The 100,803-nt window shown below is 71.3% G+C and carries 98 protein-coding genes, 1 tRNA gene, 1 rRNA gene, 1 other RNA gene and 1 riboswitch; of the genes, 40 read left to right on the forward strand and 61 right to left on the reverse strand.

The genetic code is table 11. The annotated features are described in order from the left end of the window. Positions 1–259: 259 nt before the first annotated feature. From DJ010_RS20355 to DJ010_RS20375, 7 genes are all read right to left on the reverse strand, one after another. Entirely contained in the window at positions 260–508 is a 249-nt protein-coding gene (locus DJ010_RS20355; protein WP_109697254.1) for a hypothetical protein, read from the reverse strand. After that, positions 505–837 (reverse strand): hypothetical protein, encoded by a 333-nt coding sequence (locus tag DJ010_RS21865; RefSeq protein ID WP_146207412.1) that lies wholly within the window; start codon positions 835–837, stop codon positions 505–507. The genes DJ010_RS20355 and DJ010_RS21865 overlap by 4 nt, the downstream gene beginning before the upstream one ends. 175 nt (positions 838–1,012) lie before the next feature. Then, entirely contained in the window at positions 1,013–2,059 is a 1,047-nt protein-coding gene (locus tag DJ010_RS20360; protein ID WP_109697256.1) for a hypothetical protein, read from the reverse strand. Further along, complete coding sequence (locus tag DJ010_RS20365; RefSeq protein ID WP_146207413.1) at positions 2,056–2,703, reverse strand: hypothetical protein; 648 nt, start codon at positions 2,701–2,703, stop codon at positions 2,056–2,058. The genes DJ010_RS20360 and DJ010_RS20365 overlap by 4 nt, the downstream gene beginning before the upstream one ends. Further along, positions 2,696–2,845 carry a hypothetical protein gene (locus tag DJ010_RS22185; RefSeq protein WP_158283083.1) on the reverse strand — a complete coding sequence of 50 codons (150 nt, stop codon included), beginning with the start codon at positions 2,843–2,845 and terminating at the stop codon, positions 2,696–2,698. The genes DJ010_RS20365 and DJ010_RS22185 overlap by 8 nt, the downstream gene beginning before the upstream one ends. After that, entirely contained in the window at positions 2,842–3,066 is a 225-nt protein-coding gene (locus DJ010_RS20370) for a helix-turn-helix domain-containing protein (RefSeq protein ID WP_109697260.1), read from the reverse strand. The genes DJ010_RS22185 and DJ010_RS20370 overlap by 4 nt, the downstream gene beginning before the upstream one ends. A gap of 232 nt (positions 3,067–3,298) precedes the next feature. Continuing rightward, a complete protein-coding gene (locus DJ010_RS20375) occupies positions 3,299–5,599 on the reverse strand; it encodes a recombinase family protein (protein WP_109697263.1) in 2,301 nt (766 codons plus the stop codon). A gap of 495 nt (positions 5,600–6,094) precedes the next feature. On the opposite strand from DJ010_RS20375, the gene DJ010_RS20380 reads away from it, so the two are divergent. The 5 genes from DJ010_RS20380 to DJ010_RS20400 all read left to right on the forward strand — a co-directional run bounded on the left by DJ010_RS20380 (position 6,095) and on the right by DJ010_RS20400 (position 12,654). Next, a complete protein-coding gene (locus DJ010_RS20380) occupies positions 6,095–8,590 on the forward strand; it encodes a DNA gyrase/topoisomerase IV subunit A (protein ID WP_109697265.1) in 2,496 nt (831 codons plus the stop codon). Positions 8,591–8,594: 4 nt separating this feature from the next. Then, positions 8,595–9,344, forward strand: a complete 750-nt coding sequence (locus DJ010_RS20385; RefSeq protein ID WP_109697267.1) for an LppX_LprAFG lipoprotein — start codon at positions 8,595–8,597, stop codon at positions 9,342–9,344. Continuing rightward, positions 9,341–11,089, forward strand: a complete 1,749-nt coding sequence (locus tag DJ010_RS20390) for an MFS transporter (protein WP_109697268.1) — start codon at positions 9,341–9,343, stop codon at positions 11,087–11,089. The genes DJ010_RS20385 and DJ010_RS20390 overlap by 4 nt, the downstream gene beginning before the upstream one ends. 11 nt (positions 11,090–11,100) lie before the next feature. Next, the gene (locus DJ010_RS20395; RefSeq protein ID WP_109697270.1) at positions 11,101–11,595 is read left to right on the forward strand and encodes a beta-class carbonic anhydrase; all 495 of its coding nucleotides are present in this window, start codon (positions 11,101–11,103) and stop codon (positions 11,593–11,595) included. Positions 11,596–11,775: 180 nt separating this feature from the next. Beyond that, a complete protein-coding gene (locus tag DJ010_RS20400) occupies positions 11,776–12,654 on the forward strand; it encodes a helix-turn-helix domain-containing protein (RefSeq protein ID WP_109697272.1) in 879 nt (292 codons plus the stop codon). Here DJ010_RS20400 and DJ010_RS20405 read toward each other — a convergent pair. Beyond that, the gene (locus DJ010_RS20405) at positions 12,651–14,768 is read right to left on the reverse strand and encodes a DNA gyrase/topoisomerase IV subunit B (RefSeq protein ID WP_109697374.1); all 2,118 of its coding nucleotides are present in this window, start codon (positions 14,766–14,768) and stop codon (positions 12,651–12,653) included. The genes DJ010_RS20400 and DJ010_RS20405 overlap by 4 nt on opposite strands. Before the next feature lie 211 nt (positions 14,769–14,979). Here DJ010_RS20405 and DJ010_RS20410 point away from each other — a divergent pair, with 211 nt between their 5' ends. The 7 genes from DJ010_RS20410 to DJ010_RS20440 all read left to right on the forward strand — a co-directional run bounded on the left by DJ010_RS20410 (position 14,980) and on the right by DJ010_RS20440 (position 21,438). Next, positions 14,980–15,210 (forward strand): DUF7455 domain-containing protein, encoded by a 231-nt coding sequence (locus DJ010_RS20410; RefSeq protein WP_109697274.1) that lies wholly within the window; start codon positions 14,980–14,982, stop codon positions 15,208–15,210. A gap of 90 nt (positions 15,211–15,300) precedes the next feature. Further along, positions 15,301–16,146 carry an EamA family transporter gene (locus DJ010_RS20415; protein WP_109697276.1) on the forward strand — a complete coding sequence of 282 codons (846 nt, stop codon included), beginning with the start codon at positions 15,301–15,303 and terminating at the stop codon, positions 16,144–16,146. Positions 16,147–16,210: 64 nt separating this feature from the next. Then, positions 16,211–17,410 carry a CapA family protein gene (locus tag DJ010_RS20420; protein WP_109697278.1) on the forward strand — a complete coding sequence of 400 codons (1,200 nt, stop codon included), beginning with the start codon at positions 16,211–16,213 and terminating at the stop codon, positions 17,408–17,410. A gap of 66 nt (positions 17,411–17,476) precedes the next feature. Next, on the forward strand, positions 17,477–19,492 hold the full coding sequence (locus DJ010_RS20425) for a glycosyltransferase family 2 protein (RefSeq protein WP_109697279.1): 2,016 nt from the start codon (positions 17,477–17,479) through the stop codon (positions 19,490–19,492). Beyond that, complete coding sequence (locus DJ010_RS20430; protein WP_109697281.1) at positions 19,492–19,824, forward strand: STAS domain-containing protein; 333 nt, start codon at positions 19,492–19,494, stop codon at positions 19,822–19,824. Before DJ010_RS20425 ends, DJ010_RS20430 begins: the two co-directional genes overlap by 1 nt. Further along, a complete protein-coding gene (locus DJ010_RS20435) occupies positions 19,814–20,233 on the forward strand; it encodes an ATP-binding protein (RefSeq protein ID WP_109697283.1) in 420 nt (139 codons plus the stop codon). Before DJ010_RS20430 ends, DJ010_RS20435 begins: the two co-directional genes overlap by 11 nt. Beyond that, positions 20,230–21,438 carry a PP2C family protein-serine/threonine phosphatase gene (locus DJ010_RS20440; RefSeq protein ID WP_109697285.1) on the forward strand — a complete coding sequence of 403 codons (1,209 nt, stop codon included), beginning with the start codon at positions 20,230–20,232 and terminating at the stop codon, positions 21,436–21,438. The genes DJ010_RS20435 and DJ010_RS20440 overlap by 4 nt, the downstream gene beginning before the upstream one ends. On the opposite strand, the gene DJ010_RS20445 is transcribed toward DJ010_RS20440, so the two are convergent. The 15 genes from DJ010_RS20445 to DJ010_RS20515 all read right to left on the reverse strand — a co-directional run bounded on the left by DJ010_RS20445 (position 21,426) and on the right by DJ010_RS20515 (position 38,577). Continuing rightward, on the reverse strand, positions 21,426–22,928 hold the full coding sequence (locus tag DJ010_RS20445) for an RNA polymerase sigma factor (RefSeq protein WP_109697287.1): 1,503 nt from the start codon (positions 22,926–22,928) through the stop codon (positions 21,426–21,428). The genes DJ010_RS20440 and DJ010_RS20445 overlap by 13 nt on opposite strands. Positions 22,929–23,049: 121 nt before the next feature. Beyond that, the gene (locus tag DJ010_RS20450; RefSeq protein ID WP_109697289.1) at positions 23,050–23,829 is read right to left on the reverse strand and encodes an enoyl-CoA hydratase/isomerase family protein; all 780 of its coding nucleotides are present in this window, start codon (positions 23,827–23,829) and stop codon (positions 23,050–23,052) included. Between the two features lie 4 nt (positions 23,830–23,833). After that, the gene (locus DJ010_RS20455; protein WP_109697291.1) at positions 23,834–24,349 is read right to left on the reverse strand and encodes a DUF4334 domain-containing protein; all 516 of its coding nucleotides are present in this window, start codon (positions 24,347–24,349) and stop codon (positions 23,834–23,836) included. Beyond that, positions 24,346–26,010, reverse strand: a complete 1,665-nt coding sequence (locus DJ010_RS20460) for a GMC oxidoreductase (RefSeq protein ID WP_109697293.1) — start codon at positions 26,008–26,010, stop codon at positions 24,346–24,348. Before DJ010_RS20460 ends, DJ010_RS20455 begins: the two co-directional genes overlap by 4 nt. Further along, entirely contained in the window at positions 26,010–27,464 is a 1,455-nt protein-coding gene (locus tag DJ010_RS20465; protein ID WP_109697295.1) for a flavin-containing monooxygenase, read from the reverse strand. The genes DJ010_RS20460 and DJ010_RS20465 overlap by 1 nt, the downstream gene beginning before the upstream one ends. Before the next feature lie 11 nt (positions 27,465–27,475). After that, the gene (locus DJ010_RS20470; protein WP_109697296.1) at positions 27,476–28,957 is read right to left on the reverse strand and encodes an aldehyde dehydrogenase family protein; all 1,482 of its coding nucleotides are present in this window, start codon (positions 28,955–28,957) and stop codon (positions 27,476–27,478) included. After that, positions 28,954–29,760, reverse strand: coding sequence for an alpha/beta fold hydrolase (locus DJ010_RS20475; RefSeq protein ID WP_109697298.1), 807 nt, complete (start codon positions 29,758–29,760; stop codon positions 28,954–28,956). Before DJ010_RS20475 ends, DJ010_RS20470 begins: the two co-directional genes overlap by 4 nt. Next, positions 29,757–30,431 (reverse strand): TetR/AcrR family transcriptional regulator, encoded by a 675-nt coding sequence (locus tag DJ010_RS20480; protein ID WP_158283084.1) that lies wholly within the window; start codon positions 30,429–30,431, stop codon positions 29,757–29,759. The genes DJ010_RS20475 and DJ010_RS20480 overlap by 4 nt, the downstream gene beginning before the upstream one ends. A 58-nt stretch (positions 30,432–30,489) precedes the next feature. Next, positions 30,490–33,264, reverse strand: coding sequence for a type II toxin-antitoxin system Rv0910 family toxin (locus DJ010_RS20485; RefSeq protein ID WP_245927753.1), 2,775 nt, complete (start codon positions 33,262–33,264; stop codon positions 30,490–30,492). A 17-nt stretch (positions 33,265–33,281) separates the two neighbouring features. Next, positions 33,282–33,854, reverse strand: coding sequence for an HhH-GPD-type base excision DNA repair protein (locus DJ010_RS20490; RefSeq protein ID WP_109697301.1), 573 nt, complete (start codon positions 33,852–33,854; stop codon positions 33,282–33,284). A gap of 41 nt (positions 33,855–33,895) precedes the next feature. Continuing rightward, positions 33,896–35,389 carry a flavin-containing monooxygenase gene (locus DJ010_RS20495; RefSeq protein WP_109697303.1) on the reverse strand — a complete coding sequence of 498 codons (1,494 nt, stop codon included), beginning with the start codon at positions 35,387–35,389 and terminating at the stop codon, positions 33,896–33,898. Then, positions 35,386–35,823 (reverse strand): NAD(P)/FAD-dependent oxidoreductase, encoded by a 438-nt coding sequence (locus DJ010_RS20500; RefSeq protein WP_109697306.1) that lies wholly within the window; start codon positions 35,821–35,823, stop codon positions 35,386–35,388. The genes DJ010_RS20495 and DJ010_RS20500 overlap by 4 nt, the downstream gene beginning before the upstream one ends. Continuing rightward, a complete protein-coding gene (locus DJ010_RS20505) occupies positions 35,820–36,749 on the reverse strand; it encodes a ferritin-like domain-containing protein (protein ID WP_109697308.1) in 930 nt (309 codons plus the stop codon). Before DJ010_RS20505 ends, DJ010_RS20500 begins: the two co-directional genes overlap by 4 nt. Then, entirely contained in the window at positions 36,746–37,576 is an 831-nt protein-coding gene (locus DJ010_RS20510) for an SDR family NAD(P)-dependent oxidoreductase (protein WP_109697310.1), read from the reverse strand. The genes DJ010_RS20505 and DJ010_RS20510 overlap by 4 nt, the downstream gene beginning before the upstream one ends. Beyond that, a complete protein-coding gene (locus DJ010_RS20515; RefSeq protein ID WP_245927754.1) occupies positions 37,573–38,577 on the reverse strand; it encodes an alpha/beta hydrolase in 1,005 nt (334 codons plus the stop codon). Before DJ010_RS20515 ends, DJ010_RS20510 begins: the two co-directional genes overlap by 4 nt. A gap of 45 nt (positions 38,578–38,622) precedes the next feature. Between DJ010_RS20515 and DJ010_RS20520 the strand changes: the two genes are divergently transcribed. Further along, positions 38,623–39,270: a TetR/AcrR family transcriptional regulator gene (locus DJ010_RS20520; RefSeq protein ID WP_211318902.1), complete on the forward strand. Its 648-nt coding sequence runs from the start codon at positions 38,623–38,625 to the stop codon at positions 39,268–39,270. On the opposite strand, the gene DJ010_RS20525 is transcribed toward DJ010_RS20520, so the two are convergent. The 3 genes from DJ010_RS20525 to DJ010_RS20535 form a co-directional block, all read right to left on the reverse strand. After that, positions 39,254–39,874, reverse strand: coding sequence for a TetR/AcrR family transcriptional regulator (locus DJ010_RS20525; RefSeq protein ID WP_109697314.1), 621 nt, complete (start codon positions 39,872–39,874; stop codon positions 39,254–39,256). The two genes, DJ010_RS20520 and DJ010_RS20525, sit on opposite strands and share 17 nt — an antisense overlap. A gap of 258 nt (positions 39,875–40,132) precedes the next feature. Next, complete coding sequence (locus DJ010_RS20530; RefSeq protein ID WP_109697316.1) at positions 40,133–40,441, reverse strand: hypothetical protein; 309 nt, start codon at positions 40,439–40,441, stop codon at positions 40,133–40,135. Positions 40,442–40,444: 3 nt separating this feature from the next. After that, positions 40,445–40,636 (reverse strand): hypothetical protein, encoded by a 192-nt coding sequence (locus DJ010_RS20535; RefSeq protein WP_109697318.1) that lies wholly within the window; start codon positions 40,634–40,636, stop codon positions 40,445–40,447. A gap of 80 nt (positions 40,637–40,716) precedes the next feature. On the opposite strand from DJ010_RS20535, the gene DJ010_RS20540 reads away from it, so the two are divergent. Genes DJ010_RS20540 through DJ010_RS20550 form a run of 3 tightly spaced genes read left to right on the forward strand, consistent with a single transcriptional unit; the run spans position 40,717 to position 44,023 of the window. After that, complete coding sequence (locus DJ010_RS20540) at positions 40,717–42,222, forward strand: circularly permuted type 2 ATP-grasp protein (protein ID WP_109697319.1); 1,506 nt, start codon at positions 40,717–40,719, stop codon at positions 42,220–42,222. Beyond that, the gene (locus tag DJ010_RS20545; RefSeq protein WP_109697376.1) at positions 42,222–43,181 is read left to right on the forward strand and encodes an alpha-E domain-containing protein; all 960 of its coding nucleotides are present in this window, start codon (positions 42,222–42,224) and stop codon (positions 43,179–43,181) included. The genes DJ010_RS20540 and DJ010_RS20545 overlap by 1 nt, the downstream gene beginning before the upstream one ends. Further along, positions 43,178–44,023 (forward strand): transglutaminase family protein, encoded by an 846-nt coding sequence (locus tag DJ010_RS20550; protein WP_211318903.1) that lies wholly within the window; start codon positions 43,178–43,180, stop codon positions 44,021–44,023. Before DJ010_RS20545 ends, DJ010_RS20550 begins: the two co-directional genes overlap by 4 nt. Positions 44,024–44,026: 3 nt before the next feature. On the opposite strand, the gene DJ010_RS20555 is transcribed toward DJ010_RS20550, so the two are convergent. Together DJ010_RS20555 and DJ010_RS20560 are read right to left on the reverse strand one after the other, a co-directional pair. Beyond that, on the reverse strand, positions 44,027–45,187 hold the full coding sequence (locus DJ010_RS20555; RefSeq protein ID WP_146207414.1) for a calcium-binding protein: 1,161 nt from the start codon (positions 45,185–45,187) through the stop codon (positions 44,027–44,029). A 22-nt stretch (positions 45,188–45,209) separates the two neighbouring features. Continuing rightward, positions 45,210–45,632: a tetratricopeptide repeat protein gene (locus DJ010_RS20560; protein ID WP_109697323.1), complete on the reverse strand. Its 423-nt coding sequence runs from the start codon at positions 45,630–45,632 to the stop codon at positions 45,210–45,212. A 72-nt stretch (positions 45,633–45,704) separates the two neighbouring features. Between DJ010_RS20560 and rnpB the strand changes: the two genes are divergently transcribed. Beyond that, positions 45,705–46,073: RNase P RNA component class A (rnpB, locus tag DJ010_RS20565), an RNA gene on the forward strand. Between the two features lie 875 nt (positions 46,074–46,948). After that, complete coding sequence (locus DJ010_RS20570) at positions 46,949–47,995, forward strand: serine hydrolase domain-containing protein (protein WP_109697324.1); 1,047 nt, start codon at positions 46,949–46,951, stop codon at positions 47,993–47,995. Between the two features lie 20 nt (positions 47,996–48,015). On the opposite strand, the gene DJ010_RS22970 is transcribed toward DJ010_RS20570, so the two are convergent. Genes DJ010_RS22970 through DJ010_RS20580 form a run of 3 tightly spaced genes read right to left on the reverse strand, consistent with a single transcriptional unit; the run spans position 48,016 to position 49,432 of the window. Further along, positions 48,016–48,144 (reverse strand): hypothetical protein, encoded by a 129-nt coding sequence (locus DJ010_RS22970; RefSeq protein WP_281271154.1) that lies wholly within the window; start codon positions 48,142–48,144, stop codon positions 48,016–48,018. Between the two features lie 48 nt (positions 48,145–48,192). Continuing rightward, a complete protein-coding gene (locus DJ010_RS20575) occupies positions 48,193–48,885 on the reverse strand; it encodes a M23 family metallopeptidase (RefSeq protein ID WP_109697326.1) in 693 nt (230 codons plus the stop codon). A gap of 16 nt (positions 48,886–48,901) precedes the next feature. Further along, positions 48,902–49,432: a 2'-5' RNA ligase family protein gene (locus DJ010_RS20580; RefSeq protein ID WP_109697328.1), complete on the reverse strand. Its 531-nt coding sequence runs from the start codon at positions 49,430–49,432 to the stop codon at positions 48,902–48,904. Between the two features lie 279 nt (positions 49,433–49,711). Here DJ010_RS20580 and cobT point away from each other — a divergent pair, with 279 nt between their 5' ends. Next, entirely contained in the window at positions 49,712–50,770 is a 1,059-nt protein-coding gene (cobT, locus tag DJ010_RS20585; protein WP_109697330.1) for a nicotinate-nucleotide--dimethylbenzimidazole phosphoribosyltransferase, read from the forward strand. 2 nt (positions 50,771–50,772) lie between these two features. Continuing rightward, positions 50,773–51,543 carry an adenosylcobinamide-GDP ribazoletransferase gene (locus DJ010_RS20590; RefSeq protein ID WP_245927756.1) on the forward strand — a complete coding sequence of 257 codons (771 nt, stop codon included), beginning with the start codon at positions 50,773–50,775 and terminating at the stop codon, positions 51,541–51,543. Here the strand turns inward: DJ010_RS20590 and DJ010_RS20595 are convergent. Genes DJ010_RS20595 through DJ010_RS22540 form a run of 3 tightly spaced genes read right to left on the reverse strand, consistent with a single transcriptional unit; the run spans position 51,540 to position 53,909 of the window. Next, positions 51,540–51,902 (reverse strand): VOC family protein, encoded by a 363-nt coding sequence (locus DJ010_RS20595; protein ID WP_109697331.1) that lies wholly within the window; start codon positions 51,900–51,902, stop codon positions 51,540–51,542. The two genes, DJ010_RS20590 and DJ010_RS20595, sit on opposite strands and share 4 nt — an antisense overlap. Before the next feature lie 38 nt (positions 51,903–51,940). Continuing rightward, positions 51,941–52,480, reverse strand: a complete 540-nt coding sequence (gene cobU / locus DJ010_RS22535; protein ID WP_211318904.1) for a bifunctional adenosylcobinamide kinase/adenosylcobinamide-phosphate guanylyltransferase — start codon at positions 52,478–52,480, stop codon at positions 51,941–51,943. Beyond that, positions 52,473–53,909, reverse strand: a complete 1,437-nt coding sequence (locus DJ010_RS22540) for an RNB domain-containing ribonuclease (RefSeq protein ID WP_109697335.1) — start codon at positions 53,907–53,909, stop codon at positions 52,473–52,475. The genes cobU and DJ010_RS22540 overlap by 8 nt, the downstream gene beginning before the upstream one ends. 68 nt (positions 53,910–53,977) lie before the next feature. On the opposite strand from DJ010_RS22540, the gene yaaA reads away from it, so the two are divergent. Next, positions 53,978–54,757, forward strand: a complete 780-nt coding sequence (gene yaaA / locus DJ010_RS20610; protein WP_109697336.1) for a peroxide stress protein YaaA — start codon at positions 53,978–53,980, stop codon at positions 54,755–54,757. An 8-nt stretch (positions 54,758–54,765) separates the two neighbouring features. Here yaaA and DJ010_RS20615 read toward each other — a convergent pair whose 3' ends face one another. Genes DJ010_RS20615 through DJ010_RS20625 form a run of 3 tightly spaced genes read right to left on the reverse strand, consistent with a single transcriptional unit; the run spans position 54,766 to position 57,855 of the window. Then, a complete protein-coding gene (locus DJ010_RS20615; protein ID WP_109697337.1) occupies positions 54,766–55,995 on the reverse strand; it encodes a bifunctional RNase H/acid phosphatase in 1,230 nt (409 codons plus the stop codon). A gap of 1 nt (position 55,996) precedes the next feature. After that, on the reverse strand, positions 55,997–56,740 hold the full coding sequence (locus DJ010_RS20620; RefSeq protein ID WP_109697338.1) for a zinc ribbon domain-containing protein: 744 nt from the start codon (positions 56,738–56,740) through the stop codon (positions 55,997–55,999). Then, positions 56,737–57,855: a Nif3-like dinuclear metal center hexameric protein gene (locus DJ010_RS20625; protein ID WP_109697339.1), complete on the reverse strand. Its 1,119-nt coding sequence runs from the start codon at positions 57,853–57,855 to the stop codon at positions 56,737–56,739. Before DJ010_RS20625 ends, DJ010_RS20620 begins: the two co-directional genes overlap by 4 nt. A gap of 61 nt (positions 57,856–57,916) precedes the next feature. Further along, positions 57,917–57,985: riboswitch (guanidine-III (ykkC-III) riboswitch) on the forward strand. A gap of 9 nt (positions 57,986–57,994) precedes the next feature. Between DJ010_RS20625 and DJ010_RS20630 the strand changes: the two genes are divergently transcribed. Beyond that, positions 57,995–58,309 carry a DMT family transporter gene (locus DJ010_RS20630; RefSeq protein ID WP_109697340.1) on the forward strand — a complete coding sequence of 105 codons (315 nt, stop codon included), beginning with the start codon at positions 57,995–57,997 and terminating at the stop codon, positions 58,307–58,309. Between the two features lie 3 nt (positions 58,310–58,312). On the opposite strand, the gene DJ010_RS20635 is transcribed toward DJ010_RS20630, so the two are convergent. Continuing rightward, on the reverse strand, positions 58,313–59,116 hold the full coding sequence (locus tag DJ010_RS20635; RefSeq protein ID WP_109697341.1) for an isocitrate lyase/PEP mutase family protein: 804 nt from the start codon (positions 59,114–59,116) through the stop codon (positions 58,313–58,315). 9 nt (positions 59,117–59,125) lie between these two features. Continuing rightward, positions 59,126–59,515 (reverse strand): DUF3054 domain-containing protein, encoded by a 390-nt coding sequence (locus DJ010_RS20640; protein ID WP_245927758.1) that lies wholly within the window; start codon positions 59,513–59,515, stop codon positions 59,126–59,128. A 99-nt stretch (positions 59,516–59,614) separates the two neighbouring features. Between DJ010_RS20640 and DJ010_RS20645 the strand changes: the two genes are divergently transcribed. The 3 genes from DJ010_RS20645 to DJ010_RS20655 all read left to right on the forward strand — a co-directional run bounded on the left by DJ010_RS20645 (position 59,615) and on the right by DJ010_RS20655 (position 63,004). After that, a complete protein-coding gene (locus DJ010_RS20645; RefSeq protein ID WP_158283085.1) occupies positions 59,615–60,367 on the forward strand; it encodes a M14 family zinc carboxypeptidase in 753 nt (250 codons plus the stop codon). Between the two features lie 34 nt (positions 60,368–60,401). Beyond that, positions 60,402–61,595: a phosphoglycerate dehydrogenase gene (serA, locus tag DJ010_RS20650; RefSeq protein ID WP_109697343.1), complete on the forward strand. Its 1,194-nt coding sequence runs from the start codon at positions 60,402–60,404 to the stop codon at positions 61,593–61,595. A 113-nt stretch (positions 61,596–61,708) separates the two neighbouring features. Continuing rightward, complete coding sequence (locus tag DJ010_RS20655; RefSeq protein ID WP_146207417.1) at positions 61,709–63,004, forward strand: AAA family ATPase; 1,296 nt, start codon at positions 61,709–61,711, stop codon at positions 63,002–63,004. Between the two features lie 7 nt (positions 63,005–63,011). Here DJ010_RS20655 and DJ010_RS20660 read toward each other — a convergent pair whose 3' ends face one another. Next, complete coding sequence (locus tag DJ010_RS20660; protein ID WP_109697345.1) at positions 63,012–64,154, reverse strand: N(5)-(carboxyethyl)ornithine synthase; 1,143 nt, start codon at positions 64,152–64,154, stop codon at positions 63,012–63,014. A 49-nt stretch (positions 64,155–64,203) separates the two neighbouring features. Between DJ010_RS20660 and DJ010_RS20665 the strand changes: the two genes are divergently transcribed. After that, positions 64,204–65,226, forward strand: a complete 1,023-nt coding sequence (locus tag DJ010_RS20665; RefSeq protein WP_109697380.1) for a 5'-3' exonuclease — start codon at positions 64,204–64,206, stop codon at positions 65,224–65,226. Here the strand turns inward: DJ010_RS20665 and DJ010_RS20670 are convergent. The 4 genes from DJ010_RS20670 to DJ010_RS20680 all read right to left on the reverse strand — a co-directional run bounded on the left by DJ010_RS20670 (position 65,223) and on the right by DJ010_RS20680 (position 68,990). Continuing rightward, positions 65,223–66,221, reverse strand: a complete 999-nt coding sequence (locus DJ010_RS20670; protein ID WP_109697346.1) for a GTP pyrophosphokinase — start codon at positions 66,219–66,221, stop codon at positions 65,223–65,225. The two genes, DJ010_RS20665 and DJ010_RS20670, sit on opposite strands and share 4 nt — an antisense overlap. Before the next feature lie 38 nt (positions 66,222–66,259). Further along, a complete protein-coding gene (locus tag DJ010_RS20675) occupies positions 66,260–66,895 on the reverse strand; it encodes a hypothetical protein (protein ID WP_109697347.1) in 636 nt (211 codons plus the stop codon). A gap of 51 nt (positions 66,896–66,946) precedes the next feature. After that, on the reverse strand, positions 66,947–67,474 hold the full coding sequence (locus DJ010_RS21870; RefSeq protein ID WP_146207418.1) for a hypothetical protein: 528 nt from the start codon (positions 67,472–67,474) through the stop codon (positions 66,947–66,949). A 103-nt stretch (positions 67,475–67,577) separates the two neighbouring features. Then, entirely contained in the window at positions 67,578–68,990 is a 1,413-nt protein-coding gene (locus tag DJ010_RS20680) for a hypothetical protein (protein WP_109697348.1), read from the reverse strand. A gap of 129 nt (positions 68,991–69,119) precedes the next feature. Between DJ010_RS20680 and DJ010_RS22340 the strand changes: the two genes are divergently transcribed. Then, positions 69,120–69,272, forward strand: a complete 153-nt coding sequence (locus tag DJ010_RS22340; RefSeq protein WP_170124673.1) for a hypothetical protein — start codon at positions 69,120–69,122, stop codon at positions 69,270–69,272. 1 nt (position 69,273) lies between these two features. On the opposite strand, the gene DJ010_RS20685 is transcribed toward DJ010_RS22340, so the two are convergent. Continuing rightward, on the reverse strand, positions 69,274–69,594 hold the full coding sequence (locus DJ010_RS20685) for a hypothetical protein (protein ID WP_109697349.1): 321 nt from the start codon (positions 69,592–69,594) through the stop codon (positions 69,274–69,276). A gap of 152 nt (positions 69,595–69,746) precedes the next feature. Here DJ010_RS20685 and DJ010_RS20690 point away from each other — a divergent pair, with 152 nt between their 5' ends. After that, on the forward strand, positions 69,747–72,470 hold the full coding sequence (locus tag DJ010_RS20690) for an alpha/beta hydrolase (protein WP_146207419.1): 2,724 nt from the start codon (positions 69,747–69,749) through the stop codon (positions 72,468–72,470). A gap of 9 nt (positions 72,471–72,479) precedes the next feature. On the opposite strand, the gene DJ010_RS20695 is transcribed toward DJ010_RS20690, so the two are convergent. Both DJ010_RS20695 and DJ010_RS20700 read right to left on the reverse strand, forming a co-directional pair. Then, positions 72,480–73,856, reverse strand: coding sequence for a cobyric acid synthase (locus tag DJ010_RS20695; RefSeq protein ID WP_109697351.1), 1,377 nt, complete (start codon positions 73,854–73,856; stop codon positions 72,480–72,482). A 21-nt stretch (positions 73,857–73,877) separates the two neighbouring features. Continuing rightward, positions 73,878–75,440: an AMP-binding protein gene (locus DJ010_RS20700; RefSeq protein ID WP_109697352.1), complete on the reverse strand. Its 1,563-nt coding sequence runs from the start codon at positions 75,438–75,440 to the stop codon at positions 73,878–73,880. Between the two features lie 194 nt (positions 75,441–75,634). Here DJ010_RS20700 and DJ010_RS20705 point away from each other — a divergent pair, with 194 nt between their 5' ends. Genes DJ010_RS20705 through DJ010_RS20715 form a run of 3 tightly spaced genes read left to right on the forward strand, consistent with a single transcriptional unit; the run spans position 75,635 to position 78,112 of the window. Then, positions 75,635–75,985 (forward strand): hypothetical protein, encoded by a 351-nt coding sequence (locus DJ010_RS20705; RefSeq protein WP_109697353.1) that lies wholly within the window; start codon positions 75,635–75,637, stop codon positions 75,983–75,985. Further along, entirely contained in the window at positions 75,903–77,459 is a 1,557-nt protein-coding gene (locus DJ010_RS20710) for a sensor histidine kinase (RefSeq protein ID WP_245927760.1), read from the forward strand. Before DJ010_RS20705 ends, DJ010_RS20710 begins: the two co-directional genes overlap by 83 nt. Then, positions 77,444–78,112: a response regulator transcription factor gene (locus DJ010_RS20715; protein ID WP_109697355.1), complete on the forward strand. Its 669-nt coding sequence runs from the start codon at positions 77,444–77,446 to the stop codon at positions 78,110–78,112. The genes DJ010_RS20710 and DJ010_RS20715 overlap by 16 nt, the downstream gene beginning before the upstream one ends. Positions 78,113–78,115: 3 nt before the next feature. Here DJ010_RS20715 and DJ010_RS20720 read toward each other — a convergent pair whose 3' ends face one another. After that, on the reverse strand, positions 78,116–79,015 hold the full coding sequence (locus tag DJ010_RS20720; RefSeq protein WP_109697356.1) for a serine/threonine-protein kinase: 900 nt from the start codon (positions 79,013–79,015) through the stop codon (positions 78,116–78,118). Between the two features lie 4 nt (positions 79,016–79,019). Beyond that, entirely contained in the window at positions 79,020–79,376 is a 357-nt protein-coding gene (locus DJ010_RS20725; protein WP_146207420.1) for a hypothetical protein, read from the reverse strand. Between the two features lie 149 nt (positions 79,377–79,525). Here DJ010_RS20725 and DJ010_RS20730 point away from each other — a divergent pair, with 149 nt between their 5' ends. Continuing rightward, positions 79,526–79,783, forward strand: coding sequence for a superinfection immunity protein (locus DJ010_RS20730; protein WP_109697358.1), 258 nt, complete (start codon positions 79,526–79,528; stop codon positions 79,781–79,783). Positions 79,784–79,801: 18 nt separating this feature from the next. On the opposite strand, the gene DJ010_RS20735 is transcribed toward DJ010_RS20730, so the two are convergent. The 7 genes from DJ010_RS20735 to DJ010_RS20765 all read right to left on the reverse strand — a co-directional run bounded on the left by DJ010_RS20735 (position 79,802) and on the right by DJ010_RS20765 (position 86,631). After that, a complete protein-coding gene (locus DJ010_RS20735) occupies positions 79,802–80,335 on the reverse strand; it encodes a hypothetical protein (protein WP_109697359.1) in 534 nt (177 codons plus the stop codon). Between the two features lie 74 nt (positions 80,336–80,409). Beyond that, complete coding sequence (locus tag DJ010_RS20740; protein ID WP_109697360.1) at positions 80,410–82,971, reverse strand: hypothetical protein; 2,562 nt, start codon at positions 82,969–82,971, stop codon at positions 80,410–80,412. Positions 82,972–83,058: 87 nt separating this feature from the next. Next, positions 83,059–83,706, reverse strand: a complete 648-nt coding sequence (locus DJ010_RS20745; protein WP_146207421.1) for a DUF2238 domain-containing protein — start codon at positions 83,704–83,706, stop codon at positions 83,059–83,061. Positions 83,707–83,762: 56 nt separating this feature from the next. Further along, positions 83,763–83,834, reverse strand: a tRNA-Val gene (locus DJ010_RS20750). Positions 83,835–84,070: 236 nt separating this feature from the next. After that, entirely contained in the window at positions 84,071–84,544 is a 474-nt protein-coding gene (locus DJ010_RS20755; protein WP_109697362.1) for a peroxiredoxin, read from the reverse strand. Next, a complete protein-coding gene (locus DJ010_RS20760; RefSeq protein WP_109697363.1) occupies positions 84,541–86,172 on the reverse strand; it encodes an AMP-binding protein in 1,632 nt (543 codons plus the stop codon). Before DJ010_RS20760 ends, DJ010_RS20755 begins: the two co-directional genes overlap by 4 nt. A 30-nt stretch (positions 86,173–86,202) precedes the next feature. Next, positions 86,203–86,631, reverse strand: a complete 429-nt coding sequence (locus tag DJ010_RS20765; RefSeq protein WP_109697364.1) for a DUF3052 domain-containing protein — start codon at positions 86,629–86,631, stop codon at positions 86,203–86,205. 161 nt (positions 86,632–86,792) lie between these two features. Here DJ010_RS20765 and aceE point away from each other — a divergent pair, with 161 nt between their 5' ends. Continuing rightward, positions 86,793–89,585: a pyruvate dehydrogenase (acetyl-transferring), homodimeric type gene (aceE, locus tag DJ010_RS20770; protein ID WP_109697365.1), complete on the forward strand. Its 2,793-nt coding sequence runs from the start codon at positions 86,793–86,795 to the stop codon at positions 89,583–89,585. Positions 89,586–89,589: 4 nt separating this feature from the next. On the opposite strand, the gene DJ010_RS20775 is transcribed toward aceE, so the two are convergent. Then, positions 89,590–90,549: an alpha/beta fold hydrolase gene (locus DJ010_RS20775; protein WP_245927761.1), complete on the reverse strand. Its 960-nt coding sequence runs from the start codon at positions 90,547–90,549 to the stop codon at positions 89,590–89,592. Positions 90,550–90,665: 116 nt separating this feature from the next. Between DJ010_RS20775 and DJ010_RS20780 the strand changes: the two genes are divergently transcribed. From DJ010_RS20780 to DJ010_RS20805, 6 genes are all read left to right on the forward strand, one after another. Beyond that, the gene (locus DJ010_RS20780) at positions 90,666–91,835 is read left to right on the forward strand and encodes a PucR family transcriptional regulator (protein ID WP_281271155.1); all 1,170 of its coding nucleotides are present in this window, start codon (positions 90,666–90,668) and stop codon (positions 91,833–91,835) included. Positions 91,836–91,913: 78 nt separating this feature from the next. Then, a complete protein-coding gene (locus DJ010_RS20785; RefSeq protein ID WP_109697366.1) occupies positions 91,914–93,113 on the forward strand; it encodes an acyltransferase domain-containing protein in 1,200 nt (399 codons plus the stop codon). Further along, positions 93,110–94,123: a beta-ketoacyl-ACP synthase III gene (locus DJ010_RS20790; protein WP_211318905.1), complete on the forward strand. Its 1,014-nt coding sequence runs from the start codon at positions 93,110–93,112 to the stop codon at positions 94,121–94,123. Before DJ010_RS20785 ends, DJ010_RS20790 begins: the two co-directional genes overlap by 4 nt. 50 nt (positions 94,124–94,173) lie before the next feature. After that, positions 94,174–94,419 carry an acyl carrier protein gene (locus DJ010_RS20795; RefSeq protein WP_109697367.1) on the forward strand — a complete coding sequence of 82 codons (246 nt, stop codon included), beginning with the start codon at positions 94,174–94,176 and terminating at the stop codon, positions 94,417–94,419. 29 nt (positions 94,420–94,448) lie between these two features. After that, complete coding sequence (locus DJ010_RS20800; RefSeq protein WP_109697368.1) at positions 94,449–95,744, forward strand: beta-ketoacyl-[acyl-carrier-protein] synthase family protein; 1,296 nt, start codon at positions 94,449–94,451, stop codon at positions 95,742–95,744. 13 nt (positions 95,745–95,757) lie between these two features. Then, the gene (locus DJ010_RS20805; RefSeq protein ID WP_109697369.1) at positions 95,758–97,206 is read left to right on the forward strand and encodes an acyl-CoA carboxylase subunit beta; all 1,449 of its coding nucleotides are present in this window, start codon (positions 95,758–95,760) and stop codon (positions 97,204–97,206) included. 207 nt (positions 97,207–97,413) lie between these two features. Here DJ010_RS20805 and DJ010_RS20810 read toward each other — a convergent pair whose 3' ends face one another. Together DJ010_RS20810 and DJ010_RS20815 are read right to left on the reverse strand one after the other, a co-directional pair. After that, entirely contained in the window at positions 97,414–97,923 is a 510-nt protein-coding gene (locus DJ010_RS20810; protein ID WP_170124674.1) for a DUF3145 domain-containing protein, read from the reverse strand. A gap of 179 nt (positions 97,924–98,102) precedes the next feature. Continuing rightward, positions 98,103–99,011, reverse strand: coding sequence for an alpha/beta fold hydrolase (locus DJ010_RS20815; protein WP_109697371.1), 909 nt, complete (start codon positions 99,009–99,011; stop codon positions 98,103–98,105). 56 nt (positions 99,012–99,067) lie between these two features. On the opposite strand from DJ010_RS20815, the gene DJ010_RS20820 reads away from it, so the two are divergent. Continuing rightward, positions 99,068–99,742: a flagellar basal body-associated FliL family protein gene (locus DJ010_RS20820; protein WP_146207422.1), complete on the forward strand. Its 675-nt coding sequence runs from the start codon at positions 99,068–99,070 to the stop codon at positions 99,740–99,742. 9 nt (positions 99,743–99,751) lie between these two features. Here the strand turns inward: DJ010_RS20820 and DJ010_RS20825 are convergent, their stop codons facing one another. Both DJ010_RS20825 and rrf read right to left on the reverse strand, forming a co-directional pair. Continuing rightward, positions 99,752–100,600 carry a hypothetical protein gene (locus tag DJ010_RS20825; protein WP_109697373.1) on the reverse strand — a complete coding sequence of 283 codons (849 nt, stop codon included), beginning with the start codon at positions 100,598–100,600 and terminating at the stop codon, positions 99,752–99,754. A 78-nt stretch (positions 100,601–100,678) separates the two neighbouring features. Next, positions 100,679–100,795, reverse strand: a 5S ribosomal RNA gene (gene rrf / locus DJ010_RS20830). Between the last annotated feature and the right edge of the window lie 8 nt (positions 100,796–100,803).

Below are 100,803 nucleotides of genomic sequence, written 5' to 3' on the forward strand. Positions count from 1 at the left end.
GGCCCGCGCATGCCAGTAGAGAGCCACACGGACAAGCCGTGGGCAGCCGCATTGAGAGCCACGGACCGGACGCCTAGACCGAGCCTCGCCAGGCACCGGTCCTGGGGTCAATGAAACAAGTAGCCGCGTCGCGTGCGCGATGGGGGGTGGGTGCTAAGGGGGGTACGGGTCGCTCCCGGGAGAGTGACCCGGAGCCGTCGGACGCCGTGGCGTGACCGCCCTACCCCCGGACGGGTCCTGGGGGTCGGGTCGCCGTGGCCTACCCCTCGTCCTTGTTGTCCTCGTGGCGCGGGCAGTGCAGCTCGTGGTCTTCCTCGACACCCCAGCCGTCACCACCCATGGGAACGAGGTGTGTCACGACGTTGCAGTGCGGGCACCTGATCGTCCTGGCGAGTCCAGCGGCTTCGACGGCGTGGAGGTACGACGAGGGGTTGTCGAGGCGGTGGCCGGTGGTGTGCACGTTCGACTCGTTGCGGGCCAGCCGCTGGGAGTCGGTTTCGGTGGTCATGCGGTTCTCCTTCGGGCGTTGCTGTTGTGGTGGTGGTGGCAGCGGTCGCCGGGACGGGTGACGGGGAAGCGGCAGGGCTGACCGGTGGTCGTTGTGAGCGCACCACAGGTCGGGTAGTCGTAGGTGCTGCTGCCGACCCGGTGCCAGCCCAACGGCAGCGGCCCGTCCTGCTCATGGGGCGCGCAGTCCGCACAGATGCAGCCGGTAGGCTCACCGGGTTGGGGCGACAAGAGCCAGCAGGTTTCACCGCCGTCCGGGCCAACGCACACGCTGGCTGCCCAGCCGTTGTCGAGGTCTACGGTTCGGCTGGGGTCGATCTGGCTGCTCATTGCGGCACCTCGGTCCACTTGGCGCGGGTGGTGTGGACCTTCACCTGGTATCCGGCACGGCGTAGCGCGGCGGCTCGGAGGTGGGCGGACCAGGAGCGCACATAGAACCGATGGGCTGGCGCGCCCCCGGCCCGGTGCCACCGGATCACCCACACCTGCGGCCAGATGGGGCCGCTCATGTGTCCCACCCCCTGCCGGTTGTGCCGTTGGCCAGCACCTCGGCCACGCGCCCGGGCTCCAGGCGCTCCACGACGTATGCCTGGAACAGCCGCAGGGTGGGCACGCTGGTGTTGGTGTGCGACCGCTTGCACACCTGCTCGGCGATGGCCTGGGCCACCAGCGTCAGGTGTGGGTCGCTGCATCGGATGGGCTGCTGCTCCAGGTACGCCCGCACCCCCGGGCGCATCCCCAGTTGGTACACCTTCGGGTCGTGGGGCCGGGGAGCAACGGATTGGCACTGGTCGCAGACGAACATGCCATCGGCCCGGTTCATCAGGCCCCCCGGGGTGCCGTGGGGGCACGGCGGACCACTTGGCTTCAGGTCGGCGAACTGTGGTGCGCTCTCGGTTGTCGGCCGGTCGGCGTCGGCGGGCGGCGCAGCGGGGGTGTGCCGCCGAGCGGAGCGAGGAGGCGGCGCACCCTTAGCGGAGCCGCCCTTTCCCCGACCCTCCCTCCCCTCCCTTTGGGTCGGGTCGGGTCGGGTCGGGTCGAGGGGTCGAGACACCGCCGTTGTCCGCGCTGGACTCTTGCGTTGTCCACGCCGGACTTTGGTCTTGTCCGCGGTGGACGTTAGTTCGCCCTTACTTGTCGGTGATCCGCTCGCAGCCGTACGGGCTCCCCGGCACTTCTCTGGGTCGCACAGCGCGTGATCCCCGGCGTTGTGCTGGCGCTGCCGCCGCTTGTCGGCGGCCCACCTGTCCCGGGTGCGCTCGGCGTCCTCCCGACTGATCTGGTCGGCTAGGTAATCCACGATCTGGTAGCCGTCGTCGGTGGCGGCCCAGAAGCCTGCGTGCACCAGCTTGCTGGCGGCTACCTCGGCATCGTCCGGGGCTACACCGAGGGTGAGCGCTACCCGTCGCACTCGGGCCGCTCCGATCACACCATCGGTGAGTTGCTGGTCGCTGTAGCAGAGCGCGGCGATGTGGACAGCGAGGGCGAGGTGACCGGCGTCGAGCCAACGGTCATCCTCGGCGAAGGTGTTGCGCAACTTGATCCACGTCACGACGGGCCACCGTCCCCGGCGAGCCGGTCACGAACGGTTGCCAGCCTCTCGATGAACTCCTCCAGTTCTCCGGCGTGGTGCGCCAGGCCTTCCCGGTTGGCCCGGAAGCGGTCGTCTTCGGTGTGGCGTTCGTACCGCTCCACCACCTTCCGCAGCTCCCACTGGTTGGCGCGCCACTGGTCGGTGAGCGGACGGCGGCGCGGCTTGGGGATCGGCGGCGTGGGGTCCGGCCTCGGGTACGACTTGCCGTCGATGCCGACCACACGACCAGGTGATGCATCGTGAATCACCTGGGTCTGGAGGTCGCGCACGACGGTCGGCTGGCTGACCCCGGTGACCGAGGCGATGGCCCTGGTGGACATGCCGGTCGCGGACAGCGCAAGCGCCACGGTCAGGCGCTCGGCACCTCGCAGGTGGGCCAGCGCGTCACCGAACCGATCGGCGACGTAGGCGGGCCAACTGTCGTACCCGAGCGCCTGGTGCGCCTCGCCGTCGCGGGCCTGCTCGATCAGGTCAACCACTGCGTCGATGTTGTCCGCGATCGTCTCCAGGCGCAGCGCGATCCGCTGGGTGACCCGCTCGGCGTCCTCCCTCGTCAGCGGCGGTCGCACGGAGGTCTCGCTCACCTGTCCGGTCTCAGTCACGTTCCTCACCCCCAGCGGGGGGCAGCGGCAGCAGCCGAGCCAGCACAGCGCACAGTTCCAGGCTCGGTGGCGGCGCTGCGTCGGCGACCCGCTGGGCGAACTGCTCGCGGGTCTCACCGGGGCGGATCCGGAGGATGGTCATCGCGCACCGCCGTGCTGCTGGCCGGCGGGCGGGATGGGCGTGAGGAGCGCGTCGATCTCGTTGCGATCCACCACGATGATCCGGGGCCCGGCCCGGAAGCCGGTCAGACGACCATCGTCGATCCAGCGGCGGATCGTCTTCGGTGCGACACCGAGGTACTCGGCGGCGCTGGGGATCGACTCGAAACGGCGGCCAGTGTTGGCCGAGGGTGAAGAGGACACTGTTGGTCTCCCGCAGAGTTGTTGACTCTGCGGTGCAGGTGGCCACCCTCACCGCCGGGAGCCGCGTGCTCCTCGACCGAAACCGGGATCACGGACCTCGGGCAACCATCCCGATTCGTTCCCGCCACCCTTCGGCGGAACCAGGGTCCGGAGCGCGCTGGACGCTCAGCGACCATGTAACCGTTTCCTGCAATGTCCGGTCAAGGGGCGTCTCGCGCTCCGGGAGTAGGCCTCAGTCGGCCTTCGCCCACGCCACTCGGTCCCTTGCCGGGATGCGCCGGGAGCCGGAGCCCGGCGGCCGACGGTCCACCCGCAACTGCCCCAGGTGCTCGGGTGTGAGCAGCAGACGGGCTACCTGGCGTCGGGTCGTTGGGTCGGCCGCCTGCCAACGGGCCCGGGCACCCGGACCCGGCTGGAACAGGCCGCGCAGCACCGAGGGGGTGCTGAGGTCGCGCTCTTCGGCTTCCAACCCCTCCACCCGCTGCAACAGGCGCGGCTCGACCACGGCCAGGTTCGCCACCGACAGCCGCCCGGCAGCCACACCTTCACGAAGGGCACGCAGTTCTCCCCGGGCCACCGTCAGGTCGGCGCGCACGGCCCGCAGCTTGGTTCCATCGGTCTCGGCGGCGGCCATGCCCTGAAAGGCGTCCTTGCGTGACAGGAATCCCAGCAGCACCTCCTCGGCCAGCGCGTCCAGCTCGCCCTTGTCGATCCTCACGTGCCCACCCTGATGGCACTGGTACTGGTCGCTGCCACGACGGTAGGTCACCACCAACGGCCCCTCGCACACGTCGCAGACGGCGGTGAACGACAGCAAGTGCCGCGCCTTCCCGGCCCGGTGGACCGGGCGGGTGGAGCGCCTGGACTCGCCCTCCAAGGTGGAGCGCACCGTCAGGTAGGTGGCCTCCGGCACCAGCGGCTCCCAGGTGCCCTGCACCTTGCCGTCCAAGCACCAGCGCGGCTGGTCCGGGCTCGTCCTGTGTGTGCGCCAGCCTGCGTACGTCGGCGACATCAGTATGTCGCGCAGCAGCCGGGCGGTGATGACCTTGCCCTTGCGGGTGGCGACGCCCCGGCCCTCGAAGTCTTTGGCGATGGCGTACAAGGACTCCCCGCCCAGGAACCTGTCGTAGGCCTCCCGCACCACGGGGGCTTCCTCGGGGTGCGGCTCCTGGCTGACCAGCCGCCGCGTCACCGGGTCGTAGATCCGCTGGTAGCCGTACGGCGTCGGCCCGTGCGGCAGACCCGCCTCAGCGTTGGCGGCCACCGCCCGCATCACCCGGTCGGAGACCTTGGAGGACTCGTACTCGGAGTCGTTGGCGTCCTCGTACAGGCTGCGCCGGTCCCGCCCGTTCGACGGGTCGTACACACGGCGGTGCGCAGTCACGAAGATGCTCACCCTCGCCGCCTCGCAGGCCTCGACCAGTCGTGCCCACTCCGACACCTTGCGCGACCCCCGGGAGGGCTCCCACAGCCACAACTCGTTGGCGTCGAAGCGGCCCTGCTCCAGGTCGTCTAGCAGCCGGGCGAATGCATCGCGGGTCTTGGTGCCGTAGCGGGACGCGGACATGGGCTTGTCCCGGTAGGGCTCGGCGAGGGTGACGCCGCGTGCAGCGGCAGCTCGCTCGTTGTCGGCGTGCTGCTCCTCGATGGAGCGCTCACGCTTGGACTTGTCCTGGCTGACGCGCAGGTACTCCCGGGCGGTGAGGGTGTCGGCGGCGGTGGCGGTCATGCTGGCATGGTACCAACACCGGGGTTTATGGAGGGCGCAGAAGGCGTGGCCGAGGCGGCGGGGGTAGGGGATGCGGTCCTCCTCCCCACCCGCGGCATGCTCGGCCTTCCTAGGGCTGGTGAAGGCGTCGAGGTAGGTGCGCAGACGGTGGGCGTCGAGGTCGGGCAGGACACCGGTCAGGCGGGTGGTGCCGTCCCCGATCGGTTTGAACACCAGTCGGCACTTCTCCCGCGCGCGGCGCTCTTCGTCCTCGAGGCGTTTGGCTTCCTCTGCCTCGGCGATGTCGGGGGCGACGATCTCCAGGATCCGCCGGCCGAGGCGTCGGAGGTCGCGGGGACGGAAGTCCTTGCAGTAGTCGACCAGCTGCTGCTCAGCCTTGGCCACGAGCTCGGGGTCGAGGTCCTTGGGCAATGCATCGAGCGCGTGCACGACGACCTGTGCTTGGTCGGCGGAGACGGATCCATCGGCCATGCCGGCGGCGACCTTCGACCACCTGCGGTCGAGTGCTTCGGCGAGGCAAGCGTCGGCGCGGCCGTGGTTGAAGTCGGTCAGGGTCAGGGTGGAGAGCCAGGCGCCGAGGTCACGGGCACCGGCACGGGACGCGGTGTCCTGGGCTGCTGCCACCACCCGTAGCCGTGCCTCGGCCACCATCGCTTCGAGCTCGGCGAGCTCACGGACCGCTGTTTCCTGGTCGGCCGGGGACATGAACACCGGCTGGACGTCGCGGACGTCCTTGAACGCGGCCTTCGCGGTCGCGGCGGCAGCACGGATCGGGTGCGGTGCCGGCGTGAGGTGAGCGACCATCGCAGACCCTTCCCGAGAGATCCTGCGTCTATCATACACCAGTTCGACTCAACATGGAACAGCAACGTATTACGAATTGCCGCAAAGTGCGGTGGCTTCCCGGGTTGCGGGGTCTCGATACGTCCTCGCGCCAGAGCGCTCGGACTACTCGACCACCGGGTGCGCTCGGACTACTCGACCACCAAGGACGTCCGCAAGCCGGCGGCGGCGCGCAACCACCCGCCCCCTCCCCTCCCGTCCAAAGCCCTTTTGGTCGCCACCACCCGCAGCCCTGAAGGCCGCAGGGATCTCACCGCGTCTCGATACGCCCTCGCCTAGCGGCTCGGGCTACTCGACGACCGAAGGCGGCTCGGGCTACTCGACGACCGAGGGGCGCCAGAGCGCTCGGCCAACCCGACGACCGAAGACGCTCGGGCTACTCGACGACCGAGGTCGACGACCGCTGCGCGGCGAGCCCTCCGCCAGCCCGTCGAGGGGTGCGGAGAGAATGAGGCCATGGCACGGCGTACGACGAAGCAGGACCTCCCGGACGACTTCGAGGAGCACATCCTCGACACCGACATCAGGGACGAGATGCAGTCGTCGTTCCTCGAGTACGCCTACTCGGTCATCTACTCCCGGGCGCTCCCGGACGCCCGCGACGGGTTGAAGCCGGTGCAGCGCCGGATCCTCTACACGATGAACGACATGGGGCTGCGGCCCGACCGCGGCCACAGCAAGTGCGCACGCGTCGTCGGCGAGGTCATGGGTCGGCTGCACCCGCACGGCGACGGGGCGATCTACGACGCCCTCGTCCGCACCGCGCAGCCGTGGGCGATGCGGTTGACGATGGTCGACGGCCACGGGAACTTCGGCTCCCCCGGTGGCGACGACCCGCCGGCGGCGATGCGGTACACCGAGTGCCGGATGGCGCCGGCCGCGGTGGCGATGACGGACTCGATCGACGAGGACACGGTCGACTTCCGACCGAACTACGACAGCCGCGAGATGGAGCCGTCGGTGCTGCCGGCGGCAATCCCCAACCTCGTCGTCAACGGCACGACCGGCATCGCGGTCGGCATGGCGACCAACATGGCGCCGCACAACCTGGTCGAGGTGGTCCAGGCATTGCGGCACCTCATCAAGCACCCGGGCACCGACGTCGACGGACTGATGCGGTTCATCCCCGGCCCCGACCTGCCGACCGGCGGCAAGATCGTCGGCCTCGACGGCATCCGCGACGCGTACCTGACCGGTCGCGGCACGTTCCGGATGCGCGCGACGGCCCGCGTCGAGACCGTCGGTCGCCGCAAGGGCATCGTGGTGACCGAGCTCCCCTACGGCATCGGCACCGAGAAGGTCGTCGAGCGCATCAAGACCCTCGTCCAGGGCAAGAAGCTCCAGGGCGTCGCCGACCTCAAGGACCTCACCGACCGCCAGAATGGCCTGCGTCTGGTCATCGAGGTCAAGAACGGTTTCGTCCCCGAGGCACTGCTGGAGCAGCTCTACAAGCTGACGCCGATGGAGGACACCTTCGGCATCAACAACGTCGCGCTGGTCGACGGCCAGCCGCGGACGTTGGGCCTCAAGGAGCTGCTGACGGTCTTCCTCGACCACCGCTACGACGTCGTACGGCGACGCTCCCGCTTCCGTCTCGGCAAGAAGGCCGACCGGCTGCACCTCGTCGACGGCCTGCTGATCGCGTTGCTCGACATCGACGAGGTCATCCAGGTGATCCGCACCAGCGACGACTCGGCGGCGGCCAAGGAGCGACTGATGTCGGTCTTCGATCTCTCGCAGGCACAGGCGGAGTACATCCTCGAGATGCAGCTGCGGCGCCTGACCCGGTTCTCCCGGATCGAGCTGGAGAAGGAGCAGGAGACGCTCCGCCGCGAGATCGAGGAGCTCGAGGCGATCCTCGCCGACGAGGAGCTGCTCAAGAAGGTGGTGAGCGAGGAGCTCGCCGAGGTCGCGAAGACGTTCGGAACGCCCCGCCGGACGGTGCTCCTCGAGTCCGCCGGCACCGCGGTGACCGCGGCCGCCGCTCCCCTCGAGGTGCCCGACGACCCGTGCTTCGCCTATCTCTCCTCCAGCGGCCTGGTCGCCCGGTCGACGACGGTCGAGGACCCGGGCTCGGGCGGTGACCGCGCCAACCACGACGTCATCGTGTCCGCCGTCCGCACCACCGCCCGCGGCGAGATCGGCCTCCTCACCTCGGGCGGACGTCTGGTCAAGGTCGGCGTGCTCGACCTCCCGGCGATCCCGCCGAGCGCCAACGAGCCCAACCTCCAGGGCGGGCTCCCGCTGAGCGCCCTCATCGACCTCCCCGCGGGTGAGCGGCCGCTCGCCCTCACCTCGCTCAGCACCGAAGGGCCTGGCCTGGCCCTCGGCACCCGGCAGGGCGTGGTCAAGCGGGTCAACCCCGAGGTTCTCGGCAAGGACGAGTGGGACGTGATCGGCCTGAAGGACGGGGACGAGGTCGTAGGCGCCGTCGAGCTCAGGACCGGGGAGGAGGAGCTCTGCTTCGTCACCTCCGACGCCCAGCTGCTCCACTTCTCGGCCTCGGGCGTGCGCCCGCAGGGTCGCTCGGGCGGCGGCATGGCCGGCGTGCGGGTCGCCGCCGGCGAACGGGTCGTCTGGTTCGGCGCGGTCTCGACCGGCTCGACCACCGGGGGCTCGACCTCCGACGGACCGGCCGCGGTCCTCGTCACCGCCTCCGGGTCGTCCACCGCGCTCCCGGGCACCGAGCCGGGCGCCGTCAAGGTCACCGACTTCGCCGAGTACCCGAGCAAGGGCCGTGCCACCGGAGGCGTCCGCTGCCACCGGTTCCTGAAGGGCGAGGACTCGCTCGTCTTCGCCTGGGCCGGTCCTGCGCCGGCTCGCGGAGCAGCCGCGAGCGGGGCGCCGGTCGACCTGCCGGAGGCCACCGGCCGCCGCGACGGGTCCGGCGTGCCCGGCAGCCAGCCGCTGGCGGCCTGCGCCGGGCCGTTGACCGCCTCTGTGTCAGGGTGACGCCATGACTCTCCCGCTCCGCACCATCGCTGCGGCCGTCCTCGTCGGTGGACTCACCGTCGTGTCCGTCGCCGCCTGCTCCGGCGGCGACGACCCGGTCACCGAGAACAAGGAGCTCGACGACGACGGCGACGGCGACGTCTCCCCCGAGGAGATCCTGGCTGCGGCCAAACAGAAGCTCGATGAGACCAGCGGCGTCGAGGTCAGCCTCGGCACCGACGACGAGCCGGACGACGGCGACTACCTCCGCGAGGCCGAGGGAACCATCATCGCCGAGCCCGCGGCGTTCGAGGGCGAGGTCACCGGCCGGGTGATGGGCGTCAACGCGTCCGACATCGGCGTCGTGTCGGTCGACGGCGACGTCTTCGTCGAGGTGCCGGTGCTCGGTTGGCAGACGTACGACCCGACCGAGTTCTGCGCGCCCGACCCGGCCCAGCTGCTCGACCCCGAGACCGGCGTCTCGCCGATCCTCACCGCGACCGAGAACCTCGAGGCGGGCGAGAGCGAGCTCGGCGGCGAGGACAACGACGAGACGCTGACTCCGTTCACCGGCACCGTGCCCGGCGACACCGTGCGCAACATCCTGCCCTGCGCCGAGGGCGACGACTTCGACGCGACCTACCGGATCGACGCCGACGGCCGGCTCACCGACGCCGAGATCACTGGTGAGTTCTTCTCCGGCATGGACGCGATCACCTACACCATCGAGGTGCAGGAGTACGACGTCGAGAAGGACATCACGGCCCCCGAATGAGCGAGAGGGCACCCGACCGGCGGTCCCGGCTGCTGCTCGGCTTCTGCGCGGCCGCGGTCGCCTTCGCCGCCGTCGACACCTACGTCGTCGTGCTCGCGCTGCCCGACATGATGGCGGCCGTCAGCATCCCGGTCGACGAGCTCCAGCGGGCGGCGCCGATCGTCTCGGGCTTCCTGCTCGGCTACGTCGCCATGCTCCCCCTCATCGGCCGCATCGCCGACCTGCGCGGCCAGGTCCCGGTGGTCGCGGCGTCCCTCGCGATGTTCGCGGTCGGCTCGCTGGTGACCGCCGCCTCCTACGACCTCACCACGATGGTGATCGGCCGGTTCCTCCAGGGCGCCGGCGGCGGCGGACTGGTGCCGGCCACGATGGCGCTCGTCGCCGCCCTCTACCCGGTCGAGCAGCGCGGGCTCCCGCTCGGCGTCGTCTCCGGCGTCCAGGAGATCGGCAGCGTGGTCGGCCCGCTCTTCGGCGCCCTCGTCCTCTCCTTCGGCTCCTGGCGCACGATCTTCGCGATCAACCTGGCGGTCGGCCTGCTGCTCGTGGTCGCCGTCAAGGCGCTGTGGCGCTCGCCGGGTCCCGACACGTCCGCGCCTGGCGGCTCGAGCCACGCGACCACTGAGGGACGGCGGCCCGACCTGCTGGGCGCCCTCGCGCTGGTCGTGCTGGTCGGCGCCGGTCTGCTCGTCTTCGCCCAGCCGACCGACCTGAAGCGCGACCTGACTTGGGGCCAGCTCTTCATCCCGTACGCCGACGGCGGGAGCCGCTGGATCACGCCCATCGGCCTGGTGGCGATCGGGGCGTTGGTGGTGCTGGCGCTGCGGTGCGCGTTCGCGCGCCGGCCGATCGTCGACGTGCGGGGCTGGCTCCGCGCGGCCGTCGACGCCGACCTCGTGGGAGCGACCCTCCTCGCTGTCGCCCTGGGCGGCGTCGTCCTCGCCTTCGCCAGTGCCGACCCCGAGGTGGCGGTGTTCAACCCGAAGGGCGGCTGGTACCTGCTCGGCGCCGCTCTCGCCGCCGCGGCGTTCGTCGTCCACCTGTTCCGCGCCGACGCGCCCCTCATCCCCCGCGCGACGCTGGCGCCGGTGCCGGCCTGGGGCTCGCTCGTCGTCAGCTTCCTCGTCGGCTGGGCGCTCATCGCCGCGCTCGTCGACATCCCGCTGTTCGCCCGTACGACGACCTACCGCGAGTCCCAGCTCGGGGCGGCGCTCGTGCTGCTCCGCTTCCTCGTCGCCCTGCCCGTCGGAGCGATCGTCGGCGGCTACCTCATCCGCCGGCTCCCGGCGGGGGTGATCACCGCCGTCGGCATGCTGCTCGCCGCCGGCGGCTTCCTCTGGATGGCGCAGTGGGGCGAGACCAGCCTCGACGGCTTCGCCTCCAACGTCCCCCTCGTCCTCGGCGGGCTCGGGTTCGGGCTGGCGCTTGCGCCGGTCAACGCGGCCATCCTGTCGGCCACCGCGGACGACACCCACGGCCTCGCCAGCGCGCTGGTCGTGGTCGCCCGGATGGTCGGCATGCTGGTCGGGATCTCGGTGCTGACCACGTGGGGGCTTCACCAGCTCCACGCCGAGCACGAGAAGAACCCCGACCTGGGCCTGGTCGACCTCGCGATCGTCCAGGAGCAGTCCGTCTTCACGGGCGCGGCGGTCGCGGCGCTGCTCGCCGCAGTGCTCGCCCTCGTGCTGTTCCGCCGGGCGCCCACTCGCGGGCTGGACACGGCCGAGGTGCTGCGCACCGGCGGATAAACTGGGCGGCCATGGACAACTTCGACGACCTCCTGGCCGCCAACCGCGACTTCGCGGTCGACTTCGACCTCGGTGGCTTCGACGGCGTCGCCCATGCCGGGCTCGCGATCGTGACCTGCATGGACTCCCGCATCGACCCGCTCGGGATGGTCGGCCTCAAGGCCGGCGACGCGAAGATCTTCCGCAACCCCGGCGCCCGCGCCGACCCGGCCGCACTCGAGGCGCTCGTCCTCAGCGTCCACCTGCTCCGGGTCGACCGGATCATGCTGGTGCCGCACACCCGGTGCGCCGTCGCCTCCTCCTCCGAGGCCGAGCTGCGCGCGCGCATCGCCGAGTCCGCCGGGCAGGACGCCTCCTGGCAGCCGATCCACGTGATCGAGGACCAGGCGCGCGCCCTCGCCGAGGACGTGCACAAGGTGCGCTCGCACCCGTTGATCCCCGAGAGCGTGAAGGTCGGCGGCTTCCTCTACGACGTCGACACCGGACTCCTGAGCCAGAAGATCTGACCGTGCGGACCCGGCGGGGCTCTCGTTACGGTGTTGTCAGATCTGAAAGCCTTGCCGTCCAGGCACCTGCTCGGCGCTGCGGCACCCCCGTAGCCTGATCCGCCTGGGTCCGCCCTGCGCCGCACGGGGTGGACATCGATCGCAGCTCCAGCGATCGAAGGGTCCGCGGTTGGAAGGAACATGCCCGCTCGGGACGACGTCGACCGGATCAGCCAGGCACAGCTCCGTCTGGTCGCCAGGTCCGAGCAGGCTGCCGCGGCCGATCCTGTCGTGTGGAACGCGTACCTTGCGCTCACCACCAGGTCCGCGTGGCCCAAGGACAAGACCCGCAGCGCGATCCTCAGCAACATGGTCTCCCTGGCCCTGCTCGGCGAGGCCGAGGACGTCATGACCCTCGACTCGCTGATCCGCTCGTTCGGTCCGGAGCGCACCGCCGGCATCCAGGGCGAGCTCGACGAGCTGCTCGGGCTCGGCCCGGACCTGCCGGTCACCACCGCTGTGCTGCGGATCCTCGGAGACACCGAGGGCCTCAAGAAGAGGCTCTCGGGGCACGGCATGACCCATTCCAAGATCGCGGCCGCGGTGAAGCGGGTCCACCACCAGACCTTCTGGCTGCTGCTGGCCGGCGCGGAGGACCTCCCCCGCACGCCGCCGCTGCGCACCGTCGACCAGCTCCTCGACCTGGCCGACCACGGCAACGCCCGCAGGTGGCGCGCAGCGCTGCTCCCCCTCATCGAGAGCCCGTGGGGGCCATACGGCGAGCACGTCGTGCAGCTGTGCCGCGACGCCGACCTCCCGCTCGCCGCGGAGGTCCTCCAGGAGTGCCGAAAGGTCTACCAGCGCCGCCAGGAGCAGCGGGAGCGCGAGGCGATCGCCCGCGAGATCCGTCGGCTGGTCGCGATCAGCGGGCTGACCCAGCGCCAGTTCGCCTCGCAGATCGGCACGTCGCCGTCCCGTCTCTCGACCTACGTCAATGGCCGCGTGGTGCCCTCGGCAGCGCTGCTGCTGCGGATCCGGCGGGTCGCCCAGGCCCAGCAGCAGCGGGCCGGCGAGCGCTAGGCGTCGAGCGTCTCCATGTCGACCTCGTAGGCGCCCTGGACGATGAAGTCCTTGCGCGGCGCCACCTCGGAGCCCATCAGGAGCTCGAACACCTGGGTGGCCTCCTCGGCGTCGTCGACGGTGAGCCGGCGCAGCGTGCGGTGGCGCGGGTCCATGGTCGTCTCGGCCAGCTGGTCGGCGTCCATCTCACCCAGACCCTTGTAGCGCTGGACCGGGTCCTTCCACCGCACGTTCTTCTTCTTCAGCTCGGCCAGCTTCCGCTGCAGCTCGTCGTCGGAGTAGGTGTAGACGTACTTATCCTGGCCCTTGCGCGGGTTGGAGATCTCGATCCGGTGCAGCGGCGGGACGGCGGTGTAGACCCGTCCGGCGCGGACCAGCTCGGGCATGTACTTGAAGAACAGCGTCGCCAGCAGGCACCGGATGTGCGCGCCGTCAGAGTCGGCGTCCGCCATGAAGATGACCCGGCCGTAGCGGGCCGCGTCGACGTCGAACGTCCGGCCCGAGCCGGCGCCGACCACCTGGATGATCGAGCTGCACTCGGCGTTCTTCAGCATGTCGCCGACCGACGCCTTCTGGACGTTGAGGATCTTGCCGCGGATCGGCAGCAGCGCCTGGAACTCGGAGTTCCGCGCCAGCTTCGCCGTGCCGAGGGCAGAGTCACCCTCCACGATGAACAGCTCGGTGCGCTCTGCGTCGTTGGCGCGGCAGTCGGCGAGCTTGGCGGGGAGGGTCGAGGACTCCAGGGCGTTCTTGCGGCGCTGGGTCTCCTTGTGCTGACGAGCCGCGATCCGCGTCTTCGCGGCACCGGCGACCTTCTCCATCAGCAGCTTGGCCTGGGCCTTCTCAGCGCGCTTGGTCGAGGTGAGGAACGCCTTGAGCTGCTGGGCGACCACCTTGCGGACCGACGCGCGGACCGCGGGCGTGCCGAGGATCTCCTTGGTCTGGCCCTCGAACTGCGGCTCGGCCAGTCGGACGGTCACGATGGCGGTCAGGCCCTCGAGGATGTCGTCCTTGATGACGTCGTCGTCGTTGACCTTGAGCGCCTTGCTCGCGCGCATCGCATCGTTGAAGGTCTTGGTCAGCGCAGCCTCGAACCCGGCGACGTGGGTCCCGCCCTTGGGCGTGGCGATCACGTTGACGAAGGAGCGGACCTCGGTCTCGTAGCCGGTGTCCCAGCGCGCCGCGATGTCGACGGTCAGCTCCCGCTCGACGTCCTGCGGGGTCATGTGGCCCTGGTCGTCGAGCATCGGCACGGTCTCGGTGAAGGTGTCGGTGCCCGTGATGCGGAGGACGTCGGTGACCGGCTCGCCGTGGCTCAGCGCCTCGGCGAACTCCGAGATCCCGCCGTCGTGCCGGATCTTCTCCTCGAACAGCTCCGGGCCCCGCAGGTCGCGGACCACGAGCTCCAGGCCCGGCACGATGTAGGCGGTCTGCCGGGCGCGGCCGATCAGGCCGTCGATCTCGAACCGCGCGTCCTTGGTGAAGATCTGGCGGTCCGGCCAGAACCGGATCCGGGTGCCGGTGCGGTCCTTGGCGACCCGCTTGCCCTTGCGGGTGAGTCCCGACTTCGCGGTGAACCCGGCCTTCGGTCCCTCGTCGTCGAACACGCCGGGGATGCCCCGCTGGAACGACAGGCCCTGCTGGGACGGCGACCGGTCGACGTCGATGTCCATCCGCGCCGACAGCGCGTTGACGACGGAGAGGCCGACGCCGTGCAGGCCGCCCGAGGCGTTGTAGGAGCCGCCCCCGAACTTGCCGCCCGCGTGGAGCTTGGTCGCCACGACCTCGACCCCGGGCAGGCCGGTCTTGGGCTCCTTGTCCGTCGGGATGCCGCGGCCGTCGTCGTACACCTCGACGGAGTCGTCGGGGTGGAGCGTCACCTCGACGCGGCGGGCGAAGCCGCCGAGTGCCTCGTCGACGCCGTTGTCGATGATCTCCCACAGGCAGTGCATGAGGCCGCGGGTGTCGGTCGACCCGATGTACATACCGGGCCGCTTCCGCACGGCCTCGAGACCCTCGAGGACGAGGAGGTGGGCGGCGTTGTAGGTGTTGTCGGCGATGGTGTGCTCCTGGTTGAAACCGCGTTCTTCTGGGTAGGAATCTACCTGCGACACGCCGGGCACCGATGCAGGCACACGGGCCCGGCCGGCGCAACGATGTGGGAGTCAGGACGGTTTCGATAACAACGATGTTTCGGGGCTTGAAAATCCCGATCGGCGATGGGGATGCCGTGAAAGGATGGACGTGCTGTTGACCACACGGCAGCGGGAATCTTGGGACTGCTCGCTACGTTGATCAGGCACCGACCGAAGAAAGAGGCACAACATGAACACTGCTGTTGCCCCCAGCGCACCCCTGACCGCCGAGGATCGTTGCGACCGTTGCGGTGCCCAGGCCTACCTTCGTGTCGAGCTTGCCTCGGGTGGTGAGCTCCTGTTCTGCGCTCACCACGCCCGCGAGCACGGTGACAAGCTCAAGGAGCTGGCCGTGGTCGTCCACGACGAGACCCACAAGCTCGCGAGCACGCCGGCCTCGGCCACGGACGACGAGCGCTGACGACACCCAGACCTCTGCGGAGGCCCCGGACCGACGGTCCGGGGCCTCCGTCTTTCCGTTCCGGACCTGAGACCAAGTGAGAATGCGCTGATGGGCATCGTCCTCGCGCTGGGCGCCGCCGTGGCCTACGGGCTCTCCGACTTCATCGGCGGCCTGGCGTCACGCCGTACGTCGGCCTGGCCGGTCGCGCTCCTGGCGAGCGTCGGCGGGCTGGCGGGTGCCGTGGTGCTCGCCCTCGCCGTGCCGGGCGACCCGACCTCGGGCGACCTGGTGTGGGGAGCCGCCTCCGGGCTCGGGAGCGGCGCCGGCAGCGCGTTCCTCTACCGCGGCTTCGCTGCCGGCCGGATGAGCGTGGTCGCCCCGGTGTCCGCCGTCGGCGCCGCGATCGTCCCCGTCGCGGTCGGCCTCGCCACCGGTGAGCGGCCGTCATGGCTGGTCATGGTCGGCATCGTCGTTGCGCTTCCCGCCATCTGGCTGGTGGCCCGCACCCCCGACGAGCCGCTCGACGATGGTGCGCAGGAGACGCTCGCCGCCGGCCTCGTCGACGGCCTGCTCGCCGGCCTCGGCTTCGGCCTGCTCTTCGTGGCGATCGGGCAGGTGCCCGACGGCGCCGGGTTCTGGCCCATCGCCTCCGCCCAGGTCGTCGGCCTGGTCACGATCGCCGTCCTCGCGACCGCCCTGCGCGTGCAGTGGGTGCCCACCGCCGGCTCGGAGTGGTGGGGGGCCGCGGCCGGGTTGATGGCCTCCCTCGCACTGCTGATGTTCCTGCTCGCCACCCAGGCCGACCTGCTCACGGTGGCGGCGGTGCTGACCTCGCTCTACCCCGCCTTCACCATCCTGCTCGCGGCCGTGGTGCTGCGCGAGCACATCTACCGCGCCCAGGGGGTGGGGCTGCTCCTCTGCGGCATCGCGGTCGGGTTCGTCGCCGCCGGCTGACTCCGTTCGGGCCCCGCCGCGGCAGGACGGCAACCGAACGCGGCCCTCGCGCGTCTTCCCTGCGATGTCCCCCACGAACCGCCGCCTGCCCCTGCTGCTGGCCGCCGTCCTCGTTGCCGCCGGCTGCTCGCACGAGCAGGACACCCCCGCCCGCGCACCCGACCCCGCGCCGCCGGTCGTCACGACGCCGACCACCGCGCCTCCCGACCCTCCCCCGGCACCAGCGCCGGAGAAGGCGACGGCACACCTGCTCCTCCTCGGCGACACGTTCTGGGGGCGGTTCGTCGAGGAGGAGGCGCGGGCCAGCGGCCTCGGCGCCGCGCACCCGTTCAGCCGGCTCGACGAGCTGCACCGGGACCGCTACGACGCCTGGATCGCCAACCTGGAGTGCCCGGTGGTGCCGGGCCTGGACGTGCCGGCCGCCGAGCAGGACCGGTTGCTGAGCTTCAACTGCGAGCCCGACTTCCTCGACGAGGCCGCCGCGTGGTTCACCGCGTTCTCGCTGGCCAACAACCACACCGACAACCAGGGCCGCGACGGGCTGGAGCGGACCCGCGAGGTCCTCGCGGAGCACGGCATCCAGCACTTCGGCGACGCCGACCCGCGGCAGCTGGACCACGTGTGCAACGTCGTCGCGGTGCCGGTCCGCGTCGCGCTCGACGACGGCTCCCGCACCCGCGGTCGGCTCCCCCTCGCCCTCTGCGGCTTCGACGGCGTGTTCCGGGTGCCCTCCGAGAAGGCCGTCGCCCGGCTGGAGGCGTATGCCGAGCTGCTTCCCACCATCGCGATGCCGCACAACGGTCTCGAGTACACGAGCACGCCCGACAGCATCAAGGTCGCGTTCGCCCGGAGCCTGGTCGACCACGGAGCGGACCTCGTCGTCGGCAGCCACCCGCACTGGATCCAACCGGCCGAGGTCTACCGCGGCCGCCTCATCGCCTACTCGCTGGGCAACTTCATGTTCGACCAGCAGTACGACGCCGAGGTCACCCGCTCGGCCGCGCTCGAGGTCGGCCTCGCGACCGAGGACCGCAACCTCGCCCGCTGGCTGCAGCTGGGCGTCCTCTGCGAGCGCCGGCACGGCGACTGCCTCGACGAGATCCGGCAAGCCGACCTGCCGAGACCGGCCCTCGACTACTCCTACGACGTCGTCGGCACCACGAACGCCGGCGGGCCCACCCGCGCAGCCACCTCCGCCCAGACGCGCGCGATCAAGGACCGGCTGGACTGGGCGGAGGTCGACGCGCAGCTCGACGGCCGCTGATCGCTCCCGTCCGACGTCTGAATCCCCCCGCAGCGGTTATCAGAGGCGAGAACGAAAGGGGGACCGATGGCCTCGCGGACGCAGCGGGAGGAGCAGGTCGACACGCCAGCCTGGCGCCTGGTCGCCCTACGGGTCGTCACCGTCCTCAGCCTGCTCGCCGGCACGATTTACGTCACCTGGCGCTGGGGCTGGTCGGTCAACTGGGAGTACTGGTGGATCGCCGTGCCGCTCGTCGTGGCGGAGACGTACGCGCTCGTCGACGGCTTCCTCTTCGGCTTCACCGTCTGGCGGATCAAGCGGCGGGGCGAGCCGCCGGCACCCTCCCCCGAGGCCACGGTCGACGTGTTCATCACGACCTACAACGAGCCCGTCGAGCTGGTCATGACAACCGCCCGGGCGGCGCTCGCCATCGAGTGGCCGCACGAGACCTACGTCCTCGACGATGGTGCCCGACCGGAGATGCGGGCGGCGGCGGAGGCAGCCGGCGTCGGCTACCTGACGCGAAGCGCCGACTGGGAGGACCGTCCACGGCACGCCAAGGCGGGCAACCTCAACAACGCGCTGATGCGCACCCACGGCGAGTTCCTCCTGATCCTCGATGCCGACCAGATCCCGAAGCCGGAGATCCTGCACCGGACCCTCGGCTACTTCGACGATCCCGAGATGGCACTCGTCCAGACCCCGCAGTGGTTCAGCAACGTCACGGAGTCCGACCCGCTGGGGAGTCAGGCGCCGCTGTTCTACGGCCCGATCCAGCAGGGCAAGGACGGGTGGAACGCCGCGTTCTTCTGCGGTTCCAACGCCATCATCCGGCGCGAGGCGCTGATGCGGCTGGGGATCACCGGCTACGTCACGGAGGTCGGGGCCGCCGTGCGGGCCGCGCTCGACACCTCCGGCCGGATCCTCGCCCGAGCGGCGCGCCGGTCGCGGAAGGACGACCCCGCCACCTCGGCAGCGGTGCGTCAGGTGCGCGAGGCGGTGCGGACCGCCCTGCGCGAGCTCGACGCCGGGGCGCCCTATGCCGACGTCACCTACCGCTTCCAGCAGGCGAGCCGTACGGCGGGTCGCGCCCTCGTCGACCGCGACCTGACCACCATCCGTGCGGACCTCGCCGAGCTCGGCTACGACGACCTGGTCGGCATCGGCCAGGACCCGCGGACGGGGCTGCCGGTCGTCGACGAGACCGTGCTGGACCAGCTGGCCTCCCGTGACCTCTCCCCGCTGGCCGCTCTCGAGGAGGTCCAGCGGATCATGCGCGCCGTCGACGTCACCCGGGGAGACGAGGCGCAACCACTCATGCCGATGGCGACGGTCTCCGTCACCGAGGACATGGCGACGTGCATGCAGCTCCACGCGGCCGGTTGGAAATCGGCGTACCACCACGAGATCCTCGCGACGGGTCTGGCGCCGGAGGACCTCGGCACGATGCTGAAGCAGCGGCTGCGCTGGGCCCAGGGCACCCTCCAGGTGCTGCTCAAGGACAACCCGCTGCGGAAGCGTGGCCTGTCCGCCGGGCAGCGGCTGATGTACTTCGCGACGATGTGGAGCTATCTCGCCGGCTTCGCAGCGCTGGCCTTCCTGCTCGCTCCGATCTTCTACCTCACCCTGGGCGTGCTCCCCGTGCACGCCTACGGGTTGACCTTCCTCAGCCTCTTCGTGCCGTACTTCCTCCTCAACCAGCTGCTCTTCTTCGTCGTCGGGTACGGCGTGAAGACCTGGCGCGGGCACCAGTACTCCCTCGCACTGTTCCCCATCTGGATCAAGGCGTGCACCACGGCCGCGGCCAACGTCTGGTTCGGACGCGAGCTCGGCTTCATCGTCACCCCGAAGGTGAGACAGGACGGCGAGCAGCGGTTCCCGGTCCGGCTGATCTGGCCGCAGGTGCTGATGATGACGCTGCTGGTGCTGGCCGTGCTCGCCGGCGTCGGACAGCTGCTCGCCGGCGGCGACCTGACCGTCGTCGGCGTCGGGGTCAACACGCTGTGGGTCGCCTACGACCTGTTGGTGCTCAGCGTCATCATCAAGGCGGGCCTGTTCCGCGCACCCGAGGTCGAACCCAACCAAGAGGAGCTGGTTTCCTGATGCAGATCGAGCAGTCGCAGCGCAACGGCGTGGCGGTGCTGACCCCCACCGGACGGGTCAACATGGTGTCCGCCCCGAAGGTGAAAGCAGCCGTCGACGAGGCCGTCGCCGCCGGCACTCCGCGGGTGGTGATCGACCTCGCGCAGGTCGAGTTCATCGACTCCTCCGGCCTCGGCGCGCTCGTCGGAGGACTGAAGTCCGCGCGGCAGGCGGACGGAGACCTCCGCATCGCCGCCGCCGGCGACCAGGTCGTGACCGTGCTGAGCCTCACCAACCTCGACCGCATCCTCCGGCCCTACGCCTCGGTCGAGGACGCGATCGATGGCTGGTGACGTCTACTCCCTCGAGGGGTTCGCGGTGCCCTCCGGCATCGAGGAGCTCCACCTTCTCCTCGACCACGCAGGGAGCGACCATCCCGAGGTCGATCCGTCGGACCTGATGCTCTTCGAGACCGCGGTCGTGGAGATCGCCAACAACGTCGTCGAGCACGCCCGCCCCGAGGGTGAGGTGCGCTGGCGGTTCGCCCTGCACGTCCGACCCGGCGAGCTCGAGGCCACGCTGTCGGACTCCGGCACGCCGTACCTCGGCGACATCGGGACGGCGATGCCCGACGAGCTCGCGGAGCGCGGTCGCGGGATGCCGCTCGCGCACGCCATCCTCGACGAGTTCCACTACAGCCGCGTCGACAGCGCCAACCACTGGCGGATGGTGCGACGCGGTTCGACGGGACCCGCGTCATGACCAGCACGACGAGCGAGCTGGAGGAGCAGGACCGGATCGCCGCGCTGGAGGAGCTCGAGCTGGTCGACACCCCGCCTGAGGAGCGCTTCGACCGCGTCGTCCGGCTCGCCCAGCATCTCTTCGGCGTGCCGTACGCCGCGCTGAACCTGGTCGGGGACGATCGGCACTACACGAAGGCGGCCGGCTCGGACCTCTTCGGCGGCGCCGCCAGCAGCCTCCCCCGGTCCCACTCGCTGTGCGCCCTCACGGTGCAGGACGACCACACCCTCGAGATCACCGATCTCCGTGCCGATGCCGCCTTCGCCGATCACCCGCTGACCGGTGGGAGCGACGTCCGGTACTACGCCGGTGCGCCGCTGCGTGCCCCCGGTGGCCAGCGGATCGGCAGTCTCTGCCTCATCGACGTCGAACCGAGGGACGCGCTCGACGAGCGCGAGCAGACGCTGCTGCGCGATCTCGCCAACTGGCTCGAGCGGGAGCTCGCGATCGGAGCCGACCTCGAGCAGGGAGCCGAGCTGCAACGCCGGCTGCTCCCCCGCACGATCCCGGACCTCCCGGGCTGGGAGATCGCCGGGCGGTGCGTGCAGGCCGGAGCGGTCGGAGGCGACTTCTACGACTGGCAGCTGATCCGCGGGACCGCCCAGGTCCAGGTCGTCCTCGCCGACGTCATGGGCAAGGGCATCCGTGCCGCACTGATCGCTGCCGGGGTACGCGCGATCCTGCGCGGCGCCTCACCGCACAACAGCCTCGAGGCGTCCATCACGCGCGTCGCCGACGACATGCAGGACGACCTCGGCGAGAGTGCCAGCTTCGTCACCCTCTTCGCCGCCCGGTTCGACCCCCGCGACGGTGCCCTCGAGTACGTCGACGCGGGACACGGCCTGGCCTTCCTGGTCGGCCCGGACCGCGGCGAACGGCTCGCGGGCGACGGGCTCCCCCTGGGCGCCGTTCCTGGTGTCACCTGGACGCCCGTGGGCGGGCAGGTCCACCCCGGGGAGGCACTGGTGCTGGTCAGCGACGGCTTCCTCGACGTGCACGGGGACACGGGGACCGTGCTGGAGGTCGTCCGCTCGGCACTCGCGACGTCCGAGGACGCCGAAAGCCTGGCAGCCACGCTGGCGGGCAGCGCCGTCGGCAGCCTCACCTCGGACGACGTGACCGTGGTCGTCGCCCTCCGGGGTGAGCCGGCGGCTCAGTCGAGGTAGTCGCGCAGGACCTGCGACCGGCTGGGGTGGCGGAGCTTTGACATCGTCTTCGACTCGATCTGGCGGATCCGCTCGCGGGTCACGCCGTAGACCTTGCCGATCTCGTCGAGCGTCTTCGGCTGGCCGTCGGTGAGGCCGAACCGCATCGAGACGACACCGGCCTCGCGCTCGGACAGGGTGTCGAGCACGGCGTGCAGCTGCTCCTGGAGGAGCGTGAAGCTGACCGCGTCGGCCGGGACGATGGCCTCGGAGTCCTCGATCAGGTCGCCGAACTCGGAGTCGCCGTCCTCACCCAGCGGGGTGTGGAGCGAGATCGGCTCGCGGCCGTACTTCTGGACCTCGACGACCTTCTCGGGCGTCATGTCGAGCTCCTTGGCGAGCTCCTCCGGGGTGGGCTCGCGGCCCAGGTCCTGGAGCATCTGCCGCTGGACGCGGGCGAGCTTGTTGATGACCTCGACCATGTGGACCGGGATCCGGATGGTGCGGGCCTGGTCGGCCATGGCGCGGGTGATGGCCTGCCGGATCCACCAGGTGGCGTAGGTCGAGAACTTGTAGCCCTTGGTGTAGTCGAACTTCTCCACCGCGCGGATCAGGCCGAGGTTGCCCTCCTGGATCAGGTCCAGGAAGAGCATGCCGCGACCGGTGTAGCGCTTGGCCAGCGAGACCACGAGGCGGAGGTTCGCCTCGAGCAGGTGGTTCTTGGCGCGGCGGCCGTCCTCGGCGATCCACTCCATCTCCTCGAGGTTCTTCGCGGAGATCTTGCCGCCCTTGGCGAGCTTCTCCTCCGCGAACAGGCCGGCCTCGATGCGCTTGGCGAGCTCGACCTCCATCTCGGCGTTGAGCAGCGGGACCTTGCCGATCTGCTTGAGGTAGTCCTTGACCGGGTCGGCGGTCGCACCGGCGACCATGACCTGCTGCTCGGGCTCGTCGGTGTCGTCGGCGGCGGAGACGACGAAGCTGGCCTTCTCGGCCTCCTTCTCGTCCTCCACGATCGTCGGGTCGGCCTTGAGGTCCTTCTCGAACTGCTCGTCCGGCACGTCCGGCAGGACCTTCTTGCCGTCGGGGCCCACGACCGGCGGCTCGACGACCTCCGCGGCCTCCTCCGTCGCGGCTGCCTTCTTCGCGGTCTTCGGCTCCGCCTTCTTGGCCGCGCCGGCCGCCTTCGCCGGAGCCGCCTTCTTGGCCGGAGCGGCCTTCTTCGCCGGAGCGGCCTTCTTCGCGGTGCTGGCGGTGGCGGTGGACTTCCGGGTGCCGGCTGCCGCGGCAACCGCGCGGCCGCTCGGCGGGATCGCCACGGTGATGCCCAGGCCCGCGAGGTGGGCCAGCAGCGGCTTCAAGTGGGGTGCGGCGACGTCAGCGGCGGCACACGCCTGCCGGACGTCCTCGGGACTCACGCTGCCCACTGGGATGGCCCGGTCGATCAGGGCGACGATGGAAGGGTGCGCGAGCACCGCAGCGGGGACCTTGCGTGCGTTCGACGACACGAACACCTCTCGATACGGCAGAGAAACTGTCAGTAGGGCGCAGCCCAGCCCGGAGGCGTCAAGACCGCAGGAGCCATTCTGCCACGGGGTGTGCAACGGGCGGTGACCACCACCCGCACCGGCGGATCTAGCCCCCGGCGAGCGCGCGGAACCGGGCGACCTGGGCCGTCCGCTCCGCGAGCCGCTGCTCGTCCAGGGTCCGGCCCGGAGCCTCCTGGAGCAGTCGCTTGGTCGCGGAGACCGCGCCGTGCGCGTGCGCGGTGAGCGACGCCACCATCGTCCCGACGGCCGTGTCCAGCTCGCTCGCCGGCACGACCGCCTGCGCGAGACCGATCTCCCCCGCCTCGGTGCCGCTCACGACCCGCGCTGACGCGCAGATCTCCAGCGCGCGGGCGTAACCGACGGCGGCCACCAACGGCTTGGTGCCGACGAGGTCCGGCACCAGGCCGAGCGCCGGCTCCTTCATGCAGAACCGGGCGTCCTCGGCGACGATCCGCAGGTCGCAGGCCAGCGCCAGCTGGAAGCCGGCGCCGATCGCGTGCCCCTCCACCACCGCGATGCTGATGAACCGCGGGTCGGTCAGCCGCACGAACGGCTGCTGGTAGACGTCGATCTGGTCGATGATGGCCTGGTCGTCCAGCGCCAGGGTGCCGATGAGGTTGCCGTCGTCGCCCGCCCGCGCAGGGTCGAGCATCCCGAGGTCGAGGCCGGCCGAGAACGTGCCGCCGGCGCCCCGCACCACCACGACCCGGACCGACTCGTCGAGCTCATCGAGGACCCGGGCGATCCCCGCCCACAACCTCGGCCGCTGCGCGTTGCGCGCCTCCGGCCGGTTGAGGGTGATCGTCGCGACGGGGCCGTCGACGTCGAGCAGCAGGTCGGCTCGAGCGAGCTCCTCCGGTGTCATGGGGTCAGTCTCGCGCCAGGGCGAAGAAGTACGGCGTCGACCCCCGCAGGTCCATCGCGCCGAGCACGTTGTCGTCGTCGATGCGCCGGAAGAAGTCGATGATCGGCAGGTGGTCGTAGACCATGGCCGCGGTGACGACGCCCCGGTGCTCCACGGGACGCAGCCGGGCACGGTGCTTCGAGGTCCGGATCGCCGGCTTGATCACGCCGAGCCCGCCCCGCGCTCTCCGCACGGCGGAGACCGGGATCCTCGAAGCCAGCGCGAGCGGCACCTTGCGGGGGTCCACCGCGAAGAGTCCGCCGCCGGGCGCCGAGAACAGCAGGGGGTGGACCTCGTCGAGGCCGTCGAACTGCTTGCCCCACCACCCGCTCGCCTCGAGCATCCCGTCCATCGGGTGGCCGGTGCGGACCTCACGGCCCTTCCAGCGGCCGAGCATCTCCTCGCACCGCACCGCCGGGAGAGTGTCGAAGTAGGACGCCGCCTCCGCCTGGTCGGCGAAGCTCTCGATCAGGGTGCTCATGCAGGGAGCCTCAGTGCTGCCGGGGCGGTCTCGGGGACGGCCGGATGGTGGGGACGGACGGGCGCGACCCGCTCGTAGGGCGCGCCGAGCGGGGGTCGGGTGTCGACCTCGCCCTTGTTGGGCCAGAACGCCATCGCGCGCTCCGCCTGGGCGGTGATCGTGAGCGAGGGGTTCACGCCGAGGTTGGCGGTGATCGCACTGCCGTCGGCGATGTGCAGGCCGGGGTAGCCGTGCACCCGCTGGTAGGGGTCGATCACGCCGGTGTCGGGCGTCTCGCCGATCGTGCAGCCGCCGATGTAGTGAGCGGTCGCAGGGATGTTGAAGATGTCGGTCGCGATGTTGCCGGTGTCGGCGTCGGCCTTGTCCGCGTACTGCCGGGCGATGTCATGGGCGATCGGCAACCAGTCGGGGTTGGGCTCGCCGCTCCCCTGCTTCGTCTTGAGCAGGCCGTTCTTGCGGTAGGACGTCAGCGAGTTGTCGAGGGACTGCATCACCAGCAGGATCACCGACCGCTCGGAGGCCCGGCGCAGGTTGAGCGAGCGGGCGAACTGCACCGGGTGCGTCACGATGCTGAGCAGGAACCGCAGGAACCGGAACGCTCCCCCGTCGATCATCGGCACCGTCTGCGCGAACAGCGAGTTGTGGCCCTTGCCGTAGGTGCAGACCTCGACGTGGGTCTGCGGCTCGGGGTGGATCGAGGAGGTGATCGCCACGCCCTGCGCGAAGTCGTAGCGGCTCTGGCTCTGCACGCCGATGATCGCCTCGGAGTTGCTGCGGGTGAGCTCGCCCAGCCGCGGCGAGAGGTCCGGCAGCACGCCGTCGTCCTTGAGCCGGTGGAGCAGCTTCTGGGTGCCGAGGGCGGCCGCTGCGAAGACGACCTGCTCGGCGGTGAACGTACGACGCCCCTTCCGCAGCTTGCCGTTCGAGCGCTCGGTCTCGACGACGTAGCCGCCGTCGTCGCCCGGGCGCACCGACGTCACCGTCGTCAACGGGTGCACCTCCGCGCCCTTGCTCTCGGCGAGGTAGAGGTAGTTCATCGTCGTGGTGTTCTTGGCGTTGTGCTTGCAGCCGGTGAAGCACTCCGAGCAGTGGATGCAGCCGGCGCGGGTCGGCCCGGCACCGCCGAAGTAGGGGTCAGGCACCTCCTCGCCCTCGCGGCCGTCGTTGAAGAACACGCCGACCTGGGTGCGGTGGAAGGTGTCGGCGACGCCACGGTCGCGCGCGACCGACAGCAGGATCTCGTCCTTGGGCCCGACCCGCGGGTTCTCGACGACGCCCAGCATCCGCTTCGCCTGGTCGTAGTACGGCGCGAGCTCGTCCTGCCAGTCGGTGATGTGCGCCCAGGCGCGGTCCCGGTAGAACTCCGGCAGCGGCTCGTACAGCGTGTTGCCGTAGATCAGCGAGCCGCCGCCAACGCCGGAGCCGCTGAAGACGAGGCACTTGCCGAGGGCGCTGATCCGCTGCGGGCCGGTGAGCCCGAGCCGCGGGGCCCAGATCGACTTGCGGATGTTCCAGTTCGACTTCGGCAGGTCCTCGGCGTTCCACCGCCGGCCCGCCTCGAGCACACCGACGCGGTAGCCCTTCTCGGTGAGGCGGAGCGCGGCGACACTGCCGCCGAACCCGGAACCGACGACGATGACGTCGTAGTCGTGCTTCTTCATCAGGACACCACCTCGTAGTCAGCAGGATCGAACTTCGCCTGCGCTCGGTACTGGCGCGCGAGCAGCGGCCAGTTCGTCGTGATCCGTCCGTTGGCGTTGCGGTACCAGGACGAGCAGGCACTCCACACGCTGCCGGACAGCTGCTCCTGGACCTCGGCGTCGAACGCCTGCTCGACGTCCTCGCGGACGGCGAGCGGCCGGCGGGTCGCGGCCAGGTGGTCGACGTAGTCGCCGAGGAACCGGGCCTGCGCCTCCAGGAAGTAGATGATCGAGCCGCCGCCGGTGTTGGTGTTGGGGCCGTACATCATCAGCAGGTTGGGGAACCCGGGCACCGAGATCCCGTAGTAGGCGTGCGCGCCGTCCTTCCACTCGGTGTGGAGGTCGCGGCCCGCCGCGCCGGCGACCTGCATCGGCGCGAGGAACTCGGTGGCCTTGAACCCGGTGCCCCAGATGATGACGTCGGCCGGGTGCTCCTTGCCGTCGGCAGTGCGGACGCCGGTCGGCGTGATCTCCGCGATGCCCTCGGTCACCAGGTCGACGTTGGGCTGCGCCAGCGCCGGGACGTAGTCGCTCGAGAACAGGATCCGCTTGCAGCCGATCTGGTACGTCGGCCAGATCTTCTCGAACAGACCGGGCTTCCCGGCGGCCTGCTTGCGCATGTGGCGCTTGGAGACCGCCTGGATCACCTTCGAGAGAGCCTTGGAGTAGACCCAGGCGACGCTGAGGCTCTCGGTCACCGTGTACCAGGCGCCGCGCTCGGCCAGCAGCGTCGCCGGCACCTTCTCGAAGACCTTGTGGTGGCTGGGGCGGAACTCCCTGTCGAACCGCGGGATGAGGTAGGGCGGCGTCCGCTGGAACACCGAGAGGTGACCGACCTCGGGCTGGATGGCGGGGACGAACTGGATCGCGCTGGCGCCGGTGCCGATGACGGCGACCCGCTTCCCCTTCAGGTCGACGTCGTGGTCCCAGGTCGCGGAGTGGAAGTTGGGACCCTCGAAGGTGCCGAGCCCGGGGATGTCGGGGTAGGACGGCCGCGAGAGCTGCCCGACCGCGGAGACCAGCACGTCGACGACGAGCGAGTCGCCATCGCCGAGCTCGACCGACCACGTGCGCGCCTCGTCGTCGTACGTCGCGCGGACCACCTCGGCGCCGAGCCGGACGTGCCGCATCAGGTCGTACTTCTCCGCGACGTGCTTGATGTAGTCGAGGATCACCGGCTGCCGCGAGAAGCGGTGCGGCCACACCGGGTAGGGCTCGAAGGAGTAGGAGTAGAACGGCGAGGGCACGTCGCAAGCGGCACCGGGATAGGTGTTGTCGCGCCAGGTGCCACCGATGCCGTCGGCCTTCTCGAGGATGACGATGTCGTCGTGGCCGCGCTTCTTGAGCTCGATGGCCGCGGCGAGGCCGCCGAAGCCGCTGCCGATGACGGCGATGGAGACAGAGCGATCGGTCATTCCGGCCCCTCTCAACGGGCGTGCAGCCAGCGGATCAGGCGCGGCAGCAGCCGCACCATCACCGGCGAGCGGTTGAAGGTGATCAGGTTCATCCCGGGGATGGCGTACTTCTGGGTCGCGATCGCCCGGGTCCGGGTGAACTCCTTGAGCCCCTCCGGGCCGTGGATCCGCCCGAACCCGCTCTCCCCGACACCGCCGAGCGGCAGCGCGGCGACGCCGGCGAAGCCGAGCACGGAGTTGACCGAGATCTGGCTGGTCTCGAAGCCGGCGACGACCTCCTCAGCGCGGTTCTTGGAGAACACCGCGCCGGCGAGGCCGTACGGCGTGTCGTTGGCCAGCTTCACGGCCTCGTCGAGCGACTCGACCGTCGTCACGGTGACCGTCGGCCCGAACGTCTCCTCCTGCACGGCCGCCGAGGTGTGCGGCGGGTCGAGGATGACGACCGGCTCGATGAACCGGTCGCCCACGCTCTCCCGCCCGCCGACCACCGCCGTGCCGCCGCCGGCGAGGGCGTCGTCGACGTGGCGGCGCACGATGTCGATCTGGCTGCGCATCGTCATCGGTCCGTACGACGACGCGTCGTCCGACCCGGGCCGGACGGCCTTGACCTGCTTCGTGAGCTCGGCGAGGAACTCGTCACGGACGGACCGCTCGACGTAGACCCGTTCGACGCCCGCGCAGGTCTGGCCGCTGTTGCCCAGCGCGCCGAACGCGATCGCCTCGGCCGCCCTGGGCAGGTCGGCGTCGGCGGCGACGATCGCCGCGTCCTTGCCGCCGAGCTCCATGACGACGGGCACCAGCGACTCGGCGCAGGCGGCCATCACCCTGCGGCCGGTGGCGGCCGAGCCGGTGAACGCCAGCTTGTCGACGCCGGCGCGGCACAGGGCGGCGCCGGTGTCGCCGAAGCCGGTGACCAGGGACAGCACGCCGTCCGGTGCGTCGGGGTTGGCCTTGGCGAACGCGTCGACGTACCACCGCGAGATGGCGGGCGTGTACTCGCTCGGCTTGAAGACCACGGTGTTCCCGGCGGCGAGGGCGGTCGCGATCGAGCCGTTGGGCGTGTAGACCGGGTAGTTCCACGGGCCGATGACGCCGACGACTCCGAACGGCACGTGGTCGAGGCGCGCGGAGAAGTTAGAGAGCAGGAGCCCGGGCCGGCGCTTTTCCTGCTGCAGCACCTTGCCGGCGTGCTTGGCGTTCCAGGCGATGTGCTCCAGGGCGAGCATCACCTCGAGCCGGGCGTCGGTGCGCGGCTTGCCGTTCTCGCGGTGCAGCAGGTCGACGAGGTCCTCGGCGTTCCTGGCGATGTGGCGCTTCCAGCGAAGGAGGGCCTCGCGCCGGCCGGCGTGGCCCTGGTCGCGCCACCAGGGGGCGGCGTTGCGGGCCCGGGCGACGACGGCGCGGACCTGGACCTCGCCGAGGACGGCGAACGTCCCGACGACCTCGTCGTTCGCTGGGTTCGTGCTGACCAGCTGCTCGGTCTGGGTGGTCATCGGTTCTCCTTGGTTGCTGCCGAGTCCTCGAGGACGATCCGGGCGCAGGCCGCGGGGTCGTCGTTGAACGGGAGGTGTCCGCAGCCGGCGAGGTCGACGTGGCGAGCGAACGGGAGCACCGCGCGGGCGCGTGCGCTCTGGGTGCGGTGGATGAGGACGACGTCGCGGGTGCCCCAGGCGATCGTCACCGGGATGTCCGGGAGAGCGCCGGGGTCGTCGGCGGCGTCGAGCACGTAGTCGCCGAAGGAGTGCCGGGCCTCGGCGAACCCGGTGGCGCCGGCCAGCCCGGCGAGATCCCCACGCGCCGCGTCGGGGTCGACGCGGGTCGGGTGGCCGAACATGCTGCTCAGCAGCGCGGCCCGCCCGACCGGGTGGTCGACGGCGCGGGCGAGCACCGGTCCCGCCGCGCGGGCGGCCACCTGCAGGGTGGTGACGACACCCTGGGTCCAGCGCAGGCCGGGAGTGCCCCAGAAACCGACGGGTGAGAACGCGGTGACGGCCGACGCGACGCCACGACGGCCGAGCTCGAGGGCCACGCCGCCGCCCATCGAGCTGCCGACCAGGTGCGGCTGGGCGATGCCTTCCTCGGTCAGCCAGTCGCTCAGCCAGTCCGCGAACCCGCGCGGTCCGGGACGGACGCCGGGCAGCTTCGGCGAGGCGCCGAAGCCGGGGAGGTCGAGGGCGATGACCTCGTGGTGCTCGGCGAGTCGGTCGAGCACCGGCTCGAAGCACTGCCACCGGCTGCCGATGCCGTGCACCAGCACGACCGGCGAGCCGGATCCGCGGCGGTCCAGGTTGATCATGCCCGGTCTCCCTTCCAGTGGCCGGCAGCGCCGAGGTCGAGGTCCAGGCCGAGGTAGTCGACCGTCAGCCCCGCGCAGTGGCGCACGAACTCGTCGCGCGTGGTGTGCCGGACGCCCTCGCTCCATGCGAGGAACAGCGCGAAGATCGCCGCCGAGAAGCCGAGCAGCGTCCACCCCGCCGAGGAGGCGCGGAGCTCGCCGGCCCGCGCGGGCAGCACCTCGGTGACGACGGTGAGGACGAAGGCAGGCATCGCGGCCTGTGACCGCGGCCGGAGGGTGTCGTCGGCGGCCGACTCGCGGAACAGGATCCGCCCGATGCGCGGGTCCTCCTCCACGACCCGGACCGCCGTGTCGAAGGCGACGAGGATGGCAGCCGCCATGTCCTGGCTCTCGGCGGTGGCGATCACGTCGGACAGGATCGGCTCGCGGATCCGGTCGACCGCCTCGTCGTACACGGCCTCGAGCAGCTCTTCGCGGGACGCGAACAGCTCGTAGAAGTAGCGCGGCCCGACGGCGGCCTCGCGGCACGCTGCGCGCATGGTCAGCGCCGCCACGCCCTGGGTGCCGACCAGCTCGAGACCGGCCTCGACCAGCCGTTCGCGCCGGTCGGCCTCGCGGGCGTCGGGCGTCTGGCCCTGCCAGAGGCGGCCGGCGGTCGTGGCGGAGGTCATGCCGCCGACCATACAGGAATCAGGCGCTTCCGGGAAGCGCTCGATTCCTAGATGCCGATCAGCGGCCCTTCCACTCCGGCGCGCGGTGCTCGACGAACGCCAGCAGGCCCTCGCTCGCGTCCTCGGAGAAGATCGCCGGTGCGGCCAGGTCGGCCTGGCGCTGGAACGCCTCGTCGGCCGGCCAGCCTGCCCAGTCGCGGACGATCTGCTTGCTGATCGAGACCGACATCGGCGCGTTGGCGGCGATCGCCTTCGCGAGCTCGACCGCCGCGTCGACCGCCGTGCCCGCGGGGACCACTCGGTTGACGAGCCCGAGGTCGGCCATCCGGGAGACCGGCTGCGGCTCGGCGGTCAGCGCCATCTCCATCGCCAGGTTGCGCGGCAGCCGCTCCGCGAGCCGCATCACGCCGCCGGCCGCGGCGACCAGGCCGCGCTTGGGCTCGGGCAGCCCGAACTGCGCGCCCTCCGCGGCGACGATCAGGTCGGCCGCGAGGGCGAGCTCGCAACCGCCGGCCAGCGCGGAGCCCTCGACCGCCGCGATCAGCGGCTTCTCGGGCGGCACCGTGCAGATGCCGAGCACACCGCGCCGCTCCGTGATCGGGAACTCGCCGCGAGCGGCCGCCTTGAGGTCCATGCCGGCCGAGAACGACGGGCCGGCGCCGGTGAGCACCGCCACCCGCAGCTCCGGGTCGGCCTCGAACGCGTCGATGGCCCGCTCCAGCAGCCGGGCCGTGCGCAGGTCGATCGCGTTGCGCAGGTCCGGACGGTTGAGCGTGATCACCACGACCTCGTCGCGCCTCTCGACGAGGACGGGCATCGCCGGCGGTTCCGGGACGGTGACCGGCTGGTCGCCGAGCAGGGTCGCGTCGTCCTCCTCGAGTCGGATCGGCAGGCCGATCAGGTCCGTGGTGACGCCCTTCGCGGCGAGGTCGCTGCCGGGGTAGCGGCGCAGCGCCCGGTCGCCGCTCTCGGTGACGGCTGCGACGATCAGCGCCTCCGGCTCGCCGGAGCGGTCGAACTGCACGGTGTAGGCCTCGACCACCGCCTCGCCGGTGTAGCCGCCGAGCGGGCGCCGGGTCGGCGTCGCCTCGACGACCGGCGTGAGCGCGCGGTAGGGGGCCACCGGCGGGGTGGCGGAGTAGATGCCGATGGCGTGCTTGGTGAGGTACCAACCGAGCGAGGTCGAGAGGCCGTAGGCGTCCGGCTCGGCGCGCAGCAGCGGGACCAGGCTCGCAACGGCGTGGGTGCCGTAGTTGTTGCCGGGTCCCCCGCCGAAGGTCAGGCCGCCGGTGACGCTGAGCGGCCGGTCCGGGTCGCCGATCGGCAGGCCGAGCTCCTGCGCCGCGACCTGCACCGCCGAGGGGAAGCAGGAGTACAGGTCGACGTACTCGATGTCGTCGATCGACACGCCCGCGTGCTCGGTGACTGCCTTGCCGAGGGTGCGGATCGCCGGGGACGCGGCGAGGTCGCCGCGCTCGGAGACGAACCACTCGTCGTGGGCGGCGGCCCCGGCGTGGAGGAAGACCCAGTGGTCCTGGGGCACGCCGGCGGCCTCGGCCGCGGCGGCGCTGCAGAGGATCAGGCCGCTGGCGAGGTCGACCTGGAGGTTGGCGCAGAGGAGCTTCGGGTACGGCGTCGTGACCATCCGGTTCGACGCGTCGACGGTCGCGAGCTGCTCGGGGGTGTAGGAGGTCGGGCTCCATGCGTGCGGGTTGCGCGCCGCGACCTCGGACAGGCTCGACCAGAGCTTGGTGATCCGCTCGGTGTGCTCCTCGAGCGAGGCCCCGGACTTCGCGCGGACCGCCGACTCGATGAGCCCGTACATGTAGACCGGCGCGCCGAGCCCGGCCGCCGCCTCGGCGTCGTTGTTGGCCTCGGCGTCCTTCCCGAGGACGCGCGTCGGCGCGATGCCCGCGGGTTGGCGCGGCCAGTCGACCGGCGTGCCCGCCTTCTGTGCCGAGGTCAGGGTGTCCCCCGCTTCGGCGCCGCAGACCAGGACGACCGACGCCTCGCCCTCGGCGATCGCGCGACCGGCGTCGTTGAGCAGCAGCTGACCGGCGTCGCCCCCGAACCTGCTCGAGACGACCGTGGCCTCCGGCGACGCGCCGACGATCTCGGCGACGGCGAGCGCCTGGTCGCCGTACTGCCACGACACGCTCGCGACTGCGTAGACCGCGTCGGCGGAGGCCAGCAGGCCGTCGACGCCGGCGTCCTTCTCGGCGCGGCGCAGCGCCTCGGCCGACATGCTCGCTGGGTCGTTGCCCTCGGGCCCGGTGCCGTGCTGGACCAGCTGGCCGACGCCGACGAGCACCGGGGTGCGGGGGTCGAGCGTCCGCCCGGTGCGAGCGTGCACGATCGGGCCGCTGGCCGCGGCGTTCGCGCGCTCGGGGTCGGCTGCGTGCGCCGCGAGTGCGTCGGCGGTCTGCTGGACCACGCCCTCGACGTGGGCCGCGACGGTGGCGCCCATCGGGCCCTGGATCGGGTCACCGCCGAGGCCGATCTCGACCTCGACCCGGCTCCCGCCGTCGGAGGGGCGTGCGGTAACCGCGACGCCGACCACGAGGCCCATCGGGCCCAGGCCGGAGAGCGCGAACGTCTGGTCGTCGAGCTGGATCACCTTCCAGGCGATCTCCGCCGGGATGCCCATGAGCCGCACCGACTCCTCGACCTCGAGGTCGAGCGTGGCACGGGCAGGAGCATCGCCTCGCCAGGCCTCGTGCATCTCGAACCAGGAGGGGAAGCCGGTGAGGTCGGTCGCGAGCTGGAGGACCTGCTCGGGCGTGGCTGTCGAGGTGGCCACCGCGCGTGCTTCGCGGTCGTAGTTGCCGATCACGCGGCGGAACTCTACGGTCAGGAGCCCTGAGACGCCTTGGCGGCCGCCTTCATCTCCTTCTTGTGGTCACGCACCTTCTGCAGCGACGCAGCGTCGACGACGTCCGCGACCGAGCGGTACCCGTCGAGCGCGTAGTCGCCCGAGACCCGCTCCCAGCCGTCCGGCCGGACGGCGAGCTGCTTGGCCACCAGGGCGACGAAGATCTTCACCTTCTGGTCGCCGAACCCGGGCAGTGCCTTGAGCCGCTTCGCCAGGTCCTTGCCGTCGGCTGCCCCGGTCCAGATCCGCGCGGCGTCGCCGTCGTACTCCTCGACGACGATGCGCGCCAGCTCCTGGAGCCGCTTCGCCATCGAACCCGGGTAGCGGTGGATGGCCGGCGGCGTCGAGCAGAGCGCAGCGAACTCCTCCGGGTCCGCCTCCGCGATCGCCGCCGGCTCGAAGCTCCCGAACCTGCTCAGCACCTTCTGCGGCCCCGCGAACGCGTGCTCCATCGGGTACTGCTGGTCGAGCATCATCCCCACGAGCAGGGCAAACGGGTTGTCGGTCAGCAGCTGGTCGGCTGCGGGGTCCTGGGCGATCTGGAGGGCCATGGGCTCATCCTCCCCCATCGCCCGGACGGCCCTTCCGGCCGTCAGACCGCAGCGCCCTCGAACCGGTAGTCGTCGAGGTCGAACCGGCTGCTGGTCCACATCGTCTCCAGCGTCGAGGAGGCGCGGAACGGCACGTCGCCGTGGGCGTCGAAGTAGTAGCTGTTGGCGTTGGCGCAGGACGGCTGGAAGAAGACCTGGTGGTGCCGTCGCCCCAGCATCCTCTCGAGGTAGCGGGCGTTGGCCTCGGGGGTGACCTCCACCCGCGTCGCTCCCGTACGACGCGCGCGACGCAAGCAGCGCGTGATGTGGGCCATCTGCGTCTCGATGAGGTTGAAGTAGGAGGAGCCGTTGTAGCCGTAGGGACCCAGGATCGCGAAGAAGTTCGGGAAGCCCGGGACGCTGACGCCCTGGTAGGCCTGGAACCGGTGCTCCTCCCACCACGACTCGAGGTCGACTCCCCCGGCGCCGGTCACGGTGAACGCCGGCATGTTGCCCTTCTCGAAGACCTTGAAGCCGGTGGCCAGGATCAGCACGTCGACCTCGTGCTCGACCCCGGCCTCGGTGAGCACGCCGCTCGGGGTGATGCGTTCGATCGCACCAGTCTCGAGGTGCACGTTCGAGCGGTTGAACGACTGCAGGTAGTCGTTGGAGAAGCTCGGCCGCTTGCAGCCGAGCGCGTACCCAGGGGTGAGCTTCTCGCGGACCGCGGGGTCCTTCACCGCCCGTCGCAGGTGGCGGTGGCCGACACGTTCACCGATGCCGGAGACCGGCAGCACGTCGTGGAAGTGCGCGGCGACCGGGAAGGTCAGCTCGACGAACGCCTGGCTTGCCAGCCGTGTCAACCGCTTGGCACCCGGCACCCGCATCGCGAGCCGCAACGGACGCGGCATCGCCGAGTCGAGCTTGGGCAGGCACCAGATCGGAGTGCGCTGGAAGACCGTCAGCTGCGCGACGTCACGAGCGATCGACGGGATCACCTGCACCGCGGACGCACCGGTGCCGACGATCGCGACCCGCCGGCCGGCGAGGTCGACGTCGTGGTCCCACCGGGCGGTGTGCATGACGGTGCCGGCGAAGTCCGCGATCCCTTCGATCTCGGGCAGCTTCGGCTGGGTCAGCACCCCGGTGGCACCGACCACGAACCGCGCGGTGATCGTGTCGCCGGCCGACGTCCCGAGCCGCCACAGGTCGGCGTCCTCGTCGAACTCCGCGGAGACGACGCGTGTGCCGAGCCGGATCCGCCGGCGCACGTCGTACTTGTCGACGCAGTGCTCGGCATACGCCTTCAGCTCGCGGCCGGGTGCGTAGACGCGCGACCAGTCCGCCATCTGCTCGAAGGAGAACTGGTAGCTCCAGGAGGGGATGTCCACCGCGACACCCGGATAGGTGTTCCAGTGCCAGGCGCCGCCGACGCCGTCGCCCTCCTCGACCATCAGGTAGTCAGGGAAGCCGGCCCTGTCGAGCAGGATCGCGGCGCCGATGCCGGAGAAGCCACCGCCGATGATGACGACGTCGTGATCGGGGTGGTGGCTCATGCTGCCAACGCCTTTCGAACGGGGTCCGGGGTGATGAGCACGTCCACACGGTGCTCGATGCCTTCGGCCGTGCGGACGCCCTGCGTGACGACCGCGTACACCGGCCAGGTGATCAGCTTGCAGTTCGATCGTTGGAGGGCACGGTAGTAGGAGCGGCTGACGATCACGTCGCGCCCGCCGAACCGGCCCGGCGTCAGCAGCCGCCGCGTCCAGGTGTCGCGCACGGTGAGGCGTAGGTGCAGCCTGGCCACGGTCGGGATCCGCACCGGGACCGGGGCCACCCAGACCGGCGCGTCCTGGAACACCTTGACCGACCGGGCGCGGGCGGTGACGGCCGGCACGATCCGCACGGCTTCCGCGGCCGGCATCCACACCCCGACCCGGAGCCCGTCGAGGTCGACGTCGCGCCACCCCTCGCCGTCGACGATCCTCATGAGGCGATCGGCTCGTGGGTGACCTCGTCGACCCACGCCTGCGGCCGGCCGAGCAGGCGCGCCGGGACGAACGACGTCACCTTGACGAGCGGGTCCGCGAGGAAGCGGTGGTAGGGGTGGCTGCGGTTGATGACCATGCTCGCCTGGGTGCGGAGGACGTGGTACGCCGGGAGCCGTCTCGTGAACTCCCCGCGCCCGCCGATCGACGAGTAGCGCTTCACGGCGTTGTAGAGCTTCTGCTCCGAGAGCCCCATCGCGACGATGTTGTCGCGCATCTTGTTGATCAGCGGCACGAAGACCACGATCAGGCCCAGCACCACCTGCGGGTGCAGCAGGCTGGCCGACTCGATCAGCGTCTTGTGCAGCGGGCCCGCGCCGATCAGCTCGAGCACCTGGAAGTCGACGGTGATGTGACGGGCCTCGTCGGAGTTGATGTGCCGGAAGACCTCGTGGCACACGGGATCGCTCACCTCGTCGAGGAGGAACTTCACCAACGCCCCGTCGAGCGCGCACTCGAGCAGCGGGATCAGCGCTGCGAGCCCGGTGAGCGGCAGGTTGTCGCCGTACGTGTCGAGCACCTTGATCGCCATCTTGACGTTGATGTTCGGCTCCGGCATCTGCCCGTCCTCGTCGAGCATCCCCCAGCGCTTCATCAGCGCGAGCTCGGCGTTGGCGTGCTTCTGCTCCTCGGCGTGGAAGTACTCGTAGATCTCCTTGACCACGGGCGTCGGCGCCTTGGTCGCCAGCGACGCGAAGCCGCGGGCGCCCACGTGCTCGATCCACACCAGGTCGGCCATGAACGGCCGCATCTTGGCGCGCAGCTCGTCGGTCATCGTCTCGGCTCCCGGAGCGTCCCAGTCGATGTCGGCGAGCGACCACTGCTTGTCCTTGATGGTCTGCAACATCGCCTCGAAGTCGTAGGTCATGGCGTCTCCACAGGCTCGGGGGCGAACCGGCCGACGAGCCCGGCGGCCCAGGCGTACGGCGCGGGCGCCAGGCGTTTGAGCCGCCACAGCGCCTTCGCGTCGGGCTGGGGCAAGACGTAGAGACGCCTCTTGTCGTGGGCGTCGAGCGTCATCCGGGCGACCCGCTCGGGAGAGGAGCTGGCGACGCCCGCCAGCCTGCGGGCGAGCTGCGCGGCGGCCGGGTTGATCAGCTCGCCGTCGTAGATGTTGGTGCGGACGAAGGTCGGGCACAGCACCGTCACCGCGACGCCGGTGTCGGCCAGCTCCGCGGACAGGGTCTCGGACAGGCTGACGACACCGGCCTTGCTCACGTTGTACGCGGCCATGAACGGCGCCGCGGTGAAGCTCGCAGCGGACGCGACGTTGATGACTCCCCCGCGCCCCGCCTCGCGGAGCAGCGGCACGAAGACGTGGCAGCCGTGGATGACGCCCCACAGGTTGACCCCGAGGGTGCGTTGCCAGTCGTCGAGCGAGGACTCCCCGACGGGCAGGCCTCCCGCTCCGATGCCCGCGTTGTTGATGACCAGGTCCGGGGCCTTCTGGAACCAGTCCTGCGCGGCGACCGCCAGGTCGCGGACCTGCTGCTCGTCGGCGACGTCGCAAGCGACGGCGATCGCCTCGCCACCCGTCTGCTCGATGAGGAGAACCGTCTCCTTGGCGGTCGACTCGTCGAGGTCGGCGCACACGACCTTCCCGCCGCGGCGGGCGAGCTCGAGCGCGAACGCCCGCCCGATGCCGCTCCCGGCGCCGGTGACGACGGCGTGGGTGTCCCTGGTCCGCCTGCTCATGCTCCTTCCTCCATCAGCCGGAAGGCGCCGCGCCGTTCGGCTGCCTCCAGCTCGGCGACCACGAAGTCCGCGGCGCGCTCGATCGCCGGGCCGGCCTCCGGGACCAGCAGCGGCATGGCCTGGAAGACGTGCATCTGGCCGGGCCAGATCTCGAGGTCGCACCGTCCGCCGCAGGCCGCGAGCGCACGGGCCAGCTCCTCGGCGTCGGCCGCCATCATCTCGCGCCCCCCGGCCTGGAGGAACGTGGCCGGGAAACCGCCGACGCCCTCGAACGAGAACGTCATCCGCTCGGTCGTGCGATCGGTCTCGCCGAAGTAGAGGTCGAGCAGCCGCTGGACGCGCACGGCCGAGATCATCGGGTCGCGGCGTCGGCGCTCCCGGTCGGCGGCCAGCGCGAAGGTCGGGTCGAACAGCGGCGAGAAGAACATCAGCGCGGCCGGCGGGGTCACGCCCTCCTGCAGCAGCTGCAGCGTCAGGTCCACTCCGAGGTGCCCGCCCGCGGAGTCCCCGGCGATGACGATCCGCGCCGGGTCGTGGCCCTCCGAGACCAGCCATTCGTAGGCTGCCCGGACGTCGTCGGCCGCCGCCGGGAACCGGTGGGACGGCGCCAGCCGGTAGTCGCACGCGAAGATCGGCAGGCCGGTCGCCCGTGACAGCCGGGTGGTGACGCCGCGATGGGTCCGCGCCGAGCAGATCGCGTAGCCGCTGCCGTGGATGTACAGGATGACGGCGTCGTCGCGCTTCGCCCGCGGTCCGCGCACCCACTCGCCGCGCACCGAGGGACCGCGGCGGGTGGACCGGTCGACGCTCACGATCCGGCTGCCGAGGAGCGGCGGGCCGAGCACGGCCAGGCTGGTTGCCGCGACCCGGCGCCCGAGCCGCACACCCGTCCGGTTCAGCGGGACGACGGTGGTGACCGGCCGCAGGGTCAGCGCGGTCGCGGCGGCCAACGCGTGGCTCCGCAACGACGCGCGAGTCGGAGGCATTTTCTGCTGGCGCATGCCCTCAGATTGCAATCTGAGGGCACCTGCCGTCAAGATGTTCGGGTGGAAGCGGCGAAGGTGGTGTCTCCCCGGCGGTACGGCGGCAAGAGCGCCGACCAGCGCCGCGCCGAGCGCCGCGCGCAGCTGGTCGAGGCCGCGCTGGAGATCTGGCAGCAGCAGGGCTGGGCCGCCGTCACCATGCGTGGCGTCTGCGCCCAGGCCGGCCTCACCGATCGGTACTTCTACGAGAGCTTCGCCGACCGCGACGCCCTCCTCGGCACCGTCTGGGACCAGATGCGCGACGAGACCCTCACGATGCTGGTCGGCGCGATCGCCTCGGTCGGCGAGGATGACGCCCTCGCGCAGCTGACCGCTGCCGTCGACGCGGTCGTGCACCACATCGCCGACGAGCCGGCGCGGGCGCAGATCATCTTCGGCGACCATGCCGGCAGCGCCGTGCTCGAGCAGCGCCGGCGCGACACCGTGCAGCTCGCGACCGACCTGATGATCGACACCGCGCGACCGTTCCTCCGCGACGACGTCGACGAGCACGCCCTCCGGATCCACACGCTGCTCGGCATCGGCGGCTTCGTCGAGCTGGTGCTCGCGTGGCGCGACGGCCTGGTCGACGCGACCGCCGACGAGATCGTCGAGCACCTCATCGACGTGGGGACGGCGCTGAGCGGCCGGTTCCTCAGGCAGGTTCCTTGATCATCGTCGGCAGCAGCTCGCGCACCAGCTCGTGGAGGTCGTCGAGGACGCCGTCGCGGCCGAGGGTGTGGTTGACCAACGCCTGCTGGAAGAGCCCGTCGAAGATCCCGTAGACGACAGGCGCGGGCATGGCCGGCACGGTGTCGGCCAGGTCGGCGTACTTGGAGACGATCCGCCAGACCATGTCCTCGAGCCAGCCGTCGATCTCGACCGCGACCTCGCGCAACCGCTCCTCGAACATGCTCTGCGTGCGCACGTCGTACCAGAGCCGGTGCATCGCGGTGTCGTCCCGGAGGGTCTCGACCAGCTTGTCGGCGAACCCGACGGCCAGCTGCTCCGGCGTCGTCGAGTGCGCGACCACGCCGTCGTAGCGGCGCACGCACTCGGCCTTCTGCTCGCGGACGCAGTAGACGATCAGCTCGTGCTTGTCCTGGAAGTAGTAGTGGACGACGCCGTGGCTGTAGGCGGAGTTGTTGGCGATCTCGCGGAGGCTGGCCCTCGCGTAACCCAGCTCGCCGAGGGTCCGCAGAGCGGACTCCGCGAGTGCGCGACGTCGCTCGTCGTGCTTGTCTGCCGGGCTCTTGCGCCCGGCCGCCGGGGTCATGTCTAGGACAGTAGCCCCACTCGGGGCCCAAATCCGAGAATCTGGACAGTTGGAGGGAAATGTTTGGTCAAGTGGCCAGAAAAACTTGACATCGCTCGTTCGTACCCGGTTGCATTGGTCTCGTCATGAACTGGTCCCCCAACCACGTGACGATTGAGGCTGCGGGGGTAGGACGTCGAAATCTGAGGTGTTGGAGCCACCTCGACAGATCCGTCCCACCTCCGCAGCCTTGTTTTTCGCCCTGGTCGGGCCGCTAGGTCACGCGCTCCAGCCGAAGAGGACCGCGCCGCTGACCAGCAGGCAGAACCACAGCGGGTAGGACAGCGCGGCGATCCACACCATCCGCTTGGGGTTGCGGCTCCACAGGGTGCAGCAGACGACGAAGAGCACCAGCCAGACAGCGACCAGCACGACCACGCCCCACCAGGGCGCGACCAGCCCGCTGGCGGCGTACAGGAAGAACGACGAGACGATCAGGATCATCCCGAGGAACGGGGTGAACGAGATCGAGCGACGTGGGTCGTCGGAGACCGGCTTGATCTTGCGCCGGCGCTGGAACGCGGCCAACCGCTACCGGTCCTCGCCGTCGGCGACGTCGTCGTTCCAGCGCGGGTCCTCGTCCCAGGCCTTGGTCCGCTCGGCCGCCTTCTCCAGCGCGCGGGCCGCCTCCTCCTCGGTCTCGTAGGGACCGAGCCGGTCCTTGGAGGCGCAGCCCTCCTCCGGCTCCACTCGGTGGTGATTCAGGCAGAACCAGTAGGCCATGCGTGCCAACCTACAACGGCTCCGGGACCCCCGGCCCCGCGTGCAACACGCGTGTTACGCGACCTGGGTAGTGTCCGGCCATGGGCGCGGACCGGGTCGACGTGAACACGATCTTCGAGGGATACGGCGCCAGCGGGCCGGCCTACGACGAGATGTTCGACGGCGACCAGCTCCGCTCGCCGTACCTCCGGCTGCGGGACTTCCTCGAGACGATGACCGCCCCTGAGCTGGTGAGCCGGGTGGAGTCGCTGCAGGCCAGCTACCTCAACCAGGGCGTCACCTTCGACATCGGCGGCGAGGAGCGGGCGATGCCGCTCGACATCTTGCCGCGGGTCATCGAGATGGACACCTGGAGCGTCATCGAGCGCGGGGTGCAGCAGCGGGTGCGGGCGCTGGAGGCCTTCCTCGCCGACGTGTACGACGCCGGCCGGGTCTTCGACGACGGGGTCGTCCAGCGCCGGGTGATCACGACCTCCTCGCACTACCACCGCGCAGCCGCCGGCGTGCGTCCGCCGAACGGGGTCCGGGTCCACGTCTCCGGCATCGACCTGATCCGCGACAACAACGGCGAGTTCCGCGTGCTCGAGGACAACGTGCGGGTGCCGTCCGGGGTGTCCTACGTGATGACCAACCGCCGCGCCATCGCCGCGGCGCTCCCGGAGACCACCGCCCAGCACCGGATCCGTCCGGTCGGCGGCTACCCGCAGCGGCTGCTCACCGCGTTGCGGGCAGCGGCTCCCGCCGGTGTCACCGACCCGACGGTCGTGGTGCTGACACCGGGCGTCTACAACGGCGCCTACTTCGAGCACGCCCTGCTGGCCCGGACGATGGGCGTCGAGCTGGTCGAGGGCCGCGACCTGGTGTGCCGCCGCGGCGAGGTCATGATGCGCACGACCCGGGGACTGGCGCCGGTGCACGTCATCTACCGCCGGATCGACGACGACTTCCTCGATCCCGTGCACTTCCGGGCGGACTCGATGCTCGGCTGCCCGGGAATGATCGACGCCGCCCGCGCCGGCAACGTGACGCTGGCCAACGCCGTCGGCAACGGGGTCGCCGACGACAAGCTCGTCTACACCTACCTGCCCGACATCATCCGCTACTACCTCGCCGAGGAACCGGTGATCCGCAACGTCGACACCTGGCGCGTCGGCGACCGCGAGGCGCGCGAGGAGGTGCTCGACCGGCTGGACGAGCTGGTGCTCAAGCCGGTGGACGGGTCGGGCGGCAAAGGCATCGTGATCGGGCCTCATGCCTCGGCCGCCGAGCTCGACGAGCTGCGGACCAAGGTGCTGGAGGACCCGCGGTCGTGGATCGCCCAGCCGGTGGTGCAGCTCTCGACGGTGCCGACGTTCGTCGACGGCGAGCTCGGCCCGCGGCACGTCGACCTCCGGCCGTTCGCGGTCAACGACGGTGAGCGGGTGTGGGTGCTGCCGGGCGGCCTGACCCGGGTCGCACTCGGCAAGGGCGAGCTGATCGTGAACTCCTCCCGCGGCGGCGGCACCAAGGACACGTGGGTGCTCGCCGGTCCGGTCGGGCAGCTGGACGGGGCCCGCCGGTCTCAGCGACAGGACGGGGCGCAGTGATGCTCAGCCGGATCGCGGAGTCGATGTTCTGGATCGGGCGCTACGTCGAGCGGGCCGAGGACACCGCGCGGATCCTCGACGTCCAGACCCAGCTGCTGCTCGAGGACGGGAACATCGACGAGGCCCAGACCTGCCGCGACCTGCTCCTCATCATGGGCATCGAGCCGGAGGACGCGGCCGACCGGCTCGGCATCGACATCGACCAGCGGGTCGGGATCGAGCAGGTGCTGCGGCTGCTCGCCTACGACATGGCCTCGCCGAGCTCGATCGCCGCCGCGGTCGGCGCGGCCCGGGAGAGCGCACGACGGGCCCGGGAGATCCTCTCGGTCCCGCTGTGGGAGGTCATCAACACCACCTACCTCTCGATCCCGTCCGGGCGCTTCGGGGGTCTGCGTCCGCCGTACGCCTTCCAGTGGGTACGCGAGCGCGCGGCGCTGATCAACGGCACCGCCGACGCCACGATGACGCGCGACGAGGGCTGGCACTTCCTCATGCTCGGCCGCTGCATCGAGCGGGCCGACATGACGTCGCGGCTGGTCGCGGCGACATCGCTGTCGAGCGGCGGCACCGAGCAGTGGGTGAGCACGCTGCGCGCGTGCGGCGCCTACGAGGCGTTCCTCCGGACCAACCGCGGTCGGGAGACGGCGCGGGCGGCGGCGGAGTTCCTGCTGCTCGACCGCGTGTTCCCGAGATCGGTGATCTTCGCCCTCAACCGGGCCGAACAGTGCCTCGACGAGATGGAGCCCGGCAGCACGCGCACCGGGTTCCGCGACGAGGCGCACCGGCTGCTGGGGCGGACCCGTGCCGAGCTGGAGTACCGCTCGTTCACCGACGTGCTCCTGGACCTCCCCGAGGAGATGGAGACGCTGCAGGGCACGTGCGCGGCCGCCACCGACGCGATCAGCCGCAAGTACTTCGCCGGAGCCGAGGCCATGTCGTGGAAGGGCGTGATGCAGTGAGCACGCAGATGCGAGTCGTCCACACGACGGAGTTCGAGTACGACGGGTCCGCCGTCGCGTCGTACAACCAGGCGCGGATGACCCCCGCCACCGGACCGGGCCAGATCGTCGTGCACTCCCGGCTCGAGGTGCACCCGAAGCCGTGGATGTCGGAGTACCGCGACTACTTCGGCACCCATGTCATCGCGTTCGAGGTGCTCGACCCGCACGACGCGATGTCGGTCGTCGCCACCTCCACCGTGCAGGTCGACCGCGGGCCGGCCGCGCCGCCGACCACGCCCTGGGAGGCGTACGGCGAGCGCGCGATCGCCGACCGCTGGACCGAGTACCTCGTGCTGCCCGAGGCCGTCGCCCCTCCCCCGGACTTCGTCGACTCCGTCCAGGGCGAGGCACGGGCTGCCGGCACGCCCGGCGGTGCGGCGCGGGCCGTCTGCCGGCTCGTGAACCAGGAGATCGACTTCCTGCCCGGCTCGACCGACGTCCGCACGCCGGCCGCGGAAGCCTGGCGGCAGCGGGCCGGTGTCTGCCAGGACATGGTGCACCTCGCGATCGGCGGGCTCCGCTCGCTCGGCATCCCGGCGCGCTACGTCTCCGGCTACGTCCACCCCTCCGCCGACCCGGTCGTCGGTGAGACCGTCGCCGGCGACTCCCGGGCCTGGCTGGAGTGGTGGGACGACGGCTGGCAGGCCTTCGACCCGAGCGGCGACGCCGTGCCCGACGACCGCTACATCGCGATCGCCACCGGGCGTGACTACACCGACGTCTCGCCACTGAGCGGGATCTACTCGGGTGCACGGACGTCGCGGATGACCGTCGACGTCAGCATCACCCGCACCGCCTGAGCATCAGCCGCGGTTGCGGACCCGCTCGACCGAGGTGATCGTCGCCGTGCTGCGGTCGCAGGTGACGACGTCGCCGGTCCGGCGGTGGTGCTTGCACCGGATCGTCGTCACCCGGTCGAACCCGGGGCCGCCGCCGATGGCGAAGGTCCCCCGCAAGCCCGCGAACTCCACCCGGTCGTTGCCCGCGCCCATGGCGACCGTGTGTCGTCCCTGGAGGAGCGAGACCCGATCGTCGCCCGGCCCCATCGCGATCCTGAGTCGGGGCCCGTTGGCGCCGTCCGACAGCAGGTCGTCGCCAGGCCCGCCGCTCGCCCGACCCCGGGCCAGCTCGAGGCGGTCGTCCCCGCCGAGGCCGAAGACCCGGTCCCGACCGAAGTCTCCGTCGAGGTGGTCGTCGCCCTCCGTGCCGACGATGAGGTCGTCGCTGCCGCTGCCCTCGTAGCGCTCGAACCCTTCGAACGTGTCGGGGACGTCGGTGCCGGTGCCTTCGACGACGCCCGCCTGCACGCGCAGCACGATGCCGGCGCGGGACGGCCCGTGGTCGAGGGTGTCGCGGCCGGGCCCGCCGATGGACTCGTCGGCACCCGAGGCACCGTCGTCCCCGCGGACCGAGGAGTAGATGCGGTCGTTGCCGGGACCGGCGTCGACGTGGTCGGCACCGTCGACGAACGGGTCCGAGTAGCGCCCGACCCGGTCCACTCCGTCGCCGTCCAGCAAGTCGCCGCCGGCCCCGCCCTCGACGACGTCGTCGCCGCTGCCGCCGATCATGACGTCACGGAACGCGCTGCCGACGATCTCGTCGGACCCCGGCCCGCCGCTGATCTCGGTCGAGTACCCGCGGCGGGCCTGCGCGGCGGAGGCGTCGACGTGGTCGTCGCCCGCGTCGCCGTTGACGAGCGCGTAGCGGATGGTCGGGCTCAGGCAGATCGAGTCGTTCCCGCCGAGTGCGTCATACACAGCCCCTTCACCGACGAGGACCACGACGTCGTCGCCGGCCGTGCCCGTCTGCGCCTGGTGCGAGGCGTCGACCTCCGTCGCCGGCAGGCCGTTGCACGTCGCACCCGGCGGGTCGCCCCGTTCTCCGTCGGCAAGGCTCCATGCACTGCCGGCACCGGCAGCCGACACTCCGACCAGAACAGCGACCCCGAGCAGCGCACGCCTCATGGCGCGATTGTGCCCTACGGGGTTAGCCGACGAGGCCGGCCTTCCGCTCGACTCGCAGCACCGCGAGCTCGTGCTCGACGTCGCCGGTCATCGCCGCGGCGAGCCGGAGGTGCGGCAGCGCTTCCTGGTGGCGCGACTGGCGCTCGAGCGCCCGGCCCAGCGCGTGCTGCGCCCAGGCGTCGGACGGGTCGTCGGCGACCAGCTCGGTGAGCTCGTCGGAGGCCTTCACCAGTTGGGCGCGCATCGAGTAGGCCCAGGCCCGCATCAGCCGCAGGCCGCGGTTGGTCGGGTCCTGCTCCAGCGCCGGCTCGAGCACCTTCAGCGCCTGGCTCGGTGCGCGTCGTACGAGCAGGTCGTGGGCGGTCCGGTAGGCGTCCTCGGGACGCGACTCCGCACCCGGGAAGACGACGCCGGGGGCCTGCAGGGTGGTGACCTTCTCGATCATGCTGGGTGAACAGATCCCGGGCCCCGTTGATTCCACCTGCGGGGGGCCCTACCCACTACCCTGCTGCGTGGACGGGCCGACCGGGTGACCGCGTGGCCGTCCCTGGCGACAGGGTCGGTCCCGAGGAAAGTCCGGGCTCCACAGAGCAGGGTGGTGGGTAACACCCACCCGGAGCAATCCGCGGGAAAGTGCCACAGAGAACAGACCGCCCCGCTGCCTCTCGAGGGAGCGGAGCAAGGGTGAAACGGTGGAGTAAGAGCCCACCAGCGCCCCGGGCGACCGGGACGGCTCGGCAAACCCCACCCGGAGCAAGGCCAGACAGTGTGCGCTCGAGGGCTGCTCGCCCGAGCACACGGGTAGGCCGCTGGAGGTCGCCGGCAACGGCGGCCGTAGATGGATGGTCACCGATCACAGAACCCGGCTTACAGGTCGGCCCGTCCCCCTCTGAGCCGCGATGACGCTGCGATCAACCATCTTCAGTCCGCACAGCGTCATCGACCTTCGGAGCTGGCGGCAGGGCCCGGCCGAAGCGACACCGCGAGACCGTTGCCCGTCAGTTGACCCGTGGGGGATGAGCGTAGCCTCGAGAGTCCGAGTCGCCGATCGGGTCACGGCACCCCTGGTCTCCGGCACCGTGCCGCTTGTTACGGCAGCGATGAGCCTAGGAACGGCTCCAGTGAGGCCCAGCGATGGCTGATATTCCGCCCGATCCTGACCGCCCTGACGTCGTTCTCGAGTGGCGCCGCCGCGGCGATGTCATCGAGAGCTCGTCCCTTCTGGCCTCGGTCGGGACGTCGCTACCGACAGTAGCTCGAGGCCGTTCCTCTTCCTGGCTCTCGGCGCCGGCCGACGGCGAGACCGACGGCTCGGTGGCCAGGGAGACGACGACCGCCCCACCCAGGTTGTCTCTGGGTGGGGCGGTCCACCTTGGTCGGTCTCGACGGCACGGGGGCTCGACCAGCCGAGACCTAGCCGAAACAGCACACCCGGGCGGCCGATTCGGTTGCCAGGGCTCTACCCGTGCCAGATGTGGTCAGACGGGTTCCGGCTCGGCGGGCGACCGCACGACGATCGCGCACGCGCGCAGCGTGCCAAGTCGTCATCGACCCCCGGCCTGTGATCCCCAGGGCCGGGGGTCGTAGCGTTTCAACCGCTCACCCCGGTCAGGCATCGGCCGGGGTGAGCGGCCTTGAGCCCCCGTGCTGATTCGGAGCCCGGCGCTAGCCGGATTGGTCCGGCGTACGCAGGAGGCACAGGTCGCCCCGTATCCCCACCCGCTGACGGGGGCACGCCGACGGCACCGCCAGAATCAGCGCATGCACCCCGTGATCGACGTGCTCGACAGCTTCGTCGCCGCCGGCACCGAGCCCGGCGGAGCGCTCTGCGTGATTCGCGACGGTGAGGTGGAGATCGAGCACCAGGTCGGCACCCGCGACGGCGTCCGGCCGTGGGACGCGGAGACGCTGGTGATGACCTACTCCGTCGCGAAGCCGTTCGCGGCGTTGACGGTGCTGACGGCGGTGGCGGAGGGCGCGCTCGGGCTCGACCAGCGGGTGGCCGAGGTCTGGCCGGAGTACGCCGCGGCGGGCAAGGAGGCGACGACCGTGCGCCAGGTGCTGTCGCACGCGGCGGGCCTGCCGAGCTTCCCGGAGGCCGCCGCCGACCTCGAGTACGACGACCGCGCGGCGCTGGTCGCGCTGCTCGCGGCTGCCGCGCCGGAGCACGAGCCCGGAGCGGCCGTGGCCGAGCACGCCCTCACCTACGGGCACCTCCTCGACGAGATCCTCCGCCGCGCCACGGGCGAGGACCTGGCCGACCGCTTCGCCGGGATCGCGGCGCGCCACGGCTGGGACGTGCACCTGCGGGTCTCCCCTGCCGACCTCGGTCGGGTGGCCGACGTCGTGGTGGGTGACCCGACGTGGGCGCCGACGTACCTCGCCGACCCGCGCTGGGGACCGGCGCTCGGCCGGCCGGCGGGGCTGCTCGACGCGGACGTGCTCAACTCCGAGCGGTTCCGCACCACCAGCTTCCCGGCGATCGCGATGCACGCCTCGGCCCGGGGACTCGCCCGGTTCTACTCCGACCTGATGGCGCCCGACGGGGCGGTCGCGGCGCTGCTGGGGCCAAAGCTGCACCAAGCCTTCATCGGCCCGGCCGCCAGCGGGCACGACCTGGTGCTTGGCCGCGAGGTCACCTGGACCCTCGGGTTCCAGGTCGACGACGAGGACATCGGCATGGGTGGCGCCGGCGGGTGCGCCGCGTGGTGGTCGCTCCAGAACGACCACGCCGTCGGCTACGTCACTCGCGGACTCGGCGGCCACGACCGCGTCGAGGCTGTCTGGGACGCGCTGGAGCAGGGCTGAGCCAGCCGCTGCGGCAAGGGTCAGCGCAGGACGCGGTGGTCGCCGCGCGAGCTCTGGACGTAGACCGTCCGGCGTCGTGGAGCTCGGTAGAGGACGGCGAAGCCGAGGACCATGAGGCCGACGAGCACGAGCGAACCGAGCAGGAGCATGCAGTGACAGTTGCCTGTCACCGGATCCGCAAACGTGTGGGACGGCTCTCAGCCCCGAAGATCCGCCTCGAGGAGGAGCCACTCCGCGGGATCGACGGCCGTGCTCACCGAACCTCCCGCAGGGCGGACCTCGAAGTGCAGGTGGCATCCGTCGGGGGCGCCGGAGTCGGAGGCGAGGGCGATCCGCTGCCCCGGCTCGACCCGCTCCCCCGGCTGCACGAACACCTCGCTCGTGTGACCGAGGAGCACGTCGTACCCACCGGCGATGCGCAGCCGGACCGGGTCGTCGCCGTACGCCGTGCCGGGTGACCCGGGCGCGTCCAGCGGCAGCACCTCGCCCGCTGTCCCGGCCCGCAGCGTCGTGCCGCAGGACATGGCGACGTCGATGCCGTGGTGGAATCCCTGGTCCCCCGGGCAGCGCGGGTCGGGGCTGTACCAGGGCGCGGTGTTGCAGCCGAAGCCGATCATCAGGCGGTGCGCGCCGGCGAACCAGGGTGAGCGGTACCAGCGGCGGTCGTCGACGTAGAACTCCCAGCGCGGGTCCGGGTCCTTCTCGCGGTGCTGCGGCGGCGGCTCCGGGCTGGGCGCCGGCGGCGGGGTCACGGTCGTCGCAACGGTCGCGGGCGGCGCGTCCGACGTCGTCGGCGTCGCGCGGACACTCGGCGTCGAGCCGCCCGACGTCTCGTCGGTTTCCTCGGCCACGCACCCGACGACCATCACCACGAGCAGCGCAGCAGGCATCAGCGCGGTCGCAGCCCTACGCACCGGTCAGCTTCCAGTCGGCGAGGACGTGACAGCCGCCCTCCTCGTACCAGTGCAGCTCGAGCCGGTCGGCCCGGCAGCGCACCGGCAGCACGTCGCCGATCAGCGCGCGGGTCGAGGCGATCGACACCGTGTCGGAGATCGAGTCGAGGGTGACGTGCGGGGCGACGTCGAACTGGCCGGCGTACGGCGGGCACTGCGGGAACGCCTTCCACAACGCGTGCGTGAGCGCGGCGAAGGGCGCGGCCGGCTCGGGCGCCGCGACGATCCAACCCGTGTCGAACGCGATCACGTCCCGCAGCTCGTAGTCGAACGGCGCAGTCGCCGCCGCCACCCGGCCGACGAGGGCGAGGTCGGCGGCGGTGGGCCTGCGGACGTACGGCGCCAGCGCGGTGATGTGGGCGTGGGTGAAGGCCGGGTCGGTGGCCACCCACCCCGGCTCGTAGTGCACCCAGCGGCTCCGGACGAACGGCTCGAGCTCGGGAACGGGCACGACCAGGACGGTGTGGCCGGGCTCGTGCGTCACGCCGACAGGATGTCAGGTCGGGCGCGGTTCTCGAATCCGGTGACGACGTCTCCCCAATGCAACCTTCGGACCGCCCACAGCGTCATCTTGGTTGCCTGGCCCCTCGGCCAGGGCGCTCCAGAAAGGCAAGCCAGTGACGACGAACGTCAACCAGGTCGACGAGACCACCGAGCCGTCGGAGATGTCCGGCATCGTGCTGGTCCTCTCCCTCATGGCCGTCCTCCTGCTGCTGGTGCTGCTGGTCGCCTGACCCGGTCGGAGGGGCGATAGGTTCCCACCATGGCCGATCGCCCCTCCTCGACCGGGTCCCCCCTGCCCCCGCCCGACCCCGCGGTCGCGGCCGCCGCCGCCGACCGGCTCGCTGGTCTCGCGACGCCCGCCGGTGCGCTCGGCCGGCTCGGCGACCTCGCCGTCTGGTTGTCCGCCACTCAGGGGCAGGTGCCGCCGGACCCGCTCACCGACGTCCGGCTCGTCATCTTCGCCGGGGACCACGGCGTGGCCCGCCACGGCGTCTCGGCGTACCCGCCGGAGATCACCGGCGCGATGGTGCGCACGTTCGTCGCCGGCCGGGCCGGCGTCTCGGCGCTGGCGGCCGCGCACGACGTCAGCGTCCGCGTCCTCGACCTCGGCGTCGACGACGACCTCGAGGACTTGGCGCCCGAGGTCCGGGCGCGGAAGGTACGGCGCAGCAGCGGCCCGATCCACCTCGAGGACGCGCTGACAGCGGAGGAGACCCGGCAGGCTCTCGAGGCCGGCCGCGCGATCGCCGACGAGGAGATCGACGGCGGCGCGCAGCTGCTGCTGAGCGGTGACATGGGCATCGGCAACACGACACCGGCCGCCGCTCTGGTCGCGGCGGCCCTCGGCCTGCCGGCTGCCGAGGTGACCGGCCGCGGCACCGGCGTCGACGACGCCACCTGGCAGCACAAGGTGGGGGTCATCCAGCAGGCGCTGGACCGGGCCGGCGACCGGGTGCTCGACCCTGTCGCCACCCTGACCGCGCTGGGCAGCGCCGATCTCGCGGCCACGACCGGCTACCTCGTCCGCGCCGCCGAGCGCGGCGTCCCCGTGCTCCTCGACGGCCTGATGTCGGTCGCGTGCGCGCTGACCGCCGACCGGCTCGCGCCCGGGGCGGCGGCCTGGTTCGCCGCTGGTCACCGGTCGACCGAGCCGGCCCAGACCTTCGCCCTCGCCAAGCTCGGCCTCGAGCCGGTGCTCGACCTCGGCCTGCGGCTCGGCGAGGGGTCCGGCGCGGTCGCCGCGGTGCCGGTGCTGCGCTCCGCGGTGGCGGTGCTGCGCGACGTGGCGCTGCTCGCGGACCTGCTCCCACCCGAGTGACGGTGTCGACGTCCCGCCCGGCCGTCCTCGGCCGCAGCCTGCGGCTGTCCGTGGGCATGCTGACCGCGGTCCCGGTGCCGGCCGTGCTGCGGGTGACGCCCGCCATCGCGACCGGCGCGATGGTGCTGGCGCCGTTGGCGGTGCTCCCCCTCGGCGCCGCCGTCGGAGCGATCCTGTGGGCCGGCACCGAGACCACCCTGCCGCCCCTGGCCGTCGCGGTCCTGGCGATCGCGGCCCTCGCCCTCGGCAGCCGGGCCCTCCATCTCGACGGCCTCTCCGACGTCGCCGACGGACTGACCGCCTCCTACGACCGCGAGCGCTCGCTGGCGGTCATGAAGAGCGGCGCCGCCGGGCCGGCCGGGGTGGTGGCGGTGGTGCTGGTGCTCGGGGCGCAGGCGGCCGCGCTGGCGTCGTACGTCGACGACGTGCGGTCCGCCGTCGTCGCCGGCGCCCTCGTCTGTGCCGCGCGGGCCGCGCTGTGGATCACCTGCGCCAGCCCGGTGCGGCCCGCCCGCCCGGACGGGCTCGGCGCCACCTTCACCCGGCGGGTGCCCGGCTGGTGGACCCTGCTCGGCTGGGCCGGCCTCGCCGCCGCCGCGACCATCGTCCATCCCTGGCGCGGCCCGCTCGCCGTCGGCCTGGCGTTCCTCGTGGTGGTGGTCCTGGTCGTCCGAGCCGCCCGGCGGTTCGGCGGGGTCACCGGCGACGTCTTCGGCGCGGCGATCGAGCTGGCGCTGACGACGATGCTGGTGGGGTTGGCGGGAGCGGTCTAGCCCGCCAGGCAGAGGCAGAACGGGTGGCCGGCGGGGTCGAGGAAGACCCGGAACGTCGTGCCCGGCTGGTGGGGGTGCTTGGTGGCGCCGAGGGCGAGCGTCGCAGCCTCAGCCTCGTCGAGGTCGTCGACGTCGACATCGAGGTGCATCTGCTGAGGGACGGCCTGGCCGGGCCACTCCGGGGCGCGGTAGTCGTCGATGCGCTGGAAGTCGAAGAACCTGTCTCCCGACCGCACCTTCGCCCACCTTGCGTCGTCGTCGACGGACCACTCCCAGCCGAGCAGCCCGGCGTAGAAGCGCGCCAGGGCGGCCGGGTCGGGGCAGTCGATCACGAACACCGGATTGCGTGCGATAGCCATGCGGACAACCTAGGCGGGTGTGCCGACAGGCCGGTGGTTCAGAGCCGCAGCACCCGCCCGGCGACGACGAGGTGGACCTCGTCGCAGACGCTGCCGACGCGCTGGTTCAGCGTGCCGAGCAGGTCACGGAACAGCCGACCCGACCGGTGCTCGGGGACGACGCCGAGCCCGACCTCGTTGGTGACGACCACGACGGGGTGGGTGCTCGCCCGCAGGGTGGCGACGAGACCCGTGGTGCGGGCGGCGACGTGCGCCTCGACGTCGTCGACCGGTGCCTCCCAGAGGTCGGCCTCGCTGATGATCGCGTCGAGCCAGGTGCCGAGGCAGTCGAGGAGCACCGGGCCGGTGGCGTCGGCGAGCGCGACCGCGACGTCGGTGGTCTCGACCGTTCCCCAGGTCGGGGGGCGGCGCTCGCGATGGCGGGTGATGCGGGCAGCCCAGTCGGCGTCGTCGTACGTCGGGCCGGCGGCGAGATAGGTCGTCGCCGGCTCGTCGGCGAGCAGCGCCTCGGCATGGGCGGACTTGCCCGACCGCACGCCACCGGTCACCAGCACCCGGCCGAGCCGACCCTCAGCCAAGGCGGAAGGCCACCTTCCGCGTCGCGAGGTCGGCGGACTCGAGCCGCACCCGGATCTCGGTGCCGAGCGGCAGGTCGGCGTCGCTGGTGACCGGCGCCTCGACACCGATCTCGGACAGCACGACGACGCCCCTCTTCTCGTCGTCCTCGCGCACGCTCGTGACGACCCCTGCGAACTCCTCGCCGACCCGTCCCGCGAGCAGGCCGGCCTCGATGACGTCCAGCACGGCCCGCTCGTAGGACCCCGCGCGCCGCGCGGAGTCCGCGAGCGTCCCGGGCAGGTCGGGCAGCGCGGCGCGCACCCAGTCAGGCACCTCCTCGCCCCCGCACAGCGCCACGCACACCTCGCCGGCGTAGCGGTCGCCGAGGCGGCGGAGAGGCGCGGTGACATGGGCGTACGGCGCCGCGATCGCGGCGTGCTCGTGCTCGGCCGGGACCTCGCCGTCGAACGCGGCGTAGCCGCTCCCCCGCAGCAGCCGGGTGCACGCCACCACCATCGCCTGGTGGGCCGGGTCCGCCGGGTCGAGCGAGCGGATGAACGCGTCGTAGGAGGTCTGCTCGGGCCACTCGATGCGAAGACCCTTCGCGACCCGGCGCAGCCGGGCGACGTCGCGCGGGTCGGCCTGCGGCAGCGTGCGGAGCAGGCCGATCTCTCCGCCGATCATCAGGCTCGCGGCGCAGATCCCGGTGAGCAGCGAGATCTGCGCGTTCCACAGCTCGACCGGCAGCTGCTGACGGAGCTCGAGACGGAACGACCCGTCCTCGCCGACCGCCACCTCCTGCTCGGGCAGCGGCAGCGAGATGCCGCCGCGTGCCTCCTCCTGCTGCTCGCGCAGCTGACCGACCTCGCGCAGCAGCTGGAGCACCTCGCCCGCGGAACCGTCGTCGAGGGCGGCCTGCGCGCCGTCGTACGTCAGCCGCTCGCGGGAGCGCACCAGCGCCCGCTCTACGTGGACGTCGGTCGGCGTACCGGCGGCGTCGAGGGTGATCGTCCAGAGCAGCGCCGGTCGCACCTGGTCGGGCAGCAGCGACGCGGCAGCCTCCGAGAGGGCCGGCGGGTGGAGCGGGATCCGGCTGCCGGCGCCGTACAACGTCTCGCCGCGGGCGTGCGCCTCGACGTCGACCGGGTCGCCGGGGCGGACGAACGCCGCGACGTCGGCGATCGCGTAGTGCACGACGAACCCGTCGCCGTCCGGCTCGATGTGGAGCGCCTGGTCGAGGTCCATCGAGCCCTCGGGGTCGATGGTGAGGAACGGGATGTCGGTGCGGTCGAGGTCCGGCAGCGTCGGCGCCGCGGCGGCCTCCTCGGCCGCCTTCAGCACCTCGGCGGGGAACCCGCCAGGCAGCTCGAGCTCGCGCTCGACCTCCGCGAGTGCCTCCCGCAGGGCGTCGGAGCCGTCCCTGACCCGGACCACGAGGTTGCTCGGCATGCGTCGACCCTAACGGGATCCCGTTCACCTGATGGACGGGTGGCGTTCGGCTACTACGCTGGGCGGCGATGTTGATCCTGCTTCCACCGAGCGAGGGGAAGTCGGCCCCCGGACGGGGCCGACCGCTCGAGCTGAAGACCCTGTCGCAGCCGTCGCTCACCCCCGCCCGCGAGCGGGTGCTGGACGCGCTCGTGGGGCTCTGCCGTGACCAGCCGGACCACGCCGCGACGGTCCTCGGCCTGTCCCGCTCGCAGCTCGACCTGGTCGCTCGCAACGCGACGCTGACCGACGCGCCGACGGCGCGGGCCGACCGGATCTACGACGGGGTCCTCTACGAGGCGCTCGACCTGCCGTCGCTCTCCTCGTCGGCCAAGCGCCGCGCGGCGTCACGGCTGGCGATCACCTCGAGCCTCTTCGGAATGGTGCGGGTGGGCGACCGGATCCCGGCGTACCGCCTCTCCGGCGACGCCTGCATGCCCGGCCTCGGCCCGGTGGCCGGCTGGTGGCGCGAGTCGCTCGGCGAGGCCGTGACCGACGCGATGGGCAAGGGCTTGCTGGTGGACCTGCGGTCGAGCATGTACGCCGGCTTCTGGCGGCCGCCCGCCGAGCTGGCGCCGCGCGTGGCGACCGTCCGGGTGCTGCACGAGGTGGCCGGACGCCGACAGGTCGTCAGCCACTTCAACAAGGCCACCAAGGGCCGGCTGGTCCGGGCGCTGCTCGAGGACGGCCGCGACCCCCGCACCCCCGCCGCGCTGGCAGGCGTGCTCACCGACCTCGGCTGGCAGGTCGAGATCGACGAGCCCACCAAGAAGGGCACCCAGCTCGACGTGATCGTCAGCGAGGTCTGACTAACCGGTCACCAACGGCCGGTGTCGAGCAAGGACCGGCGGCCCGGCGGCAGCGCGTTGTAGAGCCGCATCGAGCTGCGGTGGCCGCCCGGCGCCGCAGGGTCCGGGTAGAACGAGACGACGCTGACCGACGCCGGGCTCAGCTCCATGCGGAACACCGCCTCGAGCGGTGCGTCGAGGGTCGCGGCGACCAGGGTCTTGATCGGCGTCACGTGGCTGACCACGACGACGGTGCGACCGGCGTGCTGCTCCAGGACGCGGCGCAGGCCCGCGCGGACCCGCTCCTCGACCGTGCGGAACGACTCCCCGCCGGGCGGCGGTGCGTCCAGGTCGCCGAGCCAGGCCTCGAACGACTCCTTGTGCCGCTCGGCCACCTCGACGAAGGTCAGTCCGTCCCAGGCGCCGAACTCCATCTCGGCGAAGCCGGGCTCCTCCTCCAGCGGCAGGCCGAGCTCGGCAGCGATGATCTCCGCCGACTCGCGGGTGCGTCGTACGGGCGAGCAGACGACCGCGTCGATCCGGTCCTTGAGGTCGGTCAGCCAGGCCGCGGTCTCGCGGACCTGGCCACGGCCCTCCTCGCTCAGCCCCGGGTTGTCGCCGCCGAGGCCGCCGGAGAACCGCTTGCCCGAGGTGTGCGGGGTGACGCCGTGGCGCACCAGCACCAGCGTCGTGGGCGAGCCCGGCGTCCACGGGGTCCCGGCCTGCTCGACGCCGACCGATGCGGACGGGCTCTCGAGCTCCTCGATGAGCGACTCGTCCTCAGCGTCGGCGCCGTCCGCGGGGCTGGCGCCGGCGAAGGTGACGCCTTCCCGGGTGCCGTCGAGCGCCTCGTTGGCGAGCCGGTCGGCGTGCTTGTTGTGCTCCCGCGGCACCCAGGTGTAGGTCGTGCCGAACGGCGCCAGGCGGTTGGCCTCCATCGCCAGCGGCTTCATGTCGGGGTGCTTGATCTTCCAGCGGCCGCTCATCTGCTCGACGACCAGCTTCGAGTCCATCCGGACCTCGATGTCGGCTCCGGGCGCGAACTCCTCGGCCAGCTTGAGGCCGGCGATCAAGCCGGAGTACTCCGCGACGTTGTTGGTCGCGACGCCCAGCGTGCGGCCGTCCTCGGCGATGACCTCGCCGGTCTCGGCGTCCTTGAGGACCGCCCCGTAGGCCGCTGGCCCGGGGTTGCCGCGTGAGCCGCCGTCCGCCTCGATGACGACCGACCGCGGACCGCCCTCCTGCCCGGCGTCCGCCACCTCAGAGCCCGCTCTCGCTGGTGCGGACGAGGATCCGCTGGCACTGCTCGCAGCGCACCACGTCGTCCTCGGCCTTGGTGCGGATGTCGGCGATCTCCGCCGGGTCGAGCGTCATCATGCAGCCGCCGCACTGCCGCGCCCGCAGCTCGGCGGCGGCGACGCCGTTCTTGCTGGCCCGCAGCCGGTCGTAGAGCGCGAGCAGGTCGGCGGGCAGGGCTGCGACGACGGGCTCGCGATCGGCGGCGATGCGGGCCAGGTCGGCGTCGATCTCGGCGTGCTTCTCGTCGCGGGCCGCAGTCACGGCGGCGATCCGCTCGTCGGTCTCGGCGAGGTCGGCCTTCATCGTCGCCAGGTCCTGCTGGGCCGACTCGAGGTCCTCCATGACCTCGAGCTCCTCGTCCTCCAGGGTCGCGATCCGGCGCTCCAGCGACTCGAGCTCGTGCTGCATCCGCTCGAGGTCCTTGGGGTTGGTGATCAGCCCCTGATCCATCCGGTCCCGGTCGCGCTTGCGGCGGGCCTTGACCTGCTCGACGTCGGCGTCGGCCTTCTCCTGGGCGACGACGAGGTCGTCGACGACGATCTGCTGGTCGCGGCTGCGGCCGAGCACGTCGGACCGGCGCACGGTGAGCTGCGCGAGCTCGGCGTCCTCCGGGAGGTGCGCGCGCTGGTGCTTTCGCTGGTCGGCGGCCGAGTCGAGCTTCTGGAGGTCGAGCAGCTTCAGCTGGGCGTCCGGGTCGGCCTTCATAGTCGCATTGTCCAGGGATCGGTGCAGAGCTCACTCACCCGGGTCTCGACGTCGTTGCCCAGCGCATCACCGAGGCGGGCCGCGACCACCGGCAGCCAGGTCCACTCCGCGGCCCAGTGGGCGACGTCGACCAGCGCCGGGCCGTTCTTCTCGGCGAACTCGGCCGCCGGGTGGTGGCGCAGGTCGCTGGTCACGTAGACGTCCACGTCCGACGCCGCGACCCGGTCGAGCAGGAAGTCGCCGGCACCGCCGCACACGGCGACCCTCCGTACGGCGCGCTCCGGGTCGCCCGCCACGCGGACGCCGTGCTGGGTGGCGGGCAGGGCGTCGGCCACGCTCTGCGCGAACTCCGCCAGCGTGGTCGCCGGCAGGGTGCCGATCCGCCCCGTCCCGGTCACCACCGTGCCGGGGTCGGCGAGCTCGACGACGTCGTACGCCGGCTCCTCGTAGGGGTGCGCGGCGAGCATCGCTCGCACGACCTGCGTGCGGAGGTGCCGGGCGAGCACGACCTCCACCCGCACCTCGGCGACGGTCTCGATCTCGCCGACGGTGCCGATCGTGGGGTTGGCGCCCTCCAGGGGCCGGAACCGGCCCTCGCCGGACGTGCTGAACGAGGCGAAGTCGTAGTCGCCGATCCGGCCGGCCCCAGCCTCCGCGATGGCGGCGCGCACAGGAGCCGCCGCGTCGGACGGCACGAACACGGTGAGCTTGTCGAAGCTGTCGCCGCGCGCCGGGACCAGCGGCTCCAGGTCGCCTAGCCCGAGGGCCACGGCCATCGCCTCCGACACCCCGTCAACGGCCTGGTCGGCGTTCGTGTGCGCGGTCAGCAGCGCGCACCCGGCGCGGGCCAGGGTGGCGAGGGTGCGGCCCTTCGACGTGGTCGCCGCGAACCCGTGCACCGGCTTGAGGAACAGCGGGTGGTGCACCACGAGCAGGTCGGCCTTCCAGTCGGCGGCCTCCTCGGCAACGGCCGGCGACGGGTCGACGGCGAACATCACCTTCTTGACCGACTGCTCCGGGTCGCCGTACACGAGGCCGACGGCGTCCCAGTCCTCGGCGGTCGCAGGCGGGTACCACTCATGGATCAGGGAGACGAGGTCCTTGAGCGTTGGCATGCGGTCAACCTACTGGGGCGCCGCGGATGCCTGCCGGGGTGCGGGCCGTTGCTACCGTGGAGGCGTACCGGCGAAGGCCGGTCACCCGGACGAGGGAGCCGTACCCGGAGGGCGACAAGACGGCCACCTTGGAGTGGTCATGTCCTGGCTCGTCCTTCTCGTCTCCGGTGTCCTCGAGGCCGTCTGGGCCGTCGCGCTCGGACGGTCCGACGGCTTCTCGCGCCTCGGCCCCACCACGGTGTTCGGGGTCGCGCTCCTGCTCAGCATGGGCGGCCTCGCCTACGCGATGCGGGAGCTGCCGACCGGCACCGCCTACGCCGTCTGGGTCGGTGTCGGCGCCTCACTCACGGTCGCCTTCGGGTGGTTCGCTGGCGGCGACCCGGTGCGCCCGGCGCAGGTGCTGCTCGTGCTAGGACTCGTCGGCTGCATCGTGGGTCTCAAGCTGACCCACTGATCGCTACCCGAGCAGCGCGTCGACGCCCGGCAGGTCCTCGAACCGGTTGAACGTCCCGGACTCGGCGATCTCGTGCGCAGCGGCGAGGAACCCGCCCCAGGCGGTGCGGGCCAGGGTGCCGCCGACGCTGATCCGCCGGACGCCCAGCTCGGCGGCTTCCGCGACGGTGATGAACGGCGCGTTGACGAGCAGGTTCACGGGCTTGGGTGACACCGCCGCGATGACGGCCTCGATGTCCTCCCGCTCGTCGATCCGGGGTGCGTACAGACAGTCGGCGCCCGCCTCGGCGTAGGCGGCCAACCGGCGCACGGTCTCGTCGATGTCGGGCCGTCCCGAGACGAAGCCCTCGGACCGGCCGGTCAGCAGCACCCCCGTGCCGCTCTCGTCGATCGCCTGCCGGGCCGCTGCGATCCGCTCGACGGCCAGGCCGAAGTCGAACAACGGGTCGTCCGGGTCGCCGGAGGAGTCCTCGACGGACAGCCCGGCGACGCCGGTGACGGCTGCGCGCGCCACGTTCGCCGCGACCTCGGCCGGGTCGACGGCGTACGCACCCTCGAAGTCGGCGTTGACCGGGACGCTCACCGCCCCCGCCACCACCGTCAGGTGCTCGAGCGCCTCCTCGAGGGTGACCTGGGTGTCGGCCCTGCCCAGCGTCCACGCCAGCCCGGCGCTCGTCGTGGCGAGCGCCTTGAACCCCAGCTGCTCCAGTGCCCGAGCGCTTCCTGCGTCCCAGGGGTTCGGCATGACGAAACAGCCGGACTCGTGGAGGCGGTGGAACTCGGCGACCCGGTCGTCCACGGTGCTCATCCGGTCAACCTACGACGCCGACCGCCGGGACGTCATGCGTCGGACGCCCCGCCACCCCAGCATCGTCAGCGCGAGGAACCCGAGCGCGACGAGGAGGAAGGCGGGCGCGAGCCCACGCCCGCTGAGACCGCGGAGTGCCATGCCGACGACGTACGTCGCGAGCAGGACCGCTCCACCCTCCGGCCAGAGCCGACCGGTGGGGCGGCCGGCGAGGAGCAGAAGCGCGTGGGCGAGGACCGCGGCGACGGCGAACGGCCAGCCGATCGTCAGCAGCACCGAGACGGCCTCGCCGGGCTCGTGCGCCCGGCGTCCGCCGACCGCCAGCGCCAGGACGCAGAGCAGGTCCGCGAGGACGGGCCACCACCATCGACCGGGCGGCCGCTGACCCGACGTGCTCACGGGATCCAGGGTCGCAGAGGGTGGCACGGGCCCCGCAGGCGCATCCATGCTGGGACCCCACCACGACGTCCGCTACGTTCCACCCCTCGGGAGAGCCCGTTGCGCATCCTCACGGCGCTGTTGCTCGCGACAGTCCTGCTCGTGCCCGCCCCGACGACATCGGCCGCGGCACCCGACCATCCTCAGCTCGACCCCGACCGGCCGGCGGTCGTGGAGAAGCGGGTGATCGGCCGCTCCGTCCGGGGTCGGCCGATCCGGGCGTGGCGACTCGGGGACGGGTCCGGGCCGACCGTGCTGCTGATCTCGACGATGCACGGCGACGAGCCGCACACGCGGCGGATCCTTCAGAGCCTGCGGGACGGGAGGCCGATCCGCGGGATCGACCTGTGGGTGCTCCCGACGTACAACCCCGACGGCCTGGTGCGGCACACCCGCAAGAACGCCCGCGGGGTCGACCTCAACCGCAACTTCCCCTGGCGCTGGGCGGACCTCGACGGACCCTACGAGTCCGGGCCGCGGCCGCGGTCGGAGCCGGAGACCCGAGCGGTGATCCGGTTCCTCCGGGACGTCCGCCCGCGGTGGATCCTGAGCTTCCACCAGCCGCTGCACGCTGTCGACACCGACACGAAGGACCGGCGGTTCTCGCGGCGGGTGGCGCGCGCCCTCGACCTCCCGCGGCGGGCGCTCACGTGCGGCGGGGTCTGCCACGGCACGATGACCGGTTGGTACAACCACCGGTTCCGCGGGGCCGCCCTCACCGTGGAGTACGGCGCCCGCCCTCCCCGACGCCGGATGGAGAAGACCGCACCACGCCAGGTGCTCTCGATCTGGGGCGCCACCCGCCACCGCTGAAGCCCGGCGCTCCCCCGGCCCCTAGGGTTGTCGTGTGAAGGCGCTCGTCCTGGAGAACATCCACCCCGCCGCCGTCGAGGTGCTCGAGAGCCGCGGCTACGAGGTCGACCTGCGGTCGCACTCGATGTCCGAGGACGACCTGGTCGCCTCCCTCGACGGCATCGACCTGCTCGGCATCCGGTCCAACACCAACGTGACGGCACGGGTCCTCGAGGCGGCGCCGGACCTGCTCGCGATCGGCTGCTTCTGCATCGGCACCAACCAGGTCGACCTCGCCGGAGCCGCGGAGCGCGGCATCGGCGTCTTCAACGCGCCGTACTCCAACACGCGCAGCGTGGTGGAGCTCGTCATCGGTGAGGTCATTGCGCTGGCCCGGCGGCTCCCCGAGAAGACGCAGAAGATGCACGACGGCGTGTGGGACAAGTCGGCCCGCGGCAGCCATGAGGTGCGCGGGCGCACGCTCGGGATCGTCGGCTACGGCAACATCGGCACCCAGCTGTCGAACGTCGCCGAGGCGCTCGGCATGCGGGTCGTGTTCTACGACAAGGCCGACCGGCCGGCGCACGGCAACGCGCGTCGGATGAGGACGCTCGAGGAGCTGCTCGGTGTCGCCGACGTCGTGAGCCTCCACGTCGACGGACGGCCGGGCAACGCCGGCTTCTTCGGGGCGAAGGAGTTCGCTGCCATGAAGCCGCGGGCGTTGTTCATCAACGCCTCACGCGGCATGGTCGTCGACGACGAGTCGCTCCGCGACCACCTCGTCTCCGGGCACATCGCCGGCGCCGCGGTCGACGTCTTCCCGGTCGAGCCCAAGGCGCAGGGTGACCCGTTCGAGTCCGTGCTGCGCGGCCTCGACAACGTGATCCTCACCCCCCACGTCGGCGGCTCGACCCAGGAGGCGCAGGAGGAGATCGGCTGGTTCGTCGCGGAGAAGCTGGCCCGCTTCGCCCTCGAGGGCAGTACGGCGCTCTCGGTCAACCTGCCGCCCGTGCTGCCCCCGGCGCTGGTGCCCGGTCACCGGCTCGGGTTCCTTCACCACAGCGTCCCCGGCGTGCTGGCCGAGCTCAACGCGGTGCTCGCCGCCGCCGGCGACAACATCGTCGACCAGACGCTGGTGACCAAGGACCGGCTCGGCTACGTGGTCACCGACGTCGCCGCACCGCTCTCGACCGAGGCCGCCGTCCAACTGCGGCTCTCCGAGCACTGCCTGTGGGCCCGCACCTGGTGATCTGACGGGCCGACGGGAAATCCGTTAGGTCACGAACCACCACCACCCTCACACTGGCCGACTGTGCCTGCGCCCTACCGGCACGGCCGACGACTCAGAAGAGGGTGGTGAACATGAACGACTACGACGTGACCGACGTGCTCGCGGCGGTGACCCAGCCTGCCCTCGAGCACCTCGCGGCGACCATCGACCGCGAGTTCGAGCGGCGCGAGCCGAGGTCGACCACCCACTACGAGTGGGCCGCGGCGCACCTCGGCGTCGACGCGACCGATCTGGTCGTCCTCTCCGAGGGCGTCGACACCCCCCTCGGCCACTCCGTGGGCCGGTGGCTCTACGACGCGCAGGCGCGGTGGAGCGCCGAGCACGCCGGTGCCTTCGTGGACCGGCCGGCGGCGTCCGAGACGGTGCCGGGAGCGGCGGGCGACATGCGCGCTTTCCACTCCGCGACCGTCGTGCTGCCTGCAGGTGCGGTGGGCCCGGCGCCGGTGGTGCTCCGGATCCTGTCCGGGGCCTACGGCATCGAAGTCGAGCTCATCGGCCGGTCCGAGGACGGCGGGGCCCTGCCGGACGTGTTCGGCGCGTTCCTGCGCGCCCGGCGCACGGTGGACTCGCCGTACCGCCTGGGTGCCTACCGCGTCAGCACCAACAACCGCGGTCTGGCCCTCGGCCGGTGGACGCCACCGGCGGCGACGCGGGAGCTGCTCAAGCTGGACGCGTCGGTGTGGCGGACCGTCGACCGCAGCGTGCACCGGGTGCTGGAGCTCGCCGACGACCTGAAGGCTCGTGGTCTCGGCACCAGCACCGGTCTGCTGCTGGTGGGCCCGCCCGGCACCGGCAAGACCCAGCTGGGCACGGTGGTCGCCAACGAGCTGCACGGCCGGACGACGGTGCTGGTGCCGGGGACCTACGTCACCGAGCACTACCTCACCGAGCTGTTCGACCTCGCCGCCGACCTGTCTCCCTGTCTGATCCTGATGGACGACCTGGACCTGATCGCCGGCGAGCGCGGCCAGACCAACCCGCACCGGCTGCGCGAGTTCCTCAACGTCATGGACGGAGGCCTCGCGGACCGCAGCGGCGTGGTGGTGATCGCCTCGACGAACGACCACCGCAAGGTCGACAAGGCCGCGCGGCGGTCGTCACGGTTCGACACGGTGATCAAGATGGAGCCGCCGGTGCTCGAGGGGCGGCTGGCGATCCTGGAGCGGTACCTCGCCTGGTGCGACACCGCTCTGGACCTGGCGGCCGTGGCCCGCGCGACCGACGGTGCCACCGGCGCCGACCTGAAGGAGCTGGTCCGCACCACGGTGCTCGACACGAACGACGACGTCACGACCGACGCGCTGCTCGCGCAGGCGGCGGTCGGGCGGTGGCGTTCGGAGCGCCCGACCGCGGGTCAGTACCTGTAGGAGCGGGTCACAGCACGGGGTGGGGTGGCTCGGCCGCGCGGTTCTGGAACTCCAGGATCGCGGGGTTGACCACCCTGCCCTCGCGGATCTCGATCGCCCGGCTCAGGGTGTCGTCGCCGTCCCAGGCGGCGGCACCCTCGAGCACCGGGCGCAGGAAAGGGATGAGCGCGGTGCTGTTCTCCCAGGTCGCCGAGTTCCACAGGTACGACGGGCTGTGGTCGACCGCGTAGTAGAGGATGTTGTCGCCCACGACGAACGTCGGGTCCTCGAAGCTGGTGGGCCGGGCCCAGTCGAAGCCCATCCCCTCGTCGCACGAGACATCGACGATGATGCTGCCCGGCCGGAACTTCGCCAAGTCCTCGGTCTGCAGGTAGACCTGCGGGTCATTGGGGTCCTGCAGCGTGCAGTTGACGACGATGTCGGCCTGGGCCAGGTAGTCGGGCAGCGGCTCGCGGCCGCGCTCGGTGATGACCTCGCTCGGCTCGTTGCTGTCCGGGTCGTGCTCGACCTGCCGGATCCTGACCGAGTGGATGGGCGAACCCACCGCCGCGACCGCACGATTGGTCAGCACCGCGACCTCGTGCACACCGTGCGCGTTGAGCGCCGTCACGGCTCCGCGTGCGGTGGCTCCGAACCCGATCACGACTGCGCTCATCCGCCGCCCGTAGTCGCCGGTCAGTCCGGCAAGCTCGAGGGAGTGGATCACCGAGCAGTAGCCGGCGAGCTCGTTGTTCTTGTGGAAGACGTGCAGACCCACAGCGCCGTCGCGGGTCCAGTGGTTCATCGCCTCGAAGGCGATCATCGTCAGCTGCCGGTCGATGCCGAGCTGGGTCATCTCGAAGTCCTGCACGAGGTGCGGCCAGCCCCACAGCACCTGACCGGGGCGCATCGCGGCGACGTCGGAGTGCTGCGGCTTCGGCAGGCAGACGACGTCCGAACCCGCCAGGATCTCCTCGCGCGTCGCGAGGCCGGCCACGTGCTCGGCCAGTGCGTCGTCGGCGACCCCGAAGCGCGCGCCGTACCCGTGCTCGAGGGTGATCCGCTCGCGGACGTCGGCGTCGAGCTGCGGGATGTGCTCGGGGTGGAGTGGCAGCCGGTGCTCGTTCTCCTTCGCCGACGAGCCGATGACGCCGAGACTCAGGAGGGACATGCGCCGACCCTAACCCGCCGCCCAGCGCCCTACGATGGCGGCGATCCCCATGCCCCCGCCTCCCGACGTCACCGAACCCGCCCGCGACCGCAGGCTGCTGCTCGTCGTCGACGCGCCGTCGTTGCTGCACCGCAGCCATCACGCCAAGGCGCACACGCGGGCCACCGACCGCTCGGGGCGGCCGGCGTGGGCGCTGCACGGGATGCTCAAGCAGATCCTCGAGGCCATCGACGCGTTCGCGCCGGACGCGGTGATCTTCGGTCTCGACGACCGCACGGCGTCCGTGCGACGCGACCGCTACCCCGACTACAAGGCCGGCCGGGCGGCCAAGGATCCGGAGCTGGTCGACCAGCTCGAGCGAGCAGGTGCGCTGCTCGACGCGCTCGGTCTCGCGACCCTCACTCCCCCGGGACTCGAGGCCGACGACGTCAACGCCTCGGGGGCGACCTGGGCGGAGCGCAACGGCTGGAACTGCATCATCATCACCTCCGACCGGGACGCGTTCGCCCACATCAGCGACCACACCCGGGTGCTCCGCCTGATCGACGGCGGGATGGCCGGATCGCCGCTGCTGACGCCGGTCCGGCTGCACGCGATGTACGGCGTCGCGGCCGAGCGCTACCTGGAGTACGCCGCGCTGCGCGGCGATGCGAGCGACAACCTGCCTGGCGTCAACGGCATCGGCGAGAAGACCGCAGCGCTGCTGCTGGAGCAGGCCGGGCCGATGCGGACCGTGTGGGCCGACATCGACCACAACGCGGGGGCTGCGGTGTCCGCGGCGCTGGACTCGTGGGCCGAGGAGACCGGCGGCCGGCGGATCGGCGCGACCGTCGTACGGCGACTGGCGGCGCCGGGTGCCCGCGAGCGCTACGACTTCAACGTCGCGATGATGGCCGGCCAGGACTACCTCGACCTCGGCCTCACGCCCGACGAACCCGGTTCCCCGGGCCTGCTCCCCCTCGACAGCGACCGGGTGCAGCGGGTGGTCGGGTTCCTCGGCGTCGATGCGACCACCCATCTCGCGCTGCGGGTGCTTGCCGGCACCGACCCGGCGTCGGTGGCCCGGGTCTAGCCGGCTCCCTGCATCTTGGCGAGCCGCGCCCGCAGCGACGGCACCCGGTGCGCGTTGCCGCGGAGCTCGACGTAGGTGTCGCCATAGGCCCACAGCAACGCGTCGTCCAGCCGCCGCACCGCGCCCGGCGGGTAGCGGTAGTCCATCCGCTCGCGAAGGGTCTCGACGTCCACCGAGCGCAGGGTCTCGCCCAGCTCGGCCAGCGAGGTGATGCCGAGCTCGAGCACCAGGCCGGCGATCCACGCGTAGTGGTCGGTGCGCGACCAGCCGGCGTCGGCGTACTGCCCTGCGAGGAAGGCGGCCAGCTCGCGGGGGTGGATGCGCGGGTCGTCGTCGACCGCCTGCTCGGGCTCGGGCACACCCTCGCGCAACCGGTCGCGGATGGTGGAGAACTCGCGGTCGGCGAGCTCGAGCAGCCCTGCGGCCAACGTGAACCGGCGGTCGAAGTCGGGCCGGTGCTCCTCGGGGATGGTGCCCTTGTAGCGGATGTCGTGCTCGAACTCGGCCCACGCGTGCTGGAGGACCGTGCGGATCTGGATCTGCGCCTGTCGACCGCGCAGCAGCTCGTAGCCCTCCTGGCCCTCGCGCGCGGCGTCCAACCCCACGAGCAGATGTCGGCTGGCGTAGCCGAACCGACCCTCGCTGGCCGTCTCGAGACCGAGGTCGCGATCGTCGTAGACGACCACCTGGTCGGCGAGCAGGTCGGCGACCGCCTGCACGTCGCTGTGCACGTAGGTGATCACCCGCAGCCCGATCTGGTCGGTGATCTGCCGCAGCGGGTCGTCGAAGACCGGCTTGCCGTCCGCGACCCGGGCGGCCTTGGCGGCGAACGACGCCACCGACTTCGCCCGTCCCACGATCGTCAGGTAGTTGATGCCGGCGTCGTCGAGCACCGAGGTCACCAGGTTCACGAACTGGTCCGTGGCCAGGCGCAGCTCGGGCTCGATCGCGGCGTACTCGCGCACCACGGCGTGGTCGACTCCGACGAACTGCATGCCTACACCCTGCCGCATCCGTCCCGCGAGCCGTGACCTCAGCCGTCGCGACAGGCTCGTTCGTCGTGCGGGTCGTCGAACGTGCGGAGGACGAGTGTCTGCTCGAGGTCCCTCTCGATCGAGCGGCCCGTCGTCTCGAGCTCGATCGTCGGCCAGTTCTCGAGGGAGAGCCATCCGCCGGAGTTGCAGCCGTCCTGACGCCAGCCGATCGCGAGGGTGACGGTGCGGGTCTCGTGCGCCGGGACGTCGAGGTCCACCTCCCACACGGCGTCGATCTCGTCGCCGCCCTCGCCCTTCACCTCGGCGTCCGCCGACCCGAGAGCCTGGATCTCGCCGCCGCCACCCGGACCCAGGATCGGTGACCGCACCTCTCCCAGGCGAACGTCCCGGTCGCCCTGGTTGCTGATGCGCAGCACCACCTCGCAGCGCCATCCGGGTCGGGAGAAGATCGCCCGCTCCCCCTCGTAGGACCCGACCCTGGCGCCGGGGCAGCGCAGCGACCACGTGGCGTCGACGTCGTCGGCGGCGCGCCCGGCCAGCACGGTCCACGCGGCCCAGACGAGGATCGGGAGGGCGACGACGGCGACCACCGCGCCGATCAGCCACCGGTCGCGACGAGGCCGCGCCGGGACGGGCGCTTCCGCGGATGCCGCGACGGCCGAGAGGTCCGCCATGAGCTCATCATGGCCGACCGGCAACCACGACGGCCGCTCTTGCACTGATTTTCAGCGAGATCGGCGGCAGTTCCTCCCGCCGTCGACACCCCAGCTCCGGTTGGGCCAACGTACGACCGTTAGTTCCTTCACGATCAGGCCGTCCTCATCCAGGACGCGAACGATGGCGCTGCCGCCCCAACGGCGGGCGATCACGGCGCTCGAGCCGCGCAGCTGGTCCTCAGCGTCCTGGCGCACATCTTCCAGCGACACGCCGGGAGGCGGCGACGACCGGTCATAGACGAACACCGACTGCTCTCGATCGCTGCACGCCCACCGCTCTTCGACTGGCCACCGCACACCGTGCCTGCGGCAATGCGATGTGGTCTCCACGCCGCTGTTGCAGGCCAGCCGCTGAACCTCAGCCGTGAACGAGGTGGTGGACCCCGTCAGTCGTGCGTCTCTTGGCAGGGACCAGGTCGCCGGGTCGCCCTCGGGTAGGTTGCTGGCCGACGGCCGCCCTTCGGTCTCGGGGACGGAGGGCTCATCACCAGAGCATCCCGCCAGAACCAGCAGGCTCGCCAGGCCAGGCAGCCACACGCTACGTCTCCGCACACAGGTACGACGGCTCGGAATCTCCTGACGTTCCGTCGGGGTGTTCGTGCCGAGTCGCATGACTCATGGTGCGGCCCGTCCGCGAGGCCTACTCGCGGAGGTGGAGCTCGATGCGGGGTCCGTCGTAGGTCTCTCCGATGATGTCGCCGTCGGGCCCGCGGATCAGGTTGATCCGGGCGGTGCCGTGGCGGGTGACCATCCGGGCCAGGCCGTGCGGGGTCACCCATCGGTAGGCCCCGAGGGCGATCTGGTCGACGTGGTAGCCGACGTGGGTCTTGGCGCGGTGATAGGTACGGGTCAGCGGGGCGTCGTTGTGGTCACCGGTCTGACCCGGCGGCCCACTTTCATCAGGTGGGACCCACGGGCGGGGATGGTCGTGATCCAAGCGCCGGTAGCCCAGGTTGCCCGAGTGCGGGAACACATCACCCAGCATCCGCAACAACGTCCGGTGCTTCACCCCGGCCGGATGCTCATAACCATTGACCGCGTGGGTCTCGTTCAGGTCGATCACCGGCTGCAAGGCGATCTCGCGGTGCCCGAGCAGCTCAGCAAGCTGCTCCACCAGCATCGGACCGATCCCCTCCAACCGAGCCACCCCAGCGACCGCACCGCCCAGCACCAGGTCGGACAGGTGGACGTAGACCACCGCCGGTCCCCGCTTCCGTTGGGTCGGCTCGGCGCACTGCGTCTCCTCGGCCTGGGTGGGGTCGAGGAACGCCGCGGCCGCAGCCGGGTTGCTGAGCAGCTCCACCGCTTGGGCCTGCAGCTCGCCACGAGTGACCTGCTCCAGCTGCGCAGCAGTCAGCCGGGCCGCCAGCGCGTCGGCGACCTCCTCCACGGTCTCGACGAACCCCAACGTGGTGCCCGGCGGCAGCTTCAAGGTCGTGCGCAGCGTCGCCGGCTCACCCTCGACCGGGTCGACCGCCGCACCCGGCCGCGGCCGCGAGACCCGCACCCCCAGATTGGCAGCATCCGCAGCCACCCGCGCCCGATGAGCCTCCAGGTCGGCCTCGATCACCTTGCCCTCAGCGATCGCGATCACCCGGGCCGGGGACTGGTCGGCCGCCGCCGCAACCGCCACATCGACCAGGGCGACAGCGTCCTTGCTCAACGACCGCGACATCGCCGCCACCTTCCGCGCCACCCACACCGGCAACCGCAGGTCCTGCACCGCCTGCCACACCAACGGCAGCCGGTAGGCCAGGTCCAGGGAGTCCGCGGCCAGCCGCCGCGTCGCGGTCAGGCTGGTGCTCCGTGCGATCGCCAGCTCGGCCCAGCACAGCTCCTGCACCCACGGCGTCCCCTCACCACCCAACGCCATCAGCCGATCACCACCAGCAACGCCACCACCGACACCCTTGCCAGGGTCCTCGGAGTGCACAGCAGCCCACTGCAACACCAGCCGCACCACATCGACCTCGTGCTCACGCAGCTCACGCTCCAACGCCTCCGAAGCGGCCACCACCGCCGAAGCGTCGAAATCCACGATCCCCGAGATCACGACGCCATCGTCACAAGAGGGTCCGACACAAACTCTCCTCGCGGATTCTCGATGAGGAGTGTCGAAATCGGAGGTCCGTGTTCGTGGACAGGTTGAAGCACCACTCACAGCCGACGAGGAGGCAGGACCATGTGGAACACGACCCAGACCCAGCAGCAGCACCTCTCCCACGACCTGCCCTGCGCGGGCTGCGGTCACGCGGTGCACACCTACCTGCCGTGCAGCGACACCTGCGCGTGCCAGGTCACCACGCTGCCCGGCATGCTGCCGCTCGCGGCCTGAGTCAGCGCGGCGCGGGACGCGTGCCCAACCCGTGCTCGTCGGCCCAGGCCAGGGCGCGCTCGAGGAAGACGGCGTGGGCGGCGGCGATCGCGGCGTGCTCGGCGGTGCCCTCGGCAGGGATGGTGGCTATCAGGGCGGCCCGGCCCTTCAGCTCGACGAGCTGGTGCGGCGAGCCGTCGGGAAGTCGCTCGAGCGCGACCCGCATGCCGGCGGCAGCCGCCATCAGGCGCTCGGCCATCCCCCAGGCCTCGGTGCGGGTGGCGACCCGCTCGACGGACCGCAGGTACGACGTCGTCGCGGTGGCGATGTGCATCGTGCTCATCTGCGCCTCCTCCACCCGGCGGCCCGGGATGTGCCCATTCTAGTGACTGAGCACCCCGCGGAGAACGTTTCTTCCCTCCGGGTCCCGCGCCCGTGCCACACGAAATCGGGGAAACCGGCAACCTCGAGCCCTCCCAGCGCGTCTACTGAGGCGTGCCGTCACTCCGCGCTCGAGCGCCCCGCGTCCGTCGTACCCTTCTCTCCCTCACCGCCTGCGCCGCGACCGCGCTGACCGTGACCCTCACCGGTCCGCCAGGACCGGCGGCCGCCGGCCCGGCTCTGCGCGCCGCGCCCAGCGACGCCGGCTGGCGGGTCGTGCCGCTCGGCGGCGGCAGCTACGAGGTCTCGTGGACCTCCCCGACCGACCTGCCGATCGGATCGGACCGACCGACGATCACCGGCGACGGTCTCTCCTTCGGTGCGCCGACGGTCGGCGCCGACGGACGGACGGTCACCGCCGTCGTGACCGCCAGCAGCGCACCGACGATCGGCGACCTCGACGTGGTCCTCTCCGGCGACCGGCTCGACGAGCCCGGGTTCGACCCGGCGGACGTGGGCTCCGCCGACCCGCTCCCGGACCGGGTGACCCAGGACCTCGCCGCGGGCGACCCGGGAGAGCCCGGGTCGTACGAGGTCGTCACCAGCGACTACGACTGGGACCGCGTCCAGCTCCCCGGCATGGACGAACCGATCGAGATGATCGGTCACGTCGTCGAGCCGGCGCCCGGTGAGAGCACCGGCCCGCGGCCGCTGGTGCTCTTCATGCACGGCCGGCACAGCGTCTGCTACAACCCCGACGACCCCGACGACTTCGGCAACGACTCCTGGCCGTGCCGGGCGCCCTTCGCGGAGATCCCGAGCCACCTCGGCTACGACTACGTGCAGCGGGTGCTGGCCTCGCAGGGCTACGCGACCGTCTCGGTGCGGGTCAACGGCATCAACGGCCAGGACTGGGCACTCCCCGACGGCGGCGCCGACGCGCGGGCGGCCATCGTCCAGGAGCACCTCGACCGGTGGGTCGACATCGCCGGCGAGCACCAGGTCGACCTCGACCAGGTCGTCCTCGTCGGCCACAGCCGTGGGGGTGAGGGTGTCGACCGGGCGTCGATCCAGATCCCCGAGAGCGCGCCGTACCGCATCGCCGGGCAGGTGCTGCTCGCGCCGACCGACTTCGCGTGGCACACCGCGCCGTACGTCCCGACGGTCACGGTCCTCCCCTACTGCGACGGTGACGTCTACGACCTCCAGGGCCAGCGCTTCACCGACGTCGCCCGCGACCTCGCACCCGGGGACGACTCACTGAAGAGCTCGGTCATGGTGATGGGCGCCAACCACAACTTCTTCAACACCGAGTGGACGCCCGGGCTCTCCGCGGCCCCGTCGTGGGACGACTGGGGCGGGCGCCGCCGCGAGACCTGCGGCACCCGCCACCCCGACCGGTTGTCCCCGGTCGAGCAGCAGGCCGTCGGCACGGCGTACGTCGCCGGCGCTGTGCACCTGTTCACCGGCGAGAACGACTACGCGCCGCTGTTCGACGGCTCGCCGACCACGGTGCCGTCCATCGGGGACGCCGACGTGCTCACCCACGCCATCGGCGGCGGTCGGGACATCCGCCGCCCGGGCCCGGACGCTCGCCCCACCGTGCCGACCGGTGACGCCGACGCCCGCCTGTGCGACGGCGCCACCTCGCAGAGCGCGTCGTTCGCGATCTGCGGCCGACGCAACGACCAGTACGTCACCCCGCACTGGCGCGAGCGGGGCGAGCGCACGCCGACCCGCAAGTTCCTCGAGGTCGCCTGGCGTGAGGCAGGCGCTGCAGGTGGCCTGTCCTTCCAGGAGCCGCTCGACCTCTCGACCGACCGGCTCGAGCTGCGGACCATCGCCGACCCGACGTACGGCGACCCGAACCTCCAGGTGCGGATCTCCGACTCCGCCGGCAACTCGGCCGTCCTCGACCCGGAGCCCGGCACCGAGCCCGTCGCGCTCCCGGCGATCAGGTACGCCACCAAGCTGTGGGGCACCGCGGTCCTCGTCGACGCGAGCGGCGCCACCGGCGTCGACCTCGCCGACATCACGAAGGTCGAGCTCGTGGGCGGCACCGCCGAAGGTCGCGTCTGGATCGCCGACGTGGCGGCCGCACCCGCCGTGCTGGCACCCCCGCAGACCGAGCGGCTCGCCCGGGTGCTCATCGGCGACGTCAGCATCGACGAGGGTGACGGCGGTCGGAGCGTCGCCCGCGTCCCGTGGACGATCGACGGCACCGTCACCCGTCCGGCGCGGTTCGTGGTGTTCACCGCCGGTCAGGAGCGCGGTCAGACGCAGCGGCTGGTCGTCGACGTCGCCCCCGGCCAGACCCAGGGCACGATCCCGGTCGAGTACACCGCCGACGACACGTTCGGCTACGACCAGCTCACCCAGATCGCGCTCTGGCCGCTCGAGGGCGTCGCCACCGACGACTACCTCGGCAGCCTGACCGTGGTCGACGACGACCCGGAGCCCACGATCACGATCGACGCGCCGCGCACCGTCCGGGAGGGCCAGGCCATCAAGGTCGAGGTGACCGTCCGGGGCAGCGCCGGCATCGACCTCTACGCGTTCGGGCGCGTCGTCCGCGGCCCGGGCGCGAACCTGCAGGAGGCCGACGTCCCCGCGAAGTGGCTCCAGCAGCACGGCGACCCCGGCAAGCCGGGCCGCCCCCTGTGGCGCGCGTACACCTACGTCTCGGCCGACATCCCCGCCGGCCGGAAGACGGTCACGCTCACGGTCCCGACCGTCGCCGACGGCAAGCGCGAGCATGCGGAGTACCTCCACCTCCGGGTCAACGTCGCCGACCAGGCCCAACAGCGGATCAAGGTGAAGGTGGTCGACGCGCGCTGACGGCCGGGGTCAGAGCTGGTCCAGCAGGGCGGCCAGGTCGAGGTGCTCCTCGACCAGGTCGCCCAGCAGGTCGAGCCGCCGTTCCCGCGCCGCCGGGAAGGACGCGGTCGCCTCGACGCCCAGCGCCTCGCGGAGGTACGACGACCGCGCGGCGTCGCCCTCGAACACCCCGTGCCGCATCGTGCCGGTGACCGATCCGGCGACGAGCGCGCCGGCCACCCGGCCGTGGTGGATCTCGTAGCCGGCCGGCTCGTGCAGGCGGAGCACCTTCTGCTCGCTGAAGACGGTCGTGGCGTCCAGCAGCCCCAGGCCGTCGACGACGGTGCCGGCCGGCCCCTCGACACCGTCCGGATCGGAGATCGAGCGCCCCAGCATCTGGCAGCCGCCGCAGATCCCCAGCACCGGCCGGCCAGAAGCGGCATGCGCCAGGATCGCCCGGTCCAGCCCGCGAGCCCGTAGCCACGCCAGGTCGGCGAGCGTCGACCGGGTGCCGGGCAGCACCACCAGGTCCGCGTCCGCCAGCCGGGCGGGGTCGGACACGAACACCACGTCCAGCCCCGGCTCGAGCCCGAGGGCGTCGACGTCGGTGAAGTTGCTGATCCGCGGCAGCCGCACCACAGCGACCTTCCGCGCGCCCGCCTCCGAGCGGCGACCGTCCAAGTCGAGCGCGTCCTCGGAGTCGAGCCAGAGCTCGGGGTGCCACGGGAGCACGCCGTACGTCGGCCGCCCGGTGCGTGCCTCCAGGTCGACCAGCCCCGGCCGCAGCAGCGCCACGTCACCACGGAACTTGTTGACGACGAACCCCTTCACGAGCGCGCGGTCGGCCTCGTCGAGGAGCATCAGGGTGCCGTAGGCGGACGCGAACCACCCGCCCCGGTCGATGTCACCCACCACGATCGTCGGCAGGTCTCCGTGCCGGGCCAGCCCCATGTTCACGTAGTCCGAGGCGCGCAAGTTGATCTCCGCGGGGCTGCCGGCGCCCTCGGCGACCACCAGGTCGTAGCGCGACCGTAGGTCGTCGAACGCTGCGAACGCCGATGCCGCAAGCCGCTCCCGGCCCGAGGTGAAGTCACGCGCGGTGATCTCGCCGTCCGGCTGCCCCATCCGCACCACGTGGCTGCGCAGGTCGCTGCCCGGCTTCAGCAGCACCGGGTTCATCGCCACCTCAGGCGTGGTCCGCGCGGCCAGCGCCTGCACCCACTGCGCGCGACCGATCTCCCCAGCGCCGCCGTCGGCGTCGAGGACCACCATCGAGTTGTTCGACATGTTCTGCGCCTTGAACGGCGCCACCGCGATCCCGCGCCTCGCGAACGCGCGGCACAGCCCGGTCACCAGCACGCTCTTGCCGGCGTCCGAGGTCATGCCGGCGACGAGGAGAGCCTTCACCGGGCCTTCCTACCGGAACCTCTAGTTCACCTGGCGATCCCGGCCTTCCCAGTACGGCGCGCGCAGCTTGAACTTCTGCAGCTTGCCGGTGGCCGTGCGGGCCAGCTCGGAGCGGAACTCCACCGAGGTCGGGGCCTTGTAGCCGGCGAGCCGCTGCTTGCACCACTGGATCAGCTCGGCCTCCATCTCGGGGCCGTCCTCCGCGTCGGGGGTCAGCACGACGAGCGCCTTGATGGTCTCGCCCCACTTCTCGCTGGGCACGCCGATCACGGCGACCTCGGCGACGGCCTGGTGCGAGAAGAGCGCGTCCTCGACCTCGATCGAGGAGACGTTCTCACCGCCGGTGATGATGACGTCCTTCTTGCGGTCGGCGATCGTCAGGTAGCCGTCCTCGCCGAGGTAGCCGCCGTCGCCGGTGTGGAACCAACCGTCGCGGAGCGCAGCCTCGGTCTCCTCCGGCTTCTCCCAGTAGCCCTCGAGGACGACGTTCGAGCGGGCGAGGACCTCGCCCGAGCCCTCGCCCTGACTGTCGGACTCGTCGATCTTCAGCGTGACGCCCAGTGCGGGAGCGCCGGCCCGGGTCAGCTTCTGCGCCCGCTCCTCGGCGGTGAGGTCGTCCCACTCGGCGCGGCGCCGGTTGACGGTGAGCACCGGGCTGGTCTCGGTGAGGCCGTAGATCTGGATGAACTCCCAGCCCAGCTCCTCCTCGACCCGGGCGACGGTCTTGGTCGGCGGCGGGGCGCCGGCCATCACGATCCGGACCTGGTCGCGGCCGGGGATCTCGCCCTCCCAGCTCGGCAGGGCGTCGAGCACCGCGGCGGCCACTGCGGGTGCGGCGCACATCATGGTGACGCCGTGGTCGCGGACCCGGCGCAGGATCTCGGTGCCGTCGATCTTGCGGATGATGACGTGGCGCGCACCGACGCCGGTCATCGCGAACGGCATGCCCCAGCCGTTGGCGTGGAACTGCGGCAGCGTGTGGAGGTAGACGTCGCGGTCGCTGATCGTCGTGTGCAGGCCGAACGTCACGGCGTTGGTCCAGATGTTGCGGTGGGTGATCTGCACGCCCTTGGGCCGTGCCGTGGTGCCGGAGGTGTAGTTGATGGTCGCCGTCGCACCTTCGTCGTGCTCCCAGGGCTGCGGCTCGGCGCCGGCCTCGGCGTAGAGGTCGCTGTCGGTGCCCAGGACGAACTTGTGCTCGGCCTCGACGTCCTTGAGCGTCTCCTCGAGCTCCGGGTCCACGTAGAGCACTCGTGAGCCGGACTGCTCGACGATGTACTGCACCTCGTCGGGCCGCAGCCGGAAGTTCACGGGCACCAGGATCCGGCCCCAGCCCGCGACGCCGTAGAACGACGTCAGCAGCCGGCTGCTGTTGTGGCTCACGATGGCCACCCGCTCGCCCGCGCCGATCCCCATCTGGTCGAGCCGGGCCGCCTGCCGACGCGCCAGGTCTCCCATCTCGCGGTAGGTCAGCTCGCCCTGGCTGGGCGCCGGCTGGTCCGGCTCGTCGACGACACCGACCCGGTCGCCGTACACGGCGACGGCGCGGTCGAGGAAGTCACGGACGCTGAACGGAACGAACATCGGTCTCCTCCGGTGATCTGGTGACGATCGCCACTCTAGGCCCGGGGCAGCGGGTGGACGCCAGGGTCTTGAGCCGGTACGACGAACGGCGGTGCTGCCGCGACGAACGCGCCCTGGTTTGCGTCCAACGGCGCATGAGAGTGCTCTCATGCGCCCCTCACTCCTGAGCCACGTTCGGCGAGGATGGTGGCGTCATGAGCCGCCTGTTGAAGCTCCTCCTCCCCCTGGCTGTGCTGCTGCCGCTGGTCGGGTTCGTCGTCGGCTCGCTGGTGACGGCAGCGCAGGACGAACCGCCCCCGCGGACGCCGATCGTGCTGCCCGAGGACTCCTCGGACGGCCCGACCGACACTGCCAGACCGACCGAGAGGACCGACGACGACCACGTCGTCCGACCGAAGCCGGTCGAGGATGATGGGGACGACGACGGTGGCAGGGACACGGACGATCGGGACGATGAGGCCGGTGACGCGGGAGACGACGACCGGGACGACGGGGACGACGACGGGGACGACGACGACGGGGACGACGACGGGGACGACGACTGACCGTCCGCGGCGCGGTCTCTCCGTCCGCACCCGCATCACGGTCGCCGTCGCCCTGCTCGTGACGGTGGCCCTTGCCGGCGCGGGCGTGATCGTCTACGTCGTCGAGCTCGGCCGGATCGACGCCTCCGTGCAGCGGGAGGTCGAGCAGGAGCTCGACGAGTTCGCCAGGCTGGAGGAGGACGGGATCGACCCGGACACCCGGCGGCCGTTCGCCTCGGTCGACGCCCTGCTCCTCACCTTCCTCGAGCGAAACGTCCCGGACGACGACGAGCTGCTCGTCGGCTGGGTCGGGAACGGTCCGGAACGGTGGTTCCCCGACGACCCGCTCGTCGAGGACCCGTCGTTCCTCGAGGCCGCCGAGCCGCTGGTCGAGGGCGGGGGCACGGTGCGGCTCGACACCGACGCCGGCGAGGTCCGGATCACGAGCCAGCCGGTGGCCCAGGGCGAGACGACCGGCGCTCTCCTGGTCGTCGCCTACCTCGACGAGGACCGTGACGAGCTCCGGTCGACGATGCGCACCTACGCGATCGTGGCCCTGCTGGCCCTGTTCATCATCACCTGGGTGGCCTGGTGGCAGTCGGGGCGGCTGCTGCGCCCGCTCCGCATGCTGCGCCGAACGGCGGAGGAGATCACCGAGACCGACCTCTCCCGCCGCGTGCCCGAGACCGGCAACGACGACATCACCGCCCTCACCCGTACGGCGAACGGGATGCTCGACCGGCTGGAGGCGGCCTTCGTCGGGCAGCGTCGGTTCCTCGACGACGCCGGGCACGAGCTGAAGACCCCGCTCACCGTCCTCCGGGGTCACCTCGAGCTGCTCGACCCGACCGACCCCGCGGAGGTGGCCGAGACCCGCGCGCTGCTGCTCGACGAGATCGACCGGATGTCCCGGCTGGTGCAGGACCTGATCCTGCTCGCCAAGAGCGACCGGCCCGACTTCCTCACGCTGGGCGAGGTGGACCTCGCGGACCTGATCACCTCCGTGCTGGCCAAGGCGCGGGCGCTCGGCGACCGGCGCTGGCTGCTGGACGCCCAGACGCACGCCACGAACGGTCAGCTCGTCGTCGTCGACGAGCAGCGGCTCACCCAGGCCCTGCTCCAGCTCGCGGACAACGCGGTCAAGCACACGGGGGCCGGCCAGGAGATCGCGCTCGGCGCCGCGATCGCGGACTCCGAGGTCCGCCTCTGGGTCCGCGACACCGGCCGAGGCGTCGACCCGCGGGACCGCGAGCGGATCTTCGAGCGGTTCGGGAGGTCCGCGCGGGACCGCGACGACGAGGGATTCGGTCTCGGGCTCTCGATCGTGCGCGCGATCGCGACCGCGCACGGAGGAACAGCCGGCGTCGAGGACCCCCGCGAAGGGTCCGGCTCCTGCTTCGTCATCACCCTGCCCGTCGTACGACCGGAACGACCGGATCACGTCGACGACGAGCCCACCGTGGAGATCAAGGAGGCCCGATGGCCCGCGTCCTGATCATCGAGGACGAGCACCGGATCGCGTCGTTCGTCGGCAAGGGCCTGCGTGCCGAGGGGCACAGCGCGGTCGCCGTCGCCGACGGACCGACCGGGCTCGACCACGCCCTGAGCGGCGAGTTCGACCTGGTGGTGCTCGACATCGGGCTGCCCGGGATGGACGGCTTCGAGCTGCTCGACCAGCTGCGTTCGCAGGGGTCGCGGGTGCCGGTGATCGTGCTGACCGCGCGGGACTCGGTGACCGACACCGTGTCGGCGCTCGAGGGCGGGGCCGACGACTACATGGCGAAGCCGTTCCGCTTCGCCGAGCTGAGCGCGCGCATCCGGCTGCGGCTGCGCCAGCAGTCCGCCGGCGGCGACGGGCCGCTGGAGGTGCTGTCGGCCGGGCAGGTGCGGCTCGACCTCCGCACCCGCCGGGCGACCGTCAGCGGCAAGGAGACCGATCTCTCCGCCCGGGAGTTCGCCCTGGTCGAGGTGTTCCTGACGAACCCCGGCCAGGTGCTCTCCCGCGAGCAGCTCCTCGACCGGGTGTGGGGACTGGACTTCGACCCGGGCTCCAACGTGGTCGACGTCTATGTCGGCTACCTCCGCAAGAAGCTCGGCGCCGACACCATCAGCACCGTGCGCGGCATGGGCTACCGGTTCAACGGCTGAGCCTCACACCGCGCGGGCGTTGACCTTGAACGTCAGCCGAGCCTTGGGCTGGCGGGCCAGCACCGGCTCCAGCGCCTCGGCCATCTCGCGCGGCAGCGGCCGGTCGGCCGCCCGGGGCTCGAGCGCGCCGTGGACGACCTCGGCCACCTCGGGCGCGACGCCCGACGGCAGCGGACCGGGCGGCTCGGCGACCTGGGGGTGCCGTTCCCTCGTCGTGGCGCCGGCGGGATCCCCGCTTCGGAACGGGCGCTCGCCGGCGATGGCGTGGAAGAGGGTGGCGCCCAGGCCCCACACGTCGCTGGCGTAGCAGGGCACCTCGCCCCCGGCTCCGGGCTCGGCCTGCTCGGGCGCGAGGTAGGCATCGGTCCCGATCACCCCCTTGATCGCGGCGGCCGAGGCCGAGGACCGGGCGACCGAGAAGTCGATCAACCGGGCCGGCGAGCCCATGATCACGTTGCTCGGCTTGATGTCGAGGTGCGTGACGTCGACGTGCCGGAAGTAGTGCAGCGCCGAGGCGAGGTCGATCGCCAGCGGCAGGTACTGCTGCTCGGAGAGCCGCCCGTACCGCCGGATCAGCGTCGACAGCCGCGGCCCCTCGACGTGCTCGAGCACCAGGTGGGGCCGCGGACCGTCGGCGACGTGGCGCAGACCCCGCACGACGACGGGGTGGTGGGCGATGTCGAGGGCGGTGGCCTCGCGCTCGAGGCCGTGCAGCGTCTCGGGGTCGTCGACCTCGCTCGGCCGCACGACCTTCACCACGACCGGGCCGTAGGTGATCTCGTCGAAGGCCAGGAACGCCTCGTACGCCGACCCACCCCCGAGCAGCCGCAGGGCGGTCAGCTCGGGGGTGATGGCGTCACCCTCGCCCAGCAGCCAGCTGGTGCTGTCAGCGGTGGTGGTCACGGTGTCACCGGGTGTTGTTGCGCGACCGGTCGTTGGTCTTGTTCTGCGACCAGTCCCGGGTGCGGGTCCCCGGGCCGTCCTTCGTCCAGTCCTTCACCTTCCGGCCGCTGCGACTGTCGTCGCGCCCGCTGTTGCCGCCGGTGCGCGAGTTGTCCCTGCGGCTGTCGCGGGACCGGGACCTGGTGTTGGTGGTGTTGGTGTCCCGGGCCTTCCGGTTGGTGTCGGCGTCATCGTCGTCGTCGACGAGCACCACGTCGCTGGAGTCGTCGTCGCGCTTGACCGCTGCCTGCTCCACCGCGGCGGCGGAGCTCTGGAACGCGATGACACCCGTGGCGAGCAATCCCGCCACTCCCAGGGTCATGATGCGAAGAGTGTTGATCTTCATCGTCGTGCTGCCCTTCCTCGTAGCTTGTCGGCTTCGAGGAAGAGTCAAGGTGGGCGCGGTGAGGCAGCCATGAGCCGTTGGTGAGAGGACTCTCACCAACGGCGATGAGCCACTAGGGTGCGCGCATGTACCTCGAGGTGGTCACCGACAAGCAGGACCGGGCGCGGCAGGCGCTGGTCGCGTGGGCGGCCACCTTCCTGACCTGTGGCTACCTGCTTCCGTGGGCGGTCGCCACCACCCGCGGCAAGGCCAACGCCGAGCTCGTCGGCGCCGTCAACCTGTTCGCCGGCTGGACCGTGGTCGGCTGGTTCGCCGCCCTCACGATGGCGGTCGGCCGCCACCGAGTGGCCGGGCTCAGGGTCTGGACCGAGCCCGGCCGCTGACGGGGTCCCCCGACGCCGTCAGCCCCGGTCGAGCCGGAGCGGCTGACCGGGCATCTCGTCGAAGATCGCGTCCATCGACCCGTAGGCGAAGAACCGACCGACGGCCGGTGCCGGCCGGTCCGGGTGCGCCGCCGGACGCGGGTAGCAGCGCTGCGGGAGCGATGCGGTGACGATGTTCTTCTCCTGGTCCCAGGTCGCCCGCAGGCCCTGGCACGGCTCCTTCGGGCACTCCTCGGTGTTGCACTCGAAGTACGACGCCTTCGGCTTGCCGTCCTTGAGTCGCACCGAGACGACCGCGCTGCGCGCCGGTGGCGTCCCCTGCGTGCCGCCCCAGTAGTGGAAGCTGAACGAGCCGCGCTGCCGCAGGTCGCGCACCTTCACCTTGAACGTGACCCGCTTGTCACCGTTCTTGACGGTGAGCTTGGTCAGGTCGATGCGGGCTGCCGCATCCTTGCTGGGATCGGACTTGCTCCCCGTCTCCGCCATGGCCGTCGTGGCGGACCCCAGGACCACCAGTGCTGCGGCCACCAGGCCGAGGATGATTCGTCGCATTGCAAAGCCTCCGTTTGTCGCGGTGTCAGTGAGTAAGACGCGCCCCAGCCCAAAAGGTTGCATCCCTCGCCGAACTACTGCGCACCCACCGGTCGCCGCTCGACCACGTACGACCAGGTGACGGTGGAACTTCCGGATCCGTCTAGGCCCCAATCATCGAGGCTGGAGCGGTACTGGTAGGTCTCCGTGCCGTCTACTTGCCACCGGCAGAGTTTCTCGGTGCATCCGTCGAGTTCGGTCACCGTCACGGAGTGCGCCGAGCGGCGCGCCTCCTCCGGATTGCTCCACCAACCGGAGAGACCGAGGTGCTCAAGGAGGTGGTAGTCCTCGTACTCGCTCGATCCCTCGCACTCCCCACCGTACTCAGAGGTCGAGCGATAGCGGATGCGTGGGTATCCGTTGTCGTAGTCGGTGTCCCAGGCACCGAGTTGGCCATACCACCAATCCGCAGTCCATTCCTCGGACGGCTCGTCCTGGCCCCACCACCAGTTGCTGAGGTCGGCGTCGAGCGTGCCGTTCTCGGGCAGGATGTCTACGCCCGTCTCCCAGAACGCTCCACCGAACTCCACTGGTCCGACCGTCTGACGAATGTGCCGGCTGGAGCATCCGTACCCGGACCACGTGCCGACATCACGCGCGCTGAAGCTCCACGAGTTGAACGCCATCGGCGCGCTGAGGTGGGTCCGGTAGTCCTGGTACTGGCTGATCCACTCACCGGGTTCAGTCACCCTCAGGCTCGCGTCGTCGGACTGGGTGGTGCTGTGGGTCGAGTGCCACTCCGGGTCGTCGTCCGCACACACGCCCTCGTCGTCAGAGCACGAGGCCGACCAGTCGTTGGAGACGTCGAGGGTTCCCGAAGCGAGCCGGTACTCGAAGGAGCCGCCGCAGCCATTCGGGAACGCCCATGGACTGCCGCCGTACGGCGCCGTCCCGCCCAACCCGGGAACGCTGACGGTCCGCTCGAACTCGAGGTCGCCGAGCCACGCCTCGACATCGAGCGACACGTTGGCCGACCGTTCGACCCGGATCTCCAGGCATTTGCTGCTGGCGGCGGTCGCATGCAGCTCGATCGGGTTGAGGGTCGCCGCGACCCCCACCGTGGCGCCAGCCTTGCCCTTCTTGCCGACCCCGGGCCCGAGGCTGACCTCGACACCCGCTGTCACGTCGATCGCACCGGCGGCCACGACCGATGGTCCCGCCAGGTCCGCCTCGGCGATCAGGTCGCCGTCGAAATCGTCGTCGCCCAGGCCGACGTATCCCTCGAAGGACGCGCCGAGTCGCGACGAGAAGTTGAGCCCGGTCATGTCGATGTTTCCCGACGCCGAGAAACTGATCTCCGGCTCGATCTCGAGGCGCATCGGCACGGGACCCACCATGAATGGGACCTCGATCTCGGGCAGCTCGACCTCACAAGCCACGGACCCGGACAGCTTGACGCCGAGGAAGACCGCGAGCTCGACACCGAACTCGGCATTGAAGCTGACGCCCACGGGAATGTCGGGAGCGAATCGCAGCTCCTTCTTCTTCAGGGTCGCACTGAAGTGTCCGAACCGTTCGAAGGTGCGGTCGAACCCGATCGCCCGGTCCCTCGTGCCTTCGCACTCCAGGTCGAGCAACCGGTTGCTCTCCCGCTCCGCGGACCTGGCTGAGGTCGCTACGCCGGCGAGGTCCGGGACGTTGATCTCGGCGTAGTCGAACGCGTCTCCGAGTCCGGCGGGCACGAGGTTGACGGTTCGACCGTCGGGAGCCACCGAGGCCACCTTCCCTACCATGCCGCCAGGCACCTTGCTCGAGTGCGGGAGCACCCACGGCTGCCCAACGGTGGCGGTCTGGCCGGGCGGGACGGATGCTTGCACGCCGGTCAGCGTCGGGGTCGCCACGACATCCGTGGGATCGGTGACCAGGATCGTCGTGGGGTTGGTGACCACCACGGCCGACTCGGTGTCCGAGCCGAGGGCCGGCGTGGTGACCGAAGTAGAGACCGGGCCGTACCAGCGGATGGTCCCGGGCTCACGGGCGAAGACCGCGAAGGAGTGCATCGACTCGGGACTGAGTCCCTCCGCAAGGGCAGAGGTCCCCTCGACCGGCACCGATGTCCCGGCTTCCGGACTGGCGGGTGCTTCGGGACCCGCAGCGCGGCGGACGACGTACTCCGCCGTCACGCTCGGCGCGGTCCACACGAGGCCGACCCGGTCGGGCGCGAGCTGCTCGACCTCGAGCCCGGACGCGGCCGGTGCGGCACGGTAGGTGACCTTGACCGCCACGCTCTTCCTGGCCTTCACGCGGACTCGGGCCTTCGAGCTGGTGCCGGCGTACAGCCGGGTGTCGTCGACGACGTCACCGGCCGAGATGACCCAGCGACCGGCCGGCACCTTGACCTTGACCTTCTGGCTGGTCCCGGCGGGCTTCTTGGTGACGACCCTCGTCTTCGCTCCCGATCGCAGCGTCACCGTCCCGGGCACGCCGGCGGGAGCGGCGATCGTCACTACAACGGTGCCGAGGGGCGGCTTGGCCGCCGCCCGGCCCGGCGAAACCTGGGCTCCCGCGAGATCCGCGCCGCCGCCAACCGCGACGAGCAGGCCGACGATGAGACTGATGACGATTTGGCCCCCGAGCGCCCCCTTGCCCTGGCGCATGCCACCCAATGTACGAGCGTCGCCGTCCGGTTGCGCGTGGTTCTCCGCATCTTGCTCAGAACGTCTTGGACGTGCTGCCTCCCGGCGCTAGGCGCGCTCCACCGGCACCGGAAGCTCCAGTTGCGGCGCAGCGGAGGCCAGGCGCCGGAGCCGCCACAGCACATAGATCACGACGGCCGCCACGACGGAGCCGAGCGTGCCGAGTGCCAGGTCGCCCAGGGTGTCGGTGTAGGCGAACTCCCGTTCGGTGCCGCCGCGGATGAACGCGACATACTCGCCGAGCTCCCACAGGATCGCCGCGGTCGCGCCGACGGCGAGTGCCCGCTCGAGGCACCGCAACAGACCGCTGGAGTTGTGCAGCGTCAGCAGGATCACCGCGCCGGCGAGGAGCCCGGTGTTCATGAAGTGCATCCAGTCGTCGAACCAGACGATGGTGTCGTACAGGTCCATCCGGTTGCCGAGGATGTCCGAGAAGCACGTGATGGTGACCATGAGGTCGGCGAGCCACGGGAAGGACGCGCGGTCCTTCCACCACAGGAGCCAGATCGCGGGCACGGTGAAGGCCAGAAGCGGGTAACCAATGGCGCGCGCCTCGGCAGCCTTGTCGCGCAGGTGCGCCGTGTCCGGGTCGATGAGCGCGCCGACGAGGAGCCATACCAGGACGAACTTCGCCGTCACGTCCGCAGCGCGGATCAACGGCGGCGTCGGAAAACGCGCGACAACGGCCTCCGTCATCTCGCGTGGCCACCTCTCCGAAACGGGCGCGGGTCGGCCCTGATCATCATCTCGAGTGGGCGCAACAGGGATCGAACCTGTGACCGCCTGCTTGTAAGGCAGGAGCTCTACCGCTGAGCTATACGCCCGTCATCAGCCGGGACAGGCTACCGGGGCGCCCCGCGGACCGCCGAACCGCGCCACCGTCCGAGGGCACCGTCTCCTTCCCGAGCAAAGACACGCTCGGCCAAAAATGAGTCGAACCGCTGGCGTCTCGGGTCACCAGCGGTTCAACGAGGTGAACTTTAGCCAGCGGTCCGCGGCGAGCCAAGGACTTGCCCGAAAAATGATCCGAAAGGACTAATCGCCTGATCCGCGGGTGCCATCAGCCGGCCGCGGCGCGCAGCTGCTTGAGGTGCTCGTCGAGGTCGCGGGCGAGGGCGTAGGCGTGGTGGACGGCCCACGCGAGGTTGCCGTCCCGGTCGACGACGTACGACGAGCGCGTCGGGCTGCCCTTCTTCTCGTCGAAGACCTCGTAGGCGCGGGCCACCTCGCCGTGCGGCCAGAAGTCGCTGAGCAGGGGGAAGTTGATCCCGTCGGTGTCGGCCCAGGCGCGCAGCGCGAACACGGGGTCGCAGGAGATCGCCAGCACCTCGGTGTCGAAGGTGAGGAACTCGTCGAGCCGGGTGCGGATCTCGCTCATCTCGCCGGTGCAGACGCCACTGAAGGCGAACGGGTAGAAGAGGAGGAGCACCGCCTTCTTCCCACGGTACGACGAGAGGCTGGTGTCCTGGCCGAACTGGTCCCGGAGGGTGAAGTCAGGCGCCGCTCCGCCGGGTGACAGACCGGCGTCGGTCACGAGTCGTCCCTGTCGACCAGCTCGCGCTTGAGGACCTTGCCAGTGGCGTTGCGGGGCAGCTCGTCGAGGAAGATCACGTCGCGCGGCACCTTGTAGCGGGCGAGGTTCTTCTTCACGTGCCCCTTGACGTCGTCCTCGGACAGGCTGGCGCCGTCGGTGCAGACCACGAACGCGCGCAGCCGCTTGCCGTAGTCGTCGTCGTCGACGCCGATCGCGGCGACCTCGGCCACCCCGTCGAGGTTCTGGATGCAGTCCTCGACCTCCCGCGGGAAGACGTTCTCCCCGCCGGAGACGATCATCTCGTCATCACGGCCCTCGACGTAGAGCCGGCCGTGCTCGTCGAAGCGGCCCACGTCGCCGGTCGACATCAGCCCGTCGACGATCTCCTTGTGGCCGCCACCGGTGTAGCCCTCGAACTGCAGGTCGTTGGCGACGAAGATCCGGCCCGACTCACCGACCGGCAGCTCCTTGCCGTCCGGGTCGAGGATCTTGACGATCGTCGCGTGCGGGATGCCGCCGGCCGACCCGGGCGCCTCACGGAGGTCCTGCGGCGTGGCGATGCTCGCCCAGGCGACCTCGGTGGACCCGTAGATCGAGTACAGGTTGTCGCCGAACCGGTCCATCCACTGCGTCGGCAGGTCCCCGGGCAGCGCTGAGCCCGAGGACGCGACGGCCTTGAGGTGCGGCAGCCGGTACTCGTCGAGCTTCTCCTCCGGCAGCGCCAGGATCCGCTGGAGCATGACCGGGATGACCACGACCGAGTCGCACTCGTGCTCCGCCATCAGCTTCAGTGCGTTCTCGGGCTCGAACTTGCGGGTGAGCACCATCGTGGTGCCCAGCAACATCGCCAGCTGGTAGTGCGCGAAGCCCCACGTGTGGAAGAGCGGCGCCGCGATGTGACAGGTCCAGCCCGCTTTCAGCGGCATCCGCGAGAGCAGCGAGACGGCCGCCGGGATCCCGCCCTGGGGACGCGGCGCCCCCTTCGGCGTACCGGTCGTCCCGGAGGTGAGGATGATGGTGCGGGAGCCGTGCTCCGGCGGGTCCAGGTCGGCTGTCGAGCTCGCCGACCGGATCAGCCCCTCGATCGTGTCGGGGCCAGGCTCAGGCGAACCCGGGGCAGCGTCAGTCCAGCCGATCACCCGGTCGTCGATGTCGACGCCGTCGAGCAGGTCGCTGAACTCCTCGTCGTAGACCACGACGCGCGGGTCCTCGCGCTCGACGACCTCCTTGAGCTGCGGACCGGCGAACGCGGTGTTGAGGTAGAGCACGTCCGCCCCGAGCTTGGTGATCGCGATCGAGGTCTCGATGAACCCACGGTGGTTGCGGCACATGACCGCGACGCCGTCGCCCTCCTTGACGCCGCGGTCCCGGAGGGCGTGGGCGAGCGCGTTGGAGCGCTGGTGGAGCTCCTCGAACGTGAGCTCACCGCGCTCGTCGATGATCGCGATCCCGTTGGGGTCGCGTACGGCGAGCGCGCGGAACCCGCCTGCCGGGTTGGTGCCCCACTTCCGGAGCGAGTTCGCGATGCCGGCCAGCTTGCGCGGCCCGTAGGGCCGGATGATGCCGGACGCGGTGAGGGTCTTCAGGCTGACAGCTGCGTCCCGCGCGCGGGTGGACGTCGATCCCATGGACGGGAAACTACCCGTTGGTACGCCGGGTCATCCGACCGTCTTGGGGGCGACCAGCTTGGTGGCCACCCAGTCGGCGCTCACGGCGGCGGTCGTGGTGAGGGCCAGGCCGGCGATCGGAGCCGCCTCGGCGATGTCGGCAGGGTCGATCGCGTTCGGCCGACCGACCTTCGGGGTCAGCAGCCAGATCACACCGCCACCGACCAGGTCGGTGATGGAGTCGAACAGCCCGTCGACGAGGTCGCCGTCGTCGCTGCGCCACCACAGCACCACCGCCTCGACCACGTTGCCGTAGTCGCCGTCGACCATGTCGGCGTCGATGACGTCCTCGATGGCGATGCGCAGCTGGTCGTCGGAGTCCTGGTCCCACCCGAGCTCTTGGACGACCATGCCCTTCTTGAATCCGAGCCGGTTGGCAGGTCCGCTCGAATCGGTCCCGCCGTCCGCGGTCGCGCTCACGGGTTCCTCCAGTCCTGTGCGTTGGACCGGGGTCGGTCCCCCGGTGTGGGGAGTAGTCCAGCGGAGTTGGGGCGACCATGCAAGCACCGTCCACGTGCCGAAGGCCCTCGGCTACCGCCGGGTAGATTTTCCGGCAGCCTGATAGGTGTCACGATGGCTGGGTGACCGGCGACGCAGACTCCAGCTCCAGCACCCCCACCCAGCCTGCTCCGGCAGTGATCCACGAGGGGTTGCCGACCCAGCTCCCGGACATCGACCCCGACGAGACGCAGGACTGGATCGACTCGTTCGACGCCCTGCTCGACGAGCGCGGACGGGAGCGCGCCCGCTACGTCATGCTCCGCCTGCTGGAGCGCGCCCGGCAGAAGCAGGTCGGCGTGCCGGCGCTGCGCAGCACCGACTACATCAACACCATCCCGCCGGAGCGCGAGCCGTGGTTCCCCGGGGACGAGGACGTGGAGCGCCGGATCCGCGCCTTCATCCGTTGGAACGCCGCCGTGATGGTCTCGAGCGCCAACCGGAAGGGTCTCGAGGTCGGCGGTCACATCGCGACCTACCAGTCCTCGGCCAGCCTCTACGAGGTCGGCTTCAACCACTTCTTCCGCGGCAAGGACCACCCGGGTGGTGGCGACCAGATCTTCATCCAGGGCCACGGCTCCCCCGGCATCTACGCCCGCGCGTTCCTCGAGGGGCGCCTCACCGAGCAGCAGCTCTCGCGGTTCCGGCAGGAGGTCCAGCACGGACCAGGAGCGGGCCTGCCGTCGTACCCCCACCCCCGGCTGATGCCGGACTTCTGGGAGTTCCCGACGGTCTCGATGGGCCTGACGGCGATCAACTCGATCTACCAGGCGCGGTTCAACCGCTACCTGCACAACCGCGGCATCAAGGCCACCGACGAGCAGACGGTCTGGGCGTTCCTCGGCGACGGCGAGATGGCCGAGCCCGAGTCGCTCGGAGCGGTGCGCATCGCTGCGCGGGAGGAGCTCGACAACCTGGTCTGGGTGATCAACTGCAACCTGCAGCAGCTCGACGGCCCGGTGACCGGCAACGGCAAGATCATCCAGGAGCTCGAGGCCAACTTCCGGGGCGCCGGCTGGAACGTCATCAAGGTGATCTGGGGTCGCGAGTGGGACGAGCTGCTCGCCCGCGACGTCGACGGCGTGCTCGTCAACCAGATGAACAAGACGCCCGACGGCCAGTTCCAGACCTTCTCGGTCGAGGACGGCGCCTACAACCGCGAGCACTTCTTCGGGCCCGACCCGCGGCTGCGCAAGATGGTCGAGCACATGACCGACCGGCAGATCGAGAAGCTGCCGCGCGGCGGCCACGACTACCGCAAGGTCTACGCGGCGTTCGACGCGGCGGCCAAGCACACCGGGCAGCCGACCGTGATCCTGGCGCACACCATCAAGGGCTGGACGATCGACGCCCTCGAGGGCAAGAACGCCACGCACCAGATGAAGAAGCTGACGATGGCGGACCTCAAGAAGTTCCGCGACCGGCTGTACCTGCCGATCTCCGACCGCGACCTCGAGACGACGTACGAGGAGACCGGCGCGGCGCCGTTCTTCCACCCCGGCATGGAGTCCCCGGAGATCGAGTACATGCTCGAGCGCCGGCGCTCGCTCGGTGGCTCGCTCCCCCGCCGCGTCGTCCGCGCGAACCGGCTGACGCTCCCGGGCGACGCGGTCTACCAAGAGCTCAAGCAGGGGGGCGGCAAGCACAAGGTCGCCACCACCATGGCCGTGGTCCGGCTCCTCAAGGACTGGATGAAGGACCCGGGCATCGGCGACCGGTTGGTGCCGATCGCACCCGACGAGTACCGCACGTTCGGCATGGACTCGATGTTCCCCTCGGCGAAGGTCTACGACCCGGCCGGGCAGACCTACGAGTCCGTCGACCGCAAGCAGCTGCTCACCTACAAGATGTCGCCGCAGGGCCAGATGCTGCACGAGGGCATCTCCGAGGCCGGCGCGCTGGCGTCGGCGACTGCCGCCGGGTCGGCGTACACGACCCACGGCGAGCACATGATCCCGTTCTACATCTTCTACTCGATGTTCGGCTTCCAGCGGACCGGGGACTCGATCTGGGCGATGGCCGACCAGCTGGCGCGCGGCTTCCTGATCGGTGCGACCGCCGGACGGACCACGCTGACCGGCGAGGGCCTCCAGCACGCCGACGGACACTCGCCGCTGCTCGCGGCGACCAATCCCGCGGTCGTGCACTACGACCCGGCGTTCGCCTACGAGGTCGGGCACATCATGCGCAGCGGCCTGGAGCGGATGTACGGCGACGGCGGGCCCGAGGGCCAGGGCGAGAACGTGATCTTCTACCTGACCGTCTACAACGAGCCGGTCGACCAGCCGGCCGAGCCCGAGGGCGTGGACGTCGACGGGATCCTGCGCGGCATGCACCAGGTCGCCACCGGTGAGGGCGACGGTCCGCGGGTGCGGCTGCTGGCCTCGGGCGTGGGCCTGCCCTGGATCCAGGACGCCGCCCGGCTGCTGCGCGACGACTGGGGCGTCGTGGCGGACCTGTGGTCGGTCACCTCGTGGAACGAGCTCGCGCGCGACGCCGTGGCGGCCGAGGAGTGGAGCCTTCTCCACCCGACGGAGACCCCGCGCACGCCGTACGTCACCGAACGGCTGACCGGCTCCGAGGGCCCGGTGGTGGCGGTGTCGGACTACATGCGTGCCGTGCCGCTGCAGATCGCGCGCTGGGTGCCGGAGGACTACCGGGTGCTGGGCGCCGACGGGTTCGGCTTCGCCGACACCCGCCCCGCTGCGCGCCGGTTCTTCCGCATCGACGCGCAGTCGGTGGTCGTCCAGGCGCTGCAGGCGCTCGCGGACGCCGGCGAGATCGACCCGACCCTGGTGGAGAAGGCGTTCACGCAGTACCGCATCGACGACCCGACGGCAGTGGCCGGCGTGCTGCAGGAGGGCGGCGACGCCTGAGGCTTCAGGCGGTCTCGACGCTGACCAGCGGGGCCTTCGCCGTCGAGCCGTTGCGCAGGAGCCGTCGGAACCGCGATCGGCTGTAGACCGAGGGCGCCGTGGTGCTGACGAACTCGTCGAGCAGCCGGGCGAGCTCCTCGGGGTGGTCGCGGTGCGGGAAGTGGCCGCTGTCCTCGAGCACGGTCACCGTCGCACCCGGAGCGAGTGCCGCCGCGTTGCTCGCGTGCCGGACCGGGAGGACGCGGTCGTCCCGACCCCACACGACGGCCATCGGCATCGTCTCGGTGAGGTAGGCACGGTCGGCCATCGTGACGATCTGGCCGCGCCAGTCGATGACCGCGCGCACCAGGTGGCGGATCGCGAACCGGGTACGGCGGTCTGCCCACGACTCGACGATGCAGGCGACCTCCTCGAGGTCGCGGGTGTAGCGGCGCAGCGGTCCGCCGTGCGACGCCAACGTGCGGAGCGCCCGCGCCTCCAGGTGTCGGACACCGGGCAGCGTCAGCACCGACATCGTCTGCTCCCAGCCGGGCGCCTGGATCAGCTTGATCAGCGGAGTGACCTCGCGGCCGAGACCACCACTGGACACCAGCATCAGCCGCTGGGTCCGCTCGGGGAACTGGTAGGCGAACTGGAGCGCCACTCCGCCGCCGAAGCTGTGACCGACCACCGTCACCTTGTCGATGCCGAGGACCGTCAGCAGGTCGCGCATCCCGTTGGCGTAGCCGCCGAGCGTGTAGTCGGCACGCGGCTTGTCGGACAGGCCGTGGCCGAGCAGGTCCGGCGCGATGACCGTGTACTTCTCCGCGAGCAGCGGGATCACCCGGTCCCACGTGGTCCGGTCGCAGGCGAGGCCGTGCAGGAGCAGCACCGCAGGTCCCGAACCGGTCTTGATGAACGCCCGGCGCTTGCCGTGAATGGTGACGTACTCGACGTCGAACGGCGGTGGAGCTGCGTTCGGCACGGGGCGTCCTCCCTGCTGGACCAGGCTGGACCAGCGATTCAACCACGCCGGTCGGGCCCGCCGACCGCCCCCTCGTGTAAATCCCTGGTGACGCGCCCGCGCCGTAGGCTGACGCCGTGGTGACCCGACCCTCCAACCCGCGGGCGCAGGCGGTGCGCCGGCTCCGCGGCGCGTCCGGTCGGCTCAGCACCGCGGCCGCGCAGCGGATGGAGACCGACCTCCCCTGGTTCGCAGAGCTCAGCGCCGAGGAGCGGTCGTGGATCGGGCTCATCGTCCAGGCCGGCATCAAGGACTTCATCGACTGGTACAAGCGCGACAACGCCTCGTTGTCCTTCAGCCAGGTGCGCGAGCCGACGCTCTTCGGCGCCGCCCCGCGGTCCCTGGCAGGCACGATCACGCTGCACCAGACCGTCGACCTGATCCGGCTGAGCATCGAGGTCGTGGAGCAGAACCTCGACACGATCGTGGACCCCGAGGACCTCGACGACGTGCACGACGCCGTGCTCCGCTACGCACGCGAGGCCGCGTTCGCGACGGCCGAGGTCTATGCCCGGGCCGCGGAGGTGCGCGGCGCCTGGGACGCCCGGTTAGAGGCGCTGGTCGTCGACGCCGTGCTGCGGGACGAGACCGACGACGACGTGCTCTCACGGGCGAGCGCGGTCGGCTGGGGTGCCCGGGGTGATGTCGCCGTGGTGCTCGGCGCGGTGCCGGCCGGCCAGACGGAGGGCGGGGTCGTGGACGCCGTGCGCGACGCGGCGCGGGGCGCGGGCATGGACGCCCTCGGCGCGGTACAGGGCCACCGGCTGGTCGTGATCCTCGGTGGTGTCACCGACCGGGAGAAGGCGGCCGGCGCGATCGTCGACCTGTTCGGCGACGGACCGGTCGTGGTGGGCCCGGTAGCGGCCGACCTCGGCCACGCCTACCTCTCCGCTCAAGCGGCGGCCGCGGCTCTCCGCGCCGCCGGCGGCTGGCCGGAAGCACCAAGACCGGTGCTCAGCGACGACCTGCTCCCCGAGCGGATCCTGGCCGGGGACGAGTGGGCGAGCATCGAGGCCGTCGAGCAGGTCTACGAGCCGCTCGCGCAGGCGCGCGGGACGCTGGTGGAGACGCTGTCGGCGTACTTCGCCCACGGGGCGGCGATCGAGCCGACCGCACGGGCCCTCTTCGTGCACCCCAACACGGTGCGCTACCGACTGGGCCAGATCGCCGACCTGACCGGCCTGACCCCCTCCCGGCCGCGCGACGCGCTCACGCTGCAGCTGGCGCTGATCCTCGGTCGTTTGTAGGGATCTCACAAAGCGCTCCGGGCGAGTTCGTGAGTGCCGGAGGCGCGGTCCGGGGCGCCGGCGAGGCAGATTAGGGGTGTGCTCGTCATCGTGGCTCCCGGGCAGGGGGCACAGACCCCCGGCTTCCTCCGTCCGTGGCTGGAGGACCCCCAATTCGCCGCGCGGTTCGACTGGTTGTCGAAGGTCGCCGGCATCGACCTCGCCCACTACGGGACCGAGGCCGGCGAGGAGGACATCAAGGACACCCGGATCGCCCAGCCGCTGCTGGTCGCCTCCACCCTGGTCACCGCGCTGGAGCTGTTCCCGCACCCCGCCGACGCCTACACCCGGCTCGGCGCCGTCGCCGGCCACAGCGTCGGTGAGATCGCAGCTGCGACCGGCGCCCGCGTGATCAGCGCCGAGCAGGCGATGGTCCTCGTCCGCGAGCGCGGCCTGGCCATGGCCGAGGCTGCCGCGGTCACCCCGACCGGCATGACTGCGGTGCTCGGCGGCGACCGCGAGGAGGTGCTCGCCACGCTCGAGCGCCACGGCCTGGTCGCCGCCAACGACAACGGGCCCGGCCAGATCGTCGCCGCAGGCACGCTCGAGCAGCTCGAGGCGTTCGCCGCCGACCCGCCGGCCAAGGCCAAGCTCCGTCCGCTCCCGGTCGCCGGCGCGTTCCACTCCGAGCACATGGCCCCGGCCGTCGACCACGTCGCCGGGCTGGCCCGCTCCGTCTCGGTGCACGATCCCCGCACCCGGTTCATCTCCAATCGCGACGGCAGCGTCGTGCACGACGGAGCCGAGGTCCTGAGCCGGATCGTCGGCCAGATCGCCCGCCCGGTCCGGTGGGACCTGTGCCTGGAGTCGATGGCCGACCTCGGCGTCACCGGGATCCTGGAGATGCCTCCGGCGGGTACGCTGACCGGCATCGCCAAGCGCTACTTCCGCACCCTCGGCATGGACGTCGAGACGTTCGCGCTCGACTCCCCCGACCAGCTCGACGCGGCCCGCGAGTTCTGCGACAAGCACGGCGAGTCCTCGCCGATCGAGACCGCTCCGACCTGGCGGATGGTCGTCTCGCCCGTCAAGGGCGTCTTCCACCGCGACGAGCAGGCCGCCGACGCAGACCTCCTGGCCCCGGGCGTGACGATCGGTGACGTCGCCAGCCTGCGTGATCGGATCGCGGTCACCTCCGCGCACGGGGGTCAGGTCGTGGAGTGGCTGGTCGAGGACGGCGACCTGGTGGCGCCGGGGCAGCCGCTGCTCCGGCTCCACCCCGAAGGCGCGTCGGCGTGAGTCCCGCAGCCCGACCGCTGCTGATCGAGCAGGGCGCGTCGTACGCCGGGATCCTGGGGATCGGCGCCTACCGACCCGCCCGGGTCGTGCCCAACTCCGAGATCGTCGATGCGATCGACTCCAGCGACGAGTGGATCCAGCAACGGTCCGGCATCAAGACCCGGCACATCGCCGACGACTCCGAGACCGTTGTCTCGATGTCGGTGGCCGCCGCCCGCGACGCGCTCGCGGCCGCCCGTGTCGACGCACGCCAGGTCGACTGCGTGGTCGTCGCGACCGTCAGCCACCTGCTCCAGACCCCGTCGGCCGCCACCGCGATCGCCCACGAGCTCGGCACCGACCAGGCCGCGGCGTTCGACATCTCCGCCGCCTGCGCCGGCTTCTGCCACGGCATCGCCCTCGCCTCCGACCTGGTGCGCGGCGGGAGCGCCCGCCACGTCGTCGTCATCGGTGTCGAGCGGCTCTCCGACATCACCAGCCCGACCGACCGCGGGACCGCCTTCATCTTCGCCGACGGCGCGGGCGCCGCGGTCGTGGGGCCGTCCGACACCCCGGCGATCGGCCCCGTCGTCTGGGGCTCCGACGGCGAGCAGTACGACCTGATCCGCCAGCGCGAGGACTGGCGCGACGCGATCGCCGCCGAGGCTCCCGAGATCCCGCACCTGGTCATGCGGGGCAACGAGGTCTTCCGCTGGGCCGCGTTCTCGATGGCCAAGGTCGCCCAGCAGGCCCTGGACCGCGCCGGCCTCACGGTCGACGACCTCGACTGCTTCGTGCCCCACCAGGCGAACAACCGCATCACCGACGCCATGGCCCGGGCGATGAAGCTCCCGAGCACCGTGCGGATCGCCCGCGACATCATCGACGCCGGCAACACCTCCGCCGCCTCGGTCCCGCTCGCCCTCGAGCGGATGATCCGCGACGGCGACGCGAAGTCGGGCGACGTCGCCCTGCTGATCGCGTTCGGTGCCGGCCTGGCCTACGCGGCCCAGGTCGTCACCATCCCGTGAGCCCCCCCGATCCCCATCCCCCACCACCCCGTAATGAAGCAGGAGAGCAGATGAGCACCGAAGAGATCCGCGCCGCCCTCGCCGACATCGTCAACGAGGTCGCCGGCGTCGACGCCGACGACGTCCAGCTCGACAAGTCCTTCGTGGACGACCTCGACGTGGACTCCCTCTCGATGGTCGAGGTCGTCGTCGAGGCCGAGGAGAAGTTCGGCGTCACGATCCCGGACGACGAGGTCAAGAACCTCAAGACCGTCGGCGACGCCGTCGCCTACATCGAGCGCGCCCAGGCGGCGTGAACCACACCCAGATCGGACAACGAGCTGCGATGACCGGACAGACGAACAGGACGCGCGTCGTCGTCACCGGGATCGGTACGACGAACCCGGTCGGCGGGAACGCAACCGACACCTGGGACGGCATGGTCGCCGGACGCTCCGGCGTTCGACGCCTGGCCGACTCGCCGGGATTCGCGCCCTGGGTCGAGTCCGGCCTGGCCGCCGAGCTGCCGGTCGGCATCGCCGGCACGGCCGCGGTCGAGCCGAGCGACGTGCTGGAACGCGTGCGCGCGCGGCGGCTGGACCGGTCCTCGCAGTTCGCCCTGATCGCGGCGACCGAGGCCTGGAAGGACTCCGGGCTCGACGCCGCGCAGGCGGCCGACGAGCTGGACGGCGACCGGATCGGCGTCGCGATGGCGTCCGGGATCGGCGGCGTGCACACGCTGTTGAGCAACTACGACGCGATGCTCGAGAAGGGCCCGCGCCGGGTCTCGCCGCTCTCCGTGCCGATGCTGATGGCCAACGCCCCCGCGGCGACCATCAGCCTCGAGATCGGCGCGCGAGCCGCGGTCAACACCCCGGTCTCGGCGTGCGCGTCGGGCAACGAGGCGATCGCCCTGGCCGCCGACCAGATCCGGCTCGGCCGGGCCGACATCGTCGTGGCCGGCGGCACCGAGGCAGCCATCCACCCGCTGCCGATCGCCGCGTTCGCCAACATGATGGCGCTCTCCAAGAACCCGGGCGACCCGGCCACCGTGTCCCGCCCCTGGGACACCGGTCGTGACGGCTTCGTGCTCGGCGAGGGCGCCGGCGCGCTCGTGCTGGAGTCCGAGGAGCACGCCAAGGCCCGCGGCGCCCGGATCTACGCCGAGGTGCTCGGCGCCGGCATTACCGCCGACTCCCACGACATCGCCCAGCCCGACCCCGAGGGTCGCGGCGGAAGCCGGGCGATCCTGCGGGCGCTCGCTGACGGCGACATCGACCCGGCTGACGTCGCCCACGTCAACGCCCACGCAACGTCCACCCCGCAGGGCGACGTCGCCGAGGCGCTGATGCTGCACGCCACCCTCGGCGGGCACGCGACCGATGTGATCGTGAGCGGCACCAAGTCGATGACCGGGCACCTGCTCGGCGGCGCCGGAGCCCTCGAGGCGGTCGCGACCATCCTGGCGCTGCACCACCGGCTCGCGCCGCCGACGATCAACCTCGACGACCTCGACCCTGCCGTCGAGCTCGACATCGCGACGAAGCCGCGGGACCTCCCGCTGGGCGACATCGTCGCGCTCAACAACTCCTTCGGCTTCGGCGGCGCCAACGTGGCCGTGGCCTTCGGCTCAGTCGGTTAGGACACCAGCTTCGATGACCGCGCTCGACCACCGCACGGACGTTCCCGCCAAGCCCGCGAAGCTCCCCCGCTCCGAGGACCCGCGCAACCCGGTCCACCGGCTCACCGCACTCCTCGACGAGGGATCGCTCGAGCTGATCAGCCCCGACGACGAGTCCGGCATGCTCGCCGCGCTCGGCACCGTCGACGGCACCCGCGTGGTGGCGTTCTGCTCCGACGCGACCGTCATGGGCGGAGCGATGGGCGACGAGGGCTGCAGGGTCGTCGTCGACGCCTATCATCGCGCGCTGGTCGAGGGCACGCCGATCATCGGCCTCTGGCACTCCGGTGGCGCCCGGCTCGCCGAGGGCGTGCTCTCGCTGCACGCGGTCGGCCGCATCTTCCAGGTGATGACCCAGGCATCCGGTGTCATCCCGCAGATCTCGGTGGTCCTCGGCCCCGCTGCCGGCGGCGCCGCGTACGGCCCCGCGCTCACCGACGTCGTGATCCTCGGTCCCGAGGGCCGGATCTTCGTCACCGGCCCCGAGGTGGTCCGGTCGGTGACCGGCGAGGACGTCGACATGCTCCGCCTCGGTGGCCCCGAGCCACACGGCCGCCGCTCCGGTGTCGTGCACGTCATCACCGAGTCCGAGGCCGATGCTCTCCAGCGGGCCCGCGACCTCGCGCACCTGCTCGGCGCCCAGGGCAGCATGCTCCTGGACACCGTCGAGGAGCGCGACCTCGCGCACCACCTGCCCGACAACACCAAACGCGCCTACGACGTGCACCCGCTGCTCGACGGCCTGCTCGACGAGGGCACCATGCTCGAGCTGCACGAGCGTTGGGCCCCCAACATCGTCACCGCCCTCGGTCGGCTCGGCGGCCGCACGGTCGGCGTCGTGGCCAACAACCCGCTGCGCCTCGGCGGCTGTCTCGACTCGCTCTCGGCCGAGAAGGCATCCCGGTTCGTCCGCATGTGCGACGCGTTCGGAATCCCGCTGGTCGTGGTGGTCGACGTGCCCGGCTACCTCCCCGGAGTCGGGCAGGAGTGGGACGGCGTCGTACGCCGAGGCGCGAAGCTGCTCCATGCCTTCGGCGAGTGCGTGGTTCCCCGGGTCACGCTAGTCACCCGCAAGACCTACGGCGGCGCCTACATCGCCATGAACTCACGCGCGATCGGCGCCACCAAGGTGTTCGCCTGGCCTGGCGCCGAGGTGGCCGTGATGGGCGCCCTCGCCGCGGTCCGGATCCTGCACCGGCGCAAGCTCGCCGAGGTCTCGGTCGAGATCCGCCCGCGGGTCGAGGCGGAGCTCGCCGCCGAGCACGAGCGCATCGCCGGCGGTGTCGACAAGGCCGTCGAGATCGGCGTCGTCGACGAGGTCGTCGAGCCGTCCGCCACCCGCTCCGCGATCGCCCAGGCCATCGCCGACGCCGTCCAGACGCAGGGCGTCCGCCGCGGCAAGCACGGCAACATCCCGCTCTGACATCGGTCGTCGAGCAGTCCGAGCCGCCCTCGGTCGTCGAGTAGCCCGCGCCGCCTCGGTCGTCGAGTAGCCCGAGCGCTCTGGCGCGAGGGCATATCGAGACGCCGCAACCGCCCCGTCGGCCGTTCCTAACGTTGGCGGGCACGTCAACGCATCGCGGCTTCGTCCCTCAGCCGCGGCGCCTACTCGACCTGGTAGGCCGACGCCCTACACGACCTGGTGCAGCCAGCGGACCGGAGCGCCCTCGCCCGCGTGGCGGAACGTCTCCAGCTCGTCGTCCCAGGGCTTGCCGAGGAGCTTGTCGATCTCGTTCTCGAGAGTCGTCTCGCCGAGCGCGGCCTTGACGACGGCGGCCTTGAGCCGGTCCTCGGGGATCATGATGTCGCCGTGGATCCCGGTGACGGCGTGGAAGACGCCGAGGTCCGGGGTGGAGGAGAAGCGGGCACCCTCGGTCGAGGACGTGGGCTCCTCGGTCACCTCGAAGCGGAGGTGGAGCCAGCCGCGCAGCGCCGAGGCGATCGCGGCGGCGGAGCCGGGCTTGCCCGTCCACGAGAACTCGCACCGGAAGGTCCCCGACTGCGCCGGCTGCGGGGTCCAGTGCGGGTTGACGGGCGCACCGAGCACGCCGCCCACGGCCCACTCGACGTGAGGGCACAACGCGGACGGCGCAGAGTGGACGTAGAACACGCCCCTGGTTGCACTGTTGCTTGCGGTCACCACGGCACTCCCCGATCTACCTTTCCTCCGGCGCGAGATACGCCTTCCCCAGCGGTCTCTTCGGAGTCAGGTCGATCTGCGCGAGCATCGAAGTGACAACTGTGTAGTTGTGGGACCCATTGTGGCTCATGTTGCGCTCAGAAACCACCTTTTCGGCGGGCGAGCGTCGAGTCGTCCGGTCACACGGCGTGCAGGGACATCAGCTCGCTCAGCACCGCCGCGGCGATGCCGAGGCCGCCGAGGTGGCTCTCGCCGTCGATGATCGACATGGTCGCGTCCGGGAGTCGGTCGACCACGTGCTGGCCGTGCCGGAACGGGACGATGTGGTCGGCGTCGCCGTGCCACCAGCGCACCGGCACCTTCACGTCGGCGAGGTGGAAGCCCCACTCGCGGGTGAAGAGCACCAGGTCTGCCAGCGGCGCCGAGGTCTGGAACCGACTGCCGTTGAGCAGGTCGTCGAGGAACATCGCCTTGAACTCCGGCCGCGACAGCAGGTTCTTGTCCCCCGGCGGCTGCACCATCGCGTAGAGGTCGAGACCAGCGCCGGCGAGCGGCTTGACCGCCCGAATGGCGGTGGTCAGCACCACGCCGAGCGGCACCCGTCCGGCGGACAGCAGCGGTGCAAGACGAACGGCGAGCTGGATCGGCCCACCGTCGACGGCGTCCGGACCCCGGGTGGGGGCGACCCCGCCCAGGGCGCCGACGCCCCTGACCCGCTCCGGGAGCCCGGCTCCCGCAGCCAGGGCGTACGGTCCGCCGCCGGACAGTCCGATGATCCGGACGTGGTCGATGCCCAGGGTGTCGAGCAGCAGCGCCAGGTCCTCTGTCCAGTCGAGGAGGTCCGGGTAGAGGTACGGCGTCGACGAGCCGATGCCGGGACGGTCGATGCCGATGATGCGCAGGCCGTGCTCCTCGGCGTAGGCCCGTGCGTCCAGCGGGATCTGGCGGCGAGCACCCGGCGTGCCGTGCATCCAGACGATCGCGGGACCGGTGTGCGACCCGTACTCGGCGAAGCTCAGCCGACGCCCGTCGCGGACCGCGACGTTGCCCTCCAACGTGGGCCGGCGGGGGTGCTCGTGGCGCAACATGTCGCAGAGTCTGACATGAGCCTCGGGAGCGCGGCGGTGTCATCTAAGGTTCGAGCATGTCCTCCAGCTCGCTTGAAGTGCCGCGGCGCCAGAAGCCCGAGAAGCGCTCCAAGCTGTGGCGGATCCTCGTCATCCTGGCGACCCTGGCGGTCGCCGTCGGCTGGTTGATCTGGTTCCTCCGGACCCCCGACGACCTGCCGACCACGGACCGCAGCGCGGACGGCGCCGGCGTGGTCGACCAGCCGCTCTACGTCGGCATGTTCGCCGTCGGCGACGGGTTCGACAGGACCATCACGATCACCGACATCGAGGTCGACGTCGAGGCGGACGGCGACGTCGAGGTCACTCCTCAGCTGTGCCGGGGCGGGTCGCTGAGCGTCACCACGGACCCGAGCGGCTGGTGCCCGGAGCTCGAGGACCCCAAGGACCAGGAGTTCACGGCCGGCGACTCGATCGTGCTGGTCGTCACCGCCTCCGAACCCGCCGACGTCGAGATCGGCCGCCTGCGGATCTCGTACCGCGACGGCATCCGCTGGGGCGACCAGGACGCCGGGCTGGAAGGCGCCACGCTCAGCTTCGCCGACCACCAGCCCGGCACCGTCGTCGAGGAGCCCGAGGACACGACCACCGAGCGCCCCGAGAGCGAGCCCGAGGAGAAGCGGGACAAGAAGGACGAGGACGGCGAAGGGAACAAGGAGGAGAAGCGGGACGGGAAGAACGATCCCGCCTGACTCTCGCCCTCAGTCCGTGACGCGCCGCTCGAGCGCAGCGGCCCGGTCGGCCGCGTCGGTGATCTCGTCGGCGTCGATCGCGTTCGTGCGGTGGAACCAGCTCAGCGCGTCCCGCTCCCTGCCCGCCTGCTCGAGCGTGTCGGCGTAGGCGTAGCGCAGCCGCACGACCCACGGCTCCCGGCTCTTGCTGTTGATCGGAGCGAGCTCGAGCGTGCGCAGCGCCGCGTCCATCTGACCGAGGTCACGACGGGCCCCCGCCTCGACGATCGTCATCTCCGCCTTCGCCTCGGCGGGGAACCGCGCCACCGACGGGCTCTTGGCGAGCTCGAGAGCACGCTTCGCGTTGCCGAGTGCACGGTGGCAGTCGGCCATGATCGGCAGGTACGCCGTCGCGCCGTTCATCCGCTTCGCGGCGCGGAGCTCGGCGAGGGCCTCGGCGTAGTGCCCTGCGGCGTACGCCGCCTCCCCGGTCGCTTCCCGCACGACAGCGAGACGCGGCGCACGGCTGCGGGCGGCGAGCGTGTGCTGGTAGGCGACCTCCGGCTCGTCGTCGATGAGGACGCCGGCCGCCGCCAGGTGGCGGGCCACCCGCTGCGACAGCTTCTCGGGAAGGCTGCGCAGCTGCGCCCGCACGTCGGGAGAGAGCTCCTTGCCGGTGATGTCGTCTGGGAGGGGCGGGCCGTCGTACACCTTCTGAGCGTCGGTCCGCTCGGCCTCGGTCGGCTTGGGCCGACTGGTCCGCGGGCGGTCGCCGCCCTTGCCCCGGCGGTCGGGTCGACCCTGGCCGGACGTGCGGCGCGCTCCGCCGGCGCGCCCGGAGCCGGACGCGCCGGGCTTGCTCCGTCGTTGCTCTGCCACGACGACTCACTCTCTTCAGATGGGAAGTGTTGGTAAATAGAGTAGAGGCCACCCGAAGGTGGCCTCTACTGAAGATATGTCCGGCGGCGTCCTACTCTCCCACAGCCTCTCGGTTGCAGTACCATCGGCGCTGGCAGGCTTAACTTCCGGGTTCGGGATGGGTCCGGGTGTTTCCCTGTCGCTATGGCCGCCGTAACTCTGTT

This window comes from Nocardioides silvaticus (assembly GCF_003160695.1).
Taxonomy (GTDB): domain Bacteria; phylum Actinomycetota; class Actinomycetes; order Propionibacteriales; family Nocardioidaceae; genus Nocardioides; species Nocardioides silvaticus.

What these genes read in the sequence shown, in the direction of transcription:
- DJ010_RS20715 (WP_109697355.1), top strand. Translation starts at nt 77,444, where the DNA reads ATGGCCCGCGTCCTGATCATCGAGGACGAGCACCGGATCGCGTCGTTC.
- DJ010_RS20465 (WP_109697295.1), bottom strand. Translation starts at nt 27,464, where the DNA reads ATGACCGATCGCTCTGTCTCCATCGCCGTCATCGGCAGCGGCTTCGGC.
- DJ010_RS20725 (WP_146207420.1), bottom strand. Translation starts at nt 79,376, where the DNA reads ATGACCCTGGGAGTGGCGGGATTGCTCGCCACGGGTGTCATCGCGTTC.
- DJ010_RS20635 (WP_109697341.1), bottom strand. Translation starts at nt 59,116, where the DNA reads ATGAGCACCGTGGACGACCGGGTCGCCGAGTTCCACCGCCTCCACGAG.
- DJ010_RS20555 (WP_146207414.1), bottom strand. Translation starts at nt 45,187, where the DNA reads ATGAGGCGTGCGCTGCTCGGGGTCGCTGTTCTGGTCGGAGTGTCGGCT.
- DJ010_RS20760 (WP_109697363.1), bottom strand. Translation starts at nt 86,172, where the DNA reads ATGGGATCGACGTCCACCCGCGCGCGGGACGCAGCTGTCAGCCTGAAG.
- DJ010_RS20805 (WP_109697369.1), top strand. Translation starts at nt 95,758, where the DNA reads ATGACCGCGCTCGACCACCGCACGGACGTTCCCGCCAAGCCCGCGAAG.
- DJ010_RS20660 (WP_109697345.1), bottom strand. Translation starts at nt 64,154, where the DNA reads ATGTCCCTCCTGAGTCTCGGCGTCATCGGCTCGTCGGCGAAGGAGAAC.
- DJ010_RS20540 (WP_109697319.1), top strand. Translation starts at nt 40,717, where the DNA reads ATGGGCGCGGACCGGGTCGACGTGAACACGATCTTCGAGGGATACGGC.
- DJ010_RS20455 (WP_109697291.1), bottom strand. Translation starts at nt 24,349, where the DNA reads ATGAGCACCCTGATCGAGAGCTTCGCCGACCAGGCGGAGGCGGCGTCC.
- DJ010_RS20500 (WP_109697306.1), bottom strand. Translation starts at nt 35,823, where the DNA reads ATGAGGATCGTCGACGGCGAGGGGTGGCGCGACGTCGACCTCGACGGG.
- DJ010_RS20480 (WP_158283084.1), bottom strand. Translation starts at nt 30,431, where the DNA reads ATGACCTCCGCCACGACCGCCGGCCGCCTCTGGCAGGGCCAGACGCCC.
- DJ010_RS20390 (WP_109697268.1), top strand. Translation starts at nt 9,341, where the DNA reads ATGAGCGAGAGGGCACCCGACCGGCGGTCCCGGCTGCTGCTCGGCTTC.
- DJ010_RS20435 (WP_109697283.1), top strand. Translation starts at nt 19,814, where the DNA reads ATGGCTGGTGACGTCTACTCCCTCGAGGGGTTCGCGGTGCCCTCCGGC.
- DJ010_RS20735 (WP_109697359.1), bottom strand. Translation starts at nt 80,335, where the DNA reads ATGCGACGAATCATCCTCGGCCTGGTGGCCGCAGCACTGGTGGTCCTG.
- DJ010_RS20420 (WP_109697278.1), top strand. Translation starts at nt 16,211, where the DNA reads ATGTCCCCCACGAACCGCCGCCTGCCCCTGCTGCTGGCCGCCGTCCTC.
- yaaA (WP_109697336.1), top strand. Translation starts at nt 53,978, where the DNA reads ATGTTGATCCTGCTTCCACCGAGCGAGGGGAAGTCGGCCCCCGGACGG.
- DJ010_RS20625 (WP_109697339.1), bottom strand. Translation starts at nt 57,855, where the DNA reads ATGCCAACGCTCAAGGACCTCGTCTCCCTGATCCATGAGTGGTACCCG.
- DJ010_RS20355 (WP_109697254.1), bottom strand. Translation starts at nt 508, where the DNA reads ATGACCACCGAAACCGACTCCCAGCGGCTGGCCCGCAACGAGTCGAAC.
- DJ010_RS22340 (WP_170124673.1), top strand. Translation starts at nt 69,120, where the DNA reads ATGTGGAACACGACCCAGACCCAGCAGCAGCACCTCTCCCACGACCTG.
- DJ010_RS20425 (WP_109697279.1), top strand. Translation starts at nt 17,477, where the DNA reads ATGGCCTCGCGGACGCAGCGGGAGGAGCAGGTCGACACGCCAGCCTGG.
- DJ010_RS20820 (WP_146207422.1), top strand. Translation starts at nt 99,068, where the DNA reads ATGTCCTCCAGCTCGCTTGAAGTGCCGCGGCGCCAGAAGCCCGAGAAG.
- DJ010_RS22185 (WP_158283083.1), bottom strand. Translation starts at nt 2,845, where the DNA reads ATGACCATCCTCCGGATCCGCCCCGGTGAGACCCGCGAGCAGTTCGCC.
- DJ010_RS22540 (WP_109697335.1), bottom strand. Translation starts at nt 53,909, where the DNA reads ATGCCGAGCAACCTCGTGGTCCGGGTCAGGGACGGCTCCGACGCCCTG.
- DJ010_RS22970 (WP_281271154.1), bottom strand. Translation starts at nt 48,144, where the DNA reads ATGCTCCTGCTCGGTTCGCTCGTGCTCGTCGGCCTCATGGTCCTCGGC.
- DJ010_RS20495 (WP_109697303.1), bottom strand. Translation starts at nt 35,389, where the DNA reads ATGAGCCACCACCCCGATCACGACGTCGTCATCATCGGCGGTGGCTTC.
- DJ010_RS20415 (WP_109697276.1), top strand. Translation starts at nt 15,301, where the DNA reads ATGGGCATCGTCCTCGCGCTGGGCGCCGCCGTGGCCTACGGGCTCTCC.
- DJ010_RS20400 (WP_109697272.1), top strand. Translation starts at nt 11,776, where the DNA reads ATGCCCGCTCGGGACGACGTCGACCGGATCAGCCAGGCACAGCTCCGT.
- DJ010_RS20570 (WP_109697324.1), top strand. Translation starts at nt 46,949, where the DNA reads ATGCACCCCGTGATCGACGTGCTCGACAGCTTCGTCGCCGCCGGCACC.
- DJ010_RS20595 (WP_109697331.1), bottom strand. Translation starts at nt 51,902, where the DNA reads ATGGCTATCGCACGCAATCCGGTGTTCGTGATCGACTGCCCCGACCCG.
- DJ010_RS20440 (WP_109697285.1), top strand. Translation starts at nt 20,230, where the DNA reads ATGACCAGCACGACGAGCGAGCTGGAGGAGCAGGACCGGATCGCCGCG.
- DJ010_RS20430 (WP_109697281.1), top strand. Translation starts at nt 19,492, where the DNA reads ATGCAGATCGAGCAGTCGCAGCGCAACGGCGTGGCGGTGCTGACCCCC.
- DJ010_RS20560 (WP_109697323.1), bottom strand. Translation starts at nt 45,632, where the DNA reads ATGATCGAGAAGGTCACCACCCTGCAGGCCCCCGGCGTCGTCTTCCCG.
- DJ010_RS20705 (WP_109697353.1), top strand. Translation starts at nt 75,635, where the DNA reads ATGAGCCGCCTGTTGAAGCTCCTCCTCCCCCTGGCTGTGCTGCTGCCG.
- DJ010_RS20730 (WP_109697358.1), top strand. Translation starts at nt 79,526, where the DNA reads ATGTACCTCGAGGTGGTCACCGACAAGCAGGACCGGGCGCGGCAGGCG.
- DJ010_RS20410 (WP_109697274.1), top strand. Translation starts at nt 14,980, where the DNA reads ATGAACACTGCTGTTGCCCCCAGCGCACCCCTGACCGCCGAGGATCGT.
- DJ010_RS21865 (WP_146207412.1), bottom strand. Translation starts at nt 837, where the DNA reads ATGAGCAGCCAGATCGACCCCAGCCGAACCGTAGACCTCGACAACGGC.
- DJ010_RS20815 (WP_109697371.1), bottom strand. Translation starts at nt 99,011, where the DNA reads ATGTTGCGCCACGAGCACCCCCGCCGGCCCACGTTGGAGGGCAACGTC.
- DJ010_RS20450 (WP_109697289.1), bottom strand. Translation starts at nt 23,829, where the DNA reads ATGACACCGGAGGAGCTCGCTCGAGCCGACCTGCTGCTCGACGTCGAC.
- DJ010_RS20800 (WP_109697368.1), top strand. Translation starts at nt 94,449, where the DNA reads ATGACCGGACAGACGAACAGGACGCGCGTCGTCGTCACCGGGATCGGT.
- DJ010_RS20575 (WP_109697326.1), bottom strand. Translation starts at nt 48,885, where the DNA reads ATGCCTGCTGCGCTGCTCGTGGTGATGGTCGTCGGGTGCGTGGCCGAG.
- DJ010_RS20670 (WP_109697346.1), bottom strand. Translation starts at nt 66,221, where the DNA reads ATGCAGTTCGTCGGAGTCGACCACGCCGTGGTGCGCGAGTACGCCGCG.
- DJ010_RS20740 (WP_109697360.1), bottom strand. Translation starts at nt 82,971, where the DNA reads ATGCGCCAGGGCAAGGGGGCGCTCGGGGGCCAAATCGTCATCAGTCTC.
- DJ010_RS20675 (WP_109697347.1), bottom strand. Translation starts at nt 66,895, where the DNA reads ATGGCGGACCTCTCGGCCGTCGCGGCATCCGCGGAAGCGCCCGTCCCG.
- cobT (WP_109697330.1), top strand. Translation starts at nt 49,712, where the DNA reads ATGGCCGATCGCCCCTCCTCGACCGGGTCCCCCCTGCCCCCGCCCGAC.
- DJ010_RS20745 (WP_146207421.1), bottom strand. Translation starts at nt 83,706, where the DNA reads ATGACGGAGGCCGTTGTCGCGCGTTTTCCGACGCCGCCGTTGATCCGC.
- DJ010_RS20490 (WP_109697301.1), bottom strand. Translation starts at nt 33,854, where the DNA reads ATGGCCCTCCAGATCGCCCAGGACCCCGCAGCCGACCAGCTGCTGACC.
- DJ010_RS20505 (WP_109697308.1), bottom strand. Translation starts at nt 36,749, where the DNA reads ATGACCTACGACTTCGAGGCGATGTTGCAGACCATCAAGGACAAGCAG.
- DJ010_RS20375 (WP_109697263.1), bottom strand. Translation starts at nt 5,599, where the DNA reads ATGGTCGCTCACCTCACGCCGGCACCGCACCCGATCCGTGCTGCCGCC.
- DJ010_RS20665 (WP_109697380.1), top strand. Translation starts at nt 64,204, where the DNA reads ATGCCCCCGCCTCCCGACGTCACCGAACCCGCCCGCGACCGCAGGCTG.
- DJ010_RS20795 (WP_109697367.1), top strand. Translation starts at nt 94,174, where the DNA reads ATGAGCACCGAAGAGATCCGCGCCGCCCTCGCCGACATCGTCAACGAG.
- DJ010_RS20380 (WP_109697265.1), top strand. Translation starts at nt 6,095, where the DNA reads ATGGCACGGCGTACGACGAAGCAGGACCTCCCGGACGACTTCGAGGAG.
- DJ010_RS20475 (WP_109697298.1), bottom strand. Translation starts at nt 29,760, where the DNA reads ATGATCAACCTGGACCGCCGCGGATCCGGCTCGCCGGTCGTGCTGGTG.
- DJ010_RS20525 (WP_109697314.1), bottom strand. Translation starts at nt 39,874, where the DNA reads ATGACCCCGGCGGCCGGGCGCAAGAGCCCGGCAGACAAGCACGACGAG.
- DJ010_RS20630 (WP_109697340.1), top strand. Translation starts at nt 57,995, where the DNA reads ATGTCCTGGCTCGTCCTTCTCGTCTCCGGTGTCCTCGAGGCCGTCTGG.
- DJ010_RS20685 (WP_109697349.1), bottom strand. Translation starts at nt 69,594, where the DNA reads ATGAGCACGATGCACATCGCCACCGCGACGACGTCGTACCTGCGGTCC.
- DJ010_RS20700 (WP_109697352.1), bottom strand. Translation starts at nt 75,440, where the DNA reads ATGTTCGTTCCGTTCAGCGTCCGTGACTTCCTCGACCGCGCCGTCGCC.
- DJ010_RS20545 (WP_109697376.1), top strand. Translation starts at nt 42,222, where the DNA reads ATGCTCAGCCGGATCGCGGAGTCGATGTTCTGGATCGGGCGCTACGTC.
- DJ010_RS20395 (WP_109697270.1), top strand. Translation starts at nt 11,101, where the DNA reads ATGGACAACTTCGACGACCTCCTGGCCGCCAACCGCGACTTCGCGGTC.
- DJ010_RS20460 (WP_109697293.1), bottom strand. Translation starts at nt 26,010, where the DNA reads ATGAAGAAGCACGACTACGACGTCATCGTCGTCGGTTCCGGGTTCGGC.
- DJ010_RS20470 (WP_109697296.1), bottom strand. Translation starts at nt 28,957, where the DNA reads ATGACCACCCAGACCGAGCAGCTGGTCAGCACGAACCCAGCGAACGAC.
- DJ010_RS20655 (WP_146207417.1), top strand. Translation starts at nt 61,709, where the DNA reads ATGAACGACTACGACGTGACCGACGTGCTCGCGGCGGTGACCCAGCCT.
- DJ010_RS20620 (WP_109697338.1), bottom strand. Translation starts at nt 56,740, where the DNA reads ATGAAGGCCGACCCGGACGCCCAGCTGAAGCTGCTCGACCTCCAGAAG.
- DJ010_RS20385 (WP_109697267.1), top strand. Translation starts at nt 8,595, where the DNA reads ATGACTCTCCCGCTCCGCACCATCGCTGCGGCCGTCCTCGTCGGTGGA.
- DJ010_RS20535 (WP_109697318.1), bottom strand. Translation starts at nt 40,636, where the DNA reads ATGGCCTACTGGTTCTGCCTGAATCACCACCGAGTGGAGCCGGAGGAG.
- DJ010_RS20510 (WP_109697310.1), bottom strand. Translation starts at nt 37,576, where the DNA reads ATGAGCAGGCGGACCAGGGACACCCACGCCGTCGTCACCGGCGCCGGG.
- DJ010_RS20515 (WP_245927754.1), bottom strand. Translation starts at nt 38,577, where the DNA reads ATGCGCCAGCAGAAAATGCCTCCGACTCGCGCGTCGTTGCGGAGCCAC.